111 protein-coding genes, 2 tRNA genes and 4 pseudogenes (1 of these 117 running past the window's edge) are annotated in these 110,786 nt (G+C 59.0%); 49 read left to right on the top strand and 68 right to left on the bottom strand.

Annotation, left to right across the window (positions count from 1 at the left end):
* The 10 genes from yjfF to pcsA form a co-directional block, all read right to left on the bottom strand.
* A protein-coding gene (gene yjfF / locus FHX16_RS22670; protein ID WP_183864562.1) for a galactofuranose ABC transporter, permease protein YjfF crosses the window boundary here: on the bottom strand, window positions 1–161 show its beginning. The gene continues 808 nt to the left of window position 1, outside the view; 161 of the gene's 969 nt are visible here — the first part of the coding sequence; the start codon lies at window positions 159–161; the stop codon falls past the left edge of the window.
* On the bottom strand, window positions 158–1,177 hold the full coding sequence (locus tag FHX16_RS22665; RefSeq protein ID WP_259130491.1) for an ABC transporter permease: 1,020 nt from the start codon (window positions 1,175–1,177) through the stop codon (window positions 158–160). Before FHX16_RS22665 ends, yjfF begins: the two co-directional genes overlap by 4 nt.
* A complete protein-coding gene (ytfR, locus tag FHX16_RS22660) occupies window positions 1,174–2,697 on the bottom strand; it encodes a galactofuranose ABC transporter, ATP-binding protein YtfR (RefSeq protein ID WP_183864564.1) in 1,524 nt (507 codons plus the stop codon). Before ytfR ends, FHX16_RS22665 begins: the two co-directional genes overlap by 4 nt.
* 121 nt (window positions 2,698–2,818) lie before the next feature.
* A complete protein-coding gene (ytfQ, locus tag FHX16_RS22655) occupies window positions 2,819–3,781 on the bottom strand; it encodes a galactofuranose ABC transporter, galactofuranose-binding protein YtfQ (RefSeq protein ID WP_016553979.1) in 963 nt (320 codons plus the stop codon).
* Between the two features lie 146 nt (window positions 3,782–3,927).
* Window positions 3,928–5,001: a BMP family ABC transporter substrate-binding protein gene (locus tag FHX16_RS22650; protein WP_016553980.1), complete on the bottom strand. Its 1,074-nt coding sequence runs from the start codon at window positions 4,999–5,001 to the stop codon at window positions 3,928–3,930.
* A gap of 50 nt (window positions 5,002–5,051) precedes the next feature.
* A complete protein-coding gene (locus FHX16_RS22645; RefSeq protein WP_016553981.1) occupies window positions 5,052–5,972 on the bottom strand; it encodes an ABC transporter permease in 921 nt (306 codons plus the stop codon).
* On the bottom strand, window positions 5,969–7,054 hold the full coding sequence (locus tag FHX16_RS22640; RefSeq protein WP_183757257.1) for an ABC transporter permease: 1,086 nt from the start codon (window positions 7,052–7,054) through the stop codon (window positions 5,969–5,971). The genes FHX16_RS22645 and FHX16_RS22640 overlap by 4 nt, the downstream gene beginning before the upstream one ends.
* Window positions 7,044–8,618, bottom strand: a complete 1,575-nt coding sequence (locus tag FHX16_RS22635) for an ABC transporter ATP-binding protein (RefSeq protein WP_259130488.1) — start codon at window positions 8,616–8,618, stop codon at window positions 7,044–7,046. The genes FHX16_RS22640 and FHX16_RS22635 overlap by 11 nt, the downstream gene beginning before the upstream one ends.
* 42 nt (window positions 8,619–8,660) lie before the next feature.
* Window positions 8,661–9,641, bottom strand: coding sequence for a quinone oxidoreductase (locus tag FHX16_RS22630; RefSeq protein WP_183864566.1), 981 nt, complete (start codon window positions 9,639–9,641; stop codon window positions 8,661–8,663).
* Window positions 9,642–9,650: 9 nt separating this feature from the next.
* On the bottom strand, window positions 9,651–10,379 hold the full coding sequence (pcsA, locus tag FHX16_RS22625; RefSeq protein ID WP_016553985.1) for a phosphatidylcholine synthase: 729 nt from the start codon (window positions 10,377–10,379) through the stop codon (window positions 9,651–9,653).
* Window positions 10,380–10,625: 246 nt separating this feature from the next.
* Here pcsA and FHX16_RS22620 point away from each other — a divergent pair, with 246 nt between their 5' ends.
* The gene (locus FHX16_RS22620; RefSeq protein ID WP_183864567.1) at window positions 10,626–11,438 is read left to right on the top strand and encodes a ferredoxin--NADP reductase; all 813 of its coding nucleotides are present in this window, start codon (window positions 10,626–10,628) and stop codon (window positions 11,436–11,438) included.
* 46 nt (window positions 11,439–11,484) lie between these two features.
* On the opposite strand, the gene FHX16_RS22615 is transcribed toward FHX16_RS22620, so the two are convergent.
* The 6 genes from FHX16_RS22615 to FHX16_RS22590 form a co-directional block, all read right to left on the bottom strand.
* A complete protein-coding gene (locus FHX16_RS22615; RefSeq protein WP_183757254.1) occupies window positions 11,485–12,102 on the bottom strand; it encodes a GntR family transcriptional regulator in 618 nt (205 codons plus the stop codon).
* 204 nt (window positions 12,103–12,306) lie between these two features.
* Window positions 12,307–13,515, bottom strand: coding sequence for an ABC transporter permease (locus FHX16_RS22610; protein WP_183864568.1), 1,209 nt, complete (start codon window positions 13,513–13,515; stop codon window positions 12,307–12,309).
* Window positions 13,505–14,221: an ABC transporter ATP-binding protein gene (locus FHX16_RS22605; protein WP_183864569.1), complete on the bottom strand. Its 717-nt coding sequence runs from the start codon at window positions 14,219–14,221 to the stop codon at window positions 13,505–13,507. The genes FHX16_RS22610 and FHX16_RS22605 overlap by 11 nt, the downstream gene beginning before the upstream one ends.
* Window positions 14,222–14,233: 12 nt before the next feature.
* Window positions 14,234–15,532: an efflux RND transporter periplasmic adaptor subunit gene (locus FHX16_RS22600; protein WP_183864570.1), complete on the bottom strand. Its 1,299-nt coding sequence runs from the start codon at window positions 15,530–15,532 to the stop codon at window positions 14,234–14,236.
* A 133-nt stretch (window positions 15,533–15,665) separates the two neighbouring features.
* A complete protein-coding gene (locus FHX16_RS22595) occupies window positions 15,666–16,076 on the bottom strand; it encodes a GFA family protein (protein ID WP_183864571.1) in 411 nt (136 codons plus the stop codon).
* The gene (locus FHX16_RS22590) at window positions 16,076–16,267 is read right to left on the bottom strand and encodes a hypothetical protein (RefSeq protein ID WP_016553992.1); all 192 of its coding nucleotides are present in this window, start codon (window positions 16,265–16,267) and stop codon (window positions 16,076–16,078) included. The genes FHX16_RS22595 and FHX16_RS22590 overlap by 1 nt, the downstream gene beginning before the upstream one ends.
* 436 nt (window positions 16,268–16,703) lie before the next feature.
* On the opposite strand from FHX16_RS22590, the gene FHX16_RS22585 reads away from it, so the two are divergent.
* Window positions 16,704–16,779: transfer RNA gene (locus FHX16_RS22585), tRNA-Lys, on the top strand.
* A 61-nt stretch (window positions 16,780–16,840) separates the two neighbouring features.
* On the opposite strand, the gene FHX16_RS22580 is transcribed toward FHX16_RS22585, so the two are convergent.
* Both FHX16_RS22580 and FHX16_RS22575 read right to left on the bottom strand, forming a co-directional pair.
* Window positions 16,841–17,032 carry a hypothetical protein gene (locus tag FHX16_RS22580; RefSeq protein WP_246712765.1) on the bottom strand — a complete coding sequence of 64 codons (192 nt, stop codon included), beginning with the start codon at window positions 17,030–17,032 and terminating at the stop codon, window positions 16,841–16,843.
* 165 nt (window positions 17,033–17,197) lie between these two features.
* Window positions 17,198–17,404, bottom strand: coding sequence for a hypothetical protein (locus tag FHX16_RS22575; protein ID WP_016553993.1), 207 nt, complete (start codon window positions 17,402–17,404; stop codon window positions 17,198–17,200).
* A gap of 783 nt (window positions 17,405–18,187) precedes the next feature.
* On the opposite strand from FHX16_RS22575, the gene FHX16_RS22570 reads away from it, so the two are divergent.
* The gene (locus FHX16_RS22570) at window positions 18,188–18,439 is read left to right on the top strand and encodes a GlsB/YeaQ/YmgE family stress response membrane protein (RefSeq protein WP_016553994.1); all 252 of its coding nucleotides are present in this window, start codon (window positions 18,188–18,190) and stop codon (window positions 18,437–18,439) included.
* Between the two features lie 69 nt (window positions 18,440–18,508).
* Here the strand turns inward: FHX16_RS22570 and FHX16_RS22565 are convergent, their stop codons facing one another.
* Entirely contained in the window at window positions 18,509–18,790 is a 282-nt protein-coding gene (locus FHX16_RS22565) for a hypothetical protein (protein WP_016553995.1), read from the bottom strand.
* 217 nt (window positions 18,791–19,007) lie between these two features.
* Between FHX16_RS22565 and FHX16_RS22560 the strand changes: the two genes are divergently transcribed.
* The 6 genes from FHX16_RS22560 to FHX16_RS22535 are packed head-to-tail and all read left to right on the top strand — an operon-like array spanning window position 19,008 to window position 24,948.
* Entirely contained in the window at window positions 19,008–20,900 is a 1,893-nt protein-coding gene (locus FHX16_RS22560) for a peptidylprolyl isomerase (RefSeq protein ID WP_183864572.1), read from the top strand.
* A gap of 16 nt (window positions 20,901–20,916) precedes the next feature.
* On the top strand, window positions 20,917–21,933 hold the full coding sequence (gene trpD / locus FHX16_RS22555; RefSeq protein WP_183864573.1) for an anthranilate phosphoribosyltransferase: 1,017 nt from the start codon (window positions 20,917–20,919) through the stop codon (window positions 21,931–21,933).
* 9 nt (window positions 21,934–21,942) lie between these two features.
* Window positions 21,943–22,755 (top strand): indole-3-glycerol phosphate synthase TrpC, encoded by an 813-nt coding sequence (gene trpC, locus FHX16_RS22550; RefSeq protein WP_183864574.1) that lies wholly within the window; start codon window positions 21,943–21,945, stop codon window positions 22,753–22,755.
* Window position 22,756: 1 nt separating this feature from the next.
* On the top strand, window positions 22,757–23,257 hold the full coding sequence (gene moaC, locus FHX16_RS22545; RefSeq protein WP_183757232.1) for a cyclic pyranopterin monophosphate synthase MoaC: 501 nt from the start codon (window positions 22,757–22,759) through the stop codon (window positions 23,255–23,257).
* Window positions 23,254–24,477, top strand: coding sequence for a gephyrin-like molybdotransferase Glp (gene glp / locus FHX16_RS22540; protein ID WP_183864575.1), 1,224 nt, complete (start codon window positions 23,254–23,256; stop codon window positions 24,475–24,477). The genes moaC and glp overlap by 4 nt, the downstream gene beginning before the upstream one ends.
* A gap of 54 nt (window positions 24,478–24,531) precedes the next feature.
* Window positions 24,532–24,948, top strand: a complete 417-nt coding sequence (locus FHX16_RS22535) for an ACT domain-containing protein (protein WP_183864576.1) — start codon at window positions 24,532–24,534, stop codon at window positions 24,946–24,948.
* A gap of 16 nt (window positions 24,949–24,964) precedes the next feature.
* Here the strand turns inward: FHX16_RS22535 and FHX16_RS22530 are convergent, their stop codons facing one another.
* The 5 genes from FHX16_RS22530 to FHX16_RS22510 form a co-directional block, all read right to left on the bottom strand.
* The gene (locus FHX16_RS22530) at window positions 24,965–25,657 is read right to left on the bottom strand and encodes a methyltransferase (RefSeq protein ID WP_183864577.1); all 693 of its coding nucleotides are present in this window, start codon (window positions 25,655–25,657) and stop codon (window positions 24,965–24,967) included.
* 196 nt (window positions 25,658–25,853) lie between these two features.
* On the bottom strand, window positions 25,854–27,728 hold the full coding sequence (locus tag FHX16_RS22525; RefSeq protein WP_183864578.1) for a DEAD/DEAH box helicase: 1,875 nt from the start codon (window positions 27,726–27,728) through the stop codon (window positions 25,854–25,856).
* A gap of 97 nt (window positions 27,729–27,825) precedes the next feature.
* Window positions 27,826–29,685, bottom strand: coding sequence for a CHASE2 domain-containing protein (locus tag FHX16_RS22520; RefSeq protein WP_259130477.1), 1,860 nt, complete (start codon window positions 29,683–29,685; stop codon window positions 27,826–27,828).
* Window positions 29,686–29,690: 5 nt separating this feature from the next.
* Entirely contained in the window at window positions 29,691–30,224 is a 534-nt protein-coding gene (locus FHX16_RS22515) for a FecR domain-containing protein (RefSeq protein ID WP_405049312.1), read from the bottom strand.
* Window positions 30,225–30,326: 102 nt separating this feature from the next.
* Window positions 30,327–31,469 carry a citrate synthase gene (locus FHX16_RS22510; protein ID WP_183864580.1) on the bottom strand — a complete coding sequence of 381 codons (1,143 nt, stop codon included), beginning with the start codon at window positions 31,467–31,469 and terminating at the stop codon, window positions 30,327–30,329.
* An 85-nt stretch (window positions 31,470–31,554) separates the two neighbouring features.
* Between FHX16_RS22510 and FHX16_RS22505 the strand changes: the two genes are divergently transcribed.
* The gene (locus FHX16_RS22505; RefSeq protein ID WP_183864581.1) at window positions 31,555–32,643 is read left to right on the top strand and encodes a citrate synthase/methylcitrate synthase; all 1,089 of its coding nucleotides are present in this window, start codon (window positions 31,555–31,557) and stop codon (window positions 32,641–32,643) included.
* Between the two features lie 94 nt (window positions 32,644–32,737).
* Here FHX16_RS22505 and FHX16_RS22500 read toward each other — a convergent pair whose 3' ends face one another.
* The 4 genes from FHX16_RS22500 to FHX16_RS22485 form a co-directional block, all read right to left on the bottom strand.
* On the bottom strand, window positions 32,738–34,366 hold the full coding sequence (locus tag FHX16_RS22500; RefSeq protein ID WP_183864582.1) for a CTP synthase: 1,629 nt from the start codon (window positions 34,364–34,366) through the stop codon (window positions 32,738–32,740).
* A gap of 140 nt (window positions 34,367–34,506) precedes the next feature.
* The gene (gene secG / locus FHX16_RS22495) at window positions 34,507–35,031 is read right to left on the bottom strand and encodes a preprotein translocase subunit SecG (protein ID WP_183864583.1); all 525 of its coding nucleotides are present in this window, start codon (window positions 35,029–35,031) and stop codon (window positions 34,507–34,509) included.
* 107 nt (window positions 35,032–35,138) lie between these two features.
* Window positions 35,139–35,909 (bottom strand): triose-phosphate isomerase, encoded by a 771-nt coding sequence (tpiA, locus tag FHX16_RS22490; RefSeq protein WP_183757221.1) that lies wholly within the window; start codon window positions 35,907–35,909, stop codon window positions 35,139–35,141.
* A gap of 191 nt (window positions 35,910–36,100) precedes the next feature.
* Window positions 36,101–36,985 carry an alpha/beta hydrolase gene (locus tag FHX16_RS22485; RefSeq protein ID WP_183864584.1) on the bottom strand — a complete coding sequence of 295 codons (885 nt, stop codon included), beginning with the start codon at window positions 36,983–36,985 and terminating at the stop codon, window positions 36,101–36,103.
* A gap of 218 nt (window positions 36,986–37,203) precedes the next feature.
* Between FHX16_RS22485 and parE the strand changes: the two genes are divergently transcribed.
* Complete coding sequence (parE, locus tag FHX16_RS22480; RefSeq protein WP_183864585.1) at window positions 37,204–39,285, top strand: DNA topoisomerase IV subunit B; 2,082 nt, start codon at window positions 37,204–37,206, stop codon at window positions 39,283–39,285.
* A gap of 6 nt (window positions 39,286–39,291) precedes the next feature.
* Here the strand turns inward: parE and FHX16_RS22475 are convergent, their stop codons facing one another.
* Window positions 39,292–39,747: an OsmC family protein gene (locus tag FHX16_RS22475; RefSeq protein ID WP_183864586.1), complete on the bottom strand. Its 456-nt coding sequence runs from the start codon at window positions 39,745–39,747 to the stop codon at window positions 39,292–39,294.
* Window positions 39,748–39,749: 2 nt separating this feature from the next.
* Window positions 39,750–40,367 (bottom strand): GntR family transcriptional regulator, encoded by a 618-nt coding sequence (locus FHX16_RS22470; RefSeq protein ID WP_183864587.1) that lies wholly within the window; start codon window positions 40,365–40,367, stop codon window positions 39,750–39,752.
* Between the two features lie 203 nt (window positions 40,368–40,570).
* On the opposite strand from FHX16_RS22470, the gene FHX16_RS22465 reads away from it, so the two are divergent.
* Window positions 40,571–41,749 carry an AI-2E family transporter gene (locus tag FHX16_RS22465; RefSeq protein ID WP_016554015.1) on the top strand — a complete coding sequence of 393 codons (1,179 nt, stop codon included), beginning with the start codon at window positions 40,571–40,573 and terminating at the stop codon, window positions 41,747–41,749.
* Here the strand turns inward: FHX16_RS22465 and FHX16_RS22460 are convergent, their stop codons facing one another.
* Window positions 41,750–42,208, bottom strand: coding sequence for a GNAT family N-acetyltransferase (locus tag FHX16_RS22460; protein ID WP_183757218.1), 459 nt, complete (start codon window positions 42,206–42,208; stop codon window positions 41,750–41,752).
* A 116-nt stretch (window positions 42,209–42,324) separates the two neighbouring features.
* Here FHX16_RS22460 and FHX16_RS22455 point away from each other — a divergent pair, with 116 nt between their 5' ends.
* Window positions 42,325–42,735, top strand: coding sequence for a hypothetical protein (locus tag FHX16_RS22455; RefSeq protein WP_183864589.1), 411 nt, complete (start codon window positions 42,325–42,327; stop codon window positions 42,733–42,735).
* Here FHX16_RS22455 and FHX16_RS22450 read toward each other — a convergent pair.
* The 5 genes from FHX16_RS22450 to FHX16_RS22430 form a co-directional block, all read right to left on the bottom strand.
* The gene (locus FHX16_RS22450) at window positions 42,732–43,868 is read right to left on the bottom strand and encodes a DUF2336 domain-containing protein (protein ID WP_183864590.1); all 1,137 of its coding nucleotides are present in this window, start codon (window positions 43,866–43,868) and stop codon (window positions 42,732–42,734) included. The genes FHX16_RS22455 and FHX16_RS22450 overlap by 4 nt on opposite strands.
* A gap of 93 nt (window positions 43,869–43,961) precedes the next feature.
* Window positions 43,962–44,570, bottom strand: a complete 609-nt coding sequence (locus FHX16_RS22445) for a flavin reductase family protein (RefSeq protein ID WP_183864591.1) — start codon at window positions 44,568–44,570, stop codon at window positions 43,962–43,964.
* Window positions 44,570–45,160 carry a nitroreductase gene (locus FHX16_RS22440; RefSeq protein ID WP_259130469.1) on the bottom strand — a complete coding sequence of 197 codons (591 nt, stop codon included), beginning with the start codon at window positions 45,158–45,160 and terminating at the stop codon, window positions 44,570–44,572. The genes FHX16_RS22445 and FHX16_RS22440 overlap by 1 nt, the downstream gene beginning before the upstream one ends.
* Before the next feature lie 52 nt (window positions 45,161–45,212).
* Window positions 45,213–46,370 carry a tyrosine-type recombinase/integrase gene (locus FHX16_RS22435; RefSeq protein ID WP_259130468.1) on the bottom strand — a complete coding sequence of 386 codons (1,158 nt, stop codon included), beginning with the start codon at window positions 46,368–46,370 and terminating at the stop codon, window positions 45,213–45,215.
* Window positions 46,360–46,557: a DNA-binding transcriptional regulator gene (locus FHX16_RS22430; RefSeq protein WP_259130466.1), complete on the bottom strand. Its 198-nt coding sequence runs from the start codon at window positions 46,555–46,557 to the stop codon at window positions 46,360–46,362. The genes FHX16_RS22435 and FHX16_RS22430 overlap by 11 nt, the downstream gene beginning before the upstream one ends.
* A gap of 526 nt (window positions 46,558–47,083) precedes the next feature.
* Here FHX16_RS22430 and FHX16_RS22425 point away from each other — a divergent pair.
* From FHX16_RS22425 to FHX16_RS22400, 6 genes are all read left to right on the top strand, one after another.
* On the top strand, window positions 47,084–47,548 hold the full coding sequence (locus FHX16_RS22425) for a hypothetical protein (protein ID WP_259130464.1): 465 nt from the start codon (window positions 47,084–47,086) through the stop codon (window positions 47,546–47,548).
* A complete protein-coding gene (locus FHX16_RS22420; protein WP_259130462.1) occupies window positions 47,541–48,812 on the top strand; it encodes a DUF3631 domain-containing protein in 1,272 nt (423 codons plus the stop codon). The genes FHX16_RS22425 and FHX16_RS22420 overlap by 8 nt, the downstream gene beginning before the upstream one ends.
* A gap of 246 nt (window positions 48,813–49,058) precedes the next feature.
* The gene (locus FHX16_RS22415) at window positions 49,059–49,538 is read left to right on the top strand and encodes a hypothetical protein (protein ID WP_259130461.1); all 480 of its coding nucleotides are present in this window, start codon (window positions 49,059–49,061) and stop codon (window positions 49,536–49,538) included.
* 49 nt (window positions 49,539–49,587) lie between these two features.
* A complete protein-coding gene (locus FHX16_RS22410) occupies window positions 49,588–49,845 on the top strand; it encodes a hypothetical protein (RefSeq protein ID WP_259130459.1) in 258 nt (85 codons plus the stop codon).
* Between the two features lie 17 nt (window positions 49,846–49,862).
* Window positions 49,863–50,351 carry a hypothetical protein gene (locus FHX16_RS22405; protein ID WP_259130457.1) on the top strand — a complete coding sequence of 163 codons (489 nt, stop codon included), beginning with the start codon at window positions 49,863–49,865 and terminating at the stop codon, window positions 50,349–50,351.
* 38 nt (window positions 50,352–50,389) lie between these two features.
* The gene (locus FHX16_RS22400) at window positions 50,390–50,641 is read left to right on the top strand and encodes a hypothetical protein (RefSeq protein ID WP_259130455.1); all 252 of its coding nucleotides are present in this window, start codon (window positions 50,390–50,392) and stop codon (window positions 50,639–50,641) included.
* Here the strand turns inward: FHX16_RS22400 and FHX16_RS22395 are convergent.
* Together FHX16_RS22395 and FHX16_RS22390 are read right to left on the bottom strand one after the other, a co-directional pair.
* Window positions 50,638–50,916 (bottom strand): hypothetical protein, encoded by a 279-nt coding sequence (locus tag FHX16_RS22395; RefSeq protein WP_259130454.1) that lies wholly within the window; start codon window positions 50,914–50,916, stop codon window positions 50,638–50,640. The two genes, FHX16_RS22400 and FHX16_RS22395, sit on opposite strands and share 4 nt — an antisense overlap.
* 393 nt (window positions 50,917–51,309) lie before the next feature.
* A complete protein-coding gene (locus FHX16_RS22390; RefSeq protein ID WP_259130452.1) occupies window positions 51,310–51,738 on the bottom strand; it encodes a hypothetical protein in 429 nt (142 codons plus the stop codon).
* 509 nt (window positions 51,739–52,247) lie between these two features.
* Between FHX16_RS22390 and FHX16_RS22385 the strand changes: the two genes are divergently transcribed.
* The gene (locus FHX16_RS22385) at window positions 52,248–52,967 is read left to right on the top strand and encodes a hypothetical protein (protein ID WP_259130450.1); all 720 of its coding nucleotides are present in this window, start codon (window positions 52,248–52,250) and stop codon (window positions 52,965–52,967) included.
* A gap of 345 nt (window positions 52,968–53,312) precedes the next feature.
* On the opposite strand, the gene FHX16_RS22380 is transcribed toward FHX16_RS22385, so the two are convergent.
* Window positions 53,313–54,053, bottom strand: a complete 741-nt coding sequence (locus tag FHX16_RS22380) for a hypothetical protein (RefSeq protein WP_259130448.1) — start codon at window positions 54,051–54,053, stop codon at window positions 53,313–53,315.
* A 223-nt stretch (window positions 54,054–54,276) separates the two neighbouring features.
* The gene (locus FHX16_RS22375; protein ID WP_259130446.1) at window positions 54,277–54,588 is read right to left on the bottom strand and encodes a hypothetical protein; all 312 of its coding nucleotides are present in this window, start codon (window positions 54,586–54,588) and stop codon (window positions 54,277–54,279) included.
* Between the two features lie 123 nt (window positions 54,589–54,711).
* Here FHX16_RS22375 and FHX16_RS22370 point away from each other — a divergent pair, with 123 nt between their 5' ends.
* From FHX16_RS22370 to FHX16_RS22360, 3 genes are all read left to right on the top strand, one after another.
* The gene (locus FHX16_RS22370; RefSeq protein WP_259130444.1) at window positions 54,712–54,912 is read left to right on the top strand and encodes a hypothetical protein; all 201 of its coding nucleotides are present in this window, start codon (window positions 54,712–54,714) and stop codon (window positions 54,910–54,912) included.
* Entirely contained in the window at window positions 54,900–56,174 is a 1,275-nt protein-coding gene (locus tag FHX16_RS22365; protein WP_259130443.1) for a phage major capsid protein, read from the top strand. The genes FHX16_RS22370 and FHX16_RS22365 overlap by 13 nt, the downstream gene beginning before the upstream one ends.
* A 647-nt stretch (window positions 56,175–56,821) precedes the next feature.
* Window positions 56,822–57,907 (top strand): hypothetical protein, encoded by a 1,086-nt coding sequence (locus FHX16_RS22360; RefSeq protein ID WP_183864592.1) that lies wholly within the window; start codon window positions 56,822–56,824, stop codon window positions 57,905–57,907.
* 40 nt (window positions 57,908–57,947) lie between these two features.
* On the opposite strand, the pseudogene FHX16_RS22355 reads toward FHX16_RS22360, so the two are convergent.
* The 5 genes and pseudogenes from FHX16_RS22355 to FHX16_RS22335 all read right to left on the bottom strand — a co-directional run.
* Window positions 57,948–58,187, bottom strand: a pseudogene (locus FHX16_RS22355) (glycerol acyltransferase); the annotation flags it as partial.
* Between the two features lie 102 nt (window positions 58,188–58,289).
* On the bottom strand, window positions 58,290–60,275 hold the full coding sequence (thrS, locus tag FHX16_RS22350) for a threonine--tRNA ligase (RefSeq protein ID WP_259130442.1): 1,986 nt from the start codon (window positions 60,273–60,275) through the stop codon (window positions 58,290–58,292).
* A 122-nt stretch (window positions 60,276–60,397) separates the two neighbouring features.
* Complete coding sequence (locus tag FHX16_RS22345; protein WP_183864595.1) at window positions 60,398–60,922, bottom strand: DUF1697 domain-containing protein; 525 nt, start codon at window positions 60,920–60,922, stop codon at window positions 60,398–60,400.
* A gap of 97 nt (window positions 60,923–61,019) precedes the next feature.
* Window positions 61,020–61,421, bottom strand: coding sequence for a membrane protein insertion efficiency factor YidD (yidD, locus tag FHX16_RS22340; protein WP_183757208.1), 402 nt, complete (start codon window positions 61,419–61,421; stop codon window positions 61,020–61,022).
* Between the two features lie 12 nt (window positions 61,422–61,433).
* On the bottom strand, window positions 61,434–61,880 hold the full coding sequence (locus tag FHX16_RS22335; RefSeq protein WP_183864596.1) for an iron-sulfur cluster assembly scaffold protein: 447 nt from the start codon (window positions 61,878–61,880) through the stop codon (window positions 61,434–61,436).
* A 306-nt stretch (window positions 61,881–62,186) separates the two neighbouring features.
* On the opposite strand from FHX16_RS22335, the gene folE reads away from it, so the two are divergent.
* From folE to FHX16_RS22320, 3 genes are all read left to right on the top strand, one after another.
* The gene (folE, locus tag FHX16_RS22330) at window positions 62,187–62,807 is read left to right on the top strand and encodes a GTP cyclohydrolase I FolE (protein WP_183757206.1); all 621 of its coding nucleotides are present in this window, start codon (window positions 62,187–62,189) and stop codon (window positions 62,805–62,807) included.
* A gap of 26 nt (window positions 62,808–62,833) precedes the next feature.
* Window positions 62,834–63,292: a phosphoribosyl-AMP cyclohydrolase gene (hisI, locus tag FHX16_RS22325; protein WP_183864598.1), complete on the top strand. Its 459-nt coding sequence runs from the start codon at window positions 62,834–62,836 to the stop codon at window positions 63,290–63,292.
* A gap of 114 nt (window positions 63,293–63,406) precedes the next feature.
* Window positions 63,407–64,384 carry a patatin-like phospholipase family protein gene (locus tag FHX16_RS22320; RefSeq protein ID WP_183864599.1) on the top strand — a complete coding sequence of 326 codons (978 nt, stop codon included), beginning with the start codon at window positions 63,407–63,409 and terminating at the stop codon, window positions 64,382–64,384.
* A gap of 15 nt (window positions 64,385–64,399) precedes the next feature.
* Here FHX16_RS22320 and FHX16_RS22315 read toward each other — a convergent pair whose 3' ends face one another.
* Both FHX16_RS22315 and FHX16_RS22310 read right to left on the bottom strand, forming a co-directional pair.
* Window positions 64,400–64,834 carry a CBS domain-containing protein gene (locus tag FHX16_RS22315; RefSeq protein WP_183864600.1) on the bottom strand — a complete coding sequence of 145 codons (435 nt, stop codon included), beginning with the start codon at window positions 64,832–64,834 and terminating at the stop codon, window positions 64,400–64,402.
* 104 nt (window positions 64,835–64,938) lie between these two features.
* The gene (locus FHX16_RS22310; protein ID WP_183757202.1) at window positions 64,939–65,709 is read right to left on the bottom strand and encodes a rhomboid family intramembrane serine protease; all 771 of its coding nucleotides are present in this window, start codon (window positions 65,707–65,709) and stop codon (window positions 64,939–64,941) included.
* A 298-nt stretch (window positions 65,710–66,007) separates the two neighbouring features.
* Between FHX16_RS22310 and FHX16_RS22305 the strand changes: the two genes are divergently transcribed.
* The 7 genes and pseudogenes from FHX16_RS22305 (at window position 66,008) to FHX16_RS22275 (ending at window position 71,740) form a co-directional block, all read left to right on the top strand.
* Entirely contained in the window at window positions 66,008–66,661 is a 654-nt protein-coding gene (locus tag FHX16_RS22305; RefSeq protein WP_259130437.1) for a PAS domain-containing protein, read from the top strand.
* A gap of 78 nt (window positions 66,662–66,739) precedes the next feature.
* Window positions 66,740–67,351 carry a PilZ domain-containing protein gene (locus FHX16_RS22300; RefSeq protein WP_114712739.1) on the top strand — a complete coding sequence of 204 codons (612 nt, stop codon included), beginning with the start codon at window positions 66,740–66,742 and terminating at the stop codon, window positions 67,349–67,351.
* Between the two features lie 48 nt (window positions 67,352–67,399).
* Window positions 67,400–67,673, top strand: a pseudogene (locus FHX16_RS22295) (prolyl aminopeptidase); the annotation flags it as partial.
* Window positions 67,674–68,171: 498 nt separating this feature from the next.
* Window positions 68,172–68,777, top strand: coding sequence for a transglutaminase-like cysteine peptidase (locus FHX16_RS22290; RefSeq protein WP_259130434.1), 606 nt, complete (start codon window positions 68,172–68,174; stop codon window positions 68,775–68,777).
* A 235-nt stretch (window positions 68,778–69,012) separates the two neighbouring features.
* Window positions 69,013–69,765, top strand: coding sequence for a hypothetical protein (locus FHX16_RS22285; RefSeq protein WP_183757199.1), 753 nt, complete (start codon window positions 69,013–69,015; stop codon window positions 69,763–69,765).
* Between the two features lie 117 nt (window positions 69,766–69,882).
* Window positions 69,883–71,352, top strand: coding sequence for a serine hydrolase (locus FHX16_RS22280; RefSeq protein ID WP_183864603.1), 1,470 nt, complete (start codon window positions 69,883–69,885; stop codon window positions 71,350–71,352).
* A gap of 109 nt (window positions 71,353–71,461) precedes the next feature.
* Window positions 71,462–71,740, top strand: a complete 279-nt coding sequence (locus FHX16_RS22275) for a hypothetical protein (RefSeq protein WP_016554038.1) — start codon at window positions 71,462–71,464, stop codon at window positions 71,738–71,740.
* A 3-nt stretch (window positions 71,741–71,743) separates the two neighbouring features.
* Here FHX16_RS22275 and FHX16_RS22270 read toward each other — a convergent pair whose 3' ends face one another.
* Complete coding sequence (locus FHX16_RS22270; protein ID WP_016554039.1) at window positions 71,744–72,181, bottom strand: DUF1489 family protein; 438 nt, start codon at window positions 72,179–72,181, stop codon at window positions 71,744–71,746.
* Window positions 72,182–72,240: 59 nt separating this feature from the next.
* The gene (locus FHX16_RS22265) at window positions 72,241–73,647 is read right to left on the bottom strand and encodes an L-serine ammonia-lyase (RefSeq protein ID WP_183864604.1); all 1,407 of its coding nucleotides are present in this window, start codon (window positions 73,645–73,647) and stop codon (window positions 72,241–72,243) included.
* 185 nt (window positions 73,648–73,832) lie between these two features.
* Between FHX16_RS22265 and FHX16_RS22260 the strand changes: the two genes are divergently transcribed.
* Both FHX16_RS22260 and FHX16_RS22255 read left to right on the top strand, forming a co-directional pair.
* On the top strand, window positions 73,833–74,597 hold the full coding sequence (locus tag FHX16_RS22260) for a DUF599 domain-containing protein (RefSeq protein WP_183864628.1): 765 nt from the start codon (window positions 73,833–73,835) through the stop codon (window positions 74,595–74,597).
* Window positions 74,598–75,584: a heparan-alpha-glucosaminide N-acetyltransferase gene (locus FHX16_RS22255; RefSeq protein ID WP_183864605.1), complete on the top strand. Its 987-nt coding sequence runs from the start codon at window positions 74,598–74,600 to the stop codon at window positions 75,582–75,584.
* Here FHX16_RS22255 and FHX16_RS22250 read toward each other — a convergent pair whose 3' ends face one another.
* Both FHX16_RS22250 and mgtE read right to left on the bottom strand, forming a co-directional pair.
* Complete coding sequence (locus tag FHX16_RS22250; protein WP_016554043.1) at window positions 75,585–75,977, bottom strand: MerR family DNA-binding transcriptional regulator; 393 nt, start codon at window positions 75,975–75,977, stop codon at window positions 75,585–75,587. It abuts the gene before it with no gap.
* A 76-nt stretch (window positions 75,978–76,053) separates the two neighbouring features.
* The gene (gene mgtE / locus FHX16_RS22245) at window positions 76,054–77,466 is read right to left on the bottom strand and encodes a magnesium transporter (RefSeq protein ID WP_210296781.1); all 1,413 of its coding nucleotides are present in this window, start codon (window positions 77,464–77,466) and stop codon (window positions 76,054–76,056) included.
* Window positions 77,467–77,634: 168 nt separating this feature from the next.
* Here mgtE and FHX16_RS22240 point away from each other — a divergent pair, with 168 nt between their 5' ends.
* Both FHX16_RS22240 and FHX16_RS22235 read left to right on the top strand, forming a co-directional pair.
* On the top strand, window positions 77,635–78,129 hold the full coding sequence (locus FHX16_RS22240; RefSeq protein WP_183864606.1) for a peptide deformylase: 495 nt from the start codon (window positions 77,635–77,637) through the stop codon (window positions 78,127–78,129).
* 249 nt (window positions 78,130–78,378) lie between these two features.
* Window positions 78,379–78,747, top strand: a complete 369-nt coding sequence (locus tag FHX16_RS22235; RefSeq protein ID WP_183864607.1) for a hypothetical protein — start codon at window positions 78,379–78,381, stop codon at window positions 78,745–78,747.
* Between the two features lie 70 nt (window positions 78,748–78,817).
* On the opposite strand, the gene lipB is transcribed toward FHX16_RS22235, so the two are convergent.
* Window positions 78,818–79,534 carry a lipoyl(octanoyl) transferase LipB gene (lipB, locus tag FHX16_RS22230; RefSeq protein ID WP_259130426.1) on the bottom strand — a complete coding sequence of 239 codons (717 nt, stop codon included), beginning with the start codon at window positions 79,532–79,534 and terminating at the stop codon, window positions 78,818–78,820.
* A gap of 171 nt (window positions 79,535–79,705) precedes the next feature.
* On the opposite strand from lipB, the gene FHX16_RS22225 reads away from it, so the two are divergent.
* Window positions 79,706–79,790 (top strand) — tRNA-Leu (locus FHX16_RS22225).
* Window positions 79,791–80,070: 280 nt separating this feature from the next.
* Here FHX16_RS22225 and FHX16_RS22220 read toward each other — a convergent pair.
* Window positions 80,071–80,193 (bottom strand): annotated as a pseudogene (locus FHX16_RS22220) (alcohol dehydrogenase catalytic domain-containing protein); the annotation flags it as partial.
* A gap of 350 nt (window positions 80,194–80,543) precedes the next feature.
* On the opposite strand from FHX16_RS22220, the gene FHX16_RS22210 reads away from it, so the two are divergent.
* The gene (locus tag FHX16_RS22210; protein ID WP_259130423.1) at window positions 80,544–82,067 is read left to right on the top strand and encodes an aldehyde dehydrogenase (NADP(+)); all 1,524 of its coding nucleotides are present in this window, start codon (window positions 80,544–80,546) and stop codon (window positions 82,065–82,067) included.
* 298 nt (window positions 82,068–82,365) lie between these two features.
* On the opposite strand, the gene FHX16_RS22205 is transcribed toward FHX16_RS22210, so the two are convergent.
* The 3 genes from FHX16_RS22205 to FHX16_RS22195 form a co-directional block, all read right to left on the bottom strand.
* A complete protein-coding gene (locus tag FHX16_RS22205; RefSeq protein ID WP_259130421.1) occupies window positions 82,366–82,668 on the bottom strand; it encodes a hypothetical protein in 303 nt (100 codons plus the stop codon).
* A 98-nt stretch (window positions 82,669–82,766) separates the two neighbouring features.
* Complete coding sequence (locus FHX16_RS31465; protein ID WP_310503141.1) at window positions 82,767–83,057, bottom strand: helix-turn-helix transcriptional regulator; 291 nt, start codon at window positions 83,055–83,057, stop codon at window positions 82,767–82,769.
* A 6-nt stretch (window positions 83,058–83,063) separates the two neighbouring features.
* A complete protein-coding gene (locus FHX16_RS22195) occupies window positions 83,064–83,249 on the bottom strand; it encodes a hypothetical protein (protein WP_259130419.1) in 186 nt (61 codons plus the stop codon).
* A gap of 482 nt (window positions 83,250–83,731) precedes the next feature.
* Here FHX16_RS22195 and FHX16_RS22190 point away from each other — a divergent pair, with 482 nt between their 5' ends.
* On the top strand, window positions 83,732–85,225 hold the full coding sequence (locus FHX16_RS22190; RefSeq protein ID WP_259130417.1) for a mechanosensitive ion channel family protein: 1,494 nt from the start codon (window positions 83,732–83,734) through the stop codon (window positions 85,223–85,225).
* A gap of 565 nt (window positions 85,226–85,790) precedes the next feature.
* Here FHX16_RS22190 and FHX16_RS22185 read toward each other — a convergent pair.
* From FHX16_RS22185 to FHX16_RS22135, 11 genes are all read right to left on the bottom strand, one after another.
* Window positions 85,791–86,540, bottom strand: a complete 750-nt coding sequence (locus tag FHX16_RS22185; RefSeq protein WP_259130416.1) for an isoprenylcysteine carboxylmethyltransferase family protein — start codon at window positions 86,538–86,540, stop codon at window positions 85,791–85,793.
* 11 nt (window positions 86,541–86,551) lie between these two features.
* A complete protein-coding gene (cmoA, locus tag FHX16_RS22180) occupies window positions 86,552–87,313 on the bottom strand; it encodes a carboxy-S-adenosyl-L-methionine synthase CmoA (RefSeq protein ID WP_183864613.1) in 762 nt (253 codons plus the stop codon).
* A gap of 422 nt (window positions 87,314–87,735) precedes the next feature.
* Complete coding sequence (locus FHX16_RS22175; RefSeq protein ID WP_183864614.1) at window positions 87,736–88,137, bottom strand: cupin domain-containing protein; 402 nt, start codon at window positions 88,135–88,137, stop codon at window positions 87,736–87,738.
* A 106-nt stretch (window positions 88,138–88,243) separates the two neighbouring features.
* Entirely contained in the window at window positions 88,244–88,702 is a 459-nt protein-coding gene (locus FHX16_RS22170) for a carboxymuconolactone decarboxylase family protein (protein ID WP_114712384.1), read from the bottom strand.
* A 279-nt stretch (window positions 88,703–88,981) separates the two neighbouring features.
* On the bottom strand, window positions 88,982–89,917 hold the full coding sequence (locus tag FHX16_RS22165; RefSeq protein WP_183757183.1) for an MBL fold metallo-hydrolase: 936 nt from the start codon (window positions 89,915–89,917) through the stop codon (window positions 88,982–88,984).
* A gap of 632 nt (window positions 89,918–90,549) precedes the next feature.
* Window positions 90,550–91,167, bottom strand: a complete 618-nt coding sequence (locus FHX16_RS22160; protein ID WP_259130412.1) for a response regulator transcription factor — start codon at window positions 91,165–91,167, stop codon at window positions 90,550–90,552.
* Between the two features lie 132 nt (window positions 91,168–91,299).
* Window positions 91,300–93,795, bottom strand: a complete 2,496-nt coding sequence (locus FHX16_RS22155; RefSeq protein ID WP_259130410.1) for a PAS domain-containing protein — start codon at window positions 93,793–93,795, stop codon at window positions 91,300–91,302.
* Between the two features lie 796 nt (window positions 93,796–94,591).
* On the bottom strand, window positions 94,592–95,257 hold the full coding sequence (locus FHX16_RS22150; RefSeq protein ID WP_183864616.1) for a nitroreductase: 666 nt from the start codon (window positions 95,255–95,257) through the stop codon (window positions 94,592–94,594).
* 324 nt (window positions 95,258–95,581) lie between these two features.
* Window positions 95,582–95,866, bottom strand: coding sequence for a YciI family protein (locus tag FHX16_RS22145; protein ID WP_183864617.1), 285 nt, complete (start codon window positions 95,864–95,866; stop codon window positions 95,582–95,584).
* Window positions 95,867–95,996: 130 nt separating this feature from the next.
* A complete protein-coding gene (locus FHX16_RS22140; protein ID WP_210296783.1) occupies window positions 95,997–96,218 on the bottom strand; it encodes a hypothetical protein in 222 nt (73 codons plus the stop codon).
* Window positions 96,219–96,481: 263 nt separating this feature from the next.
* Window positions 96,482–97,144, bottom strand: coding sequence for an NADPH-dependent F420 reductase (locus tag FHX16_RS22135; protein WP_183864618.1), 663 nt, complete (start codon window positions 97,142–97,144; stop codon window positions 96,482–96,484).
* Between the two features lie 142 nt (window positions 97,145–97,286).
* Here FHX16_RS22135 and FHX16_RS22130 point away from each other — a divergent pair, with 142 nt between their 5' ends.
* Complete coding sequence (locus tag FHX16_RS22130) at window positions 97,287–100,526, top strand: AAA family ATPase (protein WP_183864619.1); 3,240 nt, start codon at window positions 97,287–97,289, stop codon at window positions 100,524–100,526.
* Here FHX16_RS22130 and FHX16_RS22125 read toward each other — a convergent pair.
* Entirely contained in the window at window positions 100,521–102,089 is a 1,569-nt protein-coding gene (locus FHX16_RS22125) for a class I adenylate-forming enzyme family protein (protein ID WP_183864620.1), read from the bottom strand. The two genes, FHX16_RS22130 and FHX16_RS22125, sit on opposite strands and share 6 nt — an antisense overlap.
* A gap of 403 nt (window positions 102,090–102,492) precedes the next feature.
* Between FHX16_RS22125 and FHX16_RS22120 the strand changes: the two genes are divergently transcribed.
* From FHX16_RS22120 to FHX16_RS22085, 8 genes and pseudogenes are all read left to right on the top strand, one after another.
* Window positions 102,493–102,786, top strand: coding sequence for a hypothetical protein (locus FHX16_RS22120; RefSeq protein WP_183864621.1), 294 nt, complete (start codon window positions 102,493–102,495; stop codon window positions 102,784–102,786).
* Window positions 102,783–104,012 carry a YcaO-like family protein gene (locus tag FHX16_RS22115; protein ID WP_259130404.1) on the top strand — a complete coding sequence of 410 codons (1,230 nt, stop codon included), beginning with the start codon at window positions 102,783–102,785 and terminating at the stop codon, window positions 104,010–104,012. The genes FHX16_RS22120 and FHX16_RS22115 overlap by 4 nt, the downstream gene beginning before the upstream one ends.
* Complete coding sequence (locus FHX16_RS22110; protein ID WP_183864623.1) at window positions 103,996–105,078, top strand: TfuA-like protein; 1,083 nt, start codon at window positions 103,996–103,998, stop codon at window positions 105,076–105,078. The genes FHX16_RS22115 and FHX16_RS22110 overlap by 17 nt, the downstream gene beginning before the upstream one ends.
* A 360-nt stretch (window positions 105,079–105,438) precedes the next feature.
* On the top strand, window positions 105,439–106,326 hold the full coding sequence (locus FHX16_RS22105; protein ID WP_246712769.1) for a DMT family transporter: 888 nt from the start codon (window positions 105,439–105,441) through the stop codon (window positions 106,324–106,326).
* Between the two features lie 89 nt (window positions 106,327–106,415).
* Window positions 106,416–107,123: a hypothetical protein gene (locus FHX16_RS22100; RefSeq protein ID WP_183864625.1), complete on the top strand. Its 708-nt coding sequence runs from the start codon at window positions 106,416–106,418 to the stop codon at window positions 107,121–107,123.
* Between the two features lie 86 nt (window positions 107,124–107,209).
* Window positions 107,210–109,219, top strand: coding sequence for an acetyl/propionyl/methylcrotonyl-CoA carboxylase subunit alpha (locus tag FHX16_RS22095; protein WP_183864626.1), 2,010 nt, complete (start codon window positions 107,210–107,212; stop codon window positions 109,217–109,219).
* An 84-nt stretch (window positions 109,220–109,303) separates the two neighbouring features.
* Window positions 109,304–110,572, top strand: a complete 1,269-nt coding sequence (locus FHX16_RS22090) for a hypothetical protein (protein ID WP_183864627.1) — start codon at window positions 109,304–109,306, stop codon at window positions 110,570–110,572.
* Window positions 110,573–110,705: 133 nt separating this feature from the next.
* A pseudogene (locus tag FHX16_RS22085) lies at window positions 110,706–110,786 on the top strand (GNAT family N-acetyltransferase); the annotation flags it as partial.

Below are 110,786 nucleotides of genomic sequence, written 5' to 3'. Positions count from 1 at the left end.
AACGTCATGCCGACCGCCGCGATGCCGAGAAAGGCATTATCGGTCAATAGGTTGCCGACGACGCGGGTGGACAAGATGTTCGGATACTGCAGTGTGCAGACAGCATAGGACAGGACGAAAATTACGACGGTCGCAAGCAACGGCAGATATTTCGAGTTCATTGAATCTGGCCTTCCCTGACGCCGCTCGATCGCCGGCTTAAGATGATCGCGGCCGATTGGACCGCCGGCGACTGAATGACGAGGATCACGATCACGATCACCGCCTTGATGATCAGGTTGAACTCCGGCGGGAACCCTGAGAGCAAAATACCGGTGTTTACAGCCTGAATGATCATCGCCCCGATCAACGACCCCACAATACTGAAGCGCCCACCAAGCAGCGAGTTGCCACCAACGACAACGGCCAGGATCGTGTCGAGCTCCAGCCAAAGACCGGCATTGTTGGCATCCGCGCCCTTGATGTCAGCGGCGACGATGATCCCGGCGATCGACGCGCAAAGGCTGCTCAACATATAGACGGCCATTAGCAGTACAGGCGTCCGCACGCCGGACAGCGTGCTTGCACGTCGATTGATGCCGGTGGCTTCGATCAGCATGCCAAGCGCCGTGCGCCTTACCAGCAGGATCACCAGGGCGCTCATGATCAGCCATATGATGACAGGCATCGGAAGGAAGGCGAACGAACCGCTGCCAAGAGCGATCAGCCCTTCATCGTTGAAGGTCATGATGACCCCCTCGGTGATGAGTTGCGCGATCCCCCGCCCAGCCACCATCAGCACGAGTGTCGCGATGATTGGTTGAATATTGAGCACGGCAACCAGAAATCCGTTCCAGACGCCGCAAAGCAGCCCAACCCCGACCGTCACCAGCAGTGTCATTGCAAGCGATTGACCGGCTACGATGGATGACGCAGCAACCGCGCCGCAAATCGCGATCACCGCGCCGACCGAAAGGTCGATCCCCTTGGTCGCGATTACAAGCGTCATGCCGATTGCCAGCAACGCAACCGGTGCTCCACGGTTCAGCACATCTATCAAGCTACCGTATAGGCGGCCATTCTGAACTACCACATTAAAGAACTGCGGAAACATTATGAAATTTAGAAGAAGAATGAGCGCGAGCGCAATAAGCTGCGGCGCCAAGCGGATCAGCAATGCATTGAGCGACGACTTCATGCGTACTCCGTCTTCTTTTGGGCCGCGGCGATGGCGTCGACGATGCGCGCGGTGCTGATATCGTCGCCCGCCAGCTCTGCGACATGCTCGCGATCGCGAAGTACCAAAATACGTGAGCTATAGGCGATAAGCTCTTCTAGTTCCGAGGAAATAACGATCAGAGACATGCCTTTTGCGCAAAGGTCCTCAATCAGGCGGATGATCTCGGCGTGGGCGCCGACGTCGATGCCGCGGGTTGGCTCGTCGAGGATCAGAAAGTCAGGATTGGTGGCCAGCCAGCGGGCAAGGATTGCCTTCTGTTGGTTGCCGCCGGACAGGAGACGGATCGGCTTCTCCCTGTCCGTCGTGCGGATGTCGAGCGCCTTGATATAGCGATCGGCCAGTGCATTTTGATCGGCGCGCGAAATCGGTCGCGCCCAGCCCCTGCGGGCCTGTAGCGCCAAGGCGATATTCTCGCGAATGGAAAGGTCACCGATAATCCCATCCGTCTTACGATCTTCCGGACAGAAGCCGAAGCCATGGCGGATCGCCGCCCGTGGATTCGAGAGCGTCACTTCCTTGCCGTCGACTCTTGCCGTTCCGTTGTCTGCCTGCTCGATCCCGAAGAGTAGCTCGGCAGTCTCTGTACGGCCTGAACCGAGCAGCCCCGCAACGCCCACCACCTCGCCAACACGAACCTCGAGGTCGAACGGTTTGATTTTGCCGCGTTTGCCGTAGCCTTGGAACCTGTATTTGACCGGGCCAGCCGCGACGGTATGTGCGCGCGCAGTTGCCTCGGCATTTGCCAATTCGTGACCGAGCATCATGGAGATGAGGCTCTGGCGAGACAGTTCGGACGTTTCGCGCGTGCCAACTAGCCTGCCATTGCGAAGCACCGTGATACGATCACTGACTTCGTAGACCTGCTCCAGAAAATGGGTAATAAAGACAATGCCAAGGCCGCGCTCTTTCAAGTTTCTCATGATACGAAAGAGCATCGCGACTTCTTGAGTATCGAGGCTTGCCGTGGGCTCGTCGAGGATGAGAACTTTGCCGGACAAATCAACAGCCCGGGCGATTGCGACGACCTGCTGGACAGCGACCGAAAACCGATCGAGCTGCGCGGTGACGTCAACTTCTATACCGTATTGGTCAAGCAGCGCCCGTGCCTGCTGGTTCATTGCCCTTACGTCGATCATGCCAAGCCGTTTTGGTTGGCGGCCGAGATAGAGGTTTTCGGCGACACTCAGGTTGGGCAGAAGGTTGACCTCTTGGTACACCGTGCCAATGCCAAGCCTTTGCGCGGCCAACGTATCGGACGGATTAATTTCCGTGCCGTCGAGAGCAAGGCGCCCTTGGTCGCGGTGATAGGCTCCAGTGATGCATTTGATCAGCGTTGATTTTCCAGCGCCGTTTTCGCCCAAAAGCGCATGCACTTCGCCCTTGCGCAGCGAGAAATCGACGTTGTCGAGCGCAACGGCGCCGGGGAAGAACTTCGATATCCCGGTGGCGGTCAGAACGTTCTCGAAATCGTGAATCATGAAGGCAGCTTTTCCTGATATGGACCGACATGCCTCGCTATCAACGGACATGACGTCCTGATCGGCATCTGGCAGGTCCGCACCGGCCCATGATGGGCCGGTGCGGTTCTGGCCTCAAGGATTAGTAGCCAAGGTTCTTCTTGGACTCATAGACCTTCATCGGATCGTCGGATGGCGTATAAAGCTTCGATTCCGTCTGAATCCATTTTGCCGGTGCCTTCTTGTCCTTCAGGTAGGCATCGAGCACGTCGAATGCGGGACCTGCCATGTTCGGCGTCAGTTCCACAGTGGCATTTGCTTCGCCGGCTGCCATAGCCTTGAAGATATCTGGCACGGCGTCGATGGAGACGACGAGAATATCCTTGCCCGGCTTCAGGCCTGCTTCCTTGATCGCCTGGATGCCGCCAACGGCCATGTCGTCGTTGTGGGCGTAGAGAGCGCATATATCCTTGCCGCCGTTCTCAGCCTTCAGGAAGCTTTCCATGACTTCCTTGCCCTTGGTGCGGGTGAAGTCGCCGGTCTGGCTGCGCACGATCTTGAAGTTGGCCTTGCCAGCGATCGCCTCCTCGAAGCCCTTCTTGCGGGCGATGGCCGGTGAGGAACCCGTCGTACCCTGAAGCTCGACGATGTTGCAGGGCTTGTCGCCAACGGTCTTTGCCAGCCAGTCGCCGGCAACCTTGCCTTCGTGAACCTGGTCCGAGGTAACGGCGGTCAGGTACAGGTCCTCCGGCGCCTTGATCGTACGATCAAGCAGGATGACCGGGATTTCCGACTCCTTTGCTTCCTTCAGGACGGCGTCCCAACCGGTTTCGACAACCGGAGCGAGGAAGATGGCGTTGACGCCCTGAGCGATGAACGAGCGGATCGCCTTGATCTGGTTTTCCTGCTTCTGTTGCGCGTCAGCAAACTTCAGGTCCACGCCGCGCTTCTTGGCTTCTTCCTTGGTGACCGTCGTCTCGGCGGCACGCCAACCGGATTCAGAGCCGATCTGCGAAAAGCCCACGACCAGCTCTGCGGCTGATGCCGAGCCGAACATGCAGGCAGCCAGAATCGTGGCACTCAAGAGTGCAGTCTTCAATTTCATGATTTCCTCCCAAAGCCGCCTCCACGCGGCACAGCTGGAAAAAATCATATAGTATTACTTTTGTAAATGCACTTTTTGGTTTGCAGCGCAGAAAAAAGGCGCTCGAAGTGAGCGCCCTTTCGCAAGTGCTAATTGTTAGCCGAAAATCACTTCGGCAACTTGTCGTCCACGCCTTCGACGTAGAAGTTCATGCCCAGCAGAGTGCCGTCATCAGCTTTCTCGCCAGCCTTCAGCCAGGGCGTGCCGTCCTGCTTGTTGATCGGACCGGTGAAGGGATGCAGTTCGCCGGACTTGATCTTGGCTTCGGTTTCCTGGGCCATCTTCTTCACGTCATCGGGCATGTTGGTGTAGTCGGCCATCTTGAGGATGCCGTCCTTCAGGCCGTCCCAGCTTTGCTCGGACTTCCAGGTGCCATCGAGAAGAGCGTGAACGCGCTTGGAGTAGTAGTTACCCCAGGTGTCGACAATTGCCGTCAACTGAGCCTTCGGCCCTGCTGCGATCATATCGGAGGCCTGGCCGAATGCATGGATGCCGCGTTCCTCGGCAACCTGCATCGGAGCGGTCGTGTCCGTGTGCTGCGTCAGGACGTCAACACCCTGGTCGACCATAGCCTTTGCAGCATCGGCTTCCTTGCCCGGATCGAACCAGGTGTTCACCCAGATGACCTTCAGCTTGAAGTCGGGATCGATGGAGCGAGCGCCCTGCTCGAAGGCGTTGATACCCATGACGACTTCCGGGATCGGGAAAGAAGCGATGTAGGCAGCGCCATGGTTCTTCGAGGTCTTCGCCGCGATCTGGCCGAGGATGTAGCGGCCTTCATAGAAGCGGGAGTTGTAGGTCGCAAGATTCGGACCGGACTTGTAGCCCGTGCCGTGTTCGAACTTCACGTTCGGGAATTTCGCAGCAACCTTCACGGTAGCATCCATGAAGCCGAAGGACGTCGTGAAGATCAGCTTGCAGCCCGAACGCGCCAAACGCTCGATAGCACGCTCGGCATCGGGGCCTTCCGGCACGTTTTCGAGGTATGGCGTATCGATCTTGTCGCCGAACTCCTTCTGGATCTGCTGGCGGCCAAGATCGTGCGCCTGCGAGTAGCCGCCGTCAGTGTGCGATCCGACGTAGACGAAGCAGACCTTCGTTTTGTCGGCAGCCTGCGCGGTAGAGCCGACGCTCAGGACCGCGGCAGCCGATGCGGCAAATGCAAGTGCTAGTTTTTTCATGATAACCCCTGTTGGTTTGGAATTTCCGGAAGCGCTTTTCATTCTTTTGTTTAGCGCTCCGGGACGAATGCTTTTCCCAGCGACGCGGGCGTGTTGATCAACGTCGTGCGCCGATTATGAGAAATGATGACAAGAACCACAATAGTCGCAGCATAGGGGAGCATCGACAGAAACTGGGCCGGAATTCCAACGCCGAAAGCCTGTGCGTGAAGCTGCAGGATCGTGACTGCACCGAACAGATAGCCGCCGGCAAAAACCCGCCACGGCCGCCAAGACGCGAAGACGACAAGCGCGAGCGTGATCCAGCCGCGGCCGGAAGACATGTTCTCCACCCATTGCGGCGTATAGACGAGGGAAAGCTGTGCTCCCGCAAGGCCCGCGCAGGCACCGCCGAACATGACGGCGAGATAGCGTGTCCGGATGACGCCGATGCCGAGGGCGTGCGCCGAGCCGTGGCTGTCACCGATCGCGCGCAGTTTCAAGCCGGCGCGGCTGCGGAACAAGAACCAGCTCACGCCGAACAGCAGAGCGAGCGACAGGTAAAAAGTCAGGTCCTGACGGAAGAGCACGGAGCCGATCAGCGGGATGTCGGAAAGATAAGGGACGACGATCGGCGCGAGGCGAACGCCGGGCACGCTGACATAGCCCTCCCCAAGCATGCCCGAAACCCCAAGCCCGAGGATCGTCAACGCCAGGCCGGTCGCTACCTGGTTGGCGACCAGCGTGAGGGTGAGAAAGCCGAAAAGCAGCGAAAACAGAGCACCGGCGACAATCCCGCCCAACAGTCCGATATAGGGAGAACCTGACATTTGCGCTGTTGCGAAGGCCGCAACAGCGCCCATGATCATCATGCCTTCGACACCGAGGTTCAAAACACCGGATCGTTCGGTAACGAGTTCGCCCAAGGCGGCAATGACCAGAGGCGTAGACGCAGTGATGACTGTCAGCAAAATTGCTTCGAAGATGCTCATGCTACACCTCCCCGGACCCGCGACCAGAGAATACGGATCTTGTAGTAGATGAGGGTGTCACACGAGAGAACGAAGAACAGTATCAGGCCCTGGAAGACGCGGGTCACCTTGTCGGATACGCCGAGCGACAGCTGTGCAGCCTCACCGCCGAGATAGGTCAAAGCCAGCACGAGGCCTGATGCGATGATACCGAGCGGGTTCAGGCGTCCGAGAAACGCGACGATGATCGCCGTGAAGCCGTAGCCGGGAGAAATAGCAGGCTGCAGATGCCCGATCGATCCCGATACTTCCGAGATGCCGGCGAGCCCGGCAAGCGCGCCCGAAAACAGGAAGCTGAACCAGATCATCTTCTTCGACGAAAAGCCGGCGAACCGCCCTGCCCGCTCAGACTGGCCGAGCACGACGATCTCGAAGCCCCTCAGCGTATACTTTAGCATGAACCAGACAAGAAACGCCGCGACAATCGCGAACACGAAGGCCCAATGCGCCCGGCCGGACTCCTCCCATATCGCCGGCAGCGTCGCTTCCGGCGGAAACGGCACGCTTTCCGGAAAGTTGAAGCCCTGCGGATTGCGCCACGCACCGCGGATCAGCCAGTCGAGGAAAAGCTGCGCGATATAGACGAGCATCAGGCTCGTCAGGATTTCGTTGGTATTGAAATGTGCCTTCAGCAGTGCAGGAATGGCCGCGAACAAAGCGCCGCCGATGGCGCCCATGATAAGCATTAGGGGCAGTACGAGAGGCGAATGCAACTCCGTGAACAGGATAGGCAGAATGGAGCCAGTGATCGCGCCGATCGTAAACTGCCCTTCGGCGCCGATATTCCAGTTGTTGGAGCGATAGCAGACGGCCAGTCCGACGCCGATCATGATCAGCGGTGCCGCCTTCACGGCAAGTTCATGCAGTGACCACACCTCAAGCAAGGGCTCGAGGAAAAAGGCGTCGAGCGCTTCGACCGGGTCCTTGCCAAGAATGGCAAACATGATCGCGCCAGCGATCAATGTCAGCAGCAACGCCAACACCGGTGACACAAGGCCGTAAAGCTTCGACGCTTGCGGTCGCTTTTCCAGCTCAATGCGCATCTTGCGCCTCCGAGGCGGTCTTACTCTCGTGCAGGCCGCCCATCAAAAGGCCAATCTTTTCCCGAGACAGTTCTCCCGCCGGGAAGGGTTGCGAAAGTCGCCCTTCAGAAATCACGGCAATCTCCGTTGCGACTTCGAATATTTCGTCAAGGTCCTGGCTGATGACGACGACGGCGGAGCCGTTCCGCGCCAGATCCACGAGCGCCTGGCGAATGCGGCTGGCCGCCCCTGCATCGACGCCCCAAGTCGGCTGGTTGACGACGAGAACGGCGGGTTGGCGATCCAATTCGCGTCCAACGATGAACTTCTGTAGATTGCCGCCGGAGAGCGAACCCGCTACCGGATCCTCACCGCTTTTGCGGACGTCCATCGCCTCGGCGATCCGCCGGGTCGCTGTCTTTACGGCGCTCCGGCGGATGACCTTGAGAAAGCCGCCACCGAGGAAGGCCCGACGGTCGGATTGACTGCGCGCCAGCACCAGATTGTCGGAGAGTTTCATTGCCGAGACGGCAGCATGGCCATGGCGCTCTTCGGGCACAAAACCGGCGCCGAGCAAACGACGCGCAGTGATACCCTGGGTGCCCACGGCCTTCTTTCGGATCGCTATCGCCTCCGCCGAACCGACGGGATACTCGCCGGAGAGCGCATCGAAGAGTTCTCCCTGGCCGTTGCCCGCAACGCCCGCGATCGCCAAGATCTCGCCGGAGCGAACCGTCAAGGACACATCCTTAAGGGGCATGGCGAAGGGCGTGCGCGCGGCAACCGAAAGACTGGCGACTGCAAGCTGTACCTCTCCTTTGATGCCGCGATCCGGATGCGTGACCGTCGCAACGTCGCTGCCGACCATCATCCGGGCGAGAGAAGCCGGCGTCTCCTGACGCGGATCGCAGGCGCCTGTGACCCTGCCGCTGCGCAGCACCGTCGCGCGGTCGCAGATGCGCTGCACTTCTTCAAGCCGATGGCTGATGTAGAGCACCGATTTGCCCTGCGCCTTCAGCTTGAAGAGTGTTTCGAAAAGCTTGTCGGCCTCCTGCGGCGTCAGCACGGACGTCGGCTCATCAAGGATAATCAGCTTGGGATTCTGCAGCAGCGCGCGCACGATTTCGATGCGCTGGCGTTCACCGACGGAGAGGTCGGCCACGTGGGCGTGCGGGTCGAGCGGCAGCCCGTAGGCCTGCGAAAGCGCCCTAGCCTCTTCGGCAATCCTGCCGATCGGAATGCTGTCGTCGAGCGAAAGCGCGATATTCTCAGCGACGGTCAGCGCCTCGAAGAGCGAAAAGTGCTGAAATACCATGCCGATGCCGAGCCTGCGGGCATCGCCGGGAGAGCCGATCGAAACCGGCCGGCCCTCCCACAGGATGCGGCCTTCGCTTGGTTCCAGCACCCCGAACAGCATCTTGACCAGCGTCGATTTGCCGGCGCCGTTTTCGCCAAGGAGAGCATGGATTTCGCCGGGCGCGATATCTAGATCGATATGGTTGCAGGCGGCAAAGCTGCCGAAGAATTTCGTCAGTTGCTGGACCGACAGTAACGCACCGGAGTCCGGCACATCAGATAATGACACGTTCCCCTCATTTCCCTCTGCCGACCCTGCCCGTTCGGGTCATTATGGGATCAGTAGCGTAGTTCCGGTAGTTCTTCTGGATTCCAGATCCATGTGGGCCCGCCCGACCTCACGCAATGGATAGGTTTGGTTGATATTGATACGCACTTTATTGCTCAAAACAACATCAAATAACGCGTTTGCACAATTGGTTAGCTCTTCGCGCGTCGCGATGTAAGTGAAAAGGGTCGGCCTCGTTGCAAAGAGCGATCCTTTCTGGGCGAGCATGGCGAGTGTGAAGTTCTCGATCGGCCCAGAAGACTGGCCAAAAGAGACAAACATGCCGAGGCGTCTCAGACAGTCGAGCGACTGGGGAAATGTGTCGCGGCCGATCGAGTCATAGACTACGTGAACCCCCGCGCCACCGGTGATCTCGCGTACACGCTCGGCAAAATTCTCGGTATTGTAATTGATGACGTGATCGTATCCGTGTTCGAGAGCCAACTGCACCTTGCTGTTCGACCCGGCGGTGCCGATCACCGTTGCGCCGAGCGCCTTTGCCCATTGTCCGGCTATTAGGCCAACACCGCCGGCCGCCGCATGAAACAGGATCGTGGTACCGGGGGCGACGCTGTAGGTTCGGTTGAGAAGGTACTCGGCGGTCATTCCCTTCAGCATCATCGAAGCGGCCGTCTCGAGCGGAATTCCATCTGGAACCTTGACGAGATGCTTCGTTTCGATGTTTCGCTCGACGCTGTAGGCGCCGTCAGAGCCGGCATAGGCGACGCGATCGCCGGCCTTGAACTCCTCCACACCAGGGCCCACGGCTGTAACGGTGCCAGCCGCTTCCTTGCCGGTCACGAACGGCATATGCGGCGCTTTGTAAAGCCCGGTCCGGAAGTAGACATCGATGAAGTTCAAGCCAATGGCCGCGTGCTTGATCTGGACTTCCCCTGCGCCGGGAGGCGGCAGGTCGATACCGATATATTCGAGAACTTCAGGTCCGCCGGTCTTGCTGAAAGAAACCGCCTGCGTTCTTGCCATTGCCTTCTCCTAATCGCGCCTTCCAAGCGCCGGGAAGAACTGCAACACAGCGCCAATGCAGTAGAGGTAGATACCGCTGAGAATAAAGAGGACAAGCGCCCATTGTGGGATCACGAAATGCATCAGCAGCGCATACATCCCGAGCCCCGACCACAAGAAGAAGACGCCGAGGTTGAGCGGCCTGAGCCGCTGGACGCGGACGGGGTGGAGGAAATTGATCGGCAGGAAGGTGAGGATGACGGAGACGAGGACGACCGTTAGCGCCGTGATCGCACTGGCATCGATGACGAACAATGTGAAGACGATCATGTTCCAGACCACCGGAAAGCCCGAGAAGAAGTACTCGTCGGTCTTCATGCCAGTATCGGCGTAGTAGATTGCGCTGGATACCACGATCATGCCTGCAGCCACGAAGGACCACGGCTCGCCGATCATGCCGCTCTGGTAGAGCGCAAACGCAGGCAGCAGGACGTAGGTCACATAGTCGATGATATTGTCGAGCGTATCGCCTGACCAGTTTGGCAGGACTTCCTTGACACTGACCTTGCGCGCGATCGGTCCATCGATGCCATCAACAAGGAGTGCCAGCCCCAGCCACCAGAACATGTCGATAAAACGGTGCTCGGCAGCGGCGACGACGCCGAGAAAGGCAAGAAAGGACCCGGACGCCGTCAGAATATGGACGGAGAATGCGCGCATTTCCGCGTAAGGTACGCGCTTGTAATTGAAAATCTTCATGTTTCCCCGAGCAGCCTATGGCGTCCGCGCCCGGCAGACGCGGTTTTTGCCTAATATGCATCCTTTGTCCCGCTTCGCCAGCGCAAAAGCAATGAAGCCTCGTAAGGCCCTGGAATCACGACAGCGACACGCATATTTCGTGCAAGTCGCTCGAGAAAGAATGGAATACCTTTAATCGAGACACTATTTGTAATATCTCGCTGGCATCGAAAACATTGTGCGACCAATACGGGATCCGATACCGAAATGAACGCCCCTGCAAAGACCGAAGACTTCGCCTCACCGATTCCGGCTGGAGTCTATGCCGAAACCGTGCTCAGCGTGACCCATTACACGGATCGCCTGTTCCGGTTTACGATGACGCGTCCGCAGGGCTTCCGCTTCCGGTCGGGAGAATTCGCAATGATCGGATTGATGGTCGACGGCAAGCCGATCTTCCGTGCCTATTCGATCGCAAGCCCCGCCTGGGCAGAAGAGCTTGAATTCTTCTCGATCAAGGTCCCGGACGGCCCTCTGACCTCACACCTCCAGGCGATCAAGCCGGGCGACCAGGTTCTGATGCGCAAGAAGCCGACAGGCACGCTGGTGCTTGACGCGCTGACGCCCGGCCGTCGCCTCTATATGTTTTCGACCGGGACTGGCATTGCGCCTTTCGCCAGCCTGATCCGTGATCCGGAAACCTACGAGAAGTACGAGGAAGTCATCCTGACCCACACGACCCGGGACGTGGCGGAGCTGAAATATGGCTTCGACCTGGTCGACGAGATCAAGAATGACGAACTCCTTCAGGAAGTCGTCGGGGACAAGCTGCGCCATTATGCGACCGTCACCCGTGAAGACTTCGAGTACCGCGGCCGTATCACCGACCTGATTTTCTCAGGCAAGCTCTTTACCGACCTCGGCGTCCCGCCGCTCGATCCGGTAATCGATCGCGGCATGATCTGCGGCTCCTCCGCGATGCTGAAGGATACGAAGGAATTGCTGGAAGGCGCCGGCCTCAACGAGGGCGCAAACAGCAAGCCGGCGGAGTTTGTGATCGAACGCGCATTCGTCGGGTAAATTTGCAGTGACGGACTTATTTACGGCCCCTGCAACGGGGCCGTTTTCAATTGTGGTTGCTGAGATATTCGATCAGTGCGCTCATCGCGTGGCCGGCGTCCTTCGACCTGCCCTGCTCGATGGCTCGCATGACTGCAACATGCAGCGCGATAGATTGATCCATCCGGGTGGGACTCGTGGACGCGGACCAGAGCCGACGCGAATGGGTTTGAACCGGTCCAAGCGCCGACGTGATAAAAGCGTTGGGGCAAGCCTCTTCCAGAATTTCGTCAAACGCCTTGTCCGCGGCGAAAAATGCTGCCACATCGCCGGTTGTGGCGCACATTTGCATTGCCTGCGCGCATTCGATCAGTTCTCGACGCTGCTCTGATGTGGCGGATTCGGCAGTCAGCGCCGCTGCGATCGGCTCAAGCTCGCGGCGAACCTGCATGACATTGTCATGGTCGGTCGGCTTGATCTCCGCCACCTGCAGCCCGACACGCGGCTTCACCACGATCAACCCTTGCCAAGCAAGCTTCTGAATCGCCTCGCGCACCGGCGTACGCCCGTGGCCGGCCAAGTCGATCAGGTGTTTCTCAGTGACCAACGCGCCCGGCCGCAAAGCCAAGGTTACGATCGCATGCTCCAGGCTAAGGTAGGCAAGGTGGCTGAGTGAATTCTGCATTCGCGTATCCATAGCTTCTAAAAATGCGCGTCGCGAGGGCGACCTAAAACCGATGATATATCAGCGTGCTGTCGAGCGGCAAGTTGGCGCCGCACCTGGATGGCGGTGCGGAAGTAGTGCGACGCTTCCTCAACCCTGCCCTACGGTTGCTCGTGGAATAGATGTCGGAAACTCTCTCCGCCAGCATCAGCGCCGCCTGGCTGGCTATTCGTGTCGCAGAGCCTCGATTGGATTGAGTTGTGCCGCTCGCCGTGCCGGGAAGTATCCGAACACCATTCCGATTGCGGCGGAGAACGCGAAAGCAACCCCAATCATCGTGGGGCTGACAACGAAGGGCACCTTCAGGGCTGTTACGGCCCCGTAGCCGAGGCCAATCCCCAGCAGGATCCCGGCGACGCCGCCAAAGACCGACAATGCCACCGCTTCGACCAGGAACTGCAGCAGCACCTGCTTTTCCAGCGCACCAATCGCCAGGCGTATGCCGATTTCCCGAGTACGCTCGGTCACCGACACCAGCATGATGTTCATGATTCCGATCCCGCCAACGAGCAGGCTGATCGCGGCGACCGCACCGAGCAAGCTGGTCAGTAGCGTGGTGGTGCCGGTCATCGCGTCGGCAATCTGCGTCATGTCATTGACGCTGAAGTCGTCCTCGCGGCCCGGGATAATCTTTCGCCGCTCGCGAAGCAGGTTCTCGGTTTCATCCTGAATTTTCGATGTCGAGACACCGTCACGCGCGGAAATTACGATCATCTGGACATTGGCATTTGCCTTGCCGCCGACCCGGCGCTGATAGACTTTGACAGGCATTATAACAACGTCGTCCTGGTCGTTGCCCATGCCGGATTGGCCGCGCTTGGCAAGGACGCCGATAACACTGCAGGACACCTTGCCGACGCGAATCTGCTGCCCGTTGGGATTGGCAGCGCCAAAGAGCTGTGAGCGTACGGTCTCACCGAGAATGCAGCGCGGGCGCCCACGCTCCTCTGCTGCGTCGAAGGTGCGGCCAATCGCCATGTCCCAATCCTGGGCGATGAAATAGTCGTTGGTCGTGCCCATGACCGTCGTCGAATGGCTCTGCCCGCCGTAAATGACTGTCGCGGTCGTCTGATTGAGCGGCGCCGCGGCACGAAGACCATTGACCTGGTCACGGATGGCGTCGACATCCTTCACGGTAAAGCGACGTGCCTCCGAACTTGCGCGGCCAGGGCCGAACTGACCCGGACGCGCAAACAGCATGTTGGTGCCCAGCCGCGAAAGCTCGGCCGAGACCTGAGCGGTGGTGCCGTTGCCGATCGTCACCAACGCGATGACTGCCGCCACGCCGATGACGACGCCGAGCACGGTGAGAAACGAACGTAGCATATTGCGACTGATTGCGCGGAGCGCGAGTTTCAGCGTTTCAAAGAACATGATCCGCCCTCCCGCGATGCTCGGCCTCAGTCTCCAACTTGCCGTCGATGAAGCGCAGCAGCCGCTGGGCATAAGCGGCGATGTCGGGTTCGTGCGTGACCATGACGATCGTGATGCCTTGCTCCCGGTTCAACCGCGTCATCAAGTCCATGATCTCAACGCTGGTCTTGGTGTCGAGATTGCCGGTCGGCTCGTCCGCAAGAAGCAGCGAGGGTTCTGTTACAATCGCCCGGGCGATGGCCACACGTTGCTGCTGGCCGCCGGAAAGTTCCTGCGTTTTGTGATGCTCGCGCCCGGAGAGCCCCACAAGCCCGAGCGCCTCCTTGGCCTTGCGGTGGCGCTCACTCGCCTGCATGCCGCGATAGATGAGCGGCAGTTCGACATTCTCCAAAGCTGAAGTCCGCGGCAGCAGGTTGAACCCCTGGAACACGAAGCCGAGCATATGACGGCGCAACAACGTCAGTTGGCTACGGTCGAAGCCCTGTGTCGATACGCCCTGGAAAATGTAGTCGCCGGCGCTCGGGACATCGAGGCAGCCAAGGATGTTCATGGCCGTCGATTTGCCCGAGCCCGAGGGGCCCATGATGGCGACGAACTCGTGTTCGCGGATCGACAGATCCACCCGGTCAAGGGCGCGAATGGCCGCCTCTCCGTGACCGTAGATCTTCGAGACCTGCTTGAATTCGATGAGCGGCGGGCTCGTCATGCTGAGCCTCACCTATTTCGCTTGCGCGGTGGCGTCGGTGATCACGGCGTCGTTTTCTTTGATGTCCCCGGATACAATCTGGGTGAATTGTCCGTCGGAGGAACCCACTTGGATGACCGCTGCTGCCGGCTTGCCCGATTTCAGCACCCAAACGCGCCGCTTTGCTCCAGTCAGCGCTTCTCCGCCCTGGTTGCCGGTCCGCGGTCCCATGCGCGGCGGTCTGAGCAAGCTGAAGATACCTCGGCCACGGGGTGAGTCTGCCGCCGGGGGCGCATAGCGAAGCGCCGAGTTGGGAATCATAAGAGTATCCTTGACTGCCTCAACGGTGACGTCGGCCGTGGCTGTCATGCCCGGCCGCAGCAACAGATCGGCATTATCGACCGACAGAATCGCCTTGTAGGTCACGACATTGTTTGTCGTCTCGGACGCAAATCGGATCTGTTTGATCTCCGCGGGAAAAGTCCGGTTGGGATAAGCGTCGACCGTGAACATCGCCTTCTGGCCGACGGCAATCTGACCGACATCGGCCTCGTCGACATCGACCTGCAACTCCATCTTCCTCAGATCGCCGGCGATCACGAAAAGCACGGGCGCCGACAGCGATGCGGCGACTGTCGCGCCCGGGTCGACGGAGCGTGTCAGAACCACACCATTGATGGGCGAGATGATCTTCGCTTTGGCTAGGTTGACCTCGGCCAGGCGCAAATCCGCCTCCGCGGAGGCTACCGCGGCGACATTGATGTCCTTGGCAGCGACCGCAGAATCGAACTTGTAGCGTGCATCCTCGAGGCTTTGTTGTGTCGAAACATTGCTTTGAACGAGGTTGCGAAAGCGCTGGAATGAACTTTGGGCCGACTCCAGATCAGCCGTAGCCTTCACAACGTTAGCCCTAGCAGAATCGAGTTTTGCCCGCGAACTCTTCACATCGGCCTCAAGCTTGTTCGTATCGAGCGCGGCTAGAACCTCGCCGGCTTTGACCTCGCTGTTGTAGTCGACGTTTACGTCGCGAACCGTCCCGGAGAGCTCACTCGATATGTCTACCTGCTCGGTCGGCTGCACGGATCCTGTTGCTGTCACCAGCACGGTCAGGTCACCACGGTTAATGGGCTGAGTTGTGTAGTTGTATTGGTTGGCCTCCTGCCGCGAATAGAAATAGCCCACGCCGCCGACGGCCAGAATCAGCAGAAGCAATAGCGATAGTCGACCACGCCAACGGCCCTTCGACTGTTTGCGTGAGGCCGCAAGAACGGTCGCCAGCTCGGCGCTCGCCTTTTTCGGCTTGGTTTCATGCATATCCTTGACGTCGTTCATTCCGGCCTCGATCAACATGCTGCCAATGCAGCTGTCAGCAAGATAACTATGTCGAAGCTGAACGGCAGATTAGCATCGGCCCGGATTGGCACGAAACGGCGTTGGAATGAAATGAAATCTTGGTAATGAGAGTTCAGTTTTCCGTAGGGTCCTTGGCATCGAAGGCGTCCGCTTCGTATTGCCCAGCGGCCGGCAATGGATGCAGCCAGGTTTCTCGTCGCTTAATCCAAAGCTCCTGAACCGGCCGGAGGCCATTCGGAGCATCGTCCAGCGATCCAATCCGGATTTCTGCAAACCCATCAGTCAAGCAGAAGAGACGTCCACCACATCGCGGACAAAAGCTGCGACCGGCGTAAGTGGACACCTCACCCGATTGATTAAATGAGGATCTCGGCCAGATCGCAAAGGCTACGAAGACCGATCCACTCGACTTGCGGCAATCGGCGCAGTGACACAGTCCCACGCGGATGGGCTCGCCTCTGACCGTGTAGCGCACTGCACCGCAGAGGCAGCTTCCCTTCCGGGTACCGGCCGACGAAGCCATCAGTGAGCCGGCAATCGGCGTTTGGCGGCCATCAGTAGGTCGAGTTCTGTCGCAGAGGGGCCGAACTTTTCAAAGAGCCGCTTTGCTTCGGTTTCCTCCAGGCGATATTTCCTTGCGAACTCACCAAGACTATAGGGTCGGCCACGCAACACTTTTCGGGTTGTCGGTGCTGGTGTAGTCATGCTCGTCATGCACATTCTCCTTGGTTGCACAAGGGGCTAGCTAGAGCATCGCGTGATTTTGTGAAGGTGTTGATCAGTCCTCGGAAGGGTTTGATTCGATTAAATTTTTTTTGGGAACCTTCTGACCATTTGTGCATTTATAAGGCGAGATTGTGAGCCGCGCCAAGCGGACACGGCGATGCGAAAGAATGCCCGGATTTTTCCGCTTTCCCCGGGTGGCCAACGAAACGGCACTCGAGCTTTCGCCCGCCCGGTTCGTGATCTCGTTTCCCCCAACTTTTATAAAGCGCCCTCGGGCGCTTTTCTTTTTTTGGACCGGCTGTTTCAGGCTAGGGCGCAAGAAATGTGCCTAATGCACAGGGAACGATGATTTTTTGGTTGACCACAATGGGGCACCTGCATATGTTCCGCGCACTTCCAGCCGGGCGAACCGCCGGGCACCTGGGAGAGCGTAGCTCAGCCGGTAGAGCAACTGACTTTTAATCAGTAGGTCTCGGGTTCGAACCCCGACGCTCTCACCATGAAAATCAAAGACTTGGTATAGAAACGTGCCGCACTGGTGAGCCTTGCCGACTGGCGCAGTTAGTAGCTGCACGGACGATTGTCGCTCGGTCTAAATCCGCCTGCACAGGCTGGGTTCAGCGAGTAATCGCGTTGATAGGACGTGGGAGATCCGATTGACGAGGTGTAGTCAGGGTTGGTGGTACAAGCCGAAACGATCGTGGAAAGACTGATCAGCGTTCCGGTCGCTACGAATGCGAGAAATCGGCTCATCTGAACTTCTCCCTAGGTGAGTGCTCACCCCGCGCAATCTCGGCGCCATTCGCTGAGAAAAGGCGGCTTCAGGTCCGGTAATCTTCTCTGCGGGCAGAGACCAGTTTCCCGGTGGCCACCTGTCCGCAGATCATTTCGTGTCCTCTGCCCCCAGTATGACACGTATCAATGTGACGTCGTCTTCCGGCTTGCCAACAGCAGAATGTAGTCGTCTGCCGCATCCGCAATTGCCATCGCTACCTCCGCGGGCGCCCATCCCTTTTGCTGCGCGTCGCGGATGATCTGATGGAGGGCGGGTTCAACATCAGCGCGGCAATCGAGCAGACGTTGATCATGCGTAGTGTCATTGCGAACCGACTGAAGATTGATCATAGCGGAACCCCTCTCATACGAAGGAAGTTACCATGACATAGATTGCAGGTTGAGCAAGCAAATGCTTAAGGAAAGAAGCGATTTCGTTGAGAATGCGCTTTTTTGATTACACAAGCGGCGTCGGCAAAACGTTTCACGGCATAATCAGCCGTTAAATCCATCACCAGAGTGCGGCCAATTTCCACCGGCCCTACGCTACAACGGGTTCAAAACGTCGCTGCAGGGAACAAAACCAATAGATATTGGTATTATTTGTACCACGCTGATATGGCAAAAGGTATAAGAATTGGTATGCATCGCGGTACCGTGGATTGTGCGCAACTGGAGTCGGACAATGCATGTCGTGCAGAATGGCGATTTAGGACAGTCTCGGCCTGGTCTTACCGGAACCCTAAGCACTTCTCCAAACGTACTCGACATAGCGTCGAGTATTTTTAACAAAACGTCCAGTGGTTGTGCTTTGTAATGGCCAGGTGGACTGTGCCCGGTCGAGTACTGCCGGTGGGGGCGAAGTGTAAAATAGACTTCCTCCAGACCACGTGAGCCTCTTTGCGCCGCGCCTATTTTCGGGCGAATAGATTTGCGTTGCGCAACCAGGCGGATGGCTTATCTTTTTTGTTGTGGGGGAATTGAGTCTCGGTGGCGTGTTTTGACGCTTTACGCTGCCATTTGCGTTGCGAAACAGTCTCGCGTTGCTAGTCACATATTTCCGCCTCTACTATAGGGGACGCCTCAATTTCCACCTTGGGCGCTGACTTCGTTGTTTCTCTGAAAGGAAATCATATGGAAGACGCAGGTGTGGGTTGGGTAGCGGCCATCATCATCGGGGGCATTGCCGGATGGCTCGCGGAAAAGTTCATGAACAGCAACATGGGGCTGTTGATGAACATCATTTTGGGCATTGTCGGCGCAATCGTCGCCAATGCAATCCTCGCAGGACTGGGCATCACGCTCGCCGGCTGGCTAGGCTATCTGATTGCGGGATTCGTCGGCGCCTGCCTGCTGATTGCCGTGGGGCGGGTTATTCGTCGTTAAATACCCGCAAAAAATTAAAGCCGGGCGTCAGCACGCCCGGCCCTCGCCTTGTCAACTGCCAATCGACTTCTATCGACGGCTCATCAATCCGAAAAGATAGGCGACGCCGGCTGTCACGGCGAGCGCGAAGATAGGCTCCTCCCTTACCTTGTCGCGCAGCCGTTCCGTCATGACCGAGGCTTCGTCGGCTACGGCGGTCTTGGCGCCCTGACCGAGTGCAACAACGCTCTCGGATAGGCGTGCAAGGTCTTCGCGCAATGCTGTGACCTGTGCGGAAAGATCGTCTGCCGCGATCTCCGCCTTCACACGCGCGGTTGCGGACTGGGCGGAGGCGGTTTTCATATCGGCCATGGTCTGCTCCTCTTTTTCCGGATGCTCTTCAACGAATTAGCCCTTAGAAAGGTTCCGATATCGGGCGTCTTTTGCTGCGCCAAGCGCTTCGACATGGTTGCAGATATAGCGCAGATGTTTTCGTGCGATAACCCTTCATTTCCTGCCGGCTTTGTTCTAAGGAACGTCCAATGCTTTGCCCGCGAACGGGCGAATATAATGCGAGGTTTGCGTTTCGATGTTCGATCTTCTGAGAAGAGCTGCTCACACCTGGGTTGCCAAGCTCCTCATGCTGCTGCTGGTTGCCTCTTTTGGTATCTGGGGCGTGTCGCGCTCGTTGATATCGGGCGGCAACAGCACGACGGTTGTCAGCGTCGGAGACCAGCACGTCGACGTCAACGAATTTCGCTTGGCCTACCAGCGACAGGTCGCAAATCTCAGCCAGCAATTCGGCATGCGCTTGACGCCCGACCAGGCCCGCGCTTTTGGCGTTGAACAGCAGGTGCTGGCGCAGCTCGTCGCCGGCGCATCACTCGACCAGTTGGCGGACGAGATGAACCTTGGCCTCTCCCAGGATCGGCTTGCGCAGTTGATCGGCGATGACCCAGCCTTCAAGGCGGTCAACGGCCAGTTCGACCGCACCCTCTTTACATCGCGGCTGCGCAATGCCGGCATCCGCGAGGATGACTATATCAAGGAACGCAGCAAGGTTGCCGTCCGCAGCCAGATCGTGGACGCTGTCTCGAACGGCTTCACAGCCCCGAAGACGCTGGTCGACGCCCTCAAGCTTCATGGACAGGAAAGCCGCGGTATCGATTACCTGTTGCTGACCAATGCCAACATCGAGCCGATCAAGGCGCCTGCCGAGGATGTGCTTGCCAAGTGGTTCGAGGGCACCAAGACACGCTACCGCGCTCCTGAATACCGCAAGGTGGCTTTCCTCAAGCTTCAGCCGGAGGACATCGCCGACGCCGCCTCCGTTACCGATGACCAGATCCGCGAGGATTTCGAAAAGCGCAAGGATAGTTTCCGCACGCCTGAAACCCGCACGATCGAGCAATTGACGTTCCAGAACAGGGATCTCGCCAACGCCGCCGAAGCCGCGCTGAAGACCGGCACGACATTCGATCAGCTGGTAACCGATCAGGGCAAGACCGCTACCGACGTGTTCCTCGGCGAATTCTCCAAGGACAAGGTTCCGGATCAGGCCATTGCAGAGGCTGCCTTCGCAGTCTCGAAGGACGGCGGAACGACGCCGGTCGTCGATGGCACGTTTGGTCCGGTCGTCCTCCGCGTGAGCAACATCAAGCCCGAAAGCGTCAAGAGCCTTGATGAGGTCAAGGACGAGATCCGCAAGCAGCTCTCCGTCTCCAACGCATCGCAGGAACTCATCAACGTACACGATCAGATCGAGGACCTGCGCGGCTCCGGCTCGACCCTGGAGCAGATTGCAGAACAGCTCAAGCTGAAGGCCGTCGTCGTCGACGCCGTCGACGCTACGGGTCTCGACAAGGACGGCAATGAGGTCAAGGACATTCCGGCCAAGCAGCAGGTTCTCGGCGCGGCCTTTAAGACCGACGCCGGCGCTGATGCTCCTTCCCTTTCGATCGGCACTGACGGCTATCTTTGGTTCGAAGTCCGCGATGTCATGCCGGAACGCGACCGCCCACTGAGCGAAGTGCATGATAAGGCGGTCGCCGATTGGACTGCGGAACAGCAGAAGCTTGAACTGGCCAAAAAGGCCGAAGACCTGAAGCAGCAGGCCAAGAAGGGAACATCGCTGGCGGACATTGCGGCCCCGCTTGGCATTACCGTCGAAAGCAAGAGCGGCATTACTCGCGGGACCGACGACCCCGTCCTCGGTCGCGCCGGCGCCAACGCTGCCTTCTCCGGGCCGATGGATACAGTCGCCATTGCCGTCGGCGGCGACGCGACGACGCAGATCCTTCTCAAGGTCACGGAAGTGAACACGGAACCCACGGGTGACGTGCTCAACAATCAGGACCAGCAGATCACGGCAATGGCAAATGCTGCCGGCGACGACATTCTCGATCAGATGGTCAACCTGCTGCAGACGCAGTATGGCGCATCGATCAATCAGCCTCTCGCCGATCAGGCGGCAGTCCGCTAAGGGGGAATACACGCGCATGACTGATCTGAAGCCGCTTCTGGCGAAGGCTGCGAGCCGTGAGCCGCTGACACGCGACGAGGCCCGCGAGGCCTTCGACATTCTGATGTCCGGTCAAGCGACCCCTTCGCAGATCGGCGGCTTCCTCATGGCATTGCGCGTCCGTGGCGAGACGGTCGACGAGATTGTCGGCGCCGTGACGACGATGCGCTCCAAGATGCTGACCGTCGATGCACCGGCCGATGCCATCGACATCGTGGGAACCGGCGGCGATGCAAGCGGGACCTATAATATCTCGACACTCGCTGCTCTTATCGTGGCTGGTGCTGGTGTACCTGTTGCAAAGCATGGCAACAGGGCACTGAGCTCGAAATCAGGTGCGGCCGACAGCCTTGCCGCGCTCGGGGTCAAGCTAGATGTGACCCCCGAGGTGATCTCGCGCTGCATTCGCGAGGCTGGTGTCGGCTTCATGTTCGCCCAGCAGCACCACTCGGCGATGCGCCACGTCGGCCCGACGCGCGTTGAACTCGGCACGCGGACGATCTTCAATTTGCTGGGGCCGCTTTCCAATCCGGCCGGCGTCCGCCGTCAGTTGCTTGGCGTCTACGCGCCGCAATGGGTCGTTCCGATTGCCGAGGTCATGCGCGATCTGGGCTCCGAAAGCGTGTGGGTCGTGCACGGCAGCGGTCTCGACGAAATCACGACGACGGGAAAGACGAACGTCGCCGCGCTCGAAGACGGGAAGATTCGGACTTTCGAGTTGTCGCCCGCAGATTTCGGCGTCGAACCTTGCCGTCTGGAGGCTATCAAGGGCGGTGATGGCGTGGTCAACGCCGCAGCGTTGCGCGACGTTTTGAGCGGCGCAAAGAACGCCTACCGTGACATCGCGCTCGCCAATGCCGCCGCCTCGCTGGTGATATCCGGCAAAGCTGAGCTACTCGAGGACGGTATGCGGCTTGCGACGCAGTCTCTGGACAGCGGAGCGACGGCCGCGGCCCTCGACAAACTCGTCGCCGTGTCGAACGACATCGACTAGGATAGAGCCATGACCGACATCCTGAAGAAGATCGAACTATACAAGCGGGAAGAGATAGCCGCCGCAAAAGCGACGGTATCGCTGGCTGATCTGAAGGCGATGCAGGCGGACCAATCGCCGCCGCGCGGCTTTCATCGTGCGCTGGTTGCGAAACGCGAGGCCGGCCAATACGGCCTGATCGCCGAGATCAAGAAAGCCAGTCCCTCCAAGGGTTTGATCAGGCCAGATTTCGATCCGCCGTCGCTGGCCAAGGCCTATGAAGTCGGTGGCGCTGCCTGCCTTTCGGTGTTGACCGACACGCCAAGCTTTCAGGGCGCCCCGGAATTTCTGATGGCAGCGCGTGCCGCGTGTTCGCTGCCGGCGTTGCGCAAGGACTTCATGTTTGAGACCTACCAGGTGCAGGAAGCGCGCGCCTGGGGCGCCGATTGCATTCTGCTGATCATGGCATCGCTTTCCGATGATGATGCAAAGCGCCTTGAGGATGAGGCTTTCGGGCTCGGCATGGATGTGCTGGTGGAAGTTCACGATGCCGAGGAGATGGAGCGTGCGCTGAAGCTCTCCTCTCCGCTGGTTGGCATCAACAATCGCAATCTACGGACATTCGAGGTCAGCCTGGAGGTCAGCGAAAAGCTCGCGCCGATGGTTCCTGGGGACCGTCTTCTGGTCGGCGAAAGCGGCATTTTCACGAATGCAGATTGCAAGCGCCTGCAGGCAGTTGGCATCAGCACCTTCCTGGTCGGCGAGAGCCTGATGCGCAAGGAAGACGTTACGGCTGCAACGCGCGCACTACTCTTCGCCGAAGCCGCTCAGGCGGCCGAGTGATATGAGCGGCGGCCCGTCCGGTCTCACCCACATTGATGCCTCCGGCGAGGCGCACATGGTCGATGTCGGCAATAAGGTCGAGACCACTCGGGTTGCGACCGCCGAAGGCCACGTGAAGATGGCGGCCGCGACGCTCGATCTCATTCGTGCGGGCAATGCGAAGAAGGGCGACGTGATCGGCACGGCGCGCCTTGCTGGCATCATGGCCGCCAAGCAGACGAGCAACCTCATCCCTCTCTGCCACCCCCTGATGCTCACGAAGGTTGCGGTCGATATTACGGAGGACGCCGATCTTCCCGGCTTGCGCGTTACCGCGACCGTGAAGCTGACAGGCAAGACGGGTGTCGAAATGGAGGCCCTGACAGCCGTTTCCGTGGCCTGCCTGACGATATACGACATGGCGAAGGCCGCCGATAAGGCCATGGTAATCGGGAGCATACGGCTGCTCGAAAAATCGGGTGGCAAGTCTGGAGACTTTCGCCATCCGGAGTATGGCAAATGAGCATGTTGCCCGTTGCTGAGGCGCAGGATCGTTTACTGTCACGGGCAAAACCAATCCAGGTGAGCGAAACTGTTTCCTTGCCGGAGGCCGACGGTCGCGTGCTGGCAGCTGATGTGGCGGCCAGGCTGACCCAGCCGCCTTTCGATGCATCGGCGATGGATGGATATGGCTTGCGCGGTGACGACGCTCCGGAACCGGGCGCCGAGCTGAGGCTCATCGGGACGTCCTCTGCCGGCCATGGGTTCGAGGGTGTTGTCGGCAAAGGAGAGACTGTTCGGATCTTTACTGGCGCACCGGTTCCGTCTGGCGCCGATAGCGTGTTGTTGCAGGAGGATGCGGACAAAATCGAGGGCGGCGTCCGCACGACCTTTCCTGTTCGTCCTGGTCAGCACGTTCGGCCCCGCGGCCAAGATTTTGTTGAAGGCGAAACAGTGCTCAAGGCAGGCACCGTGCTGGACTTTTCTCGCCTGACTGTGGCGGCTGGAATGAACCACGCGACCCTTGAGGTCTTCCGCAAGCCCATGGTGGCGCTGCTCGCAACCGGTGACGAGTTGTTGCCGCCAGGAAGCTCACCGGCTCCCGCGCAGATCATTGCGTCCAGCACCTTCGGCATTGCTGCCCTGGTTCGCAAGGCTGGCGCCGAGGTCCTGGATCTCGGGATCGTTCCCGATGACAAAGCCGCGATTTCCGCGGCTGTCGAGCGCGCCCGGCGTGCCGAGGTCGATGTCATCGTGACGCTCGGTGGGGCATCGGTGGGCGACCATGATTTGGTGCAGGCTACGCTCGTCGCATTGGGCATGAAGCTCGATTTCTGGCGGATCGCCATGCGTCCGGGCAAGCCGTTGATGGTGGGCAGCCTCGAAGAAACGCATGTCATTGGCCTACCCGGCAATCCGGTTTCGAGCTTGGTCTGCGGACTGCTGTTTTTGGAACCGCTGGTTCGCAAGCTGGCGTCACTGCCGCCAGTCAGACGTGAGGCAATGGCGGGAGCGGCTGTAACGCTTCGTGCCAATGACCAGCGACAGGACTACGTGAGAGCGAGGCTGTTGCGATCACCGTCGGGCGGTTGGTCGGCAGAGCCGTTCGGCAAACAGGACTCGTCTATGATGAAGATATTCGCCGAAGCTGACTGCTTGATCGTTCGACCGCCACATGCGCCGGAGTTGCAGGCGGGAGACCCCTGCCCGGTGATGCTGCTGCGGCCTGATCTGCTCGGCTGACGTTTCTTTTTCATTCGCGGAAAGTGTCACAAACAAACCCTGGGCCGGCTTGAGATGACCAAGCAGATCATACGAGAAACCGCCGCGATGTTGTCCGGAATGACGCCCGTGCTTACGGAGGACGAATTCGTCTTTTGTACAACCACGGACGAGAACATCATTCGGCGCGCGGCAATCGATGCGCTGGCGTCGTTTCGCGAGCACGAGGGAGTTTCCTTCATCCTTTCGAAAAGCAGGGCCTCGGAATTGGGCTTCAACTGCGATACGCCAATGCGGCGGATCGTTCTCGAAGTTTTTTCATCGCTGGAAGGTGTCGGACTGACAGCTGCTGTTGCCACTACTCTCACCGCACACTCAATCCCCTGCAACATGGTCGCAGCCTACCATCACGATCATGTCTTCGTTCCGACCGCCGTTGCAGAGGTGGCGCTGGAGATTTTGCAGAAACTACAGGAAGAGTCCTCCTGCTGAGAGGGCGCGTTTTGGGTCATGCTTCCAGGGCGAACACTCCACCAATGGCTGCATCACCTCCTGAGCCAACGCCGAAATCGGGGACGGCATACTCGGCGACGAGACGCAGGGCTGTCAGCGGCAGTGACGATCTGCGCGGATCGCCTATAAGGACATCGACGCCGGCCTGGCGACGAGAGGTCAGGAACGGCAGAACTCTGCTGGCAAGTTCGGCATTGTAGAAAGCATCACCGGCAAGAATGACATCCACATCGGGTACTGGGGCGCCGGAAAGAATATCTGCGTTCAACGCTTCGATCGCCACATCATTCGCCTCGGCATTGAGGTTGAGTGCCGCGATCGCATTGGCGTCGATCTCTGCCGCGATTACGGCGGATGCTCCGCATTTTCGAGCCGCGATCCCGACAATCCCGGAGCCGGCACCAAGATCCAGGACACGGCGGCCACGAACGATATTGGGATGATTTAGAACGTGCTTGGCAAGCAGGATCCCGCCCGCCCAATTGTAAGCCCAGTACGGTGGCGAATCGTCACGGCCACTAGCTCCAAGGCGACCCAGCCCACTGCCCGGATGGGCCGCATAGAGACGTATCTCAGGCAAACCCGGCACCGGCTCGAGTCGGAGGTTTTCGATAATGAAGGCGCGGATATCCGCTGGAGAAAGGGTGCTGGCCGCAGGGCCATTCTTACGGCGGTGCTGGCCACGCAATTGCTTTATATCCTCAAGCGATCAGTAGTTCTTCATCACCAGCATCCCGCCATCCATGAAGAGCGCGCGCTAGAGCGTGAAGGTCTCATTGCAAAGAGTGCTGAAAACATGAACCGTCAAAACGATTGTGCCTGCCATTGTCCACTCCGAGAATCTTTATCGGCGCCGCAAAGGCTGCAGCGCCGACGGGATGGTTTCAGCCCTTCTTTTTCGAGAACTTGGGCTTCGGCCCACCGCCACCCTTGCCCTCAAACTTCGGCTTCCCAGGCTTTTTGCTCCAAGGCTTCGTGTCACGTCGCTCGTCGCGCTCGCCATCAGCGCGGGCTTCCTTCCGAAACTTGTCTTTTGGCCGCTCGTCGCTGAACTCGCGGCGCTCGCCAAAGGCCTTCTTGCCGGCATAAGGCTTGGAGGTTGCTGGCTTGCTGAAATCGGGCGTGCCATTCAGGGCTGTGACGCGGATGCCGCGTTCCATCGTTTTGTTCGGACCGATGGACTGCAGGAAGCTGTCGGCGCTTGCCGTTGAAATCTCGACGTAGGTTTCGTCGGGCTGCATCTTGATGGCACCGATGTCACGCTTCGTCAGATTGCCGTTGCGGCAGAGCATCGGGATCAGCCAGCGGGGCTCTGCATTCTGCTTGCGGCCGACCGAAAGCGAAAACCACACGCTCGCGCCGAAGTCGTCGCGCGGACCTTTCTGATAAGGTTCGCGTGGTCCCTCGGCGTGCTCGCGGCGCTTGCGGCCGCGATCGTCCTGGACCGCGACCTCGATCAGGTCCTCCGGCGCTGACTGGTTGGACCGATAGAGATTGACGAACGCCGCGGCGAGCTTTTCTGCGCCGTGGGCATCGAGAAGCCGTTTGACCAGGTCCCGAGCCTCTTCGCTCGGGGGTTCCTCGAAGATGGGATCGGCAAGCAGACGCGCTTCGTCACGTGCCGTCACCTCTTCTGCCGACGGCGGACGAGCCCAGGCAGCCGAGATACCGGCATTGTCAAGGAGGCGCTCCGCCTTGCGCCGCACGTTCAGCGGCACGATCAGTGCGCTGACGCCCTTGCGGCCCGCGCGACCGGTGCGGCCGCTTCTATGAAGCAAAGTTTCCGGATTGGTCGGCAGGTCGGCATGAATGACAAGGTCGAGGCCGGGAAGGTCGATGCCGCGGGCGGCGACATCCGTTGCAATGCAGACGCGGGCGCGTCCATCGCGCATCGCCTGCAGCGCATGGCTCCGCTCGTTCTGCGTCAGTTCACCCGACAAGGCGACGACGTTGAAGTTGCGATTGTGAAAGCGGGCAGTCAGATGGTTGACCGCGGCGCGCGTCGAACAGAACACGATGGCATTCGTCGCCTCATAGTAGCGCAGGACATTGATGATGGCGTTTTCACGGTCGCTGGGCGACACGACAAGCGCCCGATACTCGATGTCGCCGTGCTGCTTTTCCTCGGTAGCCGTCGCGATCCGCACCGCGTTCTTCTGATAGCTCTTCGCGAGCTTTGCAATGGCAGCGGGAACAGTCGCCGAGAACATCAGCGTCCGACGGTCATCTGGCGAGGAATCAAGAATGAACTCGAGATCCTCGCGGAATCCGAGATCGAGCATTTCGTCCGCTTCATCAAGTACGACTGCTTTGAGCGCAGAAATGTCGAGCGCATTGCGCCTGATATGATCGCAGAGACGCCCCGGCGTGCCGACAACGATATGCGCGCCACGCTCCAATGCGCGACGCTCGCTGCGGATGTCCATGCCACCGACGCAGCTCACGATCAGCGCGCCCGTCGCTTCGTAGAGCCATTCGAGTTCGCGCTTGACTTGAAGCGCGAGCTCTCTTGTCGGCGCGATCACCAGCGCCAGCGGCTCCGCCGCAGGCCCGAAACGGTCATCGTTTTCGAGCAACGTCGGTGCCAGCGCCAGGCCGAAGGCGACGGTTTTCCCGGACCCTGTCTGGGCCGAAACGAGAGCGTCCGACGCGGCAAGCGTCGGGTCGAGCATGGACTTTTGCACCGGCGTCAGCTCGGTATAACCGCGCTTCACCAACGCCTTGGCGATCGCCGGAACGACGCCGTTAAAATCTGTCATGTTGTCTATCTTTCGGAAGTCTCACGCGCATGCTGCGCCCTGGCCGGCAGTTGCCGGTAGAGAAGTTGGCCGTTCCTACTTTGTCAGACGGCAAATGTCAAAGCAGATGTCCCTGCCATAGCCATACATCGATCCCTTCGCTTCGACCGCGAATACGCGCTTGCACGGGACCTTCCAGCCGGCCGGAGCGGAGCGGAGCGCTATCCGCGGCCGCGGCTTTCATCAACGCGGTGCTCAGGGCCAGTTCGACACCACGCGATGCCGCCACCTCCATCAGCCGGCTGGCGACATTCACGGTGTCGCCAGTTGCCGTGATCTGTTGGCGATTGCCGCTCCCGAGTCGCGATGCGACGACAGGCCCGCAGTGCGCACCGACCTTGAAGCCGGCCTTCCGGCCGCTCAGCGCGGGATGGGCCGCAAGCCATGGCCGCATTCGATCACACAGGCTGACGGCGCAGGCAGCCGCCCGAGTGGCATCGTCGGAGGCTGGTTGTGGCAAGCCGAACAGAATCATCGCGCCATCGCCCATGAAGCTGGTGACCGCGCCGCCATGCGAACGCGCCTCTCCGTCGACCATCTCGAAGAAATCGCTGAGGACTTCACGGACATTCGTCACGCCGATCGCTTCGCTCAGTCCCGTGAAGCCGGAGAGATCGATAAAGACGACCGCTGCGTCCTGCCGTACCGGTTCGGCGAGGAAATTGGGATCGCGCGCAAGCCATTCGCCCAGCCCCGGCGCTTCGATGCGCTGTAGGAGATCGCTTTGCGCCGCGAAGTGCGCAGCCTGGCGACGATCGATCCAGATTTCGGCGGCACCGAAGAGCAGCACGGGCGGCAACGCTGCGGCGATCGGCAATGCTGCGCTAAACCAGTAGCCGTGTGCGAAGGCGGCGATGTTCAAGGCCGCCCACGCGAAGGCCACGCAGGCAATGATAGCGTAGCCGATGGCGCTGCGCCGCCACGCAAGCAAGCTGATAAGAAGCAGTGGCAGCGCAACGGCTATGAGCGAATCGAGCAAACGCACATTGCGGTCCCTGATGATACCGTCGCCGGCAATCAGATGTGTTGCTGCCGTCGCCATGACCTCGACGCCCGGCAAGACCGGGTCGAATGGCGTCGGGAATACGTCGCCACCGCCAGTCACCGTGGCGCCGATCACCACGATCCTGTCCTCGATCGCTTTGGCGGGGAGCTTGCCGGCCAGTGCATCAGCGGCGCTGAAGGTTGGAAGAGTCCCGCGCGGGCCATAGAAGGTAATGGGAAGCCGCTGCCCGTTGTCGGTCGGCAAATGCCGGTCACCGAGTGCCAACCCACCTGGCGCGAATGCCGGATTGATACCCAGCGCCAGCGACGCCACTCGCAGCGGAAACGAGGCATCGACCCGCTCGCCGCCTCGAGAAATCAGGGGAATGAAGCGGGGTGTCCCCGATTCATCAGTCGCGACATTGACGACGCCGATGGCAGCGACGTCGGAAAAGCGGGCAAGTGGCAAAAGCATCTGGTTGGCCGTCGGGATCGCCGCCAGCGGATCGTTGGCGTCGTGACCAACCGTCTGCGTGTCTTTGGGGAAAACGCCGGCTGCAGCGATCACACTGGGCGTCTGCTGAAGCGCCAAGGCAAGTGCCGCGTCGCCTTCCTCTGGGCCGGGGTCAACGAGTAGGAGATCGAGTGCTATGACCTTCGGTTTTAGGGCGCTGACGGCGGATACCACGCGGGCGAGTGTCGCTCGACTAAGCGGATAGCCATTGTCGGCAGCGGTAAGATCGTCGATCGCCACAATGCTGGTGATCGGCGGGGCCTCCCGCGCGCCGATGAGGGTACTACGCAGATCAGTGAGAGACGCTTCGAGACGGTCGAGAAAGCTCATGCTGCCTGAGAGATGCATGTAGCCGAGCAGTCCGCCCCAAAGGGCGGATAGTAGCAGCGCGATCGTGATCAGGAGCCGTCTGGCCTGCATCGGCGCTATTGGCCTAGACGGGCAAGCAGGGCTGCAGCGCGGGCGGGCGGCCAGCGGCGGACAGTCAATGGTTCGCTGCCTCGCGTAACGTCGACACCCTCGCCGACATCCAAGACGACGCGCGGTCCAGCAGTCGAACGACCGACCGCGACGCGGCCGCGTACGACGAAGACCGACGTCGTACCGCTTTTGACATCGACTGCCCACCGCGTGCCGCGGACGGCTGCAATCGCCTGCGGCGTGATCACCTCGAACCCTCCAGGGCGACGGGCGCGGTCGACATCCACGAGTACCGCCTTGTTGCGCAGGGAGACGGCATCCGGTCGCCCATCGCGGTTGCGGTCAATGACATTGAAACGAGCGCCGCCTTCGGCAGTGATTGTGACGCCATCGGCGCAGTGCATGACTTGCCGCGAGCTTCCCGCCACACGCTCCATGGTGCATCCGCCGGCTTGTGCAAGGGCCACGCCCGAGGTGAAAAGGCAGGTACCGCTAGCCCACACGACCAGCGCTAAAAGCATCCTGGAGTTTACAAGCATATCCGTCCCCTAATGAATGCGCGACCGGACGCCCTACGTGCGGCATCCTTCCTATGTGATTGCTGCAGCACGCATGCCGAAACGTCAACGACTATCCGAGGTCTATGCTTTGGCGGCTGTGATTGCCGGTCCAGTATAACGCGCTCTCGGGCGAATGAGATGACCGCTCTCGACCTGCTCGATGGCATGGGCGAGCCATCCAACGGATCGCGCGAGCGCGAAGATCACAAGCGGGGCGTTCCTCGGAAGATCAAAAACGGCCGTCATGGCAGTCAGGGCGAAGTCGATGTTGACGCTTTCTCCGACAAGTTCCTGGCCTGCGGTTGCCAGTTCCGTGTACGTCTGTGGGAGAGAAAACTGGGACAATAGCGCTTTTGCCCGGATGTCTCCGACCGGATAGAGAGGGTGACCGAACGCGTTGAGCGACCTCCCCTCGGTCAACGCCTGTCGGACAGCCGCGTTCGCCCCGAGTGCGTTGACGTCTTCGATCAATGAGGCGACGCCCTGCCATGCGCCACCGTGAAGCGGTCCCGTCAAGGTCGAGAGCCCGGAAAGAACGGCGGCCGACAACGTTGCGCCCGAAGAGGCCGCCACCCGTGTGGCGAAGGTCGATGCGTTAAGCTCGTGATCTGCGAGGAGTACAAGCGCGCGCCTGATGCAGTTGGCCGCTTCAGGCCTGCCCCAGCTCGCCGCGAGGCGGAGATGCAACGGCAGGTCACTCGCATCTGGTGCCAGGGCCATCCCGATGGTCGACAGGATGGTCTGAGCTTCAGCCTTTAGTGCCGTCGATGACCGACCTAGGCTCGGCAGGTCGCGGGTGACGCGCTGCGCAAGCAGGACGAACGCCCGTTCCAGCGAGGGCGTCGTTGCTGCGGTGTCGCCGGGCATCGCCGCGACGGGTCCAGACTCCCATAGAAGTGCAGCAGTCTCCTCCAGCGTCGCATGCTCGGCCCATGCGGCCGCTTCGCGCCCGCGATAGTAGAGCCGGCCCTCTGCGACAGTCGAAATGGCGGACGGCAATACGGGATCGCCCCATTGGATGGCATCTGCCGCTACGGTCTCGGTCTTTCGCCGACCCGCATGCCGCTTGGCCAGCCGCATGACATCGGCTGCGTTGTAGAGACTACGCCGTGGATCGGTCGTATCGGCCTTAGCCCGGATCCGTCCGCGACTCACATTGGCGTAAAGCGTCTGCGGTTTGGTGCCGAGTCTCTCGAGCGCTTGCTCCGCGGTCAGCCAGGACATGAGGTCCTCTTATATTGATCTATTACATCAAGATTGACGTCAATTAACCTAGCTTCGATGTTGCTGCTCGTAAAGGAGAAACACCATGAAGAACGGTTTGGAAGATGTCATTGCTGCTGAGACGCAGCTGTCCGATGTGGACGGCGAAGCCGGTCGCCTGATCATCCGGGGCGTGTCGCTCGATCAGCTCGTGTCGACGGCAACCTATGAAAGCATAGCCGCATTGCTGCTCGACGGACTGACGGAACGACATTTCAGCCTCGCAGAATTTGGCCCGCGGCTGGGCGAAATGCGAGAAGACCTGTTCGTCCATCTCGCAGCCCTCGATTCGGCAGCGCTGGGCCTGCCGCCTGTGGATGCGATGCGTGCTCTTATCGCCCGTCTGCCGGATGGCGAGGACTTCGAGGCCGCCCTTCGATTGCTCGCAGCGCCCGCAGTCTTCCTGCCGGCGATAATCCGTCTGCAGGCCGGCAAGGAACCGTTCGCGCCGGACCGCTCCCTTTCGCAGGCCGCCGACATCCTGCGTATGCTTACCGGCCAGTCCCCGAGTAGAGAGCAGACCGCGGCACTCGATGCCTACCTTGTGACGATCTCGGATCACGGTCTGAACGCCTCGACCTTCGCCGCGCGCGTTGTCGCCTCGACGCACGCCGGCCTTACCTCGTCGGTGCTCGCGGCCATCAGCGCCCTCAAGGGACCGCTGCATGGCGGCGCACCAGGCCCGGTGCTCGATATGTTCGACGCGATCGGAGCGAGCGCGAATGCACATGACTGGCTTAGCCATGCACTGGATCGCGGCGAGAGGCTGATGGGCTTCGGTCATCGGATCTACCGAGTGCGTGATCCGCGCGCTGACGCTTTGAAGCAAGCCCTTCGGTCGCTAGTCTCCGCCGCACAAGTTGATCGCGAGCGGATCGTCCTGGCGGAAGCCGTTGAACATGCGGCGCTCGCAATCCTCAAGGAACGCAAGCCGGGTCGACCACTTGATGTCAACGTCGAGTTCTACACGGCCCTTCTGCTCGATGTCCTGGGCTTTCCGCGCGAGTCATTTACCGGCGTGTTCGCAATCGGCCGGACCGTTGGGTGGATCGCCCACGCGCGTGAGCAGGCACTCGAAGGCCGATTGATCCGGCCGCGTTCGGTTTATGTCGGGCCGCTGCCGCAAGCCGCCTGACCGGTCAGATAGTTGGGCGGCTCCGACCGCGGAGCTGACAGCACGCTTACTAAAAAGGCCGCCTGGCTGACGTTGCCAGACGGCCTCTCGTCAATCAGACCAAGCGGCTCTGTTCGGTTGCGGCCTCGATGAAGCTTGCGAACAACGGATGCGGGTCGAGCGGCCGGCTCTTCAATTCGGGATGGTACTGAACGCCGATGAACCACGGATGATCCGGATATTCGATCGTCTCCGGCAATACACCGTCCGGTGACATTCCGGAGAACACCAGACCGCAGTTTTCCAAACGATCCTTGTAATCGACGTTGACTTCGTAGCGGTGGCGGTGGCGCTCGGAAATATCCGTTGAGCCGTAGATCTCGGAGATCTTCGTGCCCTTCTTCAGTGCCGCCTTGTAGGCGCCGAGGCGCATGGTGCCGCCGAGATCGCCGGACGCCGTGCGCTTCTGCAGCTCATTACCCTTTATCCATTCGGTCATCAGACCGACGACGGGCTCCTTCGTCGGACCGAATTCGGTCGAGGAAGCGCTCTCCACACCGGCGAGATTGCGTGCCGCTTCAATGACCGCCATCTGCATGCCAAAGCAGATGCCGAAATACGGCACTTTGCGCTCGCGTGCGAAGCGGGCTGCATGGATCTTGCCTTCTGAACCACGTTCACCAAAGCCGCCGGGAACGAGGATCCCGTGGACCTTTTCGAGGTACGGTGCCGGATCTTCCTTTTCGAAGACCTCGGATTCGATCCATTCCAGCTTGACCTTGACGCGGTTGGCAATGCCGCCGTGATGAAGCGCTTCGATCAGCGACTTATAGGCATCCTTCAAGCCGGTGTATTTGCCAACGATCGCGATCGTGACCTCGCCCTCAGGCGTACGGATACGGTTGCAAACCTCTTCCCAAGGGTTGAGGCGTGGCTTCGGGGCCGGTTCGATGCCGAAAGCTGCGAGCACTTCGTTGTCGAGGCCTTCCTTATGGTAGGCGATCGGCACATCATAGATGTTGGCGACATCGAGCGCCTGGATGACCGCGGAGGGGCGGACGTTGCAGAACAGCGAGAGCTTGCGGCGTTCCGCCTCCGGAATTTCACGGTCCGCGCGAACGAGCAGGATGTCGGGATGAATACCGAGTGCCTGCAGTTCCTTGACGGAGTGCTGAGTCGGCTTGGTCTTCAGTTCGCCTGCCGCCGGGATGTAGGGCATCAGCGTCAGGTGGACATAGATCGCAGTGCCGCGCGGCAGGTCGTTGCCGAGTTGGCGGATCGCTTCCATGAACGGCATCGCCTCGATATCGCCGACCGTGCCGCCGATTTCGCAGATGACGAAGTCGTAGTCGTCATTGCCTTCGGTGACGAAATCCTTGATCTCGTTGGTGACGTGCGGAATGACCTGAACGGTCGCGCCGAGATAGTCGCCACGGCGTTCCTTGTCTATGATGTTCTTGTAGATGCGCCCGGTGGTGATGTTGTCGGTCTTGGTCGCCGAGCGTCCGGTGAAGCGCTCGTAGTGGCCGAGATCGAGGTCGGTTTCCGCGCCGTCGTCGGTGACGAAGACTTCGCCGTGCTGGGTCGGGCTCATGGTGCCCGGGTCCACGTTCAGATAGGGGTCGAGTTTGCGAAGCCGCACCCGATAACCACGGGCCTGCAGCAACGCTCCGAGAGCCGCGGCCGCAATTCCTTTACCGAGAGAGGAAACCACGCCGCCAGTGATGAATACGTATCGCGCCATGGGAGTCACCGGATACCTTTTCAAAAACGATTCCACCAGCCCAAAAATTCATTTCCAGAACTTTTGGCGCCAGCGCGGAATCTAAACAAAAGAAAACCGGCAGACCCGAGGGCCTGCCGGCGGTTTATGCTGTATGCCGCTTACTGCCCGCTTGGGACGGTGGCGGGTGCCGGAGCAGCAGGTGTGGTGGCCTGCGGTGCCGCCGGAGCAGTCTGAGTAGATGCGGGTGCCGATGTCGTCGGCGCTGCCGGTGCCGCCGGAGCGGTTGCGGCGGGCGCTGCAGGAGCCGGAGCGGCTTCGCCGCCGGTCGGAACGCCGTTGTTGCTTTGCGGGGCTGGTGCTGCCGGAGCGGCGTTGTTACCGTTCTGGCCGCCGAGCGAGTCGAGAATACCCTTGCCCTGCCCGCTCGTCGCCGGAATGCGGTTCAGAATATCCGTCGGACGGCTCTCATAGCGATTAAGCACGCCGAGACCGAGCGAGGTGATAAAGAACAGCGCCGCGAGGATCGCGGTGGTGCGCGTCAGCGCATTGGCCGTGCCACGGGCGGACATAAAGCCGGAACCACCGCCGATGCCGAGGCCGCCGCCTTCCGAGCGCTGGATGAGCACGACGCCGACAAGCGCCAGCACGATCATGAGATGGATGACAATCAAAACGGTCTGCATGGGTCCAGTCCTGCCCACACGCGCGGCGGGCATAAAGTAAAATTCTGGCGCTCTTTACATGAGGTCATCAGCTATTCCAAGCCCTTCGGCTCGGAATATACACGGCTCTAGTCAAGCAGCGCTTCGTATGCGCCGTAGATGGCAAGGAAGTCGGCCGCTTTCAAGCTCGCGCCGCCAATCAGAGCGCCATCGACATTCGCGACGCCCATCAATTCCTTGGCGTTGCTAGGCTTGACCGAGCCACCGTAGAGAATCCGAACTTTTTTGCCGGTGTCGCCGAAGCGGGCGACGAGCTCGGAACGCATGAAGGCATGCGCCTTCTCGACGTCTTCCACCGTCGGCGTCACGCCGGTACCGATCGCCCATACGGGCTCGTAGGCAATGACCGTATTCTCTGCCGTTGCGCTCTCCGGCACAGAGGCGGAAAGCTGGCGCTTGATGATGTCGAGGGTCTGGCCCGCCTTGCGCTCGTCAGCCGTTTCGCCAATGCACACGATCGCCGTCAATTCTGCTGCAAAGGCAGCCTCGGCCTTGGCGCGGACAAGATGGTCTGTCTCGGCATGGTCTGTGCGGCGTTCAGAATGGCCGACAATGACATAGGTACCGAAGCAGTCGGCAATCATCTCGGCCGAGATATCGCCTGTGTGGGCGCCCGAAGGTTTCTGGTGGCAATCCTGTGCGCCGATCGCAAGTGGGCTGTCGGTTGAGAGCGCCGTAGCGACATAAAGCAAGGTTGCCGGTGGGCAGATCAGGGCCTCCACCTTGGCGGAAAGTGGTCCCTGAACGCCTTCCGCGATCGCCTTGATCTGGTCCAGGGAGGCACGCGTGCCGTTCATCTTCCAGTTTCCCGCCACGAGCGGACGCACGTCAGGTGTCATGCCAGCCTTCCAATCTTCCACGTATCCGGGGGGCTTAGCAAAAGCACCGGTCAATGAAAAGGTTTTGCGCCTTTCCTAAGGGAAATAAGCGGGGCTTTGTTCGCAAACACTTAAAATTTCCAGCGGATGTTGCTGAAAATCATAGGCCAGAGCGACAGATAGGCACGCCTTTCTCGTGAGCCGAGCAAGCTTCAGGAACCCAATATCCAGTTCAGCGTCCGACGCCAATCGATCATCCGGATCGGCGTTCCGTGGTTGCCGGTCTCGTAGAGTGCGAAATGCGTTGGGTACCCGACTTTCAGGAGCTTTTCGAAGAGCGCCTGCTGGGCGGTTGCCGCATAGACCGGATCGCGGCTGCCATGCGCGAACCAAAGCGGCAGCTTGGCCTTGGCGAAGGAACTTTTGGCAAAATCCGGATCGGCAACGCCGCTCAGGATCACCATCCCTTTGAGGTGGTTTACACTATCGGCGTCGCGGCTGAGACCCCAACAGATCTGGCTCCCCATCGACGCACACGCCAGGATAACCGGCTTGCCGGGTGACTGTGCGGCGGCGTAGCGGATCAGTTCCTCGATTGTTGCCACGCCGTCGCTGCCGAAACTCTTGACCGACGGTGAGTAGTAAACGCCGCCATTGCCAGCCACGAGATTTTTGAGGCGATTGAAATTGCCGCCGAAACTATAGTCATTTGCGCCAAGACGCCGGTCGCCGTTTCGCCCGTGAATGAAGATCACGGTGAATGCAGCTCCGGCGGCTTGTCCTACCCTGGTGACATCGAGCTTTTGGGCACCCAACTGCAATGTCTCGTCCGATTGGAGCTTTCGGACGCCGAGGGACACGTATTTCTGTCGGGCTCGTTTCTCTGGTACTTGGTCACGGCCGTTGATGTCGCGCATCTCGTCGTATTCGATCAGCTCGAATGCGCCGTCCTTGCTCGCCTGCAGCACATTTTTTGTGGAAAAGAGATCGTCCTTGTAAGGGGGGAGACGCTCTGCTGTCTGGCTACTTGCGCCCGTCGCCAGAAAAAAGGCCGCAATTGCGGCGATAATGCCATAATGACTTGTGGACATTCGCATGCGCATGGTTCCCTGAGCCTTCTAGCCGCTTGCCATTCCACGCCCGCCAACGCAAACCATTTCCTGAGAAAGTCCGCCGGATCGGGCGGCGTCGCGTAAGAAGGCGGTTTCTGGCAGAATTTGCCTGGTTCGCAAACGTGACATCAAATGCGGTGATTTTGGGTCAGGCATGGCATAGGCCGCCTGCCCCCGAACAGGATGAAGATCTGAACGGCCCCATGGACGATAGCAACGACCTCTTTTCCGGAATGCCACTGACACAGAAGCAGGAGGAGACTCCAAAGTCTGCTGAGTTGCCGAAGGCGGCGGCTGCCGCCCCCGCAGAGGCACCTGCCGCAACGTCGCGCCCGGCACCCGTGACGTCGACATCGGATGACTATGGCGCATCCTCGATCCGCGTTCTTGAGGGGCTTGAGCCCGTTCGCATGCGCCCGGGCATGTACATCGGCGGCACCGACGAGAAGGCACTGCACCATCTGTTCGCCGAAGTCATTGATAACTCAATGGACGAAGCCGTAGCCGGCCACGCCGATTTTATCGAAGTTTACCTCGATCTCCAAGGCCATCTAACGGTCACCGACAACGGTCGCGGCATCCCGGTCGAAAACCATCCGCAGGTTCCCGGCAAGTCGACCCTTGAGGTCATCATGACCAAGCTGCATGCGGGCGGCAAATTCGATGGTAAGGCGTATGAGACGTCAGGCGGTCTACATGGCGTCGGTGTATCGGTCGTCAACGCCCTCTCCGATGTCATGGAAGTGGAGGTCGCGCGCAACCGCAAGCTCTATCGCCAGCGTTTCTCGCGCGGCCTGCCGCAGGGCGGCTTGGAAGAGCTTGGCGATGTCCACAACCGCCGCGGAACGCGCGTCCGGTTCCATCCCGACGCCCAGATTTTCGGTGAGCATGCCAAGTTCGATCCCGGCCGCGTTTTCCGCATGGCCCGTTCCAAGGCCTACCTGTTTGGCGGCGTGGAAATCCGCTGGAGCTGCGAAGAAGGTGTTCTGCCGCAGGGCTCTGAGGTGCCGGACAAGGCCGTTTTTCACTTCCCCGGCGGCCTGAAGGACTATCTCCAGGCGACGATGGGCAAGGAGTTCACGGTCACCCGCGAAATCTTTGCCGGCAAGACGGAAAAAACCAGCGGTCACGGCTCGCTGGAATGGGCGATCACCTGGTATGGCGGCGACCCGCAGGTCCATTCCTATTGCAATACCATTCCAACGCCCGAAGGTGGCACGCATGAAGCCGGCCTGCGCATAGCGCTCACCAAGGGCCTGAAGAACTACGCCGAACTGACTCAAAACAAGCGTGCAGCCCAGATCACCACAGACGACGTGATGATTTCGGCCGTCGGCATGCTTTCGGTCTTCATCCGCGAGCCGGAGTTCGTGGGGCAGACGAAAGACAAGCTGGCGACCGTCGAGGCTCAACGCATCGTCGAGAACGCGCTTCGCGACCCCTTCGACCACTACCTTGCCGACAATCCCAACGAAGCGGCCAAGCTGCTGGACTGGGTAATAGAACGCGCGGAAGAACGACTGCGTCGCCGTAAGGAAAAGGAAGTCAACCGCAAGACGGCCGTGCGCAAGCTGCGGCTGCCCGGAAAGCTCGCCGACTGCGCTCAGAACACCGCGGAGGGCGCCGAGCTTTTCATCGTCGAAGGTGACTCGGCAGGCGGCTCCGCCAAACAGGCGCGCAACCGCGCCAACCAAGCCATTCTTCCGCTGCGCGGCAAGATTCTAAACGTGGCCAGCGCCGGTCGCGAAAAGCTTGGAGCAAACCAGCAGCTAGCGGATCTAAGCCAGGCGCTCGGCTGCGGAACACGTTCGAAGTACCGCGAGGAAGACCTTCGCTACGAGCGCATTATCGTCATGACCGATGCCGACGTCGACGGTGCTCACATCGCCTCGCTGCTGATCACGTTCTTCTATCAGGAGATGCCGGAACTGGTCCGTGGCGGTCACCTGTTCCTCGCTGTGCCGCCGCTCTACAAGATCACTCAGGGCGCTAAATCCGCCTATGCCCGCGATGACGCACACCGGGCCGAGCTGATGGAAACAGAGTTCAAGGGCAAGGCGAAGGTCGAAATCAGCCGCTTCAAAGGCCTCGGCGAAATGCTGCCGGCACAGCTCAAGGAAACCACCATGGATCCCAGCAAGCGCACGCTGTTGCGGGTGGTGATTGACGAGGTGGATTTCGAGGGAACGCGCACCGCAGTAGACGACCTGATGGGAACGAAGCCGGAGGCCCGCTTCCGTTTCATTCAGGATCGTGCCGCCTTTGCGGAAAACCTCGATATCTAACGCCGCTTAGTCGAGACGTACGGCAATTTCCGTCTTCACCGAGTTGGCGAGGAAGCATAGCTCGTGAGCCTCGTGGTGAAGCTTCTCTTCGATCTCGCGGCTCGGCCTGTCGCTGGCATAGGTGACCCGCGGGCGAAGCTCGACGCGGCTCACAATTGTCTTGCCTTGCACGATTTCCATGATGCCCGTCGCGGCGTCGGCATAGCTGTCGACCATGATGCGTTTCTTTGATGCGAGCCACAGGTAGAACAGCATGTGGCAGCTTGACAGCGCCGCAACATAGGCCTCTTCCGGATCCACGTTTTCGGCCACGGCATAAGGCAGCGGTACATTATGCGGCGAGGCGGAAGCAGCGACGACAGCACCACCATCGAAGGACCATTTATGGCCGCGGCTGTAGCGTCCGTCGATGAAGCTTGCCTCACCCCGCTCCCAGGCGACTTCTGCGGAAAACCTCGTCATTGTCATTCTCCCTCGCGCGTCAGGCGCGCTGTTGTCATCTGCAAATGATCCGATAAGGCTTGCAAGGCGGCGGTTTCGTCGCGACGTTCACAGGCCTTGACGATGGCACTATGCTCGGCGTGGAGGACGACGCGCTCGTCGGAGCCCTTCGGCTGCCTCGAGTAGGCTCGGCGCGACTCCCGCCGCAGGTTGTCGATCATGGAAACAAGGCGTTCATTTCTGCAGCGCCCATAGAGCGTCCGATGAAATGCCACGTCCAACTCCTCGAGGACAGCAGGGTCCTCCTCTTCCACCAGGTCCTCGTTGAGGCGCCGCGCTTTGCGTAGGTCGGCGTCGCTGAGCACTGGCAGTGACGCGCGTAGCGCCATGCTCTCCAACGCAGTACGGATCTCAGCAAGCTCACGCGCCTGTTCTTCGGTGAAACCGGCTACAGCAAGGCTTCTGTCCGGTCGACGATTGAGCAGGCCGGATGCCAGCAGCCGATCAAGTGCCCGGCGGACCGGCTGGCGACTCACGCCGAATCGTTCGGCCAGAAACTCTTGCTTCAAGACCGTTCCGGGAGTGAGGCTGCCACTCTCAATTTCCCGACGGAGCGCTGTCGCAATTATATTTGGATCCATGGATCCAAAGTAACGGATCAAACGAATTTTGACAACATCGCTACGGGATTCTGTCATACTGATTGCGGACAACGGGCTTAAGGAGCGTAGTGGAGATCGCCGGGATTTCTGACGCGGTGTCGACGGCATAAATCGGTCATTGCGCTTGCGCCCGAGGGATGCATGGCCCATATCCATAGTCAAAATAGGGGGAAAAGAACGACGTGAGCCTTCCGAACAACAATATCCAGCGAGAGTCGCGATGGCTCGGCCCTTCAGGCCCTGCCCGCACGCCTCTAATTCCCTCGATCTCTGCAGCGCGCTGGCTGCTGGTTCTCGTTGTCGCGGCTGGCGTCTACTTCTTCTACGGCTTTGCTGTTCCAGTGCTGGCCGCGCTTGTCATTGGTTTTGCAAGCTGGCCGCTTTATCGCCGGTTGCTCGAGCGTGTCAGCGGAAACACGACAATCGCCGCCACTATCGCGATTGTCCTGATCGTCACATTCCTCGTCTTGCCGATCGTTTTCGCCGTGACCTACACGACAGGAGAGGTGCGTGAATGGGTCGCCTGGGCTGTGCATGCAAACAGATCGGGCGCTCCAACGCCACAGTGGATTATCGCCCTGCCCTTCGCCGGTCCTTACCTCGATGAGCTATGGACCAAATATATTGGCAGCCCCGGTTCGATGGGTGAGGTCATCCAGGCCGTCAGCGGAGCCAATATCGGTAACATTTATCGGGCGATTCTGGCGGCAGGCGGCGGCGCCTTCCATCTACTGCTGACTCTGCTTTTCATGCTGATCGCGTTGTTCTTCGTCTATCGTGACGGTTCCGCGTTCTCACGTCAGATCGACATGCTGGGCGAGCGCATCCTCCCGAACCGGTGGGAGCGGATTTCCCGCGTCGTCCCGGCAACTATCAGTTCGACGGTCATGGGCATGACGCTGATTGCGATCGGCGAAGGCATCGTGCTTGGCGTCGCGTACTGGATCGCAGGTGTCCCCTCGCCCGTGACGCTGGGTGTCCTGACCGGCATCATGGCCTTGATACCGGGCGGCGCGCCGCTCTCGTTTACCCTGGTGTCGGTCTATCTGCTGGCCAGCGGCTCGCACATTGCCGGTGTCGGTCTCTTCGTTTGGGGAACGGTCGAACTCTTCATTGTCGACAAGACGCTGCGTCCGAAGCTCGTCGGCGGTCCGATCAAGCTGCCATTCCTGCCGACGTTCTTCGGCCTCGTCGGTGGTGTGAAGACCATGGGCTTTCTCGGCCTTTTCATCGGGCCGGTGCTGATGGCGCTCATCGTCGCGATCTGGCGTGAGTGGATGCACGAGGTGCGCAACGCCGAAAGCGGTCCACAAGTCATGATCGACGAACAGGCGCCTCCCACATCCCGCGCGGCTGAATGATCAGGCCAGTTGTTTTTCCATGAACAGGCTAAGCGGATCTGGAAGATAGCTGCCGAATGGCTCGATTTGGACATAGCCGTATTTGCGGTAAAGAGCGATTGCTTCCGGCTGGTAGATGCCGGTTTCGAGCCTGACGGCCCGGAGGCTCTTTTCTACCGCTATCGCCTCGAGCGCGTTCATGAGTTTGCTCGCCACCTTTAGGCCGCGCGCCTTGGGGTCGACGAACATGCGTTTGATTTCTGCGGTCCCGTCACCCGCCTCCACCAGCGCGGAACAGCCAACGATCGCGCCGTCGTGGCGGGCGACGAAGAAGCTGACCGTCGGCTTCTCCAAAGACGAGACATCGACGAGGTGATTGCTTTCCGGCGGATAAAGCGACTGCGCATAGGCGTCGGACATGTCGAGCAGGCGGAGCACGCCTTCCTGACGAGGTGGTTCCAGAGCAATCGAAAGAGACACGGGATTTTCCTATTTTCGGCGCGCTTGGCATGACGAAAAGTTAATGGGGTGCGCCTTCATTCTGTTGGAATTTCAGCATCTAACGGGCGGAGTTTCAATATTCAAAAGGCAATACTATGCAAGCGATACTGGTTGCAATGACGATCTTGGGCTGCAATGACTCAGTCACGCAATGCAACTACATCGCGACTGTCGGGGAGCAATGGCAGACGGTGGTCATGTGCGACGCCGACTCCGAGAGGCAGCTCAAGCACTATACGAATGTCAGCTACCCGACCGTCATTGCCGTCTGCGAGCCATCGAAGCCCTCCACACCACCGGAAGTGCCGAAGACCGTGGTGGAGAACGCCCCAACACCGTCCACTCCGGTCGAAACGCAAGGTAGGCTGTCGGTCTTCGCTGATCGGGTCGCAGATCAGGTGCGTGCGCATCTGCCGTCGGGCGGTGATATGAAGGCAGCGCTGGCTTCGCCTGTCCATTTCGTTTCCGGAAGCTATTCGTGGGTCGCGAAGCGTCTTAGCTACTAAGCTGCGGCGAGAGCGGTCACCTGCGCGTAAGCGCGCGCACGCTGCCGCTGCTCCGCAATATGCAGCCTCTCTACCATCTCGAGCAGCTCTTGGACGGCACCGTGCGCTGTATGCCCGCGGAACTTCCGGAGCAGGCTGCCGCAGACGTCGCCGAGCATGGTCGCGGAGAGGTTTTTCGATGCTTCCCGCCACAGCAGCGTTGCTTCGACGAAGATCACACTGATCTCGCGGGCAAGCCCGGCCGATTCGTATAGGGCGCGCACTGCATGCATGCGTCCGGTGGCAAGGATGGAACGCACGCGACGTTCTTCACATCCCGTAAGATTGACGATCGCGCAGGCGAAGAACTCCACTTTCCCGGAGCAGAGCGCATGCATTAGGAACGATGCCGTCAGGTGGCCGCTCGCTCGCAAGTGTTCGACCAGGTCCGAAATTTCGTGCGACGTAATCTCGCCTGCGATCGACACAATGGCGGCTTCATTGGCTTCCCTGCTGATTCGGTGCAGCCGGCTCGCTTCGATCGTCGCCTGCGCCAGTGGCAGATTGACGAGAGCGATGCTGACATGCTGGGCAAGCAACTGGCGTGCGTCTGCCGGCAGATCTCCGCGATCCAGGAGCAGGTTGCGGACTTCGCAGTGGTGGCCGAGGCGATCAGCAACCCTTTTCAGGGAGCAAGGTGCGATCACTGCTCCTTCGTTTTCCAAAAGGCACAGGATGGCTTCTTCTTCACCGATCTCGCAAAGCGCAGCGGCAACCGGCCGTGAGATCATGCCGCGGGCCGCGATCAGCATACGCGTGATCTCGCTGCCGCCGGCTGCGAGATCAACAAGATCCGCATCCGACAACAAGGGAGAGCATGTGACGGCGTGCGAGGCAATCTCCGGCTGGTCTGCTGCCAGCGAAAGAATAACGGCACGTGGCGCGTCCGGAGACCATGAGATCGCCTCGGCCAGCGCCAGCCTCACCTTGGGGGACGGGTCGTCAAGCAGGAAAGTCATCGCCATCTCGGCCGCGGCGCGCTCTTCGGCGGCCATCTCGGACTGCAGATAGGCCCTGCCGAGGGCATTTGCCGCGCGGGCCCTGTCTCCGGCTTTGGCGGTTTCCACCCAACGAAGAAATGCTTCTACGATCACCCGTGTGCCCCATGCCCGAATGCGATTCGATCGCACTCCAATCAGTAGGACTACGGTATGCTCAAAAAGTTTATGATTGGTTCACTATGTTCGTTAAGGTCTGGGCTGTGGCCGGAGCATTTCGAACACGTCGCTGCCTTCGCTGTAGTCCATATAGCCCATGCGCGCGACCGGCCTAGCGAGCGCCATGTCGAGGCGGCCGTCGCGGATGATCGTTTCATCGACGTGTATGCCCAGGACTTGACCAAAGACCATCACGTTCTCGGATTCTTCGCCGGCGAGTGATTTTGGCACGAGGATTTCGGTAACCTTGCATTCCAGTACGGCAAAGGCTTCCGCGACGTAGGGTGCGTCGACAAGCTCGCCCTTCCTTGCCGTCAGGCCGGCCAGCGCAAACTCGTCGACTTCGTACTCCACGGCCGCTGATGAAACATTCATCTTCTCCAGCAAGCTTCGGCTGACAAAGTTGCAGGTGAACTCGCCGGTTTCGGCAGCATTGCGCTGGCTGTGCTTGCGACCGGCAGAGGAGAACATCACAAGCTTTGGGCGGTCGGAAACCGCGTTGAAAAAGGAATACGGCGCGAGGTTGATCGAGCCGTCCCTTCCCTTGCTGCCGATCCAGCCGATGGGGCGAGGTGCGACGATCGCCTTGAACGGGTCGTGCGCCAAGCCGTGCCGGTTGGTATCGGTGGTATAGAACATCAGGCCTCTCCGCCGACCCAGGTGACCGTCTCTGTTAGTTCCGGGCGCGGACGCTCGACGGCGGGAAATGTCGTCGATCCCATGTGAATGAAGCCGGCGATCTTTTCACCGGAGTTTACGCCAAGCAATCCATAGGCGCGCTCGTCGTAGGCGAACCACTCGGTCAGCCAGTTGGCGACCCATCCATGGGCGTTCGCGGCGAAGATGATGTTGAGGCAGACTGCGCCGGCAGACATCAGCTGCTCCCACTCCGGAATCTTGATATGCGGCCCGGCCTTACTGACGACAGCGACGACCACGGGCGCACGGGTGAAACGGGTACGCTCCACCTGAATCATTTCCTCTGAAAGGTCAGGCTTGGCTGCAAGAGCGAGCTTCAGCAGTTCCTGGCCGATCCGGGCACGCTCTTCGCCGCGATAGACGATGAAACGCCAAGGTGCCAGCTTGCCGTGATCGGGCACGCGCGAGGCCAGACGCAGAATCTCCTCTATCTCGGTCTTGTCAGGTCCGGGCTCGGACATCTGGAACGCAGGGATAGAACGGCGCACGCCGAGATAGTCGATCAGCTTGATGTCGGACTTCCTTGTCATTTCAATTACTTCCTATGTGAGTCACTAATGGAGTCACTTATCGATAAGTGACTCAGTTTTCTACGGCCTTCAGCCTCTTTATTTGCGCCGTCCGGCGCTCGGCGGCGGCTATCGCGGCCTCGGCCAACGGCAGTGGGTCCAGTTGGTTCAAGTAGATCGCCGTCGTCTGTGGCGATTTGTGGCCCATGCTTTTTTGCACCGTAAAGAGATCCGCTTGGCCCATGGCAAGCTCGGATGCGAACCCCCGCCTCAAGCCATACATCGAAAGCCCTTTTTCCGTAATCCCGGCCTCGCGGAGCCATACCGCCATGCGCAAGGAAAGCGAGTCCTCGTTGTAAGCCTCGCCTCGGCTGGATTTCAGGATCATGCCGCCACGGCTTCTATCCAAGGAATTCAGGACCGCCTCAAGCTCTGGCCTGATGATCAGCGTTATGTGCGAATTGGAACCGCGCTTCATATTCTTGCGCGTCCAGAATTCGATCACCGACACGACCCTGACCTCGCCGCTTTCGTCAATGTACCGATGCGGCCTGATCTGGTCCCAACGGACGGCGGCGACGTCGCCAGCGCGGCAACCGAGGAACCTTGCCAAGGCAAAGCAAGTCCGCGCGCGGCTTCCTAGCGGGTGGTGGGCCTCGAACTGATCCATGACCTCTTGCGGCCATTTTCTTTGCGGCTTGTGCTTCGGTAGCCGGACGTTCTCGATATCGTTACCGAGGTTCCGCAGGCACCATTTCTTGCGGACGGCGGTCGCGTAGATTTTGCGGATTATCTCCAGTTGCTTCTTGCCCTTGTTCGGCTTCAGCCGCTCGATATGATCGCGCAGCACCGGCAACATTTCGCTTTCTGGCGTATCGATAAACGCCTTGCCGAATACCGACTTTGAATCGCCCACCAATCGCGCCTGCAAGAAGTGCGCCGAATTGGTCCTGTAGGAGCGGATGGTATTCATGGTAAATCCGCGCCATTCGTCGCTGCGCGTGAATTCGTCGTAGCAATCCTGAAAGGTCACGCGCTTGACGACGGGCTTTGGCTTTTCCGCAGGCCCGGCGACCAGCAGCCGCAGCTTTTCGTACTCGCGGGCGAATTCCGGCGACTCCATATCGTCCGGCAGCGTCCGCTGGCCGGTCAGCGCATGGCGAAAAATCAGCTTGCCATTTTTCAGTTGGTGGACGTGCGCCCACTGCTCGAATCGCTGCTTACGCGCCATGCTCGCCTCCCTCGATCCGGGTTGCGCTCAGCGCCAATAGCATGATGTGTTCGTGCGGGTGCCGCCGCCCCTGCTCCCAGCCCGCCCATGTGCGCGGCGATACGTTCATGTGCCGCGCCGCCTTGGTGACCGAATTCTTGCCCCTCCAGGCACGCAACGCCGCCGCCAATGTTCCTTCCTTTTCCATATGCCGAATCCCTTTTCGGTTTGTTGGTACGCTCGTGACGTTATGCGCAAAATGCGCGAAGGGAAGCGCTGCTTGCGGTTATTTCAGGTATGCAAAACCAGCGGCAAAAGCGCCCTCGCGCTCGCCGGTAAGTTATTGTTTTTTACTCCTTTGTTCGGGATATTTCGCCGACTTTGCGCTTGCCCAACAGGCGCAATTAGCGCCATATTAGGCGTTGCTGATATGTTCGCAAGAACAAAAACGAAACCGCCCGGCTGGGGGCCGAGCGGCGCGGAAAGAAAGAAATATTAGAAGCCTGTCAAATATACGCTTTCCGCCCGCCCGCCGCAAGCCGCGCATTGCCAAAAAGGCAACGCCGCAATGCCGCATACAAAGCTGAAGGGCTGACCCCATGGCTCGGCTGGATCGGAACCAACCAGCCGCCCCCCGCATCGATACGTCCAGCCCGCCAGCGTTGCCTACAGGGGAACGTCATACAAAATCGAGACCGCCAATTCATGCGCCGCAAGCGCAGGAAGGGCATTTCATGTCTTACAATTCCGAAACGGCGCGCGATTTGCTCGCCCGCATCGAGGAGTCGCGCCGCGATTTCGAGCGCGAGACGCAAAGCCGCCGACGCCTGTTGGCCGATATCCATACAAGCATGGAGGCCCGGCAGCTCGATCCAGACGCGCCGCTATCCGCCGTCGAGGAGGCTGCGCTTTTCCGCAACGAGGCTTATCACGCCAAGGGGGAGCTTTCCGATACCCGCCGCGAACTTGCCAGCACGCAACGCCAGCTTGCCGACGCGAGGGGCGAAAAGCCGCAAGGGCCACCCGACGAGCTGATGGCGGAGATCGAGGACAGTTGGCGGCGGCTTTACATTCAGTATGCCGAAGAATTCGCACCCAAGTTCGACAACCGGATCGAGGCCATGCGGCAGAAACGCATCGAACTGGAGGCCAAGGCTCGGCGCAGGCGGGCTGAGTACAAGGACGGCGGCGATGAATAGCAGGCCGAACGGAAAAGGCCCTCCAATGATCGGCGCGGCGTTGCTGGACGATATCGAAACGTTCCTTGGCCGCTTTATCGCCTTTCCAGACGATGCCGCCCGCGTCGCACATACCTTATGGTGTGCCCATTGCCATCTAATGGATTGCTGGGAAAGCACGCCCCGGATCGCCTTTCTCAGCCCGGAGCCGGGCAGCGGAAAGACAAGGTGCCTTGAGGTCACCGAATTATTGGTGCCGCGCCCGGTTACAGCGATCAATTGCAGCAGCGCCTACCTTTTTAGGAAGGTCGCCGACAAGGCCGGTCTGCCGACAATCCTTTTCGACGAGATCGACGCGCTTTTCGGGCCGAAGGCCCGCGAACATGAAGAGGTTCGCGCCTTGCTCAATGCCGGGCATCGGCGTGGCGCTGTCACCGGGCGCTGCGTCGTCAAAGGCAAGCGCGTCGAAATGGAGGAGTTGTCCGCCTATTGCGCCGTCGCCGTCGCTGGCCTTGGCGATCTGCCGGATACGATCCTCACGAGATCCGTCGTCGTCAATATGCTGAGGAGGCGGCGGGACGAGCCGATCGAGCCATACAGGCGACGCGCGCAGGCGCCCGAAGGCGAGGCGCTTTGCAAGCGGCTGGAAGAGTGGGCAAAGGCCGTTGCGCCCGCGCTCGCCAGGCACGTACCGGAAATGCCGGACGGAGTCACGGATCGCAACGCCGACGTCTGGGAGGCGCTGATTGCCGTTGCCGACGTCGCTGGCGGGCGCTGGCCTGATCTCGCCCGCGTTTCATGCGTTACGGCTGTTTCGGCCTCTATGGGAGACAAACACAAGATCAGCCTGCCGCTACGACTCCTCTCCGATATCAGGGACATTTTCGAGGAAAGGGAGGCGGAAAAGGAAAGGCTAAAGATAGAATTGGGTGGCGAGTATCATTTCAATATCGCGACCGCCAAACTGATCGAGAAGCTTGTCGAGATTACAGAGGCACCTTGGGGGGAAATAGCGGGAGGAAAGCCTATCACTCCCTTGAAGGTGTCCCGTCTTCTTCGAAAGCACAACGTCCAAAGCAAGCAAGTAAGAGTATCAAAAGACGCCACCCTGAAAGGCTATCAGAGGGATGACTTCTTTGATGCATGGGAGCGCAATCTCCCGGCTTTGTGTCTGTCTCCCAAAGAGAGCGAAACGTCAGAAACCACAGGAACGTCCGGCAGCATGGCTGTCAGCGGCGCGGTGCTGGATTTGCTGAATGGAGGCGCGCGCCATGGGCAAGCTTGAGGACGTCGAGGTATCGCCGGGCGGGCACATGCAAATGCGCGACAACGGCCAAGTCTACGAGTTGACGGGCTGGATCGGGTACGTCCGCAAGGATGGCGGCAGGGTGCGGCTCGGCTGCTGGGTTAGTCAGTGTGTCGACTGCGGGCGCTTGTTCAGCACATTTTTGACGGACGGCGGGCGGTTCGCGCCAAATCGAAGGTGCCAGCGCTGCGCCAGGCCGGGCAAGCGGGTACGGAGGAGGAAGGCATGAACGCCAAGCCGGAGTTCGATCCGATGGCGGTTTTCGATCTGACCGACAAGGTGGGGCGAGCAATCAAGGCCGCAAAGACTGGCTCCCCGGGGGGCCACCCATCCGGGCGCAATCGCAACTGGAAGCGCGCCGAGAATTTCGAGGAATACATCGCCAATCTTGAGGCCGGGCTTGAGCCGTATTCGGAGCGTCGGCTTGCAGGCCACCTCGGCGTTTCCCGCGTCTGGATATGGCGGGCCAAGCAAATCGCCTCGATCCCGCCGAAGCTCCAAGAATTTCTCATGGACAAGGGGTTCGGGCCGCGCCGGATGGTCGATGCCGCGCAAGCCTTGAACGGCGGACGGCTTGGCGAGATCAGCCGTTGTCCGCATTGCGGCGGAATCATCCGACGTCGCATTAGGCTCGATCCGGACTTGGCGGGGGAGATCGTCGCGTTTGGCCGCGAGCATCTTGGCTGGCAACCCGACGAAAGTTGATCGGCAAACCGGGAGCCGATCGATCCCGGCGAAATGAGGAGGAAGGAAAATGAAAGCCGATATAACCGACGCTCAAAAGGCCCTCTGGGAAGTAGTCCAGTCGATTTGGCAGACGGAGTTTCAGCGTGAGCCGCAAGGCAAGCTTGGTGCCATCACGTTCATTTTCGACGTCAGCGACGAGCGTCCCGATTTTGTAAACGCAACTGAAGGCTTTTGGGGTGTCAGCAATATTTCGGAGCAAGCAGCGCTAGCACTGGTCGCGGGCATTCTGGAGGAAGCGGGGCCGGAAAGCTTTGCGCGGCTATAAATTGCGGAGGAAGGAAAATGGATATCACACCGAAGATCAGCGCTGGCGACTATATCGCCATGATCGAGGACGCAATCAGCACTATGCCGGGAGATCCGTGGCGCTACAGCTACGACGAACTCCGGGAAATGCTGGCCGATACGCGGCGGCAAATCGAGGCCATGGGGGGAAGTCAGCCATTGCTTGAGCGGATCGCCAAAGCCGAGGCACGCATAGACGGCCAGACAGGGGAAGAGGAGGCGCACAACGAGGAACTTATCGCCTACATCAATGAAACCTTCGGCCAGTATAGCAGCCTTGATTGGCTGAATGATGCGCGGAAACGCTTCCAGACCTTACCAAGCAAGCTTTCAAAGCTGCATTGTTGGATGCCGGGGAGCGAGCAATGCGGCTCGCTGATCAGCTTGAGTATATTGTCCCTGATGACTCGGCTGGCTTTCGCTGGGCAGAAACGGCTTGACCATCGCGGGCGGCTGGCTTTCGCTGGCCGCTCCCTTCTCTGGTAAGCTTGTCACCGACTGGTGACGGCCATGGAGGGCATGACATGGCCGAGGTAATTCAGCTTTCCGATCACAGGCCGAAGCCGCGCTCGATCTTGTATCTGACCGTGGTGGACTCGGACGGCCAGCAGCATGACGTGGCCTGCCTTTGCGCCAACGGCAGCTTTTCCAGCGACAACGCCGACAATATCCGGGCCGAGCTTGAGGCCAGCGGCTTTGCCGTCGATAGCCAGCGCATTTCGAAGACGCAGATTATCGCCGCATGGCAACCACTTCCGGCTCAGATGCAACCCTAGTCCACGACCTGAACGATGACGCTAACGCTGGCAATGATGACCGATGCGGCAACGGCAATTGCCGAGTATTTCGTCCATCGAGCCGTTTCGACCGTCGCCCTTGCAGCCTTGATTTGCCAATCGGACGCGGCCATCTGGCTTTCCGCCACCCGCTTGTTCAGCAGGTAGGTTCGACGGCGGATCTCGGTATAGCGCGAATACGACGCTTGCGATCCCGGCTGTTCGCTTGCTTCTTCGAATACCTCCTCGTCGCTCTTCCTCGTCCAGTTGTCCATGCAGCTCCCTCCAAAGCCACAGAACACGGAACTGCGCACGAGGCGCTTAGGCAAGATCGCTGAAGGCGGCAGCGCCGGTTATCCAACGGATTTTCTGTCTTCAGGCTGGCGATATCAACGATGACTGCTTTCGGCCCTAACCGGACTTAGAAAATTCTACTGATCTCTCTCACTATTCAGGCACGGGTCGCTGGTAAAACGTACCTTCTGATTGAAACCGACGGTGAGATAGTGAAGTTTGCCCGAGCACTCGTACTGATTTTAGCGGGGTCTGCGGTGCTATGGGGATTCATCACGGCTATTAATAGCCTTGACCGCCTCAAGGACCCGAGCCGTCTGGCTTTCATCCTAAACATTCAGTCGGTTCCTCCGTCTGTCCGCAATGTAGATTGTTCATCTGGTGCCATCACCGATGTGATCGTCTCTTGTGCCTTCGCAATCAATCCAAAAGACTTTGAACAGCTTCTGACTGGTTGGCAGTTTGACGAGCATATTTCCGTAAAAGACACCTCGTACTTTTATTATCCAAATCTTGGGCGCGAGTTCGACATCGGAGTTTGGTATCGCATTCAACCCACGAGCTTCGAGCACGCCGGAGTTGTTGAGCTGATGGGCAATGAGGACAGAACGCTCGCAGTCGCGAGCAGATACGAAGAGTGAGGAGTGCCTGGCGGCAATTGGCGCTTTGGAGATATCGGCAAATGTCTCCTGGCGGCCCGAAGCGGTCGCCGCGACAAGCAGCAATAACCCTTGCAGCCAATCGCCCAATACATCACTAATCTTGGCATTGAGGAAGTAGGTGCGATTGTGGAAAGTGAGCAACTCCTTTTTTTCTTGCTCGTCAGCGTGCCAGCGTTGGCACTCCTAATGCTGTGCACATTGTGGCTCGTTTTTATTGTGAAACGACGTTTGCTGGGAATCGTAGGGATTGTTCTTACAGGTGCGGCGTTGCAAACGGGGCAGAGATATTCGATCTGGCTTTTCCTGCTCCGTTTTTGTTTAGGTGTATTTGCGTGCGTCCGTGCAAGCAGCGCGAGGGAATTGCAAATCTCGAAAAAGGACTCGTAGAATCCAGCCACCGCTATCGGCCCATAGCGGTCATTGGGCACTAATTGTGATGAACACTTTCGAACAAGAGCTGGGATCACATGAGCACCAGCGTAGCCGGAGTCGACGCGACTAGCTCGCTACGCATTGGCCGTTTGAGCGGTCCTCGCTCGCCAAAGACGGCTAACCTAAGATTCGAGGGAAAATCTCAACATTTTCATTGCTGTCGATTGGTAGTGTGTGAGTCTTGCAACAAGGCCGCCTAACGGAGACGTTTGCGAAATATGTATTTAGCCGCGATCATAATGGGCGCTGTTATGTTGGTCCCAACCCTTTATGCGCTTTGGCCGGCTTTGCTTTTTGTAGGGCTAATCCCGGTTGTCGGCTACTTGATCCGGAAATGGCATCCTGCAATCATCGTCGCTGTCGCCGTTGCCTATTTCGCGATACCGTGGTCCTTTTGGAAACATGCTAGTACCGCTATTCAAAATGCGGAGTTGGCCTATCAAGCCGATATTGATGCGCTGCCGGTGCATACTTTGCCTGAGGACCTTCCTTCGATTCTACTCGTGAGCAACCTTGAAGCGTATTCCCAAGCAACATTCGATCCAATTCGATGCACGGCAAGGCCAAAGACCGACAAACGAAAGACGAAGGTCTCCGACCCAATCCCTCCCGTCAAGCAGCCATTGCCTGAACGATACCTCCTGTTGGAGCTTGTTCGGAAAGTTCCTTTGCCCGATCCCGGTCACTCATTTTTCGGCTACGACGGCGGACCATTCGCGCTGACATTGGTTGATCGCGGTAAGATAACAACTATCCGGTACTACCAAAAAGTTCGTTTTGAGAAGCTGTCAATCCCACCGATCCTGACGGTTTGGGGTTGGCTACATCAATTCGAGCCCCCTGTATACAGCGACGCCCCGGCGCGAAATGCAGTGACGTTTCTTCGAGAGACGATAGGCCGCTGCGCCGACTTTGCCATCTACGACCTCGACGTGTGAGACACATGTCGAAGCAATGTCAGCTATTGGCGCGAAGCGGAAGACCGCACTCGGCCGATGGCGGCCATCGTAACAGGATCGAAGGACATCGGATGCGATGATGAGAGCGTTCCGATGTTCCTGATAGGGCGACGATTATGGGTGAGTTGCTGGATTTCCTTGGCCACGTGATAAGCGGTTTTTTCGATGGTGCCCCCGCCAAGTCGCGGTGGCTTAGGTGTGTCGAGCGCGCATTGGCTGCCATCGCGATGGCACTTGCTGCTTTGGTTATCTACCGGATGTGCAAATAGGAACGTCCGCAAAGAGCGCTTTCCGGACTTGGCGGACAAAGCCTATGAGCGACAGTCAGGGCAACTCGCTGGTTACGCGAATAATCTCCCCAAGAAGGACGTCAAGATCGTTAGCGAAGTCTACTTGAACCGCTGTCGGTACGTCTTCACTAGCTCTGATCGGCGAATGCAAATGCATGTCGGCAATGTTACGAGATGAGCCCTCAAGCCGCTGCATGGATAACTTGAATGATTTCTGCGATTTGGCTCCGCCGTAGTTATTGGCAACCTCGGCAAAGGTGCTAAAGCCGAGAACCGGCGGGACATGGTTGATAATTGTGCGGAGGAGCATAGCGGTAGACAAATGACACCTGTTGGCCGCCGCTACATTGATTTCCCGGCAAAGTTCTACCAAACGAGCAAAGTCCCAAGGTCCTCTTCCCAGACCCTGTAGCCCGACAATTCGGGTCGGATCGACATAAGGCTTCGCCAGCAGCGGTGTTGCGGGGACGGCTCGTCGCTTTCGCTCTACTGCTCGAACTGCGGCGCGGATTACCTCGGAGGTCTCCTCTACCGATGCATAAGATGGCCCGCCCTTGTAAACTCTTGCATGTGAAAGAACCTTCAGCATGTCGAGCGAGTATTCGTTTGTGTAACCGAGTTCTTGGTCAAGGATCGACTTTGTTTCGATCACAAGAGCATGGAAGGTCGCTGAGGGTTTTGTTGGAAGGACAAGCCCTGAGATATTGCCGCCATCAACGAAGAGCGGAAGCAAACCATCCATTTCGTTGGCGATATTGTTCAGTTCTTCGATCATGGTTCAACGCTAGTTTAAGGCGCTGATCTGCGAAAGTAGCCGAGCGGCAAGAAAGAGCGATGCCCACAAGGAACTAAGATAGGATGGTCCTGGCGGGGGGATGATACGGGAAATAGGGCGGATCCTTTAGGACCGGCGCCGGGAATCGGACAACTTCTTCCGAGTATCAGAAAAAGGGCCTTGTTGCCTTCGTGGGTACATATGTCGCCCGCAGGCATCCCGCCTAACCGCCGCCTGATCGGCTTTCATCGCCAATATTCCAGATCGGAATACTGGCAACCAGCCAGCCGACGACCGCGCCCTTGCCATACAGGACGGACGCGCCGAGGCGCATGCCCGCAGGCGGCTTTCCGCGCTTGCGGCGCTTGCGAATGGCATGGATCGAAAGCCCGGCCATTGCGGCGACCTCGTAGGCGTCCAGCAGATCGGGAACATAGCTATCGTCGGCCAACGCCAGCAGCGCGCCTTGCCGGTCGAGGCCAAGGTTTTGCCAATGGCGGAGTCGCCAACGGATTGTAGCGGGATTGCCGAGCATGGCGGTTCTCCTTGCTGTCGCCGCCCGGTGACTTGTGATATGTATATACGTGGTGAAGCGCCGGGAGTCCCGCCCGGCACCGAGAATTGGTCAGCCTCGGCGTTCCCACGCGGAGGCTTTTCTATGACCGATGCTGATCTCAGGAAAATGGTAGCGGACGCATTTACCGAGGTTGCCGAGCGGGCGATCAGCGAGGCCTTTGCGCGCGGCTTGGATCAGGTCGCCCGCCGCTTTGCCGCGATATTCGAGGAAATCCACCGGGCCGATCTTGCGGCGCTTGAGGCCCGCATCAGGGAATTGGAGGGCAAGGCATGCGCGACATGAACGCGGGCGATATCCTTTCGGCGCTGGAAACGGCGCTTCGCAACGGGGCCGACAATTGGCGCTCGGCGCTGGACAAGCAGGCGCACGTCTTTGACGGCCAGCTTGGCAATATCAAAAGCCTGCTGGTATCCGTCCGCCGCGATCTGGACGGCCTCCGGGCGCTTTCCGGCATCAAGTCCCAGCTAGGCAGCAAGCCGCCGCCAGCCCCATATCGCTCGCTGATCCGATCGATATCCGTCCGCCTGATTGCCGCCGCCAACTACGGCAGCGACCCGGAAAGCTTGGCGAAGGAGCTTTTCCCGAATTCGCCCGGCCTGCCTGACGTAATCAAGGCCCCGGACGCCTACATGCGCCGCGCCTATACGTCGCCAGCGCGCACGGACGTTGTCGATTGGGCTGGCGTGCTGGCGAATACGACGAACTATCCCGGCCTGTTCACCAGCTTGGCCCCGGCCTCGGTCTACTCCGCCCTTTCCCGGCGCGGCACGACGATATCGCTCAGCGGGACGGCGGGCGTCCGCTTTCCGGCGCGATCCGCGCCCGGCTCGTTCAATCCGTTCGTAGGCGAAGGCGCGACGATCAGCGTCCGGTCGATTTCCCTTTCGGCTGGCGCGGTGCTGGTGCCGCATAAGACGGCGGTGCTTTCGCCGTATACCCGCGAGCTTGCGCAGGCCAGCATGCCGACCATCGAGTCGGTCATTCGGCAAGGGCTTTCCGACGACCTCAGCCTTGGCGTCGATGCCGTATTGCTCGGCAATGGCGCGGCGACGGCCAGTCAGCCAGCCGGGCTATTGAATGGCTTGACCGGCCTTACGCCCTCGGCGGCGACCGACCCGGCCACGGCGGCGGCGGCGGCGGCTGATCTATCGGCCTTGGCGGCGGCGATCAATCCGGCCCCGTCAGCCTTGGCGTTCATCATGAACCCGATACAGGCGACCAGCCTTGGCTTGCTACTGCCAGGTAGCGCCGATCTGATCGTCAGCGATAGCGTCCCGGCCAAGACCGTCATTGCGATTGACGCCGCCGATTTCGCCGCCAGCGCCGACAACGGCCAGATCGACGTCAGCGAGGACGCCAGCTACATCAGCACCGACGCGCCCTTGCCGGTAGCGACCGGATCGAGCGGCACCGCCGCCGTTACCGACACGCCGCATATCAGCGCTTGGCAAATGGCGATCATCTCGGTTCGCGTGATCGAGGACGTTAGCTGGGCCATGCGCCGGGCGGGCCGCGTTTCGTATCTGACGGGCGCGAAATGGTGATTCCCAGCTAGCGTGCTTGCACATGCTGGATCAGAGGCGGCGGCAGGGGTTTCGCAATTTCCCCTGCCGCCGTTTCCTTGGCTTGACCGGCCTTATTTCGGTGAATTCGGACAGCCCTTGGATATCCATAGGCTTTGCAGGCGGACGAAGCTGTCGGCACTAGGCTGGCGGGACTCGCCAACGCTGCCGCGCCATAACGTCGTTCGGCTGACATGGCTTAGGCTGGCGATCTCGCCAAACGACATGCCTTGCGCCCGCAAGCCGGTAATCATGCTTTCGAAGATCCGGGCTGAATTCTCGACCATGCGCCATATTAGCGCCGGACGTGCGCATCGGCAAAAAGCGCCCGGATTTTGCTTTCCTAGCGTTAGGAATGCAAACCCACCCTACCCTTTACCCGGCAAAAATGTGGAACAAAGCGGAACGTGAATAAATGACTCAAGCGCGCAAATGCGGGGTTTGGATAAGTGACTCAGTTACGCATGTCATTGAAAAACAAGGAAAGCCGAATATCAGCTTGATATCCGATTTCATGCGGGAGAGACTTCCATTTTCATTACAGCATTGGGGATGGGTCTTGAATTTGCCATCGCGTTGGTCTTGAAGTGGCCTCTGTGATTTCAGATGTCAATTGGTTCGCACGACACATGGTTGGCATTTCGCCATTTGCACGCATCAGCCTCGCCTTCGTTTTCGCTGCCCTGCTGCCGTTGAGCGGCCAGGCGCAGGAGGCCTTCCAGACCTTCAAGCAACTCGACACGACGGCAAAGATGCCGAAGCTGAACGCCTTCATTGCTCCGGGCACGGCGCCGCAAGGCTCGAAGCTGCGCGAGGTCGCCCTTGAGGCAAAGCTGACGGCCAATGGTGATGCGGTCCAGGACGGTCTGTCCTGGTACGTGTTCAGCCCCATGGCCGGCTCAGACGGCAAACTCCCCCTGATCGCATCGTCGCAGGGCGGCTCCGCGGACTTCCAGCTCGCGCCGGGAGACTATTTCGTCAACGTCTCCTTCGGCCGCGCCGGCGTCACCCGCAAACTCACGGTTCCCGAAGACGGCACGGTCGGCAAGCAGACGATGGTGCTGGAGGCAGGCGGATTGCTTCTGAACGCGGTCTCGGGCTCCGACGTCCGCATCCGGCCGGATCAACTCAGTTTCTCCATCTATTCTGCCGAAGTGCGCGAAGACGGCGAGCGGGGCCTCGTCATGGCGGACGTGCCCCCCAACACGGTGGTTCGCCTGAATGCGGGCACGTACCACATTATCTCTGAATACGGCGAAACGAACGCCTCAATCCGAGCCGACATTCAGGTGGAGGCAGGCAAGCTAACCGAAGCCACGATCCAGCATAAGGCGGCGCAGATCACCTTCAAGCTGGTGTCGGAAGCGGGCGGCGAGGCAATCGCCGATACCGCTTGGTCGATCCTGACGGCGGCTGGCGACAGCGTCGGTGAAAGCGTCAGTGCCTTCCCAACCATGGTGCTTGCCGAAGGTGAATACTCCGCCGTTGCGCGAAACAAGGACAAGATCTACCAGCGCGATTTCAAGGTCGAGGCCGGCAAGAATACTGACGTCGAAGTGCTGATGAAGGATGTCCAGCCTGAAGCACCCACCGCAGCCGCAAAAACGGTCCAACTCCAGGCTGACCCGCAGCCGGGACAAGCCTCTTCCGGGCCCCAGCCCCTTCCCTCCTACGACCAGTTGCAGGGCGCAACCGGCGGCGCTGATGCCGACTGATTGATCGGTCTGATGACCGGGTCAGGTGATCTTTCGCATCTTCGCGGGGCGCCAATACGGCGATCCCGTCACCGATGCCGAAGGGATGGTTGGCAACGATCACGATCGGGTCTTTAGGAATGTCGTTGATCGGCCAGTTGCCCCTGATGTTGAGTTGGACGTCGATGAAATCCAGCATCTTTCCGAACGCGCGATCGCCCTTGCCGACGATGTCGGTACGCCAGAGGTTGTACAGCCTGACGTCGCGATCATTCCCGTAGGATAGTTGTTCAAAGCGCAAATCCGCGTCGGGAATATCCCCTCCTCATCAATGCGATGGCTATATTGCGGATACGTGACATACTTCTGACGGCGCCTGTGGGCGCCGTCAGATGCGTATCAACTAGGCCGCCTTCGCCTTTTTGGCTTCGGCCTTGCGACGGATATCCGGCGGTGTTGCTTCGAGCCCCAGGCTTGCGATCGCTTCGTCAAGCGACATCGAGGTTTGCTCCTGGCTGCCGAGGCGACGAATGTTGACCGTGCGCTCTTCCGCTTCCTTCTTGCCGCAGACGATGATGACGGGAACTTTCGTAACGGAATGCTCGCGGATCTTGTAGTTGATCTTCTCGTTACGGAAGTCGGTTTCGACCGCCAGCCCGGCGTCGCGCAGGGCTGCCGCAACTTCGGCGCCGTAGCCATCTGCCTCCGACGTGATCGTTGCGACGACGGCCTGCTGCGGCGATACCCACAGCGGCAGGTGTCCTGCGAAATTCTCGATCAGGATGCCGAGAAAGCGTTCCATCGAGCCGCAGATGGCGCGGTGGATCATCACCGGCTGCGTCTTTTCGGAGTTGCTGTCGATGTAGAAGGCGCCGAAGCGTTCCGGCAGGTTGAAATCGACCTGCGTCGTGCCGCATTGCCATTCACGGCCGATGGCGTCCTTCAGTGTATATTCGAACTTCGGACCGTAGAACGCGCCCTCACCCGGCAGGATGCCGGTCTTGATGTTGTTCGACTGCTGCTGGATCGTCTCCAGCACTTCAGTCATCACGCTTTCGGCGCGATCCCAAAGGTCGTCTGAGCCGACGCGCTTTTCCGGGCGCGTTGAAAGCTTGATGGTGATCTCGTCGAAGCCGAAGTCCTTGTAGACCGAGAGGATCAGGTCGTTGATCTTCAGGCACTCGGCCGCCATCTGCTCGTCGGTGCAGAAGATGTGCGCATCGTCCTGCGTGAAGCCGCGCACGCGCATCAACCCGTGGAGCGCGCCTGACGGCTCGTAGCGATGCACGGTGCCGAATTCCGCAAGGCGGATCGGCAGTTCACGGTAGGATTTCAAGCCATGCTTGAAGATCTGCACGTGGCCGGGGCAGTTCATCGGCTTCAGCGCGAAGACACGGTCGTCATCGGTGTCGTCGCCGGCAACCGTGACCTTGAACATGTTGTCGCGGTACCAGCCCCAGTGGCCGGAGGTTTCCCACAGCGACTTGTCGAGCACCTGCGGCGCGTTGACCTCTTGGTAGTCTTCGGCGAGGCGGCGGCGCATATAGGCAACCAGCGTCTGGAACATGCGCCAGCCCTTGCCGTGCCAAAAGACAACGCCCGGACCTTCTTCCTGGAAGTGGAAGAGATCCATTTCGCGGCCGAGGCGACGATGATCGCGCTTTTCGGCTTCCGCAAGCACGTGCAGGTAATTGTCGAGATCAGCCTGCTCGGCGAATGCCGTGCCGTAGATGCGGGTCAACATCGGATTGTTACTGTCGCCACGCCAATAGGCGCCGGCGACCTTCATCAGCTTGAACGCCGTGCCGATCTGACCGGTGGACGCCATATGCGGTCCGCGGCAAAGGTCGAACCAGTCGCCCTGGTAATAGATCTTCAGATCCTGGCCGGCGGGAATCGCATCGACGAGCTCGACCTTGTAGCTTTCGCCCTTGGCTGCGAAAACTTCCTTGGCTTTCTCACGCGACCAGACTTGCTTGGTGAAGGGCGCGTTGCGGGCAATGATTTCCTTCATTTTCTTTTCGATCTTCGGCAGATCGTCTGGGGTGAAGGGCTCGTTCTTGGCAAAGTCGTAGTAGAAGCCGTTCTCGATGACCGGCCCGATTGTTACCTGCGTGCCGGGCCAGAGCTCCTGCACCGCTTCCGCCATCACGTGGGCTGCGTCATGCCGGATCAGCTCCAGCGCGCGGTCGTCGGTGCGGGTGATGATTTCAATTGTGCCTGCCGTCACCGGGTCGGAAAGATCGCGGACCTGACCATCGATGGCGATCGCGACGGCCTTCTTGGCAAGCGACTTGGAAATGGATTCGGCGACGTCCTTGCCGGTTGCGCCAGCATCGTAGCTGCGCACGGAACCGTCGGGAAATGTCAGGGAAACGGATTGGGACATTTAGAATTCTCCTTGTCCAGTCCCGCCAACGAATGCGGGTGGTTGCAATGAAGCGCTTCGTCCGTACGAATGCGCCGCCGCCTGATACCGAGATTTGCTGCTTGAGTAAAGAAAAAGCCGGCTTAGCCGATCATTTCAGCCAGGCCACGAACCGTATTCCAGTTTCGCAACGTGCCGACGCCCATGCGCTTGGTCGTCAACGCCGAAAGCAACTTCCATTGGCTCGGCTTGTCGGCAAAATCGATCCAAAGATCGCCGCCAGTGAGCGCCATGCGTTGCGTCGGATCGGCATAAGGGCGAAGCGTCGCCATGACAGCCGCCGGTAGTGGCTTGCGCATCACCCGCACGATCACTTGGCTGCCCTCACCGTCCGGGAACGGATTGGACTTCGCTAGCTTCTGCCAGTCGGTGCCCTTGCGCACGATGATATCGACCGGTTTGCCGAACCGTGCTCTGAAGGCTGCCTCGAGCGTGGCCTCCATATCGACGAGCGCCACGGCTTCGGCCTCGTAGACGATGTTGCCGGTGGAGACCAGGGTCCGCGGATTTCGGTATCCGATGTCCGTTGCCATGTCGCGAAGGTCGGACATCACGACGCGTCGTCCAGGCGCAAGCACGATGCTGTGCAATAGCGCCACGTAAATCATGCCTTCCGGAACTCCCTGCCGTCCTTGGGAAGATCGTCAAGAATATCCTTGAGGGTGACATCGTGGCCGTGACGAAAGGCCCAAAATACGCGTTGCCTCATCCCTCGGCCGCCTTGCGGCCAAGCGCGAGATAGCGCCAGGGCGTCCACCAATGGAAGCGCTCGCCGAGCTGCTCGGGAACCGGGTCGAGCCCGCTCGTGCCACCCGGCCCGCAACGGGCGACACGAAACAGCGTCATCCAGCCGCCACTCCACAGTCCATGGCGCGCTACCGCCTCATAGCCGTATTCAGAGCAGGTCGGGATGTGGCGGCATGAATTGCCGATAAAACCGGACAGGGTCAGTTGATAAGCGCGAATGAAACCCATCCCGAGCACCCTGCCTGGGGTCTTGTGAAACGGGCCGGCGTAGTTGCGGGAATAGGAACGCGAGGCTGTACGGGGAGCAGCAGCGCCCCCCTCGTCTTCATCATCGCGATTGATCGAACAGAATTCACACATCGGCGGTGTTGCTCACGCTTCGATGGTTTCAGCGCGCTTGGCCTCAATCTGGCCGATCGCATCGACGACGGCGTCGAAGGTCAGCATCGTCGAGGCATGTCGCGCCTTGTAATCCTTCACCGGGCGGAGATAGCGCATGTCCTCGAACCGGCCTTCCGGCCCCTCGCCGTCCGCCTTCAGCATCGCCAGCATGTCCTCGCGCGCCTTGCGTAGTTCCGTCGTATTGGCGCCGATGACATGGCGGGCCATGATCGAGGAGGACGCTTGGCCGAGTGCGCAGGCTTTGACGTCGTGGGCAAATCCGCTCACGGTATCGCCATCCATCTTCAGCCAAATCTTGACCTTGGAACCGCAAAGCTTGGAGTGCGCCTGGGCGCTGGCGTCCGCATCCGGTAGATTGCCGATCAGCGGAATATTGCCCGCAAATTCGAGAATTTTGCTGTTGTAGATGTCGTCCATCGTGGATTCCGCTCCAGAATTCATGCGGATCGGCGCCTCAAAGCTCATTGTAGCACAAAAGAAAAACACAGCGTGTCGTGCCGGGAGACTTACATACAGATGCCGTTTTCCTATATGTATGTCGTTCGAAGGCCAGAAAATTGCAATGGCCTCGGCTAAGTTTGATTGGGAAACCGTGCCGGAAGGGCCGCAAACAAAGCCCTGAAAGCCCCGGAGCCTGCCAAAGGTGCATGAATTCCCTTGAGTGGAATTGCCAGTGGCTAGTCCGAAAGACGATCCGTAAAGCGGATCAGGAGACTGTTACATATGGACGCCATCATCAAGAATTTTCCGCAGACCCCCGCCGATCTCGATGCCGATCGGCCCAGCCAGAAAGAGGCTGAGGACGCCGTTCGCACGCTCCTGCGTTGGGCAGGTGACGATCCATCGCGTGAAGGCTTGCTCGACACACCGTCGCGTGTGGCCAAAGCCTATCGTGAGCTGTTTGCCGGCTATGATATGGACCCCGAAGATGTGCTTGGCCGCACGTTCGAAGAAGTTGCCGGCTACGACGACATGGTCCTGGTGAAGGACATTCCGTTCTTCTCGCACTGCGAACACCATATGGTGCCCATCATTGGCAAGGCGCATGTCGCCTACATGCCGGACGGCAAGGTGCTCGGCCTGTCGAAGATCGCGCGTGTCGTTGAGATCTACGGCCGTCGCCTGCAAACGCAGGAAACCATGACCGCCCAAATCGCAAAAGCGATCGATGAAACGCTCGCTCCGCGCGGTGTTGCGGTGATGATCGAAGCCGAACATATGTGCATGGCCATGCGCGGTGTGCAAAAGCAGGGCTCCACCACATTGACGACAACATTTACCGGAACGTTTAAAACTGAGCCGGCTGATCAAGCCCGATTCATGTCTATGGTCCGGAGCCGCTGAATACGGCTTCATCTAAGAAAGCCGCGATGATGCCCTTTGCGTTCAATGCACCGTCCGACGATAAATCAGAACTCGAGGACGCCGGCGACTTCACGCCGCGGTTCGATGATCGCGGCCTGATCACCGCGATCGTCACCGACGCCAACGATGGCGAACTGCTGATGGTTGCGCATATGAATGCGCAGGCCCTCGCCCTGACCATCCAGAGCGGCAAAGCGCATTACTTCAGCCGCTCGCGTGGCAAGCTCTGGATCAAGGGCGAGACGTCTGGAAACACCCAGATGGTCAAGGAAATCCGTACGGATTGCGATCAGGATGCCATCTGGCTGAAGGTTGAGGTCGCTGGCCATGACGCGACCTGTCACACTGGCCGGCGGTCGTGTTTCTATAGGACCGTGAACCTCGAAGACGGAAAGCCGATGCTCGAAATCGTCGACGACGAGCTCCAGTTCGACCCGACCGAAGTCTATGGAAAAGAGACATAAAAGCAGGCAATTGCCTCTTATTGGGCCAAAATCTACGCCTATATACGAATTGGAAAGGGACGCGGGACACTAATATAGTTCGTTTTTAATTGTTTGCCGGGAGGGAGACGAGCCATGCTGAATTGGGGTTTGTACCGCCAAAGCTCCGAAGCGGGCGCGTCCAATGCCAGCAGCCCGACCGCGCCAGACATGAATACTCCTCTCGCTCCTGCGCCCGCACCTGCCCCAAAGAGAACAAAGCTTGCCCTTGCATTGGGCGGAGGCGCCGCGCGCGGCTGGGCCCATATAGGTGTCCTGCGCGCCCTCGATGAGGAAGGTATCGAGATCGGCATGGTTGCCGGAACTTCCATCGGTGCCCTGGTTGGCGGCTGCTATCTCGCCGGCAAACTCGATGAGCTCGAAGCGTTCGCCCGTTCGCTGACGATGCGCCGGATTGCCAGCCTGCTTGACCTGACCATCGGCGGCAGCGGCTTGTTTGGCGGCATGCGGCTGACGAAGCGGATGCAGGAGCATCTGGAAGGGCTGAATGTCGAAGATCTGGACCGGCCGTTCGTCGCCGTTGCCGCTGAAGTCAACACCGGCCACGAGGTCTGGATTGCCAATGGCTCGTTGATCACGGCGCTTCGCGCCTCCTATGCACTACCGGGTATTTTCGAGCCAGTACGCAGCAACCAACGAACCCTCGTCGACGGTGCGTTGGTCAATCCGGTGCCCGTTTCCGTATGCCGCGCTTATGAGCAGCCGCTTGTGGTCGCCGTCAACCTGAACTACGATCTCTACGGTCGATCGGCGGTCGTCAGACACAACGCCACGCTCTCGCCGTCCGAGGTCCAGCGGCGCGAAGAGGCGCCTTACGCCAAGCTCGGCATGACCGGCGTAATGGTGCAGGCCTTTAACATCATCCAGGACAGGATTGCGCGGGCCCGCTTGGCGGGCGACCCGCCGGATATCTCGATTCAGCCGCGCCTTGGCGATATCGGTCTCTCGGAATTCCATCGCGCCGGCGAAGCCATCGAGCGCGGCTACGAGGAAGCCAAGCTGAGGCTTCCCGAATTGAAACGGATGCAGGAACTATTCGCCGGCTCCCTCTAGGGGCCGGCGACGCGTTCAACCGGCGATGTAGGCCTTGATCTGCTCGGCTTCCAGTTCGACCTCCGCGATGCGTGTCTTCACGACGTCACCGATCGAGATGATACCGACGAGCTTGCCGTTGGTTTCAACGGGAACGTGACGGAAGCGGCGACTGGTCATTAGCCCCATCAGGTCGTTCACGGTCGAATCTTCATGGCACCGATAAACCTTTGCGGTCATCAACGATGCAACCGGCTGATCGAGACAGGCTGCTCCCGCCCTAGCGATCGCGTGAACCACGTCGCGCTCGGTAAAAATCCCGGAAATCTTGTTTTCCATCCCGACGATGACGATAGCGCCAATCTTCTTCTTGCTGAGAATCACGGCAGCTTCGGAAACGGTTGTATGCGGACCGGCGGTCACCACATCCCTGCCCTTTGCGTCGAGTATGGCTTTGACTGTATTGGACATTTTGAACCTCCTATGTCGAAAGTGAAGCACTTCTACTGATCACAGGCATCCGCAGCGGTTTACTCCTCCCATCGCGGATCAGTTCGAATGGTGCACTCCAACTCTCAAGATTGCAATATATCCGATGTCTCTGAAATTGTCGGTTTCTCGGGCGGTTCCCGGTCAAAAAGACCGAAGAGAGCGAAGCCAAAAATGAACCCTCCGATGTGAGCGTCCCAGGCGATTGCCTGCGATCCGTCACCGATCAGCGGGACGCCGACCGCAATCAGCAGGTTGCCGACGAACCAAAAGAGAATGAATGCAACGACCGTGCGGCTGCGAAACGCGTCGCGTATCGAAAGACGTGTATTGAGATGCGCTGGCGGGGCGATCCGCCGTTCGGGTGGGAAAGCGAAGCGGCAGGCAGCGCCCATTAGGCCAGACACGACCCCGGACGCGCCGATCAGCAGCGTAGCCGCGCCCCAATTTAGGACGGCATGGAGAGCGGCTGACGCGATCGCCGATAGCACCCAGAAAACAATGAAACGAGACGTACCAATTCGCCGCGCCACCGGTGTGCCGAAGGCCATGAGCCATAGTCCGTTGAAAACGATGTGCTCGATGCTGCCGTGAAGGAGTGAATAGGTGATCGGCGTCCAGAAAAGCTGAGGTCCCTGCTCGGACAACGGCGTGATGTAGCGCAACGGAATGAACCCGAAATTGAAGAACAGCCAGTCGAGACCACCGCCGGACAGAAGAAGTGATTGAACAGCGTAAATCAGCCCCAGGAGCGCAAGCGCTGTGAGCACCGGACCGGGAAGATTGAAGATCGGTGCCGGCGGCGGTGTTGCCGGGGGCTCCATCGCCGCTTGCGGCTCGACCGAGTGCTCGTTCATCTTCGTCCTCGCTTGAATTGCGGCACAGCCTTACAGGACGGCAAGTCAAAAAAAAAGCCGTCCGGCAAAGACCGGACGGCCCTCGAGCGTTCCGAGAATGCCTCGGCGCCTGACAGTCTGTGCTGAACTTCCCGAAGACAGGAAGCGATGGGCAAAGACTGCCATGGGACAGCTCCCCGCTCAATCGAAACCCTTCTTTAACCTTAACTGCTGCGAGTTGGCATGAAATACGCACCGCGTCCCAGTACAAGGCCATGACGGCCGTATTCTGATTTGAAATGAAACAGCCGGTGCCACAATGCGTATCAAAACAACGATCGACCTATTCGAATATTGGAATCGCATCCGCGGTCGTGACTTGGCGCCACTGCGGTCGCAGGTTGAACCGACGGATTTGCGACAGATTCTTTCAAGTGTGTTTCTGCTCGAAGCCAGCGAAACGGGACGGATCGCCTTCCGTCTTGCCGGAACGCGCATCTGCGACCTCTTTGGACGTGATCTCGGAGGGACCGCGTTTTCAGACCTCTGGACGCATGGGAGTGACGATATCGAGCATATTGCTGCTGGCGTTATGGCGCACGCAATCCCCACGCTGATCAACGCCACAGGTTTCACCACGGCCGGCCATAGTGCCTGCTTTGAAATAATCCTGCTGCCGCTGCGCTCCGAGGGCGCCGAATGCGATAAGCTGTTGGGCGCGATCGCTCCCGCGGTCGCGGCAACGTGGCTGGAAGTCGTGCCGTTGCAGTTCCTTGCTCTTGATCGCAGCCGATTGCTGCACGAGCGGCTCGGCAACGAGGACGAGCGTGATGAAACGGAGTTTGACGATGAGCGTCCGCAGTTCCCGCGTCCGCCATCGATTGCCGATACGATGCGCCGCGTCATGTCGGGCCTATTTGCTGAGCCCGACGCGCCCGCCGTCTCGATTCGACACAACCGGTTGGGTGCATAGGGGACGAACCTGAACAACCTTCTGTTAAGGGATTGCGGGTAAAGATCGGCTGGTAGTATTTCATGAAGAAGCCCTTTGATGCACGCGTTCCAGCAAGTTCAAACTCAACGGACTGCGCCTCGCCTCGAACAAGGTGCCTTTCAACGCGTGCCCATCAACATGCAGGGCCGGCTGATGCTGGCGAACTACGAGGAGTATGAGTGCCTCGTGGTCGACATGTCGCCGGGCGATATGTACGTGACTTGCCAGGGACGTCCCCGTGCCAACGAGCGTGTCGTTGCTTACATCGATCACCTGGGCCGCGTCGAAGGCTATGTGCAGACGGTTGATGGTCGCGGTTTCTCGATGTCGATCCATGCAACCGAACGCAAGCGCGAGAAACTTGCGGCGCAACTCACCTGGCTGGCCAATAAGCACGAACTCGGCCTTCCCGAGGACCGTCGTCACGACCGCCTGACGCCGCGCGAGACCAAAACCGAGATCACCTTGGAAGACGGTGCGCGTTACGAATGCCGAATTATGGACTTGTCGCTCTCGGGCGCCGCAGTCGATCTCGACGTCCGTCCGCCGATCGGCACCCCGCTCCGCCTCGGCAATATGCGTGGCCGCGTTGTCCGCCATTTCGTGGAAGGGGTCGCGATCGAGTTTCTGTCGCTTCAGTCGCGGGAAACACTTCGCGAATTTCTCTGATCGCCGTCACAGGCGCGTCGTGCATGGGGCTACCGAATTGGGTGGCGCATGACGATTCTCTATCCTGAAAAAGAGCCTTACGAGCGCGGCTTTCTCGATATGGGCGCCGGGCAGCAACTCTATTGGGAGGCTTGCGGCAATCCGGATGGAGCTCCCGCTCTCTACCTGCACGGCGGCCCTGGCTCCGGTTGCTCGACATCCGCTCGCCGCTATTTTTGATCCTTCGGTCTACCGGATCATCCTCTTCGATCAGCGCAATTGCGGCCGAAGCCTCCCGAATGCCACCGATATGGCAGATACGTTCGTGACAGCATGGGAACTGTCGAGGGCTTGGCCGGAGAGTCGGCTCGTTATCGCAGAAGATGCCGCGCATTCGGTGTCGTAAGACAGTTTGGCGCGTGCGATCATCGATGCGACTGACGTTTTTCGCGAAACTCCTCAAAAAATAATTTGCTTCCTAACTCGCAACTGGCGGCCAATTTGCCGATTTCCAAGCCGTTTTGGTGGTCTCAGCCGAGACGCGTGCCAGTGCCGCCGCCCATGCGAATGGTAAACAAAGGTTTCCCGAAATTCGGGATTGGGCTGCCGCGTTAACAACTTGTCCCAATATGCGCCCTTAGACCGCCCGACATCTTTTCGAGAAACCGACAATTTGAATCAAAATTGGCGCGAATGTCCTTCAAACTTTAGCGGCATTTGATCTTGTTTTTAGTCGATTTCTCCGCGTGTTTGAATCAACTAAGCCTTTAATTTGACTGCGTAATTTTGCGCAGGGTAAAAACGTCTGTGTCAAGTTCTCCTCACAACGGGGAGACGATAAATGACGGTAACAACTTTCATCAAAGGCGGTCTGGTCGCTGCTGCGATGCTGATCGCGACGGTGGGTTCGGGACAAGCGAGCCCCCTAAACATGACGGTTGTCGGCAACGCGAGCCCGCCGATCGGCGCCTATCAATTCTGCAAGGAACTGCCCGCCGATTGTGCGAACGCCGCCGGCGATCAAGGCGAGCTCCTTCTGACGGAAGAGCGCTGGAAGACCATTCTCAAGGTAAACTACCAGGTCAATTCGTCGATCTCGCCGTTGACCGACAAGGAAATCTACGGGGTCGAGGAGCGCTGGGCCTATCCTCGTTCGGTTGGTGATTGTGAGGACTATGCGCTGCTGAAGCGCAAGATGTTGATCGATGCCGGCTTCTCGCCTTCCGATTTGCTGATGACCGTCGTCCTGCAGCCAAATGGCGAAGGCCATGCAGTGCTGACCGTCCGCACGGATCGTGGCGATTTCATCCTCGATAACATGCGCAACAAGGTCATGCTTTGGGCAGACACCGAATACACCTACCTCAAGCGCCAGTCCGCCGACGATCCGGCCCGTTGGGTCAAGCTGCAGGACGGCCGCGCCGTGGCAGTCGGCAGCGTCAAGTAAACGCCACATCGCCGGATTGCCGGCCACACACATGCGGCCCCGGTCGTCCCCGCATCCCCGTCCCTGACCGGCGCTGTAGAGCCGCTCCCGCTGTCCCGGGAGCGGTTCTTTTTTGCTGCGTCCAAACGGGCTATTTAATTGTTCGTTAACTGTGGCTGCCGGATCATAGGCAAAATCACCATAGGCACCGACGGCTCCTGTTTTTATCGCGGCGGTCTGACATCCGAAAGCCGCCATGAGCTACCCAGTGCATCGTGCCCACGAGGTCGAGGAATCTCCTCTCCTGTCGACCAGATTCATCGTCCGCGTTACGGTCGCTATTGCCTGCCTTGCAGCATTGACGCTCGTCATCAGTTTCGGGGGGCGCTGGTTCGGCGCCCGTATATCACTCGCCGGCAACACGGACTCAACGGCTCCGATAACTTTGACGATCGGCCGCGATACGCTTCGACTGCCGGAAAACACATTGCGCTTTCCCAGCCAGCGACGCGACGGCCTCTCCGAGCGCGCGGACCTCTACCTCACCTGGCCTGAAATGCAGGGCTACAGCAAGGAGCATCGCGAGCGCTTCGATGATATTGCCCAGTCGTCGGGCCTCATTTTCCTCCAGATCGCGCAAAGCACGATGTCCAAGGACATGTCGGGGCGCCTGGAACCGATCTACTCGCACCTGATCGAGGGCGAGAGCGTGCCCTTCGCCAATGGAATGACGCTACATCACTTGCGAGGTGACGCTGGTTACGCGGACGAGGTTCTGTTGACGGCGCCAAGTGCCGATGCCCCCGCCTATGTCGTGCGCTGCGCCTTGCCGTTGACGCCGCAGACGGCCAGCAGCGGCGATTGCCAGCGCGACATCAGAGTCGGTCGCGATTTAACTGTGCTTTATCGGTTCTCGAGCGCGCATCTGCCTGATTGGGACCATATTGATGCCGCTATTCGCCACTTTGTGGAGGCTCGACTTGTGAACGCTTCTGCAACAGGTCGCTAGAATGATCCGATGCGGCGAAACAAACGATTAATCATAAACGGATTGGTAACCCAGGGCGGATAATTTGCCGAAAGAAGGATCGTGCCAGGAGGGTGGGCGATCTCTCTAATATCCGAAATGCAAGCGAAGAGTAGAATAGTGCCAAGGTCAGTCTCCTCCGTATCCCCATCGCGATCCCGCAACTTCCTGATAAGGGCGATCACGGCGCTGTCTCTCGCTGCCGCTGTCGTCATGGCCGACTCGATCGACGCCGATGCGGAGGCTGCCAACTCGAAATATGCTGGCATCGTCGTTGATGCGAAGACCGGCAACGTTCTCTACAGCGAGAACGCGGATCGCCTGCAGTATCCGGCATCCCTCACCAAGATGATGACCCTCTATCTGACCTTCGAGGCGTTGGAGCAGGGTCGCATTCGCCTGGACACTTCTGTTCCCTTCTCCGCACATGCTTCCGCCCAGGCGCCGACGAAACTTGGTGTGCGCCCCGGTGGCACGATTACCGTCGAGCAGGCGATTCTCGGCCTTGTCACGCTTTCGGCCAACGATGCCTCCACGGCTCTCGGCGAGCTGCTAGCCGGTTCGGAAGATCGCTTCGCGCAGGTGATGACCGCCAAGGCGCATGCGCTCGGTATGACGCGCACGACCTACCGCAATGCCAATGGTCTGCCGAATACCGCACAGATGACGACGGCGCGTGACCAAGCTCGACTCGGTATCGCTCTTCGGCAGCATTTTCCGCAGTACTACGGCTATTTCTCCACGCAGAGCTTTAAGTTCGGCAGCCGCGTTATCCGTAGCCATAACCGCCTTGTTGGCTCCGTGCGCGGCGTCGATGGCATCAAGACTGGCTATACCCGCGCGGCCGGCTTTAATCTGGTGAGTTCCGTTCAAGTCGATGGCAAATCGATCGTTGGCGTTGTTCTCGGCGGCGCTTCGACCCCTGCCCGTGACAACCAGATGCGCAAGTTGATCGCAGCCTATCTGCCGAAGGCCTCAAGCCGTGGCGGTTCCTCGGACCTGATCGCCCGGTCCGCGCCGCAACCGGCAGCGCCTGTCGCCGAAACGCGCGTCGCATCGGCTGCGCCAGAAGTCACCCTGCCGCGCACGGCGCCGGCCCCGGATACCCGCTATCAGCCAGCATCTGCGCAGGTCGCTTATGCAGACGTCGCCAAGTCCAAGTCCGACAACCCGCTGCTCCAGCAGGAAATGCCGGCGCCGACGAAGGTCAAGACGCAGGCGATCAAGCACGCCTCTGCGGCCACGCCGACGCCTGCGCCCGCCTACGTGCCGCCTGAGCAGGGTGATACCTCTGTCGACGAGTTGACGACCGCTTCGACCAAGGAGCCGCAGCTTGCCGGCTGGGCCGTCCAGATCGGTGTGTCTGCCAGCAAGGAAGGCGCCATGGATCTGCTCGACAGCGCCAAGGACAAGGCTGGCAAGGCTCTGCGCTCCGCCAAGCCTATCGCAGTCGCAAATGCAGGAAGTTATCGCGCCCGCTTCGGCGGCTTCGATGACCAGCGCTCTGCAGTAAACGCCTGCAACGCGCTGAAGCGTGCCGGTGTGAAGTGCTGGGCCACGGCCCAATGATCAAAGAACTGCCGCCTGATATTACAGGCGGCAGTCCAAAGCGTCGTGATCGGTGTGTTTGATCCGACGGAGTTCTGAGACTCGGTTTGTAATGCGTACGAGGATGAGAATGGCGATCAACGAGAATGTTCCGGAGTTTCCGCCACATGGTCGGGTAACCGGCAAGAATCCGCGAGCCGGTTTGCACCCACTGCACGAGGCTGCCTTGCGACTGGCAGAAGTTGGGTTGCAGCGGCAGAAGCCGAAATCGGCAAAGACCAAGGACCTGATCAATCTGTTGCTGTGCCACGGCGCGCGAGCATGGCGTTGCTCGCAGGCGGAAGCCAGTATCCACCTTCACGTCACCTGCCCTGAAGGGCGGTCGCCGGTTACGCTGCGCCTGCGCTGATAGTCAGAGTAGGCCGAGTTCAGAGAGTTCGCGGCGAAGGTCCGCGGGCATTTCGGCAATCCCCTCTCCGAGGCTGTTCAGATCGCGCGGTACATCGTCCTGCGGATAATAGCGCCAGCCTTGGAACGCACGCTTCGGCTGTACCGCCGTTTCGATGACTTCGGGCCCCAGCACAAGATGGCAACGTGAGATTCCCTCGCCATCTGTAAAAGTCTGGATGTCGAGAAGTTTCTGGCGCGCCTGAACTTGCCCCTTTATCACCCAGTAGAGCGAACCGCCGTCGAGCAGTTCCTCGACGCGCTTCGGGACCATCCTCGTCGTATGCACGGAATGCGGCTCCAGCCCGGCCGCAATCGCCCTGAGAGAGCGTTCGGCGACCCATTCACGCAGATCGTCGATCGAGTCCGCGCCGACACACAGTTTGATGAGATGCAATGCCATGCCGCCGTTGAAGTCCTTTTATCAGGCAGCGTCAAGCGGCAAGTCGCATGTCCACAAAGTCAACACTCCACGACATTGACAGCAAGCCCGCCGGTGGATGTCTCCTTGTACTTCTCGCTCATGTCGTTGCCCGTCTGCCGCATGGTTTCGATGCACGCGTCGAGCGGAACGAAGTGCTTGCCGTCGCCTTTGATCGCAAGCGAGGCGGCTGTGACCGCCTTGACCGCGCCGAGGGCATTTCGTTCGATACAGGGAACCTGCACGAGGCCCGCGACCGGATCGCAGCTCATGCCGAGATGATGTTCCAGCGCTATTTCGGCGGCGTTCTCGATCTGCTCTGGCGTGCCGCCCATGACCGCAGCAAGACCGGCAGCCGCCATGGCGGCCGCAGAGCCTACTTCGCCCTGACAGCCGACCTCGGCGCCGGAGATCGAGGCGTTGTGCTTGATGATCCCACCGACCGCCGCCGCGGTCAGCAGGTAGTCGCGGATGCCGTTCTGGTCCCAATCATCGTGAAAATGCTCGTAGTAGCGGATCGTTGCTGGAATGACGCCGGCAGCACCGTTCGTCGGAGCGGTCACGACGCGGCCGCCGGCAGCATTCTCCTCGTTGACGGCCATGGCGTAGACACTCAGCCAATCGTTCGCGAGCAGCGGGTTGATGCGGTTGCTGCGCCATTCCTCCTGCAGCTTGTCGTGGATCGAGCGAGCGCGGCGGCGAACGTTCAGCCCGCCTGGCATGATGCCATCGACCTTGAGGCCGCGTTCGATGCAGGAGCGCATTGCTTCCCAGATCCGATCAAGACCTGCGTCCAGTTCCTCGCGGCTGCGTTCCGTTTCCTCATTGGCGCGCTTCATCTGGGCGATCGAGAGGCCGGAACGCGCGGCCATGTCGAGCATCTGCTTGGCCGAAGAGAAAGGATACGGGACCTTCAGCGAATCGGAGGGTGTCTTCTTCTTCGCGCGCATCTGCTCGAGTTCGGTGTCAGTCACGACGAAGCCGCCGCCGACGGAATAATAGATACGCTTGATCAGCATCCGACCGTCCTTGTCGAAAGCGGAAAGCGACATGCCGTTGGCGTGGCCCGGCAACGGCTGCTTCTTGTCGAAAACCAGGTCGGTCTTCGGCTGAAAGCCATAGCTCGGATGCCCGGGCGGCGAGATGCGGCCGGAGCGCTCCACCTGGCTGATGATGCCGTCCATCTTGTCCGGATCGACGCTGTCAGGCTGCTCGCCCATCAGGCCGAGGATGACGGCCCTGCCCGTCCCGTGTCCGATCCCGGTATGCGCTAGCGAACCGTGCAGGCTGACCTTTATGGACGCGACCTGGGCGCCAGAAGTCGGGCGCGGCCAGTCGTTCGACAGAATGAGATCAAGGAATCGGTTGGCGGCAGTCATCGGACCCATCGTGTGCGAACTGGAGGGCCCGACACCGATCTTGAAGACGTCGAAAACGGAAAGGAACATGACTGCGTCCTGTTAAGTTGCTGCGCAAACCTACGCTACCGGCTCTCACGATCCCTGCGATGGACCGACATGGCATTTCACGCGTGCGACATCTGTAAAACGAAGTGCTGCCACTTGCCAGTCATTGCGACGTGCGCCCGCATCTGTAGAGTGGCGCGGCGACGGGAGCCTGATTCAATATAATGATGACGACAGCGGATTACATTGCACTGGTCTTCTTTGCAGCAATCTGGTTCGGCTATGCGCGCCTGCTGCACAGCTCGAGCTTCTTCGGCAGAACTAGCCTCACCCATGCCATGCGGGAACGCCGGCGCGAGTGGATCTACAATTCGCTGCGGCGCGATTTGAAGATGATCGACACCCAGATCATGGCCGGCCTGCAGAATGGCACCGCATTCTTTGCATCGACGTCGATTTTCGCCATCGGCAGCTGCTTTGCCCTGCTGGGCGCCACGGAAAAGGTTGATGCCGTCTTCGCCGACTTGCCCTACGTCTTTCATAGCGGGCATGCCGTCTTTGAAATGAAGGTCGGCGGCCTGGCAGCGCTTTTCGGCTATGCCTTTTTCAAGTTTGGTTGGTCGTATCGCCTATTTAACTATTGCACGATCCTTTTTGGTTCGATTCCGATGATGCGTGACACCGAACAGGATGTAGTTGCCGCCGAGCGGGCGGCGGAACGCGTCATCCGGATGAACATCATTGCAGCAGGCCATTTCAACGAAGGGCTGCGCGCCATCTTCTTATCGATTGGCTACCTCGGCTGGTTCATCAACCCCTATGTCTTCATGCTGACGACAACGATCGTGATTGTCGTGCTGACGAGGCGGCAGTTTTTCTCCGAGGCGCGGCTGGCGATCATGGACGTCCAACCGCCATCAAATCTCCACCTTTCTCCTGTGCCCCGCGCCAAGCCGTCTACCGATGGCAGCGACTCATCTGAGGGACTGTGAATGACCGCTTTGGCAACGGAAACACATGTGAGCGTCAGGCCGCCTCGCATCGGCTTGCTGGATGCAGCGCGCGGTGTCGCCCTGCTGGCAATGGCGACCTACCATTTTACCTGGGATATGGAGTTCATGGGCTACCTCGCCCCAGGTACAGCTGAGACCGGCTGGCTGAAGCTCTATGCCCGCGCCATCGCATCGACCTTCCTGTTCATTGTCGGCGTCAGCCTGGTCCTCGCAAACACGCCAGCGATCCGCTGGCGGTCGTTCTGGAAGCGGCTTGCAATGATCGCCGCCGCAGCGCTTGCGATTTCAGTGGTGACGTGGTTCGTCTTCCCCGGCGAATGGATCTTCTTCGGCATCCTCCATTGCATCGCAGTCCTAAGCCTGCTCGGGCTTGTCTTCTTGCGTCTGCCCTTGCCTGTCACCATCGCCGCGACCGCCGCTGTTGCCGCGGCATGGGTTGTTGATACATGGGTCGCGCCGGATCTGTTGCGCTCGCCGATCTTCAATCCGCGCTACCTTGCCTGGATCGGCTTGGCGGAGATGCCGCAAAGATCGAACGACTTTGTCCCGATCTTCCCCTGGGCGGTTTCTTTCTTGCTTGGCATGACAGCGACTCTGATTGCCGTGAGGACGGGGCTGCTCGAGAGGCTTGCCAAGCTTGGCGCGGGTTCAAGCCTGACGGCAAAGGTTGGGCGTCATAGCCTCGCCTTCTACCTTATTCATCAGCCGGTGTTGATCGCGGTCGCCTACGGGCTATCCCTAATTGTTCCGCCTGCTAAGCCGGACCCGGTCGAAACCTACCTGAGGCAATGCAATGCCTCTTGCATGATGCAGGAAGGCGAAGCGCTATGCCGCAGCTTCTGCCAGTGCACCCTTGATGCGCTACAGGCGCAATACCTCTTCACGGAATTCCAGTCTGGCGCTGTCAAGCCGGATGACGGGCGGATCATGGCGCTTGCCAGCGAGTGCAGCGCCAACACCCAATAATCAGGTGCCGACGCCGATGTCCGCCAGCCGACCGAGGCATGCCTCTTCAATATTGTCGAGTTCGGCGAGGGTATCGTCGATATCCTTGCGCTTCTGGCGCAGATCTTCGCGTTTCTCGTCAACGCGTTTCATCAAGAGCTTCAACTGACCGAGCTCGCCGGGTGGCTCTTTGTAGACCTGGATGATCTCGCGGATTTCCGCGATCGTGAAACCGATGCGCCGGCCACGGAGGATTTCCTGGATCAGACGCCGATCCGCCGGACGGAACAGTCGCGTGCGTCCGCGTCGCTCCGGATGGATCAATCCTTCGTCTTCGTAGAACCGAAGCGTACGTGTCGATACACCAAACTCGCGCGTCAACTCGGTTATGCTATAGTATTTGCTGACCGGCATAGGTTCCCCACCATTGAAGAACCGATAATATTGACTTTTACGTAATAGTCAATTTCTGCAGGCGAATTCGAGCCGGCTAAATTCCGAACCACCATGTCGCGATGCCGAGAAACGCAAAAAAGCCTGTGCAATCGGTGACGGTTGTGACGAAAACAGAGGACGCGATGGCGGGATCTGCGCCGACTTTATCCAATAGCAACGGCAACAGAATTCCGGCAAGCGCCGCCGCAAAGAGATTAATAACCATCGCCGCGCCGATCACGAAGCCTAGCTGGTAGTCGTGGAACCAAGTAGCGGCAATCGCACCCATGATGACGGAGAAGAGCGCGCCGTTGGCGACGCCGACCCCCGCCTCTCTACGAATAATGCGGCCGGCATTGTAGATGTCGATGTCGCCGGTCGCCAAGGCGCGGACGGTGACCGTCATCGTCTGTGTTCCCGCATTGCCACCCATGGATGCAACGATCGGCATCAGCACGGCCAGCGCGATCATCTTCTCGATCGATTCGTCGAACAGTCCAATGACGCTTGCCGACAACAGCGCTGTCCCGAGATTGATCACCAGCCAGAGAAAGCGCGAGCGCACCGTCGAGAAGACATTGTCGGACAGTTCTTCGTCGCCGACGCCGCCGAGGCGCTTGATATCTTCGTCTGCCTCCTCGTGGATGACGTCAACGACGTCGTCGATCGTGAGGACGCCGACCAGCCTGTCGTTCTCGTCGACGACAGCGGCAGATAGAAGGTCGTACTGTTCGAAAAGCTGGGCGGCTTCTTCCTGGTCCATCTCTGCGGGAATCGGATGGTTCGTCTCCCGCATGATGGATTCGATCTTGGTTTGCCGCTTTGTGCGCAGGATCTTGTCCAGATCGACGGCACCCAACAACTTGAATGTCGGGTCGATAACGAAGATCTGCGAGAAGGAGTACGGCAGGTCCTCCTCGTCGCGCATGTAGTCGATCGTCTGGCCGACCGTCCAAAACGGCGGAACAGCGACGAATTCGGTCTGCATGCGGCGCCCAGCCGAGCTTTCGGGGTAGTCAAGTGCGCGCCGCAAGCGCACCCGTTCGGTAAACGGCAGCTGCGCAAGGATTTCTTCCCGGTCCTCGGTGTCGAGGTCCTCGAGAATGTAAACAGCGTCGTCCGAATCGAGTTCACCGATTGCCGCGGCGATCTGCTCGTTCGGCATCTGGTCGACGATCTCGCGACGAATCGTTTCGTCGACCTCCGTCAGCGCCGTCATGTCGAATTCGTCGCCAAGCAGGCGAACGAGCGCAAGTCGTTGGTCGGGCTGCAGCGATTCGAGAAGGTCGCCTATTTCCGATTCGTGCAGGCGCGCGACGTGTTGGCGCAGGAAGATCGTGTCGCGATCGGCGATGGCTGCGCCGACCAGCGCGAGGAAATCGCCACGGACGTTGCCATTTTCATCATAGATGTCGGTTTCGCCGCTATCTGGCCGCGGGCGGACGAGCTCTTCTGCGTCGTTCGTCATGATTTGCCGCCCTCGCATCTCGTTTGAAGTTCAATGACTAAGCGCCGAAGTGTCGAGATTCGTGCTAGCGGAAAGCTAGAGGTCCGTCCAGCCGCAAACGCCTTGCCTGGATGACAATGCGCCTGCGCAACGATAGTTTCCCTGCATCTTGAATGAGGAGCCTTGGCAGTGGCTGTCCGCCCAATATTGCGTTTCCCCGACGTCGGTCTCCGAACCGTTTGCAGGCCTGTCGAGGTTTTCGACCAAAGCCTTCGTGGACTCGCTGATGATCTGCTGGATACGATGCGGGCCGCCCCCGGGGTCGGCATCACCGCTGCCCACATCGGCGTTTTTCTTCGGGTGGTCGTCATCGAGCTCAGCCGCGACGAAGGCATACGCCACTACGTCAATCCTGAAATCAGTTTTGCCTCCGACGAGACGATTCGCCATGTCGAAGGAAGCGTCTCGATGCCTGGTGTGACCGACGAGGTTGTGCGGCCCAAGGCGATTCGCGTTCGCTACCGTGATCTAGCTGGGGCTGAGCAGGAGGAGGATGCGGAGGGATTCCTCGCAGTTTGCATCCAGCACGAGATCGATCAGCTCGACGGCGTCTTCTGGATACAACGTCTGTCGAGACTCAAGCGCGAGCGACTGGTGAAACGGTGGGAGAAGTCGCGTGCGTAGTGGTGGTGCAGAGGAATAAACGATCCCTCTTTGGTTGTGCAAACTTTGCTGAATACCCGCCGTGGCTTAGAAAACAGCGTGCTATCACAAAGCTGTCAAATCGGGTCGCGTATCTGTGATTTCATTTGATAAAGCGGCGCTGCCCACGTGATTTTTCACTCACATTCTTGCCGCAATTCGAGCGCGAAGTCGTCGTTGCCGAGGGTTTGGTATCGTTGTGATTACAACGAAGAATTGAGGAGATATTCCATGCGCTTCAGATTTGCTGCCGCCACTTCCATTCTCGTCCTCGGCCTTGCAGGTGCGGCCTTCGCTCAAACCCAGTACTCGAACGACTACAGCAATGACAGTGACGGCTTCGCGCCCGTCCAGACCACGGCGAAAAAGCCGGTGCACTACGTCAATCGCAAGGCACCTGAATATTCCGACGACTACACGAATGACAGCGACGGTTTTGCGCCGACCCATATGTCGCCGAACGTTGACAGGACGACGACGGCCAGCATCAAGCCCCTGCCCGACTGCGACTACATGAAGACGAACTCCAAGGTGCATACCGCCGGCGGCGATAGCGGGGCATCACATTCCGATGCCTGCCGCGACATCGGTGATAAATAGCGAGCCGCAGCAAAGGGCCGGTTGGTTATCCGGCCCTTTGCCACTCACTAAAAGGGTGGCCCCGTGTCCCCTAGCCGTTGACCGTCTCTCCGAAAACCGATTCGAATGCCTCCCGAAGAAGGATGTCGACATCGGCCATCATGACCGGCAGCCCAAGATCGACGAGGCTCGTTACGCCGTAGGCCGAAATCCCGCACGGGACGATTCCGCTGAAATGATCGAGATCGGGTTCGACGTTCAGTGAGAGCCCGTGAAAGGTTACCCACTTCCGCAGCCGGATGCCCAGCGCTGCGATCTTGTCCTCCGCCATCGTGCCATCGGCCAGAGCTCCTTTGTCGGGCCTGCGTACCCAGACACCAACCCGGTCCTCGCGCCGCTCGCCGCGGACGTTCATCGAATCAAGCGTGCGGATGACCACTTCTTCGAGCGCAGCAACAAAGGCGCGCACGTCCTGGCGTCTGCGTTTCAGGTCGAGCATGACGTACGCAACGCGCTGGCCAGGTCCGTGATAGGTATATTCGCCGCCGCGTCCCGTTGCGAAGACAGGGAATCGATCCGGCTGCACCAAGTCTTTGGCGTCCGCGCTGGTCCCGGCTGTATAAAGAGGCGGATGTTCCACGAGCCAGACGAGCTCGTCGCCGCCTTCGGCAATCGCAGCGACCTCGCGTTCCATGTTTTCCACAGCCTCCTGATAAGGCACCAGGCCGTCGGCGATGCGCCATCGGACCGGCCGGGACCCTTCGCGCGGCATCATGGAGTATTCGAGATCTGTGCGTAACATGGCCATTCCTTGTCGAGGCTGCTCGGAGGCAGCGCTGCGAAGGCCTATATGGCCCCGTTTCGAAGCCGATTCAAATGCTGTGATCTGTTTTGAAAAAATCTGTCATATCGCCCTTGTGTCCCGAAAAACCTTTTGCTACATGCTGCGTCGCCGGCACAAACCGGCACCTACCACGATGCGGTCGTGGCGGAATTGGTAGACGCGCAGCGTTGAGGTCGCTGTGGGGCAACCCGTGGAAGTTCGAGTCTTCTCGACCGCACCATCTCCTCTCAGGAGGATTGTTTTCGTTGATCTTTTCGGTTGGCGACTGGGTCTTTTGTGGCACGGTTTTGTGCTAACTTGTGACTCAAAAAAATCGTTATTTTTATGAATGCGAAGCGATGGTTTGGGTCCTTCAGCTCTTTATATTGACGGTTTTTTGAAATGCCTGGTGCGCCTTCCCCGGAAGTAAAGTTGACAAGCGAGCGCTCTTTCGGTCCGTGTCGTCCATAATGATACCGGCCTTCTAGACAGTTCGGCGACACCACAAGATCGAATCGTCACGCCACGCGATCTCCGACAGCAAGATGGCAAACGCCCTGACCGATTGCCTTGATCGTTCCAGCCACCTCGTGGCCGAGGATCATCGGCTCGCGAACCCGCACTGTACTGAACCCACCATGATTGTCTCGGACGTTCATCGCCTCTGAACATGTGAAGTTGTTGCGCTTCTGAAGATCCCGTCGAAGAAATGCGATGGGATGCTCTCTGAGCGTCAGCCCGACGTGGCCACAGTCCTCGCCAGGTTGTGACCTTTTCTCATCTGCAGTAGTGCGACCTTCGGCTTCGTCAGCGGGTTTACGGCTGTGAGCTATGACATTGTGCGTGGGGCGATACCGGGAGATGAAGTCGGTGGTGGCGCTCGATCATTTCGACCGCCAGTCGGGAACGCCCTTACATAAGGGGTATCAGTCGTGGTGACAGAAGCAACCTCAGTTCCTATATCCGCTACGGCCATCTGAAAGGAACATCGATCATGACAATCAACGGAAGCCTGCTCGTCGCGGGAACGGAAAAGCGCGGCTCGAATGGCGACTTTTACGGGATTGAGGCAGCCACCGGGAGATCCCTCCTCGTCTCGTTCGGAGGCGCGTCGCCCGACGACGTAGAGGCAGCAACGGCGCAAGCGTGGGAAGCCTTCGCATCGTATCGCGAGACTAACCTCGAAAGCAGAGCTGCATTTCTGGAAAAGATCGCCACAGAAATCGAGGCGATCGGCGACGAGCTGATCGTCCGGGCCATGTCGGAGACCGGACTTCCTCGCGGAAGGCTCGAGGGCGAAAGGAACCGCACGACAGGGCAGCTCCGGCTGTTTGCAAAGGAAGTCCGCGCAGGCCGCTTCCAGGAGCTGCGTTTCGATGAAGGTGATCCGTCCCGAAAGCCCGTTCCGAAACCAGATTTGCGCCTCCGCAATGTCCCTATTGGACCCGTTGCAGTCTTCGGCGCGTCTAATTTCCCGCTCGCTTTCTCTGTTGCGGGTGGAGACACAGCTTCGGCGTTCGCGGCTGGTTGCCCTGTGGTCGTCAAGGCGCATTCTGCGCATCCGGGAACCTCTGAACTCGTAGGACGCGCCGTCCAGCGGGCGGTGGCGGCCTGTCGCCTTCATCCAGGGACCTTTTCCCTGCTTTTCGACACGGGTTTCGAGGTAGGTCAGAAACTCGTTGCCGATCACCGAATTCGCGCGGTGGGCTTCACTGGGTCGCGCCGCGGTGGCACGGCGTTGATGGATATTGCGTCAAAGCGCCGCCAGCCAATCCCAGTCTACGCCGAGATGAGCAGCATCAATCCGGTCATTCTGTTTCCGAATGCACTCGAACGGGACGTCGAAAGCATCGCATCGGCCTTCGTCTCCTCGCTGATCCTCGGTGCCGGACAGTTCTGCACTAACCCCGGCCTCCTGCTGGCCGTAGATGGTGAAGCGCTTGATGCCTTCGTCGCGAGGACGGCTGAACTTCTGCCCGAGGTCGCACCCCAGGCGATGCTGACCCCGTCGATTGCCAGAGCCTTCTGCGAAGGCGTCGAACGCCTCCGCGTGCATCCGGAAGTGCGGGCCATCGCGTCGGGGAAACCCGGCAGCGAATTTGAAGGCACGGCCGCTCTATTCGAGACCACCGCATCCGCGCTTCTGGAACATCATGAGCTTCAAGATGAGGTGTTCGGCGCCGCTGGCCTCGTCGTTCGCTGCCGGGACCTTGCGGAACTCGAAGCGGTCATCGACGCACTGGAGGGGCAGCTGACGGTGGCGCTATTCGTCTCCGACGACGACGAGGCCGATGCTCGCCGTCTCGTTCCTAAGCTTGAGATGCTTGCGGGCCGCCTGCTCGTAAACGGTTTCGGAACGGGTGTCGAAGTCTCTCCGGCGATGGTCCATGGCGGTCCCTACCCTGCAACCGCAGACGGTCGATCCACATCCGTCGGAACGCTGGCCATCTACCGTTTCCTGAGGCCCGTATCCTACCAGGACTTTTCAAGCACACTTCTTCCCGAGGTGCTGCGATAGTTGAGGCTAGGGTCGCCGAACACGTTGCGTCGGCGGCGCTCATTCACACGTCGGGCCGCCCCGGCGTGGCCTATCAGACCGAGCCGGGGGACGGGCACCGTGTCCAGGAAGAAAGATTCGGGTATGCGCCGTTGCTCGACCGGAAAAGACGCCGTCGCGGAATACGACGGCGCAGTTGTGCTGAAGCGAATTAGCATCGCCCGACGCAAGAGGACTGCACTGTCCTGAAGTTTGGGGCGATCCCGCCGAGAATATCGGAAGCAGCAATTCGCTTCGGGAGGCGCGCCGCGAGACTGTATTACTGACCCAACCATCGATACTCAGCGATCGACGCCTTGCCGGACTTCTTGTCGTACAGGCAGATCACATTGACGAGTTTCTTCGTCTTCGGGTTCTTCTCTCTAAGCAGGACAGCGACCTTTGCGGTGGCATCATCGAAAACGACTGGGGCAGTCGCCTCTGGAGACACCATACGTGATTGCCCGATGCAGGTGCCATTGGACTTTGCATAGAGCGCGTTCCACGCCGCGTCGCTTGATGCATGCGCCAGTGGCGCAATGGCAAGCAGTGCAGTCGCTGTGGCAATGGCGATCTTCAGCATCTAAAATTCCTCATGTCATTTCGTATAGGGCCGGACGTCGGCTGGCCGTTGTTCGCCACAAACGATGGCAGCATAAGGGCCGCACCGCCCAATCCGGGTCAAAGCAGCTTAAGCCGATACGCCATGACGACTGCTTGCACGCGCGTTTTGACGTCCAGCTTCTTCATCGCGGTCTTCAGATATGCTGTGACCGTGTGGCCGCTCAAGCTCAGGATAATTGCAATCTCGTCACTACTCTTCCCCGCCGCCGACCAACGCAGACGTTCGAGCTCTCTACGGGATAGCAGTTTGGCTTCACCACTCCCGCGCATGAGATTGTCCAAAGCCTTCGTCAGCCCGAAGACCAGATCGGCAACCTCAGCTTGCGAGCAATCCGATCCGGAAACCATGAAAAGCTACTGGTGGCCCCAAGCGTCGTGTAATGAGATGCCCACGTTGCAGGCGAACCCATCGTCGTAGAAGACACCTGCTATCCTGACTGCGATGCTTTGCATCTCCGCACGGGCGAAGAGCAGTTCCTCGGATCCGACCGGAAGCACACTTTCCTTCAGCGTTGCGACGACCTTGCTCTGACTGAACATGTCCGTCGATCTGTACCGTTGAAGAAGACCGTCCGTTGTTGCTGTCTGACCCGACTCCTACATCGTAGCTGCGGCGGACCTGGGCGACCACCCCGCCCGAGTCCCGCAAAGGCCCCCGTCAAACTATCGGAGGCCCTCCCGCTTTCAGGCTTTCTGACATCAGGAATCCACCTTTCACGCCAGACACCTACATCCGACGCAATCGAAAGCCCCTGGGGTGGACACGAGCTATATCTGACTCGGCATCGAATGGCGGGCCGTCAAGCCAGCTACCCATCCGCTCGCGATTTTCCCGAGCGCATGACCGTCAATAGGCGAGAGCGCTTACATCGCTCCTACGCCGTTACCACCCCCTCAACAGCCCGAGCGTGCTCTGGCCTAGTGCCTTTGCATGTCCCAACCAGTCACGCGCCTTCTTGACGAGGGATGCTCCTGCACTGTCAATAGCGCGGACATCAACAGGCCACGTGAAGATGACGTCCATGGACAACGTTCTGCAGCTTGCGCTCGATCCGATCACCCAGTTCGCGGCGCTTGTCCTCGTCCTGGTGTTCGCGAGAGCCCTCGTCCGCGGGAAGCCGACACAGCGGTTCCTCGTTCACATTGTATTCTTCGTCATCCTCACCATCTTGCTCGTGGGCAACGATGTGGCTCCCTGGACTGCGGGAGTCGTCGATGAAGATCTCACGCACAAGACGTTCATCGGTATCGCCAAGGCAACATGGTGGGTTGGCGGTGCGATGGTTCTGGCCAGCTCAGTGCGCGTCTACCTCATCTTCGAGCGAAAGCCCCGAGAAGGACGCCTGATCCAGGACTTGCTGGTCGCTTTTATCTATCTCGGTGCGGCTCTCTCCATCATAGCCTTCGTGTTTGACCTTCCGGTGCGAACCCTGATCGCTACCTCCGGGGTCTTCGCCATCGTGCTGGGTCTCGCACTACAGAGCACCCTGAACGACGTTTTTTCCGGGATCGCACTGAACCTTGGACGTCCGTACACCGTTGGCGACTGGATCGAGGTCGAAGGAGGCGTCCGCGGTCAGGTGGTCGAAACGAACTGGCGTTCGACGCATCTCCTGAACGACACGAACGACCTGGTGATCGTTCCCAACAGCACACTCGCCAAGGCCACGCTGACGAATCTCACAGGTACTGACTCCGTCCATGGATCCAAGGTGGTCATCAGGGCACTTCCGACACGAACGCCGGCGGCCATCGAGGAGACGATGAAAACGGTGCTCCTCAGCGCGAACTCGATTCTGAAGTTCCCTCCGCCGTCCGTGTCAGTCACAGGTCTCGACGGTTCCGCGGTCGAGGTCGAGTTGTCCTTCAAGGTCGCCAGCCTCGGCCAAACCGGAATTGCCAAGAACGAGATCTTCGACCTGGTTTATCGGCATGCAAAGGCGGCAGGCATCCAGCTCTCGACGGCGGCGAACGTTCTAATGGAAGCAACGTCGTCAGACTCTTCCAAACATCCCGGCACGCCTTGGCGGCTCCTGACATCGATCCCGCTGTTCTCGGCTCTCACGGAAGACGAGATGGAGACGGTCGCAAATAGCATGACGCGTTGCACGTTCAAGAAGGGGGCGGTGATCGCACCGCAGAATGCCTCAATGACGTCTCTGATGATCGTGCGCAGCGGAGTCGTGTCGGTCGAGCTGGACGATGACGATGGCGGGCGCGAGGAGCTGACCCGACTGGCCCCCGGAGATCTATTCGGCGAACGTGGGGTTCTGATGGGGGCGCCGGAGCCCGCCACGATGCGCGCCCTCACCTTCGTCGTCGTCTATGAGATCTCGAAGGACCATCTCGCGAGCGTGATGCACGAGCGTCCTGCGCTCGTGGAGGAACTGAGCCAGCTCTTGGCGAAGCGCGTGGAGACCGAGGAGCACCTCAGGGCCGATGGCAGCGCCGGCGCGGAGGCACATCCGATTTCACTGGCGGCCAAGATACGGCACCTGTTCAGGCTTCCTCATTGAGCTACTCGGCCGCTCGAACGGGCGACCTGGGCAAGAGCCTTCCCTGTGCCAGCAGTGCTATCGTCCCTACGGCAAGCCACCACCAGCACATTGGCAAAGAAGAACAGATACGGCGCGAGCTGGGCGCCGATACTGTCACCGCCACGGGACACCATCCTCATGGAGGCGGAAGCCAACGCGGTCGTGCCTAGCGTTGCCGCCCAGTTGCCCGGATCAACAGTGCGACCTGAAGCAGGGAGTAGCCCAGCAACCCGTTGGCGAAGAGATCCGGGGGACCGGACATTAGGCTGAGATACGCGGCACAAGCCTTTCTGTTGGGCTTCGCGAACCTTTGAATCCTAATACCTTTTCGCACAGTGCCGACTTCGTGGACTGCACGCGACCGCGAAAATCGACAGGATTAATGCTTTGTGGATATCTTCTGCAGGCCACTGCTCGCGGCGCAACGGCGTCTTCAACTGGCTTCGACCTGTAGATGATCTGAGGATCTTTGTACTGGTGCTCGTCTGGCTTCCGGCTCTCTAGTCGGCACCCTCCAGGTCGTCGTCAGCCTCGACTGGCATTTTCAGCGTGCGACAGTCAATTCGTCAAAGACTCCCATTTTTTTCAGCGAGCTCACCAGACCGGTGAGTGCAATTACCCCGACGAAAAGGCCTACAAGCACTATCGCGTAAGAGAGTTCCTGATCGGTTATGGAATCGGCCGCTACCCTGTAAAACTCGGTGGCCAACAGCGCGATCAGCGTTGACGAGATCGTTGAGTAGTCCTTGGCGATAACTCGTCTCATATTGAATGCCATTCCCTCGGTGGACGCCGAGAACGCACTCAGCTTCAGTCCCCATCTGGGGACATCCCGACAATAAGCACTGTAGGCCTCCCCGAACTTGTTAGCGAGGAACTCCTCTTCGGCGTAGACGATGCACTGATAGATAAACCCGAACAGCAAACTTCCGACAACAACGACCACCGGATTGCCGTGGAACAGGAAGAGGCCCGCGTAAATAAGCATGTTTCCCACATACAACGGGTTGCGGCAAACGCCGAACATGCCTTCCGTGACCAGATCGTTGGCATACACGCGCTTATTCAGGCCGCCGCGCTTGATGTAGGCATAGCCGATAACGGTTGCGCGCAGCACCAAACCCGCTAGGACGATGAGCAGTGCAATGATGTCCTTCGTTTGCTCGAGTGCCGCGCTACCCAGAACGGTGGTCGTCGGCGGGGCGGCAATAAACAATGCGACGATGATAAGAGGAAACGCCTGGTTTCGGTACTTAAAAAAGAAAGTCCCGAAGGCGAGCATGAGAATCTTCATGGTCTTTTGTCTCACTTCACCGCGACGATGCCGCAGAAATTGTACCAACGGAAGAATACTTCCGTGCTCTTGAAGCCCACCTCCTTGAGCAACTGGATGTTCTCCTCAAGGCGGTACGGGATGAGGACGTTTTCCAACGCCTCCCGCTTCTTCGATATTTCGATCGAGGAGTATCCGTTACGCCGTTTGAAATCGTAGTAGTGGTCGATGAACAGCCTGTTGAAGGTCGTGTCCTCGCTAGTCAACTTCTCGATCAGCAGCAGGCATCCGTGTTCGTTGAGACCGTCGTAGATCGTCTTCATGACCCGTTCGCGGAAAAGCGGACGTACGAATTGCAGGGTAAGCAGCATCGTCACGACACTGGCGTTCTCCACAGAGAAGCCTCTGTGGAGGTCGCCAGTGACAAGCTCGATCGATCGGTTTGTTCCCGATTCCTCGATCTTCTCAGCCGCCTTCTTGAGCATGTCCGGAGCGTTGTCGATACCGACAAAATCAACGTGGCTGTCGACGAGGTGGTCGAGTGCCAAGAGAGTCGTGGCCGTTGAGCAGCCAATGTCGTAGAGGTTCGACTGGGGCTGGGCAAAATCCCCTGCCAGCTCGCAAACCATCCGCTGCATCTCCCCATAGAACGGAACCGAGCGGCTGACCATGTCATCGAAGACGTTCGCGACGGTGGAATTGAATGAGAAGTCCGCAACAGCATTGCGTTCGTCGGCAAAGACCTCGTCACGCGAATTCGTATGCAGCACAAGACGGCTAGACTGGTCGGTCATATCCGCTCCAAATGTATAGCAATGTCAGATGGGCGTGCTTTTCCCCAAACACACCCGGCGCACCGCGATTTGGTCACAATACTCTGACGGCTACCTGAAAGCGGTTGCCCCTTACAAAAGCGGAGGAAGGAGGCGCCTGAAGGCAAGCCTGCAGGCGAAGGACCAGAGGGAACACGCACACCAACCGAAAGCTACATCGGTGGCAGTGCTGACTATTAAGCTAGGCTGTCCCGCCGTCGATATTGACAACAAGGGAGGGCGATGTGGCGGTGCCGGCAAGCGGTCAACGACAGTAGATCGAGCCGTCTGCGCTATCCGGCCGGGGCCGACGCGGTAGCGCTTGCGTCCCGGGCTGAGCCGACCTCACCTGTTGGCAGCGCAGCGAAGGCTAACATTGCTTAGTGACAGCTGTGGGCCGACAGTTACTCCACCGGCGTGAGAACCGGTGCGCCCTTGTTCTTGAGAAGCAAGACGATGAACTTTGCAGGCTTGGTCGTGCTTGCATTGCGGCCGACCACGTGAATGTCGGATGGGCCTTCGTACCAGGTCTCTCCCGGCGACAAGGTCACTTGCTTTTCTCCCCTCACCTGCATCACGACTGAACCCTCCAGAACGTAGATGAACGCATGTGCGTCGTGTTTGTGAATCGGATCGGAGCCTCCCGGCGGATACTCGACTGATATCATCAGCGCCTCCTTTCCGGGGTAGTCAGGAAGGTCCTTTTTCACAAGCGATGTGACCGTTGCCGCATCGGCGGCGACCGCCAAAGTGCCAAGAGAACAGACCATGCTTGACACGCAGAGCGATAACAAGACTGACTTCATTGTCGTAACCCCTTGTTTGCCGGAGCGCCCCTTGTCCTACAGCGCCCCGTCGTGGCGTCATGGGATGCTTGTGGACGCATGTACATCCACAAACATCGTCGCCGGCTTATTTTCCGACCGCCGCCTGTGGCGTCGTGCGGAAACTGATTCCCATGCGGTTATAGGCGTTCATCAGGCCCGTCGCGAGCGTCAGATCGACGAGTTCGCGTTCGTCGAACACCGCACGCGCGGCTTCGTAGGCGCTGTCGGGAACGCCGGTCTCGGCAACGCGTGTTACGGTTTCGGCCCAGGCAAGGGCCGCCCGCTCACGCGCGTCAAAAAGATTCCCGGCTTCCCTCCATGCCTGCACCAGCGCGATCTTCTCGATCGGTTGCTCCTTCTTCAAGAGGTCGCGTGTGTGCATGTCGAGGCAAAAGGCGCAGTTGTTGATCTGCGATACACGAAGGAAGACAAGATCGACCAGCTCCGTGGGGAGGCTGCTCTGCGTGGTGGCGTAGCCATAGAGTCCGTTGAGGGCTTTCATCCCGGCCGGGGCGATCTGGTTGTAGTCGAGGCGCTTGCTCATTGTTCTTTTCCTTAGATTTTCTGTCGTTGAAAGTGTTGGCGTGTGCCGTCCAGAATTCCAAAAAACCGCGGCGTTTGGTGCAGGTGGTCGGCATAAAATGGCCGCGACAGGGCTGCGCCGGTCAATCCGCTCATGGAATCGACTCTGTTTCCCGTGCGAGGCAAAGGTCGCCTCGGACCCCGCACGAGAAAGCTTGATGTAAAGGCTCGGCGTAAATCGCTTGACGATCTAGTGCTCAAACGCTGTCAAAAGCTGTACCTACACGTCGCCCAGCAGCGGTCAGTAGTCCCAGTACATGGGCGCCCACCGGAATTTATCGCCGTCTACGGCCACGCGCCCCAGCGACGGGAACGGGAGATGGGTAGCCACCAGCAGTTCACCACTCGCCGACAGTTCCCGGAGGAGACCGATCCGAACCCTGGCAGCCTCTTCCGGGTCGTGCTCGAAGCCGTTGTACCAATCGGGATGATCGAAACCGACCGCGAACACGGCGTCTCCGGCAAACGTCAGCGCGTCGTCTCCAGACGCGATGCGGATTACACAGTGACCCGGAGTATGGCCCCCCGTGCGACGCGCGACGACGCCCGGAGCAACGTCCTGCTTCTCGTCAAACAGGCGCAGATAGCTGCGATACTCGGCCAGGAAGCGTTTCGCCGTTGCCGCAAGCGCGGCGGGGAAGCCGTCGGGCATGTTTGTGCGAGTGAAGTCCGGTGCCTCCCAGAACTTGGCCTCGGCGGCGGCGATGTGGATCCGCAGGTCGGGACGAAGCTTTTCCTTGATCCCCTCGACGAGAAGCCCGCCGATGTGATCCATGTGCAAGTGGGTGAGCACAAGATCAGTCACCGTTGTCAGATCGATATCGGCAGCTTCCAGTCGCTTAAGCAGTTGTCCCGCACGCGGCAGGTTCAAATTCGGATCGAGACCCAACCCCGCGTCGAGGAGAACGATTTGATCGCCGCTGCGCACCACGACCGCATTCAGAGCCCAGTCGAACGCTTCGGGAGGCAAGAACTGGTCCGCCATCCAGCTCGCGCGACTAGCGGGATCCGCATTGTGTCCCAACATTTGGGTGGGAAGCGGCAGCACGCCGTCGCTGACAACCATCACGTCGATGTCGCCGATCTTCAGTGCATAGCGAGACGGAACCAGCTCACCTGTAGCGGGCTTACCGGGATGGAAGTTGATTTCTTCGGAAATTTTCTTTTGTACGTTCATTGCGAACTCCTGGTCTATTTGTTTGCTTGCCACCTCCGTCGCGACGGGGGCACACGGTCACGGACTGGCGCTCAATCCCATTGGATTGCTGCTTGTTTGAGCGCTGCTTGGTGACGGCTTTCGACACTCTTGCACACGCCTTCGCGCGTCGTAATCCAAACAAAGGTTTGGGCTGCTCGTCGGACAGCGCGGCGCGCGCGGAACGGCGGCTGGAGGTTGTGACCAACACCAGTCCTTTTTATCCATTGGGACGAAGTAGCTGACGATATCGAGAGGCGTGAACTATTCGAAGCCGGCGCGCCTTGGGAGGGCGCTGACTTCCGGCGGCAGATTAGGCCTTGGCCTTAGCGACGTCCTGAGCCGTCTGATAGCTTTCGATCAGAGCGCCGTAGTTAGGTGCCAACAAGGCATACAACTTGGCGAGATCGGCGGCCTCGGGACGAGCCCACGTGCGGTGAGACCCGGCCACGACAGTGTTCGTCGACGTGGGGATGATGCCAGCCTGCACCAAACGCGCCAGAGGCGATGCAGACTTGCGCTCAACATTCGAAGCGCTGGCCTCCGCCGAATAGTGTCGACATCTGTCACACGCGATCTCGACATGGATGGTCTCGGTGCAAGCCACCCGTCAATCAGGCTTTCTGCAGGCTCTCGACTTTCCGAACAAGATCGGGCAGCGACCGGCTGTGCATTTTTCTCATGACGTTCATACGGTGAAGCTTCACGGTCATCTCTGAAATGCCAAGCTGAAAAGCGACCTGCTTGTTCATCAGTCCGCTAGCGACCGCTTGCATCACTTCCTGTTCCCGTGGCGTCAACGTTCCTGCGAGTTCCTGCAGCCTTTTGTGATCCGCATCCAATTTGCGTCTCTCGCCGTCTGCTCGAATAGCGCGCTCCACGGCATCTAGCAGGTCCTGATTGACGAACGGCTTCGTTATGAAGTCCGTTGCCCCCGCCTTCATCGCAGTGACGGTGGCAGGTACGTCGGCCCGACCAGTCAAAAAGATGACGGGCATCTTGCTGCCCATTGAAATGAGTTGGTTTTGCACGTCGAGACCGGTGCTTCCAGGCATATGCAGGTCGATCACCACGCAACCGGGCGCATTGGTGTTGGCCTGCTCCAGAAATTCTGTTCCGCTCGAAAAGGCGGACGCACGCTTCTTGGCGAACGTGAAGAGATCCAACAGCGACTCCCGCATTCGTTCATCGTCGTCGACGACGTAGATGATGGGTTCGACAGATGAGTTCACGGCGCCTCGCCTATTGTGGCCCTGTCTGACATTAGACGCGCGATCGGCCTAGCCTGGTTGTCATGCGGAGTTACTTCGTGAGGTGATTTTATCACTGGTTTCTGCCTTGTGATGGTAAACGTTGGTTTGGGTTCAGGGCCGGATTGCTGTGTCAGTCATCAAAGTGAAGGTGAATTTCGCGCCGTGCGGCTCAACAGCCTCAGCCCACAGCCGCCCCCCATGCGACTCGATGATGGAGCGGCAGATCGCCAGTCCCATTCCCATGCCTTCAGCTTTGGTGGTGAAAAATGCCTCAAATATCCGCTCCGGACATTCGATGCCACGGCCAGTGTCGCCGATTTCGACACGTACGGCGCCGTCCAAGTGACGAGCACGGACCGTCAATATGCGCCTATCGGAAGTACTATCCATCGCCTCGATGGCATTGCGCATGAGATTGACCAAAACCTGCTGGATCTGGACCTCGTCGAACGTGAGAGCCGGCAAGCCCTCATCGATCACCACGTCCCATCGGACATGGTGACCGGTCGCCTCATCGGCCAAGAGGTCGCACGTTTTGCTGATCACCGACCCTAGGTCCGAGACCGTCCGCGCGTCCACGCCCTGTTTGAACAGCGCGCGGATCCGCGCCACCACGTCCACGGCGGAATCTGCACTCTGAATGACGCGCTCCAGCGTCCCCAATGCACGCTCGACGTTCGGCGGCTCAGACGTCAACCACCTTTGGCAGGCGTCCGAACTCGAAACGAGCGCCGCCAACGGTTGCGCCACCTCATGGGCGATCGATGCGGAGAGTTCGGCAAGGGTGGCCGCCTGACTTGCGCGGGCCAGTTCCACTTGAGCGGCGCGCAGCTTTTCCTGTACCTGGACCTCATCATCGACATCGATGACGAGACCGTACCATTCGGAAATAGTTCCACTTTCATCGCGAAGCGGCTCAAACCTGCTGTCGAGCCAGCGAAACGATCCGTCGCTCGAGCGACGACGGTACCGGAAGGCGAAGGTTTGCCCTGTACTAAGACAATGCGCGGCTGTCCTGGAAACCTTTTCCACATCATCGGGATGAATCAGCGCGCGTGCGGTGGCCAGGAAGTCGGAAAAGTTGGCATCGGCGAACCCGAGTGCATCCGAATACCGCTTATTGATGTAGGTCATCTCACCAGACGGCAGCCAGCTACAGACTTGTATCGGCAGGGCATCGAGCAGTCCGTGGAGATGCCGCTCACTTCGACTGAGCGCATCTTCAGCATTTATCTGGCCGTCTATGTCATGAGAAATCCCATACCATTGGAGGATTCGCCCATCTTGATCCCGGAAAGGTTCCGCGCGCCCCTCCATCCAGCGGTACACGCCGTCTGATCGACGAACCCGGTAACGACTTGAAAAGCTAACTCCGGTGGCAAGGGAGCGCTGCAGTGTTGCTGTGACGCTCTCGATGTCGTCGGGATGGATAACCTGCTCCACATTGAGTTCCAGCGATGCCGTCCCTTCTGTTCGAACGTCGGGGATGGCGAAACCGAGGTAGTCGGTCAGACGCTTGTTGTGGAATATCGGTTGTCCGTCCGGTGCAAGCATCCAGAGCCGGCCCGGAACCATATCGATGAGTTGCGTGAGACTTTGCTCTCGCGCTTTCAGGTCCGACAGGGTCTTTCGCTGTACGTCGATGTCAATCGATGTGCCGTACCATCCAACGATCAGGCCCCCTTTGTTGCGAACCGACCTGGCGGCGCTTCTGGCCCACGCGAAACCAGATTTGCGTCGGATGCGATGTTCGGCGTTGAATGGCTCGCCGGTCCTTATCGAATGAGACCATTTTTCAGCTACCGCATCGTACTCGTCGGGATGAAGCAACTGCTTCCAGGCGATATAGCCATCGTCCAAGGAGCGATTTAGCTCGTCCGGTGTCTTGCCGAGCGTGGCCTGAGCGAACAACGGCAGATAGATCCACCGCCCCTCGGCATCGAACGCCCACCCATTTCCGAACAGCTCCTCGACAACGTGCGCCGCCCGAACCGGTCCCAAACCAGCAGCGTCAAGCCGTTCGCCGTCAATGCACATCGGTTGTTCCTCGTCGGTAGACAGGACATCGACATTCCCGCGCACGCCGTAGGTGGGATCGGTGCGAACTTCGCTCCACACGTAATTGCCATCCTGCTGCCTGAGACGGAATCTCATCACCTGAGGGACGCCAGTCCAAAACGCCCGTGCAGCAGCCTGCTCAGCCGTGGCGCGGTCGTGCGGGTGCATAAGACCCAAAAACTCCGCCGAGGCATCAATCGGCTGGCGTCTTTGTGGACGGCGTCCGGTTCCCTTTCTCACGCGGCCGGACTTGGCGTTGGCTGCGTAGAAAGCCGCAACGGCTAGGAAAGTAAGCGAAAGGAGTGCACCCCATATCGCGGGGCGGCCCGATCCGTGGCTTTCGATGACAAACATTGAGATGGTCACCGCGACGGCGAGGCTCGCGTTCAGAATTTGAACGGTGCTCGTCCGGTCTTGAAAAAAAGCTAGGCCGATCGGGGCCACCATGGCGAACGGTGTCTGTGTCAACCAACACACCGCCAATCCGGCGGCAATGGCCGCGATTCCTACGTTATCGCGCTTCAAGAAAAGCGCTTTGCTGAGGATCATTGCAACTCCTGAGTCCAAACCATCCCACAATTGAACCGCTTGCTCAGCAGGCACATGGTGGTCGACTCTCGCGACTATCGATCGACGCCACTCCTGCACGGAGGACCGGTTAGGATCCCGCGCAGCGTGGCAAGCATCCAATGCGAACGACGTCGGGATGGATTTTCTGACCATTGGATGCGTAGTTCATATATTACGGATGTTTCATGTCCGTAATATGGCGATGAGTCGCGCCCTGTTCCTGTTGTCGGGAAGGATCTAGATAAGTCAGGATGCTGAGCACCGTACCACCTCGCAGCGATCAGCTTCTGCGTGAAGCGCGGCTCTGGCGAGGATTGCGCTGGGAGCCGCTCGAACAGCATACCGATAGAACGCGGCTCCGACTGCGGTTACGGCAATCCTTCGGGCCGCGCGGTGAAGTAGTTGCACTCCGAGAGTATTTTCAAGCTCACACACTCGACCTGACAGTCGCAGGTGCCAGTTGCGCTGGGAACGGCCAGATCGAAACCGCCCCGATCAACAACTCGGGTGAAGAGGTAGGCGTGCTTGAGGTCAAGCATCGGATACTAAGACTTTTCTGTTCAGGTCCGATGGGATCCGAGGGTCACAGTCCGATGGGCTGCCAGACCCGAACCAAAGTTTACTCCTACAATCGCGAAGTCGGGACCGAGCAGGTCTGAACCCCTCGAAAGCCGCGACCGGTGATGTCTCAATTCGGGTGCGGCTTTGCAGCGCCGACCATATTTGCTGTTAAGCTGGTGCTTTTTCGCCAGCGCGGAGACTCCCAAGACGACAGCTAATCTCCGACAAACGTGACCGTCTCATCAAGCTGGACGCGACCCGTCCGCGGAAAGCTCACCGAGGGATCCTCGTACCCGATCGACATGCCACAGTAGAGGATGAGCCCTTCCGGGGGTGAAAGAACCTCCGCGACTGTCTCGCGTACCTGCGACCATGCCATCTGCGGGCAACTATGCAATCCTTCAGCGCGCAGCAGCAGCATGACGGTCTGCAGATACATGCCGACGTCGGCCCATTGCGGACGCCCGAGGCCCTGATCGATGTAGCAGAACAGTGCGGCGGGCGCGCCGAAGCAGTTCCAGTTGGCGATGGCCGCCCGCTGGCGCGCCTCCCAGTCCTCGCGCGCAATGCCCAGCGCGCTGTAGCGCTCACGTCCGAAAGCGGATCGGCGATCCTTGTATGGCGACTTCAAAGTGGCCGGGTACATCTCGTACTGTCGCTCGTCCCACTGGTCGCCGTGGGCCACGCGCTCGACCGCGCACGTCTTGAGTTCGACGAGTGGCGCCCCGGTCAGCACGTAAGTATTCCACGGCTGGATGTTCGATCCGGACGGCGCCCAGGCCGCGGCGGTCAGCACCCGCTCAAGCACCTCCCGTGGGACGGGCTCGTCTTTGAACCCGCGCACCGACCGTCGGCTTGTGACTGCTTCATATACGTCCATGATGATCGCCTCCTTGCGGCTGGCCATTCGCTTCGCCTAACCGCCACGAAGCCTAGTAGCGCGTGCCCAAACCAACCGACAACCCAAACCAAATGTCTAGATCGTCCGCTCGCAAGTACTGGAGGCCGAAGCCTCGAAGCTCGACGGCACGTCGACGGAATTCGCCTCGGTAAAATAGCCCCCAAGCAAATCCGCTGGGACTGGAGATCGTGTCATGTGGCGAACCTCATGGAGCAGCAGCAAGTAGCTCGACCGCTTGGTTTCTTGACCGGAAATGAAGGGCTGTTGATGGCCGGGAGCCAGACTATGCGATCGTCTGGCTCGTCACCGGTTGTCGACCCGCTTGTTGAAGGGATATATGCTGACGCTCCTCCAAACTCCTGCTCTCTTGAATGGATCGTCTTCATTAAAATCAACTACTTCTTGCTTGGTGGTCGCGTCGAAGATGAACAGCGAACCGATCATTGTTTCATGGTCGTCGGCAAGGACGGGACCGGAGACGACTGTTTTCATCGCACCCGTTGACAGGTAGGCCTTGTGGTCATCGTAGTTCGCAAGCCGTTTCGCTTGAGCATTCTCATGATCGAGGCAGTGAACAACATAAAGCACGAACAGCCCTCCCCACTTCTGACAACGCCACCGCCCTCACCGATTGGCTGCCGGTAGCCGGACTTGATGAAACTGCGCTCCCGGGCTGTGGTGACCGCGTCGGCGTCTCAAGGCGCCGACGCGGTTATCGTCAGGCAGCGTCGACGCTGACACGCTCCCGGGACGAGCCAATATAACCGTCGTGCACGTCTTGGGCACGTGCGTACTCCGGCTGGAAGCGCACGTTGGCGTAGTGCGAGTTCTTTTCAGCCTCCTGGGCACGCTTGCCAAGCTCTGCCGTATCGCCAAAGCCCAGTATTTCGCGGGCCAATGCGGTGAGCGGACCGTCTACATGGTACTCCGTCCGCTGCATGGTCAGCAGGTTGATCAGGTAGAGCGGCGTCCTCGCTAGCGTCCACCAGACCGCGGTTGCGCAGGTCTACGGAAGGGCCGCGCGCCGGGATGCATAAAGGGGTGTTCGTGCTGGCAAGCGGTAGGAAGGTTCGATGCCACGGGCGGGAGTCCATCGACGGAAACGGAAATGCGACTTAGATCGACGGCGCCGTTGAGGGACGTCACATAACGATCAGCTTGGGCCGTCGAGCTCATCAAGACAGTCTCCGAACCCTATATAACTCACTGATCGACAGGGGTAGAACTGGCGGCAGCAAGCATTATTGGAGTGAACGCGGTGCCTCGACCCTGAGCATAAGCCAGCTGAATAATTAGCTCAGCCAGTGGCTCGAGGTACCGAGCACATGCAATACCGCCAGTGTCAATGGCATCGTACCCTATATCGCGAACCAGTGCCGCCACCCGCTGCTTCGAGTCGGCATCGTCTCCCGCCAGGAAAACTTGGGGCGTGATGCTCCCGTACGACGAGTCGGCGGACACGACCTCCGCGAAAATGGCATTAAACGCTTTCACGACCTTTGAGTGTGGCGCAAGCCTCTGGCATGTTTCTCCGGCCGAATCCGTATGGCCGATTGTAAGTTGCATATAGTCGGATGTGAGTGGATTGGTGCAATCGACAACGATTTTGCCATCAATGGCTCCCAATCGAGCCAGTGTTTCCGGCAAATTGTCAAATGGAACGGCGATAAAAATCACGTCTGCTTCCGAGACGAAGGAAGCCGCATCTCCTCCGCGGACGCCAAGCTGTTCCGCAGCAGCCTGCCCGGTTTTATGATCCCGAGATCCCAGCAAGACTTGATGCGAGGTTCCTGCAAACCGCTTCGCCAAGGCGCTTCCGACATTGCCCGTTCCCACAATCAGAAGTGTCAATGTTGAACCGGACATTTAAGCCTCACAGCTGTCGACGTATAAACTCAAAAATGTTCTCGACGCCATTGCGCGTCAAGCAGATTCTCTCCGAGAGTAATCGATTCCGTACTATGGTGGCTAAGGCCACAGGATCTGGTTTTCGCGATTGGAGACGCCCATGTCGCTTACGCTCCGACAATGGCTCGAGCAGATAGGCTTACCGGAATATGCCGACCGGTTCGAGGAAAACAACATTGACTTCGGAGTGCTTGGATACCTAACCAGTAGCGATCTTCGCGAAATTGGGGTTAAAGCCGTCGGCGACCGGCGACGATTGATTGTTGCCGCGAAGCAGGTCGGTGCCGAACCGTCTCGGGTTGTTCCTATATCGGATCAAAGTGATCATACGGGAACAGCACCCCGCCAGGCCGGAAGAGCGGAACGACGAAACCTAGCAGTGCTCTTCTGCGACCTTGTAGGTTCCACCCATATGTCGGAACAGCTAGACGCCGAAGAGTTGCGCGACATCGTTGCCGGCTACCAATCGACGTCAGTCAGAGTGGTCCGGAAATATGGCGGGACGATAAGCCAGTTTATGGGCGACGGCGTAATGGCCTATTTCGGGTGGCCCAATGCGCGAGAAAACAACTCAGAAAGCGCCGTTCGGGCGGCGCTTGAGCTCAGCAAGGGGGTCAGAGAACTAGGGCTGTCCTCGCGCATTGGGATTGCCACCGGCTCAGTGATCGTCGGCGATATTCAAGGTGACAATCTCAGCCTCAAGGATCAGGTCGTGGGCCGAACACCCAATCTTGCTGCTCGCCTGCAATCGGAAGCGGAAGCCGACACCGTCGTTGTTACCAATGAGACCCGTGCTGTGGCTGGCGAGGAGTTCGTCTATAGCGACCTTGGCCTTCGGACAATGAAGGGGATTTCATCGTCGGTAAGAATCTGGCGTGTCGATGGAATTAGGCTGCGTGGAACTGTAGAGCGCATTGCCCACTGGGACACGCCCATTTTCGGCCGCGGTGAACAACTCGATGCTTTGATGCGGCTCTGGGACGACGCAAAGATCGGCGGTCAGCGCTCTGTGCTTGTTCAAGGAGAGCCGGGGATTGGCAAGTCGCGCTTGGTCTCCGAAGTACTGACGCACGCGGAACCAGGTCGAGACTCCGTGCTGATGGAATTTCAATGTTCACCCTTCCATAGCCACGAGCCACTGTTTCCGGTGCTCGACCAGCTCCGGCGCTCTGTCCTGCCCGAGGGAAATGTCGGCTCGTCTGCCCCGCTTCAGACGCTCGAAAGAGACGCTAGCCAAGAACGTCGTGACGCCGCCCAAGTCCTCGTCGGGCTCCTCTCAGGTGATCCGGACTTTCATTTTGCCGGACTGACGGCCAGGGGACGGAAGGAAAGGACGTTCGGTGCGATCCGGTCGGTGCTCGATACAATTTCCATGTTTCGAACACTCTTGATCGTCGTGGAGGATCTCCATTGGGCAGACCCGAGTACCCTCGAATTTTTTCAGCGGTTCATTGATGATCCTGCGAGGCGAAACACTCTCGCAGTGTTTACGTGTCGCAGTGAAGCCACGCCGCAACTGTCCGAGATGCGATTCGATGAAGTGGTTGACGTCCCGCGTCTCTCGTACGGCCAAGTGAACCAGCTGATTGAGGCCATCACAGGCAGTGCCGATACACCCGAACCGGTTCGGGCCGCCATCGCGGACCGCTCCGACGGCGTTCCTCTTTATGTTGAAGAACTCGTGAAATCGGTGATGGACGGCGATCAACTGCCTCACGCAAGCCAGGGGCGCGATCTCCATGTGACGTCCATCCCGATGACCTTGCACGACTCGCTCATCGCAAGGATAGACCGGCTACCGATGAAGATGGAAATACCACAGACGGCGGCAGCGATTGGTCGGGAATTTTCTTCCCATGTATTGAAGATGGCGCTTGGGTATCGTGGATCTGAAGTCGATAACGCATTGCGCCACTTGATCAGCGCTCAGGTCGTGAAGGCCGACCAAGGAAGGGCTGGCCATTTCGTTTTCAAGCATTCGTTGATGCGCGATGCGATATACGAAAGCATGCTCTCTAAGGCGAGGAAGGCTGTGCATTGCCAGATCGCTGTCGCCTTGGAGAATACCCATTCGGCAGGCAGGTCACCTCACGTTCTCGCGCATCACTGGGCCTCCGGCGGGAACGACATTAAGGCGTTTGAGTACTACTCGCAGGCAGCCACCCTCGCTAAGGCAAATTTTGCGAATAAGGAGGCCATTTCGTACTTCCGGCAGACGCTGCAACACTTGCGCCTAGCGGAGGACGGTTCGAAGCCGCTCGCGGCCGACCTGAAGATATCGCTGCTTGAACAACTGAGCGAGGTGCTGTTCCTGTCGCACAATATCGACGAAGCGGAATTGGCCCTGCGCGAGGCCATGGAGCTCGCGCCAAACGAGCCCCTTCAAAGGGCCCGCCTGCTCCGAAAGCTGGGGGTAGCTCTCCAACAAGACCGAGATCGGGCGTTGCAAGTACTCGAAGAGGCGGAGCAAGTCCTCAACAAGCTCCCGGATGCTTCGACCGAAGATGCGCTACGCGAGTGGATCGAAGTTCAGCTTTCGAGATGCAACGCCAACTACTGGAGCGGCAACGGCAGCGAGATGAGCAATCTGTTGAACCGAATTTCCCCGAGACTGGATGTCTGCTCAGCCGAACAACTGGCAGAATTCTTCAATCAGTCCGTCCTCCGAGACCTGCGGCTCCAGCGATATCGCACGTCTTTGGCCACCATCAAGCATGCGCGGAACTATGCGAACGCTGCCAAGTTGACCAACAACCTCGCTACCATCTCGTCGTCGTTGTTCATCCTGGGTTTTACATATCTACACAGCAACAAACTCCGGAACGCCGAGCGCACCCTGACCAGCGGAATGCAAGCAGCTCAACGGTCCGGCCACAAGGCGATTGAGCTCCGCTGTCGTGTGTATTTAAGCTTGGCGTTTCGACTGCAAGGTGAGATCGACGCCGCTGTTGCATCAGCCAGGGAAGCAATGGAAACGGCTAGAATCGAGGCGATGTCAGAATATGTCGGTCTCGCCAGCGCAAACCTTGCGTGGGGTCACTGGAGAAGAGGTCGACCGGAGGATGCCCGTTTGGAAGCGGAGCGCGCCCTCCGGGAGTTTGACAAGTCCAAAATTGCGTATCCATTTGAATGGACTGCCCTCCTGGTCTTGTTGACAACTGCCCACGAAGACCGCGATAGGGTGAGAGCACTGTGCTGCCGTCTCTTGCGTGAGACTCAGCAAGAGTTACCAGAACGTGTACGAATAGCGGTAGAGAGACTCTCAGTGAGTTCAGAAGCCGATCAGCCAGCGATAATTCAGCTATTGCTTGCGTCGTGCAGACGGCGAAACCTTCTATGACTTATCGTCTGATGACGCCGGCCTTGAGGCCGCTTCGCTGGTGAAATGCTCGATGATCGCTCGCTTTTGAATCTTCCCAGTCGGCCCCTTTGGGATTTCTGTCCAGATATCGATACACTTTGGGACCTTAAACGCGGCAATTTTATTCCTGCAAAATTCACGCAGTTCGTCTGAAGTAACGGTTTTTCCGGGAACAGTAGTTACGACTGCATGTATGCGCTCACCGTACTGTTCGTCCGGCAAGCCTATCACGGCAACCTCGCTAACCGCGGGATGCTCAGCCAAAGCGTTTTCGATCTCAGTTGGGAAGACGTCGTAGCCCCCGCTCCTAATTCTGAACTTGGCGCGATCGCTGAGATAAACGTAGCCGGCCTCGTCTCGGCTTGCTAGGTCACCGGTATATATCCACCCATCCTTTATGACCTCAACGTTCTTCTCCGGCGCGTTCCAGTAGCCTGAGAACTGCGTGTCGCTACGGACTATAAGCTCACCCGTCTCGCCGGGCGGAAGTGAGCAGCCATCTCCATCCACGACTTTGACATCGACGAACGGCAAAGGCTTCCCAGCGGAAGCCAGTATCTCCGGGCGAGTGGTGATGCCAAGCTCGTGATCTGACGGAAACAGCATCATCGACATGCCCATCAGCTCCGTAGTGCCGAACATCTGTAGAAACGGCCTGCCAAAAGCCTTCATGGCTTTCTTGATCGTCTTGGGAGGGAGCGGAGAAGCGCCGTAGCCGAACAATCGCATCGAACTCATGTCAGTGCGTTCCAACATACTCGATTCGAGCAGCGAATTCAGCATTGTGGGAACGAGGACGACATTGGTTGTGTGTTCGCGCCCGATCAAAAAAAGCGCATGTTCCGCCGACCAGGGGCCGACAATCACGGTGGCTGCAGCATGGAACAGGTTGCGGACCATATGCATCAATGGGACGCCGGCCGCAGGCATCGTGTGCAGCCAGCGAGTCGATGGATCAATCCCTTCCAACATGGCGGTGTATAAGATCGACTGAAGGAAGGCCCCATGCGGATAGACAGCTCCTTTGGGAAGCCCTGTCGATCCCGTGGTGTAAGCAATCATCGCAGTCGGATGTGGGGTTTGGACAAGTTCTGGCTGATCACTTTCGGCAGCGATCAGCCTTTCGTATTCACTGGCCGGTGATCCGAACTCGATAATACGCGCCTCGCCTCGGCCTGCCGGCATCGCGAACGCTGCTTTTTCCGCCTGATCAAGATAATCGCGATGAACAAAGATCACTGTAGGGGTGCAATCCGCGACAAGCGCTGCGATTTCCGGCTGAGTGAGACGAGGGTTCAGACCAACCCTTACCGCTCCGATCTTCATGCATGCACCGAATGTCTCCGCGACTTCGATGCAGTCGGCTGACAGTATAGCGACGCGATCACCGGCGGCAGCTCCCAAACGACGCGTAGCGAAGCCTAGTGCATCAGTACGGGAATGGAATTCGTGCCAACTGCGACGCCGGTCCGCTTCAACGAATGCGTCCTTGTGGCCCCAATATAGACCGTTGCGACGGATCAGTTCCCCAAAAGTGAGCATACTTCCTCCCATTTGAAGGCCAGCTTCTCGTTCATTTCACGTGGCGCTATGCCGAAGCAACATGGTCAATCGCTGCAAATGATGAGACATCGAGATTTATATTAGATAGGCGAAATGTAGTACTTGCCAATCGCAGCTGTCGGGCGCAATCTCAGGATACTCAACGTGAAGACGTGCGCAAGCCAAGCATAGCCCAAGATTCCAACCGCTTGTTACAGCGCGTGGAAACGACTACCGAAAGTAGTGTGAGGCGAAGCATCTCGAAATAGACTGCGCGTTGATCTAAGGCAGTAGCCCGTTCAACCCGGTAATCTTTGACGTTTCATCCGACTTTGGAATCCCCTTTGACAATACGAGCGATGCTCAAGATCAGTATCAAGGTTCGCAAGGGAGAGAGGAAGCTATGTCTCAAGATGAAAACAACGAAAGCTTTAACCACGATCTCATAATCGCCAACGGTGATGGAACTGTGCTGTTTATTCCACGGGATGTTTGGGATCGTGACGAATACCGCATCGACACGGCGACGTTCTGGTCCCATGAAGGTTGGGAGGTTGTTCGCGATCTTCTGCAGTGCGGCGTATTGCTCGCAGCCGTTCCCAACAAGCTGCCACCAGATAAGCCAAAGCCTCTTGGCACCTGCTGGCTCGTGAACATAGAAGGCTTGAAGCAGTCTACAAAGTTCCATGTTCGGTGACGGCGGAAGCTATAGAAGCGCGGTCACGTACTCGCTTTATACGCGAGATTCACCCCGCTGAGACCCTGGCCAGGATGATTCCATTCTTGCGCGAAATCGGTGTTTCGCGCATAGCCGATATTACCGGTCTCGATTCCATCGGATTGCCTGTTGCTGTCGCCTACAGACCAAACGCTCGTTCGCTTGCAACGTGTCACGGCAAAGGCGGAACACTGACCGAGGCGAAGACTTCCGCCGTGATGGAGGCACTTGAACGCCACTGCGCCGAGAACCCCAAAATCGATCTGAGATATGCATCCTTCAATGAACTGTTCGATGAAGGCCGAGTGGTTGATTTGGATATCCTGCCCAGAATCTTTGAAGCGCTTCCGTCCAAAAACCGGCGCACCCTGTGGACCAGCGCGACAGGCATGATCAGCGGTGAGAAAATATGGGTCCCATTTGAGACAGTTCATCTGGACTATGCCCTACCGCTTCCGGCAAACCTTGAATGCTTGCTGATTGGGTCGGGAGGACTGGCATCTGGGAACACGATCAAGGAAGCTGCGGTCCATGCGATAGCCGAATTGATCGAGAGGGATGCCCTCACCTTGTGGCGGTCCAGAGGCCCGGGGGTACCGGCAACGGCCGTCGATTTGGAATCGGTCAATGACCCGTGGTGCTTTGACGTGCTGAACACACTCCGCCGGTCTGGCACGAGAACCGATGTGTGGGATATGACGAGTGATCTTGGCGTACCTGCGTTCTTTTGCGAGATACGGTCCGATCATTGCACTTCCCGGAGCGTGGGTCCTGCTGCCGGCAGCGCATGCCATCCGATAAGTGTGATTGCGCTAGGGAAAGCAATTCTAGAGGCAGTCCAAAGCAGATTGACGATGATTTCTGGAACGCGGGATGACCTGACACGTGAAATGTTCCTGCACGGCCCCCCACGGCCCCCATCTAACGAAGCAACAACCCGCGCAGCCAAGGCCTTTGCCGACATTCCAAGTGCTCCGGATTTCGCCAGCATCGACGACGCGCTCGACCACCTCTTGGAAAGAATGAAACTTGCTGGGATCGACGAACCTCTTATGATTGATCTATCCCATAGCGGCATTCCTGCTGCAGTGGTGCGTGTTATTGTGCCCGGGCTTGAAGGTTCGTGCGACGCGCCCGGTTATGTAGCGGGAAAACGTGCGAGGCAATTGGTCGCCTTCGGAGGTGGCGATGGCCACCACAACTAACAAAGTACCGGTGTTTGTGGGCCCATCGCTTGGACGTGATCGTCCGGCATATCACGGTGTCGATTTCGACTACCGCCCGCCTGCCGCGCAAGGGGACGTCATAGCGGCTGCCGTCGATGGTCCAAGAGCCATCATTTTGATCGACGGCTATTTCGAGCACGTGCCTGCAGTACACCACAAGGAGATATTGTGGGCGATTGACAATGGAATTGCGGTATATGGGGCTGCTTCAATCGGGGCTCTCCGCGCCGCAGAATTGAGCCGCTTTGGCATGGTCGGCGTAGGGGTGATCTTCGAGTGGTTCGAGTCGGGAGAGCTCGAGCGCGACGACGAAGTCGCGTTGGTCCATGGACCGGAGGAACTATACTATGAGCCGCTTTCGGAGCCACTCGTAAACATTCGATCGACCTTGTCGTCTGCTGTGTGTTCCGGGGTGGTCGAGAACGACTTTGCCGACTTCTTGATTGATCGCGCCAAGTCGACCTTCTATCCAGAACGCAGCTTCCGGCGACTGTTGGGCGGGCTGGACCGCAAGGCAGATCGCGCCAGCGCGGAGAGGTTGGCAAGCTGGTTGCCGAGTGGACGGTTGGATCAAAAGCGAATCGACGCGATGGCATGCCTCGATCGAGCGACCGCCGACCTTCAGCAGTTGTCTAGTGAGAACCGACGCGCGAGTTCGGAATTCGTCTTTACGGACGCGTTTGCGCAGCTTGTACAATGCACAGCAGCAACAATGCCGCTCGGGAACAGCAGTGCCGATGGCTTGATCCAGTTGTGTTCGCATACGGCCGCGGGGTTAACCGCATCAGCTGCCATAGGCGCGGCTGCTTTGGCGATAGACCGGGCTACCCAGGGTCCAGTCCCTGTTCACTCGCTCAGTGAGGCCGTCAACTGCTTCCTCGAGCAAGTGCCACAAGCCGATATCGGACCTTGGATGAAATCCCGCAATCTCGATATCGATACTTTGTCCCGCATGCTGGAGGAGCTGGCTCGCGTCGAACGGTCCTCTGATGAAGCGGAACAGTTGGTTCACCGACTAGTTCATTCCAGGCTAAAAATGAGTTAGCACCTTCCGCTCGTGGGCGAGAGTTCGCGAACCCCACATTTCCGTGCTTCACTTGGGATCGCAATTTTGTTCCGATTGGTGCACCAACGATCCCTTCGATGGCCTCCAGCGGTGTTCTTATTTCAGCTTCCGTTGAAAATGATTCATCTACAACGAATCTGGATAGATTCCTGACGCGCTTATGACCTGCCGCCCGAGGAACAGTTTTCCCGCTCGTGGGCGGTCGAGCGATTTAGTTCCGTCGCCAGATGCTCCCTTCACCAAGCGGGCAACTTTCGGTATAGCCGCCTGAACCCGAATAGAATCTCACCGATGCGCAATCCCCCGGAACACCAAAATCCTCTGCAGGGCATGGCCCTGATGGCTGGCGCTATGCTCGTGCTGCCGGCGATGGATGCAATTGCCAAATACATGGCGACCTTCGAGTCCATGTCGCCCGGCCAGGTGACGTTCTACCGGTTCTTTTTCCAGCTGGTCTGTACGCTTCCGTTTCTGTTCGTAATCTTCGGTCGCAAGGCGCTGCATGCAAAGCGCCCCTGGATGAATCTGTTGCGGGGCATCCTCCATGGCGCAGCCAGTCTGCTTTTCTTCGTTGCCGTGAAATACATGCCGCTTGCGGATGTGTTTGCGATCTATTTCGTCGAGCCCCTGATGCTCACCGCACTCTCGGCAATCTTCCTTGGCGACAAGGTCGGCTGGCGACGATGGATGGCAATTGTCGTCGGGTTTGGTGGCGCGATGATCGTCATCCAGCCGAGCTACGAGATCTTTGGCCTCAAGGCGCTCCTGCCCGTTTTCTGCGCGTTTCTCTATTCGCTTTACCTCTTCCTGAACCGCGCAATCGGGAACGCCGATTCGCCGCTGACGATGCAGACCATGGCGGGCATTGGCGGCACGGCCTTCATGGCGGCGGCCCTGATGGTGGGCAATGGGCTCGGAGTTGGTGATTTCCAGCTTTCCCTGCCCTCCTCCGCGTTAGCTCTCGCTTTGCTGCTGATCCTTGGGACGATTTCTGGCTATGCCCATATGATCATCGTACGAGCTTTCCGGCTGGCGCCTCTGTCGCTGCTTGCACCCTTCCAATATTTCGAGATCATCTCTGCGACGGTGCTCGGCTATGCGCTGTTCGGCGACTTCCCGAACCTTTCGAAGTGGATCGGCATCGCGATCATCGTCGCATCAGGCCTCTTCATCATCTGGCGGGAGCGCCGAGCAGGCGCCACCGTTAAAAATGTCGTGACCGATTGAGCACGGCGTTAACACTGCTTATTGAGGGATCATCAATTCGCTCGCGGTAGAACGGCCTTCGGCCTCATGATGAGGTTCTGGAGACAAAAATGAGCGAATTCCGTCTCGCTTTTCCGGCCTGTGTGATTGCCGGGAAGCATCGGCTGACGGCCGAAGATATCAGTCTGTTGCGCAAGCACACCTTCCCGGAAGGGATACGTACCTCGGACGACGTGGTCGCGATGCTGGCGCTGAACAATTCCTGCCCAGAGAAATGCCCGGAGTGGAACTGCTTCTTCGTCGAGCAGCTCGCGGATTTCATCGTCAATTACACCTACCCGCAGGGGTCTCTCGACGAGATAAACGTGGCCTGGCTTATGCGCATGGTCTCGACCGACGGCGTGGTCAACTCGGCCCTTGAGCTAGAGCTGGTTCTGCACGCAATGGAGATTTCCGCGAATGTGCCGGATGAACTGCGTGCCTTCGCGCTCGATCAGCTGCGTCTCGCACTGACAGAAGGCATTGGCGGCTACAAGCTGTCGCGCACAGTTGACCGCAGAGGCATCACCCGTCAGGACATCGACTATGTAACGCGGGTTCTCCGTGGCACAGGCGATGCTGGCGTCATCCATGCTCAGCCGCTGACCTGGAGCGTGCTGATGCAAATCGCCGAGGAAACGCTCCCAGCCGGAAATCATCCGCGTTGGGCTGACATCCTCGCGGCGCTCCATCTCGTCGAGTATGCCGGGCCCCCACGGCGAAGCCGCTGGCTGAGGATCGTCGACGATACCTTCGGAAGCGAAACTGCCGTCGCCTGACATCCACTGATATTCTTTACGCCGATTGTACGTTCCGGGGTTTTATGCGTAAAAACTCCGGAACGCATGTTTTGGGTGGAGTCTTCATGTTCAAGAAAATCCTGATCGCGAATCGCGGCGAGATCGCTTGCCGCGTCATCAAGACCGCGCGCCGCATGGGAATTGCAACAGTTGCGGTTTATTCGGATGCGGATCGGGATGCTCTCCACGTGGAAATGGCGGATGAAGCCGTTCACATCGGTCCCGCGGCTGCCGCCGAAAGCTACCTCGTGGCGGACAAGATCATCGCCGCGTGCAAGCAAACTGGCGCGCAAGCAGTCCATCCCGGCTACGGTTTCCTCTCCGAGCGGGCGTCGTTTTGTGAAGCGCTGGAGAAGGAAAGCATCGTCTTCATCGGTCCGAAGCCGAAAGCGATCATGGCGATGGGCGACAAGATCGAGTCGAAGAAGTTCGCCAACGCCGCCAATGTCTCCACCGTTCCTGGCTATCTCGGTGTGATCGACGATGCGCAGCACGCAGAGAAGATTGCTGCCGAGATCGGCTATCCCGTTATGATCAAGGCATCCGCCGGCGGTGGCGGCAAGGGCATGCGCATCGCCTGGAGCGAAGCGGAAGTGCGCGACGGCTTCGATAGAGCGCGTTCCGAGGCGAAAAGCTCCTTTGGCGACGATCGCGTGTTCATAGAGAAATATGTCGTCGAGCCGCGTCACATCGAGATCCAGGTACTTGCGGACGCACATGGCAACGTCGTCTATCTCGGCGAGCGTGAGTGTTCGATCCAACGCCGTAACCAGAAGGTCGTCGAAGAAGCGCCCTCGCCTTTCCTGGATGCTACGACACGTGCGGCGATGGGCGAGCAATCTGTGGCGCTCGCCCGCGCGGTGGACTATCAGAGCGCCGGCACGGTGGAGTTCATCGTCGATCGCGACCGGAACTTCTATTTTCTGGAAATGAACACACGCCTGCAGGTCGAACACCCGGTGACGGAACTGGTCACTGGCATCGACCTGGTCGAGCAAATGATCCGCGTCGCGGCCGGTGAAAGGCTTCCGTTCGCGCAGAGCGACATAAAGCTGAATGGCTGGGCAATTGAGAGCCGGTTGTATGCCGAGGATCCCTATCGCAATTTCCTGCCCTCGATCGGTCGCCTGACGCGATATCGTCCGCCTGCCGAAGGCCGGTCCGGGAACGCTATCGTGCGCAACGATACGGGTGTCTTTGAGGGCGCAGAGATTTCGATGTACTACGACCCGATGATCGCAAAGCTCTGTACCTGGGCGCCGACACGCCTGGAGGCGATCGAAGAGATGGGCGAGGCACTGGATGGCTTCGTTGTCGATGGGATCGAACACAACGTCCCCTTCCTTGCGGCACTGATGAAGCACCCCCGCTGGCGTGAGGGACGTCTGTCGACGGGCTTCATCGCCGAGGAGTATCCGAACGGATTTTCCCCCGCGACGCCGGATGCCGACCAAGAGGGCTTTCTCGCGGCAGTCGCACTTTCGGCGTCCCTGATCGAGTCCAGCCGCAGGGAGCGCTTCGCCGATCGATTGCGTGCCCAATCCGGCGCTAGCCGGGAAGAATGGACAGTGAGGCTGGGCGACAGCTATGTGGATGCACGGCTGGTGGACGGTCTCGTGACAATTCCATTCGACATGGATATCGAGATCGGAGGCAAGGTTTCGAACATTGTCACTGATTGGCGAGCTGGCGACGCCGTTTGGCACGGCAAGATCGCCGGCCAAAGCGTAATTGCGCAGATCCGCCCGGTTCTCAACGGCCTTCGGCTGGACTGGCAAGGCATATCGCTGAAAGCCAAGGTGCTGACGCCGCGTCATGCCGCACTTGAGAAGCTGATGCCGGTCAAGCTTCCGCCGGATACGTCGAAGCTCCTGCTCTGCCCGATGCCCGGACTCGTGGTCTCGATAGCCGTGGTCGAAGGCCAGGAAGTCAAGGCAGGTGAAACGCTGGCTGTCGTCGAGGCCATGAAAATGGAAAACGTGCTGCGCGCGGAACGCGATCTTGTCGTCAGTAAGATAAATGCCAAGCCGGGAGAGAGCCTGGCGGTCGACGCGGTGATCCTCGAGTTTGCCTGACACGGTCGCCGCGGCAGTTAACTTTTGTTAACCGCCGGCTGCCTATGGTGAGCCCCCTGGCAGGACGCCGGGCGGAGGTAGCTAATGACGGCGCTCCAATCGGCAATCCTTTTGCTGATCATAAATCTAGGCCTTCTCTGGCTTTTGATGCGCGCTCCGCTTGGGCGCAGAACCATCCGCCTCAGCCGGCTCTATCAATGTGCTCCCGATATATTGTGGAAGGCGATGCATCCCGCCGGTCCTGATGCTTCCTGGCACCATTCGGTGATCAGCAGTCGCGCGCTTGTTGATCGCGGCGGCGTTGTGGAGCAGATCTATCGGCATCTCGACAAGAACGGCGCCCCGTCGCGCAGGCTCATCGTCCTCGAGCCATTGCCGCGCGTTGCGACGAATGCGCATGGGTTCCAGTCGCGCATCATCGACGACAGCACGCTGGATCCCGCGTTCTGGAATCACTACCGGGAGCGCCGCATCATTCGGCCGACACCCGAGGGCGCGCTGCTGGAAATCGAGCAGACCGACCGTTATCGCGGATTGGCCTTTCTCCTGTTTCGCTATTTTGTTCTTCGCCGTGAAATGCAAGCGTTGGACGAATGGTTGAAAACGGGCGAGTCTTTGCCGCAGGGCTATTTCGAGTTGCCCTTGGTGCAAGGTGGACTTGCGGTTCTGTCGACGTTGCTGCTGTGGCCGTTCTTCGGGCTCAACGCCGGTGGCCTGATGCTCTCGACCTTCCTGACGTTGGTGATTGCGTTGCATGAGCTTGGGCACATGGCGGCCTACCGTATGTTCGGCCACGCATCCGTGAGGATGATCTTTGTGCCCTTTCTGGGCGGCATCGCCATCGGCGGCAGGCCGTACCGGTCGCTATTCGAAGTGGCGACCTGCGCGCTGATGGGCGCGGGCATGTCAGCGTTTCTGGTGCCGATTCTTGCGGTTGCCACGCAGCTTTCCGAAGCGGGATTGCTGCCTTTCGCATCGCGTGCGCCCCTGCTCGTCTTCATTCTGATCCTCGGTGCCTTCAATCTACTGAATCTGCTGCCGATGCATCGTTTCGACGGAGGTCAGGTTCTCCGGCAAATCTTCCGCACGAGAACGTCGCAGATCGCCGCCAGTTTCGTCGTGACAGTGTGCATCCTGGGGATCGGATTCGAGATCGGTCTGCCTGCGAAAATGCTGACGGTCGGTCTGCTCGTCTTCACGCTTGTCAGCCTCGTCAGTGGCGGGTCTGTCAAGCCGCGCCAGATGCTCGAAGAGATGAAGGATGGCGAGCGTATGCTGGTTGCTTTCGGTCTTTACGCGGCGATTGCCGTTCATGGCTATGCCATTATTTTCGCAACCGAAAACCTCTTCTGACGCACGCTGTGCAGTGGCTGACGCAATCAGTCCATTCGAAGCTGAAACGTCCACTCAAGGACAGTTTTTCCTTGAGCCTGCCGCGCCGTGCATGCAAAGGTCCGTGCAATCAAATCAGCAGGAGACACTCGACATGGACGTTCGCGCCGCCGTTGCCGTTGAGGCTGGCAAGCCTTTGGAAGTGATGACCGTGCAGCTGGAGGGACCGCGGGCC

Source organism: Rhizobium sp. BK661, assembly GCF_024808825.1.
Classification (GTDB): domain Bacteria; phylum Pseudomonadota; class Alphaproteobacteria; order Rhizobiales; family Rhizobiaceae; genus Rhizobium.
This window is presented reverse-complemented; position numbering and strand designations above follow the sequence as displayed.

What these genes read in the sequence shown, in the direction of transcription:
- folE (WP_183757206.1), top strand. Translation starts at nt 62,187, where the DNA reads ATGGACGCCATCATCAAGAATTTTCCGCAGACCCCCGCCGATCTCGAT.
- FHX16_RS22600 (WP_183864570.1), bottom strand. Translation starts at nt 15,532, where the DNA reads ATGAACGACGTCAAGGATATGCATGAAACCAAGCCGAAAAAGGCGAGC.
- FHX16_RS22110 (WP_183864623.1), top strand. Translation starts at nt 103,996, where the DNA reads ATGGCCACCACAACTAACAAAGTACCGGTGTTTGTGGGCCCATCGCTT.
- FHX16_RS22290 (WP_259130434.1), top strand. Translation starts at nt 68,172, where the DNA reads ATGACGGTAACAACTTTCATCAAAGGCGGTCTGGTCGCTGCTGCGATG.
- FHX16_RS22380 (WP_259130448.1), bottom strand. Translation starts at nt 54,053, where the DNA reads ATGATCGAAGAACTGAACAATATCGCCAACGAAATGGATGGTTTGCTT.
- yidD (WP_183757208.1), bottom strand. Translation starts at nt 61,421, where the DNA reads ATGTGTGAATTCTGTTCGATCAATCGCGATGATGAAGACGAGGGGGGC.
- FHX16_RS22155 (WP_259130410.1), bottom strand. Translation starts at nt 93,795, where the DNA reads ATGATCCTCAGCAAAGCGCTTTTCTTGAAGCGCGATAACGTAGGAATC.
- FHX16_RS22410 (WP_259130459.1), top strand. Translation starts at nt 49,588, where the DNA reads ATGAAAGCCGATATAACCGACGCTCAAAAGGCCCTCTGGGAAGTAGTC.
- moaC (WP_183757232.1), top strand. Translation starts at nt 22,757, where the DNA reads ATGAGCGGCGGCCCGTCCGGTCTCACCCACATTGATGCCTCCGGCGAG.
- FHX16_RS22630 (WP_183864566.1), bottom strand. Translation starts at nt 9,641, where the DNA reads ATGGCAAGAACGCAGGCGGTTTCTTTCAGCAAGACCGGCGGACCTGAA.
- FHX16_RS22140 (WP_210296783.1), bottom strand. Translation starts at nt 96,218, where the DNA reads ATGCAGCGGACGGAGTACCATGTAGACGGTCCGCTCACCGCATTGGCC.
- FHX16_RS22345 (WP_183864595.1), bottom strand. Translation starts at nt 60,922, where the DNA reads ATGATTTACGTGGCGCTATTGCACAGCATCGTGCTTGCGCCTGGACGA.
- FHX16_RS22120 (WP_183864621.1), top strand. Translation starts at nt 102,493, where the DNA reads ATGTCTCAAGATGAAAACAACGAAAGCTTTAACCACGATCTCATAATC.
- mgtE (WP_210296781.1), bottom strand. Translation starts at nt 77,466, where the DNA reads ATGACGAACGACGCAGAAGAGCTCGTCCGCCCGCGGCCAGATAGCGGC.
- FHX16_RS22650 (WP_016553980.1), bottom strand. Translation starts at nt 5,001, where the DNA reads ATGAAAAAACTAGCACTTGCATTTGCCGCATCGGCTGCCGCGGTCCTG.
- FHX16_RS22195 (WP_259130419.1), bottom strand. Translation starts at nt 83,249, where the DNA reads ATGTTCAGTCAGAGCAAGGTCGTCGCAACGCTGAAGGAAAGTGTGCTT.
- FHX16_RS22440 (WP_259130469.1), bottom strand. Translation starts at nt 45,160, where the DNA reads ATGACAAGGAAGTCCGACATCAAGCTGATCGACTATCTCGGCGTGCGC.
- FHX16_RS22150 (WP_183864616.1), bottom strand. Translation starts at nt 95,257, where the DNA reads ATGGACGTATATGAAGCAGTCACAAGCCGACGGTCGGTGCGCGGGTTC.
- FHX16_RS22615 (WP_183757254.1), bottom strand. Translation starts at nt 12,102, where the DNA reads ATGCAGAATTCACTCAGCCACCTTGCCTACCTTAGCCTGGAGCATGCG.
- ytfR (WP_183864564.1), bottom strand. Translation starts at nt 2,697, where the DNA reads ATGATTCACGATTTCGAGAACGTTCTGACCGCCACCGGGATATCGAAG.
- FHX16_RS22400 (WP_259130455.1), top strand. Translation starts at nt 50,390, where the DNA reads ATGGCCGAGGTAATTCAGCTTTCCGATCACAGGCCGAAGCCGCGCTCG.
- FHX16_RS22620 (WP_183864567.1), top strand. Translation starts at nt 10,626, where the DNA reads ATGAACGCCCCTGCAAAGACCGAAGACTTCGCCTCACCGATTCCGGCT.
- FHX16_RS22560 (WP_183864572.1), top strand. Translation starts at nt 19,008, where the DNA reads ATGTTCGATCTTCTGAGAAGAGCTGCTCACACCTGGGTTGCCAAGCTC.
- FHX16_RS22645 (WP_016553981.1), bottom strand. Translation starts at nt 5,972, where the DNA reads ATGAGCATCTTCGAAGCAATTTTGCTGACAGTCATCACTGCGTCTACG.
- FHX16_RS22595 (WP_183864571.1), bottom strand. Translation starts at nt 16,076, where the DNA reads ATGGCTTCGTCGGCCGGTACCCGGAAGGGAAGCTGCCTCTGCGGTGCA.
- FHX16_RS22395 (WP_259130454.1), bottom strand. Translation starts at nt 50,916, where the DNA reads ATGGACAACTGGACGAGGAAGAGCGACGAGGAGGTATTCGAAGAAGCA.
- FHX16_RS22375 (WP_259130446.1), bottom strand. Translation starts at nt 54,588, where the DNA reads ATGCTCGGCAATCCCGCTACAATCCGTTGGCGACTCCGCCATTGGCAA.
- FHX16_RS22515 (WP_405049312.1), bottom strand. Translation starts at nt 30,224, where the DNA reads ATGCTTGTAAACTCCAGGATGCTTTTAGCGCTGGTCGTGTGGGCTAGC.
- trpD (WP_183864573.1), top strand. Translation starts at nt 20,917, where the DNA reads ATGACTGATCTGAAGCCGCTTCTGGCGAAGGCTGCGAGCCGTGAGCCG.
- FHX16_RS22130 (WP_183864619.1), top strand. Translation starts at nt 97,287, where the DNA reads ATGTCGCTTACGCTCCGACAATGGCTCGAGCAGATAGGCTTACCGGAA.
- FHX16_RS22255 (WP_183864605.1), top strand. Translation starts at nt 74,598, where the DNA reads ATGACCGCTTTGGCAACGGAAACACATGTGAGCGTCAGGCCGCCTCGC.
- FHX16_RS22190 (WP_259130417.1), top strand. Translation starts at nt 83,732, where the DNA reads ATGGACAACGTTCTGCAGCTTGCGCTCGATCCGATCACCCAGTTCGCG.
- FHX16_RS22590 (WP_016553992.1), bottom strand. Translation starts at nt 16,267, where the DNA reads ATGACGAGCATGACTACACCAGCACCGACAACCCGAAAAGTGTTGCGT.
- FHX16_RS22235 (WP_183864607.1), top strand. Translation starts at nt 78,379, where the DNA reads ATGCGCTTCAGATTTGCTGCCGCCACTTCCATTCTCGTCCTCGGCCTT.
- FHX16_RS22510 (WP_183864580.1), bottom strand. Translation starts at nt 31,469, where the DNA reads ATGTCCTGGCTGACCGCGGAGCAAGCGCTCGAGAGACTCGGCACCAAA.
- parE (WP_183864585.1), top strand. Translation starts at nt 37,204, where the DNA reads ATGGACGATAGCAACGACCTCTTTTCCGGAATGCCACTGACACAGAAG.
- FHX16_RS22415 (WP_259130461.1), top strand. Translation starts at nt 49,059, where the DNA reads ATGAACGCCAAGCCGGAGTTCGATCCGATGGCGGTTTTCGATCTGACC.
- FHX16_RS22090 (WP_183864627.1), top strand. Translation starts at nt 109,304, where the DNA reads ATGACGGCGCTCCAATCGGCAATCCTTTTGCTGATCATAAATCTAGGC.
- FHX16_RS22335 (WP_183864596.1), bottom strand. Translation starts at nt 61,880, where the DNA reads ATGGACGACATCTACAACAGCAAAATTCTCGAATTTGCGGGCAATATT.
- FHX16_RS22175 (WP_183864614.1), bottom strand. Translation starts at nt 88,137, where the DNA reads ATGAAGTCAGTCTTGTTATCGCTCTGCGTGTCAAGCATGGTCTGTTCT.
- FHX16_RS22475 (WP_183864586.1), bottom strand. Translation starts at nt 39,747, where the DNA reads ATGACGAGGTTTTCCGCAGAAGTCGCCTGGGAGCGGGGTGAGGCAAGC.
- glp (WP_183864575.1), top strand. Translation starts at nt 23,254, where the DNA reads ATGAGCATGTTGCCCGTTGCTGAGGCGCAGGATCGTTTACTGTCACGG.
- FHX16_RS22100 (WP_183864625.1), top strand. Translation starts at nt 106,416, where the DNA reads ATGAGCGAATTCCGTCTCGCTTTTCCGGCCTGTGTGATTGCCGGGAAG.
- FHX16_RS22260 (WP_183864628.1), top strand. Translation starts at nt 73,833, where the DNA reads ATGACGACAGCGGATTACATTGCACTGGTCTTCTTTGCAGCAATCTGG.
- hisI (WP_183864598.1), top strand. Translation starts at nt 62,834, where the DNA reads ATGATGCCCTTTGCGTTCAATGCACCGTCCGACGATAAATCAGAACTC.
- FHX16_RS22610 (WP_183864568.1), bottom strand. Translation starts at nt 13,515, where the DNA reads ATGTTCTTTGAAACGCTGAAACTCGCGCTCCGCGCAATCAGTCGCAAT.
- cmoA (WP_183864613.1), bottom strand. Translation starts at nt 87,313, where the DNA reads ATGACCGACCAGTCTAGCCGTCTTGTGCTGCATACGAATTCGCGTGAC.
- pcsA (WP_016553985.1), bottom strand. Translation starts at nt 10,379, where the DNA reads ATGAAGATTTTCAATTACAAGCGCGTACCTTACGCGGAAATGCGCGCA.
- FHX16_RS22520 (WP_259130477.1), bottom strand. Translation starts at nt 29,685, where the DNA reads ATGCAGGCCAGACGGCTCCTGATCACGATCGCGCTGCTACTATCCGCC.
- FHX16_RS22665 (WP_259130491.1), bottom strand. Translation starts at nt 1,177, where the DNA reads ATGAAGTCGTCGCTCAATGCATTGCTGATCCGCTTGGCGCCGCAGCTT.
- FHX16_RS22535 (WP_183864576.1), top strand. Translation starts at nt 24,532, where the DNA reads ATGACCAAGCAGATCATACGAGAAACCGCCGCGATGTTGTCCGGAATG.
- FHX16_RS22360 (WP_183864592.1), top strand. Translation starts at nt 56,822, where the DNA reads ATGGTTGGCATTTCGCCATTTGCACGCATCAGCCTCGCCTTCGTTTTC.
- FHX16_RS31465 (WP_310503141.1), bottom strand. Translation starts at nt 83,057, where the DNA reads ATGGTTTCCGGATCGGATTGCTCGCAAGCTGAGGTTGCCGATCTGGTC.
- FHX16_RS22320 (WP_183864599.1), top strand. Translation starts at nt 63,407, where the DNA reads ATGCTGAATTGGGGTTTGTACCGCCAAAGCTCCGAAGCGGGCGCGTCC.
- tpiA (WP_183757221.1), bottom strand. Translation starts at nt 35,909, where the DNA reads ATGACACCTGACGTGCGTCCGCTCGTGGCGGGAAACTGGAAGATGAAC.
- thrS (WP_259130442.1), bottom strand. Translation starts at nt 60,275, where the DNA reads ATGTCCCAATCCGTTTCCCTGACATTTCCCGACGGTTCCGTGCGCAGC.
- FHX16_RS22165 (WP_183757183.1), bottom strand. Translation starts at nt 89,917, where the DNA reads ATGAACGTACAAAAGAAAATTTCCGAAGAAATCAACTTCCATCCCGGT.
- FHX16_RS22425 (WP_259130464.1), top strand. Translation starts at nt 47,084, where the DNA reads ATGTCTTACAATTCCGAAACGGCGCGCGATTTGCTCGCCCGCATCGAG.
- FHX16_RS22430 (WP_259130466.1), bottom strand. Translation starts at nt 46,557, where the DNA reads ATGGAAAAGGAAGGAACATTGGCGGCGGCGTTGCGTGCCTGGAGGGGC.
- FHX16_RS22310 (WP_183757202.1), bottom strand. Translation starts at nt 65,709, where the DNA reads ATGAACGAGCACTCGGTCGAGCCGCAAGCGGCGATGGAGCCCCCGGCA.
- FHX16_RS22455 (WP_183864589.1), top strand. Translation starts at nt 42,325, where the DNA reads ATGCAAGCGATACTGGTTGCAATGACGATCTTGGGCTGCAATGACTCA.
- FHX16_RS22315 (WP_183864600.1), bottom strand. Translation starts at nt 64,834, where the DNA reads ATGTCCAATACAGTCAAAGCCATACTCGACGCAAAGGGCAGGGATGTG.
- FHX16_RS22270 (WP_016554039.1), bottom strand. Translation starts at nt 72,181, where the DNA reads ATGGCATTGCATCTCATCAAACTGTGTGTCGGCGCGGACTCGATCGAC.
- secG (WP_183864583.1), bottom strand. Translation starts at nt 35,031, where the DNA reads ATGCAGACCGTTTTGATTGTCATCCATCTCATGATCGTGCTGGCGCTT.
- FHX16_RS22105 (WP_246712769.1), top strand. Translation starts at nt 105,439, where the DNA reads ATGGCTGGCGCTATGCTCGTGCTGCCGGCGATGGATGCAATTGCCAAA.
- FHX16_RS22125 (WP_183864620.1), bottom strand. Translation starts at nt 102,089, where the DNA reads ATGCTCACTTTTGGGGAACTGATCCGTCGCAACGGTCTATATTGGGGC.
- FHX16_RS22265 (WP_183864604.1), bottom strand. Translation starts at nt 73,647, where the DNA reads ATGTTCCTTTCCGTTTTCGACGTCTTCAAGATCGGTGTCGGGCCCTCC.
- FHX16_RS22300 (WP_114712739.1), top strand. Translation starts at nt 66,740, where the DNA reads ATGCACGCGTTCCAGCAAGTTCAAACTCAACGGACTGCGCCTCGCCTC.
- FHX16_RS22580 (WP_246712765.1), bottom strand. Translation starts at nt 17,032, where the DNA reads ATGAGCCGATTTCTCGCATTCGTAGCGACCGGAACGCTGATCAGTCTT.
- FHX16_RS22385 (WP_259130450.1), top strand. Translation starts at nt 52,248, where the DNA reads ATGTATTTAGCCGCGATCATAATGGGCGCTGTTATGTTGGTCCCAACC.
- FHX16_RS22505 (WP_183864581.1), top strand. Translation starts at nt 31,555, where the DNA reads ATGAAGAACGGTTTGGAAGATGTCATTGCTGCTGAGACGCAGCTGTCC.
- FHX16_RS22485 (WP_183864584.1), bottom strand. Translation starts at nt 36,985, where the DNA reads ATGCGAATGTCCACAAGTCATTATGGCATTATCGCCGCAATTGCGGCC.
- FHX16_RS22365 (WP_259130443.1), top strand. Translation starts at nt 54,900, where the DNA reads ATGCGCGACATGAACGCGGGCGATATCCTTTCGGCGCTGGAAACGGCG.
- FHX16_RS22250 (WP_016554043.1), bottom strand. Translation starts at nt 75,977, where the DNA reads ATGCCGGTCAGCAAATACTATAGCATAACCGAGTTGACGCGCGAGTTT.
- FHX16_RS22500 (WP_183864582.1), bottom strand. Translation starts at nt 34,366, where the DNA reads ATGGCGCGATACGTATTCATCACTGGCGGCGTGGTTTCCTCTCTCGGT.
- FHX16_RS22305 (WP_259130437.1), top strand. Translation starts at nt 66,008, where the DNA reads ATGCGTATCAAAACAACGATCGACCTATTCGAATATTGGAATCGCATC.
- FHX16_RS22570 (WP_016553994.1), top strand. Translation starts at nt 18,188, where the DNA reads ATGGAAGACGCAGGTGTGGGTTGGGTAGCGGCCATCATCATCGGGGGC.
- FHX16_RS22210 (WP_259130423.1), top strand. Translation starts at nt 80,544, where the DNA reads ATGACAATCAACGGAAGCCTGCTCGTCGCGGGAACGGAAAAGCGCGGC.
- FHX16_RS22095 (WP_183864626.1), top strand. Translation starts at nt 107,210, where the DNA reads ATGTTCAAGAAAATCCTGATCGCGAATCGCGGCGAGATCGCTTGCCGC.
- FHX16_RS22640 (WP_183757257.1), bottom strand. Translation starts at nt 7,054, where the DNA reads ATGCGCATTGAGCTGGAAAAGCGACCGCAAGCGTCGAAGCTTTACGGC.
- FHX16_RS22185 (WP_259130416.1), bottom strand. Translation starts at nt 86,540, where the DNA reads ATGAAGATTCTCATGCTCGCCTTCGGGACTTTCTTTTTTAAGTACCGA.
- lipB (WP_259130426.1), bottom strand. Translation starts at nt 79,534, where the DNA reads ATGGCCATGTTACGCACAGATCTCGAATACTCCATGATGCCGCGCGAA.
- FHX16_RS22135 (WP_183864618.1), bottom strand. Translation starts at nt 97,144, where the DNA reads ATGTCCGGTTCAACATTGACACTTCTGATTGTGGGAACGGGCAATGTC.
- FHX16_RS22605 (WP_183864569.1), bottom strand. Translation starts at nt 14,221, where the DNA reads ATGACGAGCCCGCCGCTCATCGAATTCAAGCAGGTCTCGAAGATCTAC.
- FHX16_RS22575 (WP_016553993.1), bottom strand. Translation starts at nt 17,404, where the DNA reads ATGATCAATCTTCAGTCGGTTCGCAATGACACTACGCATGATCAACGT.
- FHX16_RS22170 (WP_114712384.1), bottom strand. Translation starts at nt 88,702, where the DNA reads ATGAGCAAGCGCCTCGACTACAACCAGATCGCCCCGGCCGGGATGAAA.
- FHX16_RS22525 (WP_183864578.1), bottom strand. Translation starts at nt 27,728, where the DNA reads ATGACAGATTTTAACGGCGTCGTTCCGGCGATCGCCAAGGCGTTGGTG.
- FHX16_RS22470 (WP_183864587.1), bottom strand. Translation starts at nt 40,367, where the DNA reads ATGGATCCAAATATAATTGCGACAGCGCTCCGTCGGGAAATTGAGAGT.
- FHX16_RS22370 (WP_259130444.1), top strand. Translation starts at nt 54,712, where the DNA reads ATGACCGATGCTGATCTCAGGAAAATGGTAGCGGACGCATTTACCGAG.
- FHX16_RS22445 (WP_183864591.1), bottom strand. Translation starts at nt 44,570, where the DNA reads ATGTTCTATACCACCGATACCAACCGGCACGGCTTGGCGCACGACCCG.
- FHX16_RS22205 (WP_259130421.1), bottom strand. Translation starts at nt 82,668, where the DNA reads ATGCTGAAGATCGCCATTGCCACAGCGACTGCACTGCTTGCCATTGCG.
- FHX16_RS22565 (WP_016553995.1), bottom strand. Translation starts at nt 18,790, where the DNA reads ATGGCCGATATGAAAACCGCCTCCGCCCAGTCCGCAACCGCGCGTGTG.
- trpC (WP_183864574.1), top strand. Translation starts at nt 21,943, where the DNA reads ATGACCGACATCCTGAAGAAGATCGAACTATACAAGCGGGAAGAGATA.
- FHX16_RS22280 (WP_183864603.1), top strand. Translation starts at nt 69,883, where the DNA reads ATGCAAGCGAAGAGTAGAATAGTGCCAAGGTCAGTCTCCTCCGTATCC.
- FHX16_RS22420 (WP_259130462.1), top strand. Translation starts at nt 47,541, where the DNA reads ATGAATAGCAGGCCGAACGGAAAAGGCCCTCCAATGATCGGCGCGGCG.
- ytfQ (WP_016553979.1), bottom strand. Translation starts at nt 3,781, where the DNA reads ATGAAATTGAAGACTGCACTCTTGAGTGCCACGATTCTGGCTGCCTGC.
- FHX16_RS22285 (WP_183757199.1), top strand. Translation starts at nt 69,013, where the DNA reads ATGAGCTACCCAGTGCATCGTGCCCACGAGGTCGAGGAATCTCCTCTC.
- FHX16_RS22435 (WP_259130468.1), bottom strand. Translation starts at nt 46,370, where the DNA reads ATGGCGCGTAAGCAGCGATTCGAGCAGTGGGCGCACGTCCACCAACTG.
- FHX16_RS22405 (WP_259130457.1), top strand. Translation starts at nt 49,863, where the DNA reads ATGGATATCACACCGAAGATCAGCGCTGGCGACTATATCGCCATGATC.
- FHX16_RS22275 (WP_016554038.1), top strand. Translation starts at nt 71,462, where the DNA reads ATGGCGATCAACGAGAATGTTCCGGAGTTTCCGCCACATGGTCGGGTA.